The sequence below is a fragment of the Streptomyces sp. Tu 3180 genome (assembly GCF_009852415.1).
Classification (GTDB): domain Bacteria; phylum Actinomycetota; class Actinomycetes; order Streptomycetales; family Streptomycetaceae; genus Streptomyces.
This window is the reverse complement of sequence record NZ_WOXS01000002.1, coordinates 7,169,316-7,282,625: the sequence shown is the minus strand read 5'-3', so window position 1 is coordinate 7,282,625 and position 113,310 is coordinate 7,169,316. Positions and strand designations below refer to the sequence as shown.

Below are 113,310 nucleotides of genomic sequence, written 5' to 3'. Positions count from 1 at the left end.
CCCTCACCGTGGCAGGGCGTCCCGGGAGCCGCATCCCCAGCAGCTCGAGGAGCGTCGCTCAATGGCCGACTCACCACAGTATTTCGACCTGATCACCATGGGGCGCATCGGGGTCGATCTTTACCCGCTGCAGACCGGCGTACCGCTGGCGTGGGTGGAGACGTTCGGGAAGTTCCTGGGCGGTTCCGCCGCGAACGTCGCGGTCGCCGCCGCCCGCCTGGGCCGCTCCGCGGCGGTGATCACCCGCACCGGGGACGACCCCTTCGGCGCCTATCTGCACGAGGCGCTGGGGGACTTCGGCGTCGACGACCGCTGGGTCACGCCGGTCGCGGCGTACCCCACCCCGATCACGTTCTGCGAGATCTTCCCGCCGGACGACTTCCCGCTGTACTTCTACCGCCGGCCCAAGGCCCCCGACCTGGAGATCCACCCCGACGAGCTGGACCTGTCCGCCGTCCGCGCGGCCGGCGTCTTCTGGGTCACCGGCACCGGCCTGAGCGAGGAGCCGAGCCGCACCTCCACCCTCACCGCCCTCCGGGCCCGGGACAAGGCCGGCACCACCGTCTTCGACCTCGACTGGCGCCCGGTGTTCTGGCGGGACCCGGACCAGGCCCGCCCGTACTACCGCGAGGCCCTGCGGCACGCCACGGTCGCGGTCGGCAACCTCGACGAGTGCGAGGTCGCCACCGGGGTGCGCGAGCCCGAGGCGTGCGCCGAGGCACTGCTGGCGGCGGGCGTGGAGCTGGCCGTCGTCAAGCAGGGCCCGAAGGGCGTGCTCGCCGTGCACCGCGACGGCACCCGCGCCGAGGTGGAGCCGGTGCCGGTCGAGGTGGTCAACGGCCTCGGCGCGGGCGACGCCTTCGGCGGCTCGCTCTGCCACGGTCTGCTCTCCGGCTGGGACCTGGAGCGGACCATGCGCCACGCCAACGCGGCCGGCGCCCTGGTCGCCTCGCGCCTCGCCTGCTCGTCCGCCATGCCGACCGAGCCGGAGGTCGCGGACCTCCTCGCGCGGGCCGCGTCGCCGGGCGACGCGAGCCGGCCGAGCCAGTCCTGAACGGAGCCCTTCCTTGAACCTCAGCATCCCCGACCTCACCGCGGTCCGAGCCCGCCGTCCCGAGGCCGTCGCCGAGGCGGCCGCCCGCCGGGCGCGCCGCCCGCTGATCGGCGACAGCGGCCGGCTGATGATCGTGGCCGCCGACCACCCGGCCCGGGGTGCGCTCGGCATCGGCGACCGGCGGCTGGCCATGGCCAACCGCGCCGACCTGCTGGAACGTCTCTGCATCGCGCTGTCCCGGCCCGGCGTCGACGGAGTACTGGCCACCGCCGACGTCCTGGAGGACCTGCTGCTGCTCGGGGCGCTGGAGAACAAGGTCGTCATGGGCTCGATGAACCGCGGCGGCCTGGCCGGCGCGGCCTTCGAGATGGACGACCGCTTCACCGGCCACCGCCCCGAGGACATCGAACGCCTGGGCTTCGACGCCGGCAAGCTCCTCGTGCGCATCGACTACGACGACCCGGGCTCCCTGACCACCCTGGAGTCCACCGCCCGCGCCGTCGACGCCATGGCCGCGCGCCGGCTGCCGGTGTTCGTGGAGCCGTTCATCTCCCGCCGGATCGACGGCCGGGTCCGCAACGACCTGTCCGCCGAGGCCGTCACCCGCTCCATCGCCATCGCGTCCGGCCTGGGCGGCACCTCCGCCTACACCTGGCTGAAGCTCCCGGTCACCGACGACGCCGACGACATGGCGGAGGTGCTGCAGGCCTCCACGCTGCCCGTCGTGCTGCTCGGCGGCGAGGTCGGCGACCAGGAGGCGGCCTACGCGCGGTGGGGCAAGGCGCTGCGACTGCCCTCCGTGCAGGGCATGGTCGTCGGCCGGTCGCTGCTCTACCCGGCCGAGGGCACGGTGGAGACGGCGGTGGACACGGCCGTCGGCCTGCTGTGAGACACCGGTCCCGGGACGTCGTCCCGGGACGCCCGTTGCGACACGCTGTTCCGAGACGCCCGCTCCGAGACGGAGGCATGGCATGACGCACCACCTTCCCGCCGGCAAGGCCCTCGCCGGCCCCTACCTCGTCGACGTGACCCCGGAAACGGCCGGATGGGGGTACTCCGCCCTGCGCGTGCTGGAGCTGCCGCCGGGCGGCACGCACACCTTCGACACCGGTGACAGCGAGTGGATCGTGCTCCCGCTGAGCGGCGGCTGCACGGTCGCCGCCGTGGACGACTTCGGCCACGACACCTTCGAACTCACCGGCCGCACCGGGGTGTTCGACGGCGTCAGCGACTTCGCCTACGTCCCGCGCGACGCCCGTGCCACGGTGACCTCGGCCGGCGGCGGGCGGTTCGCGCTCACCGGGGCCCGCTGCACCCGCCGGCTGCCCGCCCGCTACGGACCGGCCGCCGACGTCCCGGTGGAGCTGCGCGGCACCGGCAGCTGCTCCCGCCAGGTCAACAACTTCGGTGCGGCGGGGGTCTTCGAGTGCGACAAGCTGATCGCGGTCGAGGTCGTCACCCCGGGCGGCAACTGGTCGTCCTTCCCGCCGCACAAGCACGACGAGCACCGGCCGGGCGAGGAGTCCGTGCTGGAGGAGATCTACTACTTCGAGTTCGCCGGCCACGACGGCACCCCCGGCCTCGGCTACCAACGGGTCTCCCCCTCCGGTCCGGGCCGCGACACGGACGTGCTGGCCGAGGTGCGCGACGGCGACGTCGTCCTCATCCCGGACGGCTGGCACGGGCCCTCCATGGCCGTGCCGGGCCACCACATGTACTACCTCAACGTCATGGCGGGCCCCGGGGCCGAGCGCGCCTGGCTGATCTGCGACCACCCCGACCACGCCTGGATCCGCGGCACCTGGCCGGACCAGCCGGTCGACCCCCGACTCCCCCTCTACACCGCCCCCGAGAGGTCCGCATGAGCGCCACCACCCGCCGACTGACGACCGCCCAGGCGCTGGTGCGGTTCCTGTCCGCCCAGTACACCGAACGCGACGGCGTACGGCGCCGGCTGATCGCGGGCACCTGGGGCATCTTCGGCCACGGCAACGTGGCGGGCGTCGGGCAGGCGCTCGTCGAGTACGCCGACGTCATGCCGTACCACCAGGGCCGCAACGAGCAGTCGATGGTGCACGCCGCCGTCGGCCACGCCCGCCAGCTCAACCGCCTCTCGGCGCAGGCGGTCACCACCTCCATCGGCCCCGGCGCGACCAACCTGGTCACCGGCGCCGCCCTCGCCACGATCAACCGGCTGCCGGTGCTGCTGCTGCCCGGCGACTACTTCGCCTCGCGCGCCGCCGACCCGCTGCTCCAGCAGCTGGAGCACCCGGTCGCGGCCGACGTGTCGGTCAACGACACGCTCCGCCCGGTGTCGCGGTACTTCGACCGCGTCACCCGCCCGGAGGCGCTGATCCCCTCCGCGCTGAACGCGATGCGGGTGCTCGCCGACCCGGCCGAGACCGGCGCCGTCACCCTCGCGCTGCCGCAGGACGTGCAGGCGGAGGCGTACGACTGGCCGGAGGAGTTCTTCGCCGAACGCGTCTGGTACGTGCGCCGCCCCGCCCCGGACCCGGTGGAGCTGGCGGCGGCCGCGCAGGCCGTGCGGGCCGCGCGGCGCCCGCTGATCGTCGCGGGCGGCGGCGTCCACCACGGCGAGGCCGAGGAGGCCCTGAGGGCGTTCGTGGACGCCACCGGCATCCCGGTCGCCTCCACCCAGGCCGGCAAGGGCTCCCTGCGCCACGACCACCCGGCCGACCTCGGCGGCATCGGCCACACCGGCACGGCGGTGAGCGACGCGCTCGCCCGCACCGCCGACCTGGTGATCGGCGTCGGCACCCGCTACACCGACTTCACCACCGCCTCCGGCACCCTCTTCCAGAACCCGGACGTCCGCTTCGTCAACCTCAACATCACCGGCTTCGACGCGCACAAGCTGGCGGCGCGCACCCTGGTGTGCGACGCGCGCACGGGGCTCGAGAAGCTGGCCGAGGCGCTGGCCGGCCACCGCGTGGAGCCGTCGTACGAGGCGGAGTACCGCGCCGGCAAGGAGCGCTGGGAGCAGGTCGTCGAGACCGCCTACCGGGCCGGGGACGACGCGGCCGTGCCGACCCAGACCCAGGTCCTCGGCGCGCTCGACGCGGTCGTGGGCGACGAGGACGTGGTGATCAACGCGGCCGGCTCGCTCCCCGGCGACCTGCACAAGCTGTGGCGCGCGCGCAGCCCGCGCCAGTACCACCTGGAGTACGGCTACTCCTGCATGGGGTACGAGATCCCGGCCGCCCTGGGGGTCCAGCAGGCGGCACCCGGCACTCCGGTGTGGGCCCTCGTCGGCGACGGCACCTACCTGATGATGCCGACGGAGCTCGTCACGGCGGTGCAGGAGCGCCTGCCCGTCAAGGTGGTGCTGATCCAGAACCACGGCTACGCCTCCATCGGCGGCCTCTCCGAGGAGACCGGCGGCGAACGCTTCGGCACCGCCTACCGCCACCGGGCCGACGACGGCACCTTCACCGGTGCCCCGCTGCCCGTCGACCTGGCCGCCAACGCGGCCAGCCTCGGCATGGACGTGCTGCGCGCCAAGACCGTGCGGGAACTGCGCGACGCGCTCGCGAAGGCCCGGGCCTCCGACCGTCCGACGTGCGTCCACGTCGAGACCGACCCGACCCCCACCGCTCCCCCGGCCGAGGCCTGGTGGGACGTGCCGGTGGCCGAGGTGGCGTCCCGCGAGGCCGCCGTGGCGGCCCGGGAACGGTACGAATCCCGGGTCGCCGGACGCCGTCGCCACCTGTAGGCACCTCCTCCCGCGGAAGGCCCCGCGCCCCCGCGGCTCCCGCCCCGCCCGCCCCCACGTCAGGGAGGTACGTCCATGGCGAAGACCGGTGGCCCCGCACGCGCCGTGACCGGACCCGCGCACCGTTCACTGGACCTCGCCCTGGACCGGGGCAGTCCGGTACCGCTGTACCACCAGCTCGCCCAGCAGCTGGAGGCGGCGATCGAGCAGGGCGTCCTCGCCCCGGGCGACCTCCTGGGCAACGAGGTCGACCTCTCCGTGCGCCTCGGTCTGTCCCGCCCCACGGTCCGCCAGGCCATCCGGTCCCTCGTCGACAAGGGGCTCCTGGTCCGGCGGCGCGGGGTGGGCACCCAGGTGGTGCACAGCCAGGTCAGGCGCCCCCTGGAACTGAGCAGCCTCTACGACGACCTGGAGGCGGCCGGCCAGGGACCGAGCACCCAGGTGATCCGCAACGAGACCGTCCCGGCCTCCGCCGACGTGGCGGCCGCCCTGGGCCTGGCCGAGGGCGGCGAGGTGATCGTCCTGGAACGCCTGCGCCGCACCCACGGCCAGCCGGTGGCCCTGCTGCGCAACCACCTCCCGCCGGGCCTGCTGGACCTGGACGGCGCCCGGCTGGAGTCGACCGGCCTGTACCGCATGCTGCGTTCGGCGGGCGTCACCCTGCACAGCGCGCGCCAGACGGTCGGCGCCCGCTCGGCCACCGCGCAGGAGGCCGCCCGCCTGGACGAGGAGGAGGGCGCGGCCCTCCTCACCATGCGGCGCACGGCCTACGACGACACGGGCCGCCCGGTGGAGTACGGCGCCCACCTCTACCGGGCCTCACGGTACGCGTTCGACTTCCGGTTGCTGGTCAGACCCTGAGGCCCGCGCTGAAGGGCGTGACCGGGCGCTGGAGCAGCTCACCGTCCACGGTGATGTCGACCACCTCGTTGAAGAAGGCCGGCCGCCCCTTGATCGCGGCCACGGCGGGCAGGGGGTCGGGATAGCTCCACACGAGGTTCGGCGGTACGGCGGCCCCGCCGCGCCAGGACCAGTACTGGCCGGCCGTGCCCTTGTACGGGCACCGGGTGCTGTGGTCCGTGGCCTCGAAGAGGTCCAGGCGGACGTCCCGGCGCGGAATGTAGTAGCGGGTCGGCAGGGAGGTCTCGAAGAGCAGGACCGGGTCCCGGGTCTCGGCGACGACCGTGCCGTCGATCTCGACCCGGACGTGGCGGCTGCTCGGCAGCGCGTCGACCCGTTTGTGCGGATCGCGGGGGTGGACGAAGATCTCCTCCTCTTCCTCGTACCAGTGGTCGAGTCCGGTGCCGGTGCGCGGGAACCACGCGAAGGCGACGTGGCCGGCCAGGTCGTCCGCGGGGAACGTCCAGGCCGCGTTCGGGCGCGTTTCGCCGTCGGCCTCCAGGTCGTAGAAGACCGTCGGCCCCGTGTGCCCGCCCCGGGGCGGGTTCTGTGCGGGGTGCAGGAGGTCCGTGCGCACGTCCGCGCGGGGGAAGGCGTACTGCGGGACGGGCAGGTGCGGCTCCCAGACGAGGACCGGGTGCCGGCTGTCGACGACGGTGACGTCGCCCCTGCGGCCGCGCACCCAGCGCTCGCTGGGCTCCCACAGGAGGCCTTCGGGGGTGGTCCGCATGAGGGGGACGGCGGGATGGCTGGTCATGGGAGGCGCTCCCTTCCGGATGTCCGGCTGCCCCTCCCACGGTCGCACCGGCGGACGCGGATGTCTCAGTGCGCCCCGTCCAGCCGGGCCCGCTGCTCCGCCGTCAGCTCCAGGTCCACCGCCGCCAGGTTCTCCTCCAGCTGGGCCACCGAGGACGCCCCGACCAGCGGGACGATCGGCAGCTCGTGGCCGAGCTGCCAGGCCAGCACCACCTGGCCGGCCGTCGCCCCGGTCTCCCGGGCGACCTCGTGCAGCACCGCGAGCCGGGCCGGGGTGCCCGGGTGGTCGTAGTCGTGGGGCAGCCGGTCGGGGCGGGCGTACGCGCCCTTGAGCAGCGGCGAGTAGGCGACCAGGGTCAGCCCGGGCTCGGCCCGCAGGTAGGAGGCCGTTTCCGCGCCGGCGTGACCGAGGCTGCCGTCGGGGAAGAGGCCCTCCGGCACGTCGGTGCGGGGACGCAGGTAGCTGTGCTGGTACTGGAGCACCTCGTAGCCGGGCAGCCCGGCCGCCGCCGCGAGGGCGCGGGCCCGCTCCACCCGCCACACGGCCTGGTTGCTCACGCCGAGCAGCCCCACGGTCCCCTCGGCGACCAGGGCCGCGAAGCCCTCGACCGTCTCGCGCTGGGGGACGGTGTGGTCGTCGATGTGCGCGTACAGCAGGTGCAGCCGTTCCATGCCGAGCAGTTCGCGGCTGCGGTCCGCCGCTTCCCGGATCACCTCGGCCGACAGGCCCTCCGGGTTGTCGACGTAGCTCGTGCCGGGCGCGAGGGGACGGGCGCCGAGCTTGGTGGCGACGGTGATCTCGTCGCCGACGCCGCGGCTGCGCCGCCAGCGGCCGAGCAGTTCCTCGCTCTGCCCGCCCTGGCCGCCGTCGATCCAGAAGGCGTAGTTGTCGGACGTGTCGACGAAGTTCCCGCCGGCCTCGACGTAGCGGTCGAGGATGGCGAAGGAGGTCTTCTCGTCGGTCACCGACCCGAAGAGCATCGCGCCGAGCGCGAGCACGCTCACCTCGCGGCGGGTCCGCGGATCGGTGCCGATGGTGCGGTACTTCATGACGGTTCCCTCCCGTTCGCACCCCGTTGTCGGGGATCGGAGCGAGAGTCTTCCTCTTGAAGTGCTCTTCAGGTCAAGCGCGCCGGAAGGGAATCGGGGATCGCCCGCCGGCGCGCGGACGGACCGGGCCCCCGGCTGACCGATCGCCCCCGAACCGACGCCCGGCGGCCCACGGGCTGGACGGGCGCGGCGCGCCGGCCCGCCGTGCGCCGGCGCGGCCGCCGGAGGATGATGGCCGGCATGCGGCCCCGCCCGACCGCGGTGCCGGAAGGAGGCGGCCATGCTCCGCACGCCGCTCTGCGACGTCCTCGGTATCGACGTGCCCGTCATCGGCGCGCCGTACGGACCGTACGAACAGGTCGCCCTCGCCGCGGCCGTGTGCGGAGCCGGAGCCCTCGGCAGCCTGGGGACGGCGGTGCGCCCGGTCGCCGACCTGCGGCGCCAGTGGGCCCGGATGCGGGAGCTGACCGACCGGCCCTTCGCCGTCAACCACACCCTCCGCCCCCTGGACGAGGAGGCGTTCCGGGCGACGCTGGACGAGCGTCCGGCCGCGATCTCCTTCCACCTCGGGGTGCCCGGCGACCTGATCGGACGCGCCCACGACGCGGGCATCCTGTGGATCCAGCAGGTCATGGACGTCCGGCAGGCCGAGCAGGCCGTGCGCGCGGGCGCGGACGTCGTCGTCGCCCAGGGCGGCGAGGCCGGGGGCCAGGGCGGCGAGGTGGCCACCATGGTGCTGGTTCCGCAGGTCGTGGACGTCGCGGGGACGATCCCCGTGGTCGCCGCGGGCGGCGTCGCGGACGGACGGGGGCTGGCGGCGGCGCTGGCCCTGGGCGCCCAGGGCGTGGTCCTCGGCACGCGCCTGCTCGCGTCGGTGGAGATGGACATCGCCGAGGAGTGGAAGGCCCGGATCGTCGCCGCCGAGGCACGCGACACGATCAAGTCGGCCCACAGCGACAGGTTCATGCCGCCGTTCTCCCGGCCCGGCGCCTACGGCTCCCCCAGGTCGCTGCGCACGCCCTTCCTCGAGGAGGTGGAGGCGCACCCCGAGCGGGTACGGCCGGCCGAGGCCGGCCCCCGCGTCGTGGAGGCCGTGCTCACCGGGCGCGGGCACGAGTTCCTGCCGCTCACCGGCCAGTCCGCGGCACTCGTCCACGACGTCCTCCCGGCGGCCGAGATCGTGCGCCGGATCACCGACGACGCGGAGACGATCCTGCGCCGGACCGCCGACGCGTGTCGCGCGGACGAAACCAGCGGACCCGCCGTTTCCGGCGGATCCGCTGGTGAGAACCGTCGGGACGACAGGATTTGAACCTGCGACCCCTTGACCCCCAGTCAAGTGCGCTACCAAGCTGCGCCACGTCCCGGTGCGCTCCCCCGCGGTGACCCGCGTGATCGCGCGAACAGCACTTTACCCCACACCGCGCCCACGCCGAAGCGGGGCCGGGCGCGGGACAATCGGCGTATGGACAGCACGGACAGGACATCCCCGGACCGGACGGCCGTCGCGCGGGACCGTGACGGCGAGGGGCGGGCGCGCAACGCCCGGCCGCGGGACGGGCTGGGGCGGCCCCTGCCGTACGGCGCGCAGGGGGTGCCCCGGCAGCCCGAGGGGGTCGTCCGGCGGCCGGAGGAGAGCGTCGCCGAGGCGCAGCGGCTGCTGGACGAGGGCAAGCCGTTCCACGCGCACGAGGTGTTCGAGGACGCCTGGAAGTCGGGGCCCCGGGAGGAGCGCGAGCTGTGGCGGGGCCTGGCCCAGCTCGCCGTGGGGCTCACCCACGCCGCGCGCGGGAACGTCACGGGCGGGGCGCGGCTGCTGCGGCGCGGGGCCGGCGCGGTCCAGGGATGGGCGGCGGGAGGCGGGGGCGAACGGCGTCCGCACGGGATCGATCTCGCCGGTGTCGTCGCCTGGGCCCGGGAGCTGGCCGCGGAGGTCGAGCGGGGCGGCGGCGCGCCCGTGGACCCGGCGGCGCGGGCGCCCCGGCTGCGGAAGCCGGCGTAGGGGACGGGCCCCCGGCCGGGGTGCGGTGAGAGGGGTGCCGGTGCCGTGCGGCAGACTCGGGGCGTGCGAAAGATTCATGTCATCGGTATCGGCGCGGGCGACCCCGACCAGCTGACCCTTCAGGCGGTCAAGGCGCTGCGGGACACGGACGTGTTCTTCCTCCTCGACAAGGGCGAGGTGAAGGCGGACCTCACCCGGCTGCGCCGGGACATGCTCGACGCGCACGTGCCGGAGGGGACGTACCGGGTCGTCGAGGCACGCGACCCGGAGCGGGACCGCTCGGCCGGCGGTGCGGCCTACTCCCCCGCCGTCGGGGACTGGCGCAGCGCCCGCGCGGACATCTACGAGCGGCTGATCGCCGGGGAGCTCGGCGAGGACGAGACCGGCGCGTTCCTGGTGTGGGGGGACCCGTCGCTGTACGACAGCACCCTCGCGATCCTCGAGGAGGTGCTGGAGCGGGGCGCCGTCGCCTTCGCGTACGACGTCGTGCCGGGGATCAGCAGCGTCTCGGCGCTGGTCGCACGGCACCGGACGGGACTCAACCGCGTCGCCCGCCCGGTCCAGATCACCACGGGCCGGCGGCTCGCCGAGGGCTTCCCCGAGGGCGTGGACGACGTGGTGGTGATGCTGGACGCCCACCAGACCTTCCGGCAGTACGCCGACGGGAACGGTGCGGACGGCGAGGACGGCGAGGACATCGACATCTACTGGGGTGCCTACATCGGCACCCCGGACGAGATCCTCGTCTCCGGCCCCCTCGCCGAGGCCGCGCCCCGAATCGAACGGCTCCGTGCGGAGGCCCGCGAGCGCAAGGGCTGGATCATGGACACGTATCTGCTGCGGCGCAGGGCGTCCGAGCGGTAGGCGGTGCGCGGGCCGGACGTGCGCGAGGCCGTCCCGCCCGTCGCCGCGGGTCCGCCGGTCACGGCCGGCCGAGGGCGTCCAGCCAGTGCAGGGCCTCCGGGACGCCGGGAACCGCGATCACCCCGTCCGGGAGGGGCGGGCGCCGCACGACCACGACCGGCAGCCCGAGGTCGCGGGCCGCGGTGAGTTTCGCGGACGTCGCCGTTCCGCCGCTGTCCTTCGTCACCAGCACGTCGATGCGGTGCTCGCGCAGGAGCGCCGTCTCGCCGGCCACGGTGAAGGGGCCCCGGGCCAGCAGGACGCGCGCGTGCGGCGGCACGGGCGGCTCGGGCGGCTCCACCGACCGGACGAGGAAGCGCAGGTGCGTCAGGTGGGCGAAGGCCGCGAGGCCCAGGCGGCCGGTGGTGAGGAAGACCCGGTGTCCGAGCCGGGGCAGCAGGTCGGCCGCCGCGGCCTGCGAGGGGACCGGATGCCAGTCGTCGCGCGGGCCCGGGCGCCAGCCCGGCCGGCGCAGGACCGCCAGGGGCAGCCCGGTCGCGGCCGCGGCCCGTGCCGCGTTCTCCGTGATGGTCCGCGCGAAGGGGTGCGTCGCGTCGACCACGGCGTCCACGCGCTGCTCGCGCAGCCAGCGGGCCAGCCCCTCCGCGCCGCCGAAACCGCCGACGCGCACCTCGCCCGCGACGGCTCCCGGCCGTGCCACGCGTCCGGCGAGCGAGGTGGTCACCCGGATGCCGGGACGGGCGGTCAGCCCGGTGGCCAGTGCGCGTGCCTCGGTGGTGCCGCCGAGGACCAGGATGTGCGGGGACATGGCGCCGAGGGTACGAGGCCCGGACGCCCTCCCCGGCACCGGCCCGTCCGCCTGTCCGTCCGCCGGTGACCGGCGCCCGGAATCCGGCCGCACACCCGTGCGCACACGTCCTACGATGACGCCGGCGACTGGAGGAATCATGGCCGTGGACTTGAGCAGGCGGGGCTACCGCGCCCAGCGGTGGGCGGCGCGGGGGGCGCTGGCCGCCGCCGCGCTCGCGGTGGTGGCTCCCCTCCTCTACGGCGGGCTGCGCGGTCTGCTGCTGCTGGTCTGCGGGATCGCCGGGCTGGGGCTCAGCGCGGCCGCCGTGTGGTGGACGCTGACCCTGCGGGGTCCGCTGCGGTGGGGCGCCGCGCTGGTCGCCGTGTGCGTGCCCGCCGCCGTGCTCGGCCTGTTCGCCGCGACCCTGTTCTGGGCGTTGCCGGTGTCGCTGGCCCTGTGGGTCCTGGCGGTGTGGTGCGGCCGGTTCGCGCTGCGGGGCACGGGCAGCGAGCGGGCCCGGGTGCGGGAGCGGCGGCTGCCGCCGCCCCGGCGGCCGGTGCTGATCATGAATCCCCGGTCGGGCGGCGGCAAGGTGGGCCGGTTCCGGCTGCGGGAGAAGGCGGAACGCCTGGGGGCACGGGTCGTGCTGCTCGACCCGGACGAGCGGCACGACGTCACCGAGCTGGCCCGGGCCGCCGTCGCGGACGGCGCGGACCTGCTGGGCGCCGCGGGCGGCGACGGCACACAGGCGCTGGTCGCGGCCGTGGCCGCCGAGCACGACATCCCGTTCCTGGTCATCAGTGCCGGGACGCGCAACCACTTCGCCCTGGACCTCGGCCTCGACCGCGGCGACCCGGCCGCCTGCCTCGACGCGCTGACGGACGGCGTCGAGCTCCGCGTCGACCTCGGGTTCGCGGGTGAGCAGCCGTTCGTGAACAACGCCTCCTTCGGCGCGTACGCGGCGATCGTGCAGAGCCCCGCCTACCGCGACGACAAGCTCGGCACCAGCCTGGAGATGCTGCCCGATCTGCTCACCGGTCAGCAGGGGCCCCGGCTGGTCGCCCGCGTGGGGGACACGACGCTCACCGCTCCGCAGGCCGTGCTGGTCAGCAACAACCCGTACCACACCGGTGATCCCTTCGGCCTGGGCCGGCGCGAACGGCTCGACTCCGCCGTGCTCGGTGTCCTCGGCGTCCGGCTGGAGGGCGCCGTCGACGCCGCCGCGCTGCTGCTGAACCCCGATCCGAGCGGACTCACCCTGCTGACCGCCCGCGAGGTCGTCATCGAGGCGGACCGCGCGCAGATCGAGGCCGGGGTCGACGGGGAGGCCATGGTGCTGCCGGCGCCCGTGCACTGCCGGATCGCACCGGGCGTGCTCCGCGTGCGCGTCCCGCGCAGGCGGCCCGGCGTCAGGAGGCCTCCGCAGCGACTGGACTGGCGGCGGCTGCGCAAGCTGGCGGCGACCGTCGGCCGCACGGCCGCGCCCGGCCGGCTGCGCCACCCGGACGGCTCACCGGCGAACCCGTACGGACCAGTCGCCCCTCACGGACCGGCCGGCCCTCACGGACCGCACCGGTCGGACGGACCGGACGGGGCCGACGGACCGGCCGGACCGTCGATCGCGCCGCCCGCGCCGGCTACCCCGGCCCCGCCCTCCTGACCGGCCTCCCGGCCACCTCCCCGCCCCCGCCGGCCGCGCGGCTCAGCGCACCAGCAGTTGCAGGCCGCCCACCACCGTCGCCGCGATGACCAGGTGCTCGAAGAGCCGCTGGTTGATCCGGTCCACGGCCCACTTGCCGAGGAGCGCCCCCGGCACCACGAACAGCACGAGGGCCGCGTCGAGCAGCAGCGACTCGGCGTCGATCAGGCCCAGGCCGACGCTGAACGGCAGCTTGGACGTGTTGACGATCAGGAAGAAGAAGGCCGAGGTCCCCAGGAAGCCCATCTTCCGGAAGCCCGCGGAGAGCAGGTACATCGACATCACCGGCCCGCCGGCGTTGGCGACCATGGTGGTGAAGCCGCCGAGGACGCCGTACGCGCGGGCCTTGGCGCGGCCCGCACGGGTGGCGACCGCGTCCGGTTCCTCCTCCGCCCCGGCCTTCCGCCGCCGCCACACCGTCACCGCGGCCATCAGCAGCAGGATCGCGCCGATCGACGTCCGCACGATCCCGTCGTCCGCCCACATCAGGAACACGGTGCCGACGACGACGCCCGCCGCGACCGCCGGGAACAGCCGCCACAGCGTCGGCCAGTGGGCGTGCCGGCGGTAGGTGAGGACGGCGAGGACGTCACCGGCGATCAGGATCGGCAGCAGGACGCCGGTGGAGGCGCGGGCGGGCAGCACCGCGGCGAAGACGGCGAGGCTGACCGTGTTGGCCCCGCTGACGGCGGTCTTGGAGAAGCCGACGAGCAGGGCCGCGAAGGCGAGCGCGGCGAATTGCCAGCCGTTGAGGTCCCAGAGGGTCATGGTGTTCATGCGGGGACCGATGCTATGCGCAGGCACCCGGGACCCGTGCGGCCCGTCCCGCCGGCGGCGCCCGTCGCCGGCGGGAGCCCGTGCGCCTAGTGCCTCTCGACCAGCACCGCGCTCCCCTGCCCCACACCCACGCACATCGTCGCCAGCCCGCGCTCCGCGCCGGTGCGCCGCATGCGGTGCAGCAGGGTGGTGAGGATGCGGGCGCCGGAGCAGCCCAGCGGGTGGCCCAGGGCGATCGCGCCGCCGCTCGGGTTGACCAGGTCGGGGTCGATGCCGAGCTGGTCCACGCAGGCCAGGGCCTGGGCCGCGAACGCCTCGTTGAACTCGGCCTCCCGGAGGTCGCCGATGCTCCAGCCGGCGCGCGCGAGGACCTTGCGCGTGGCGGGGACCGGGCCGATGCCCATGACGTCCGGGTGGACGCCCGCGGAGGCGCCGGCGACGTAGCGGCCGAGCGACTCCAGCCCCAGCTCGTTCAGGGCCTCCTCGCTGACCAGGATCAGTCCGGCCGCGCCGTCGTTCATCGGGGAGGCGTTGCCCGCCGTGACGGAACCGCCCTCACGGAAGACGGGCTTCAGCCGGGCCAGCTTCTCGAGCGAGGTGTCCTCGCGGACGCATTCGTCGGCGTCGACGACCACCCCGTCCGGGCGGCTCACCGGCAGGAGTTCGTCGTCGAAGTGGCCGTTCTTGCGGGCGTCGGCGGCCCGTCGGTGGCTGCGCAGGGCGAACTCGTCCTGGCGCTCGCGCGCGATGCCGTACCGGGCGGCGACCTCCTCCGCCGTCTCGCCCATGGACAGCAGGCCGTGGAGGTCCTTCATCGCGGGGTTGACCAGCCGCCAGCCCAGCCGGGTGTCGGCGGTCTCGACGCGGTGCGGGAGGGCCTCGTCGGGGCGGGGCAGGACGAAGGGGGCGCGGCTCATCGACTCGGAGCCGCCCGCGATCACGATGTCGGCCTCACCGGCCGCGATGGTGCGGGCGGCGGCGGTGACGGCCTCCAGTCCCGAGGCGCACAGCCGGTTGACCGTGGCGCCGGGGACGGACTCGGGGAGCCCGGCGAGCAGCGCGGCCATGCGGGCGACGTTGCGGTTGTCCTCGCCGGCCTGGTTGGCGGCACCCCAGTAGACGTCGTCCACGCGGGCCGGGTCCAGCGCGGGCACGTCGGCGACCAGGCCCCGGATCACGGCGGCGGCGAGGTCGTCGGGCCGTACCGGGGAGAGGGCGCCGCGCAGTTTGCCGATGGGGGTGCGGCGGGCGGCCGCGAAGTGGACGGGACGCACGAGGAGGACTCCTGACCGGATGCCGGGGACTGTGCCGTGACCGGCGGCTCACTTAATTAGCACCGCTAGTTTCCGACTATAGACCGCCGGCCGGTCCCCTGGGAAGATCCCGGGGACCGCGCCGATCCCGCCCGGAGGTTCCATGCCCGACGCCCGCGAGCACGTCCTCACCGGCACCCGGGGCGCGATCACGGTACGCGAGTGGTCCCGCGGCGATCCCCGCTACCTCGCCCTCGTGGTGCACGGTTACGGGGAGCACGTCGGCCGCCACGCCGAACTGGCCGGCGTGCTCGTCGCGCACGGGGCCGTGGTGGCCGGCCCCGATCACCTGGGGCACGGCAGGTCGGCGGGCGAACGGGTGCTGATCGAGGACTTCGAGGACGTGGTCACCGACCTCCACTCCGCCGCCGGACTCGTGCGGGGCGCCCACCCGGACCTGCCGGTCGTCATGATCGGCCACTCCATGGGCGGCCTGATCGCGGCCCGCTACGCCCAGCGGTACGGCGCGTCACTGGCCGCGCTGGTGCTGTCGGCGCCCGTGATCGGCACCTGGGAGCTGCCGGGGCGGCTGCTGGCCCTCGACACGATCCCGGACACCCCGATCAGCCCGGCGGCGCTCTCCCGCGATCCCGCGGTCGGCGCGGCGTACGCGGCGGATCCGCTGGTCTGGCACGGCCCGATGAAGCGGCCGACGGTGGAGGCGTTCGCGCGGACGCTGGACACCGTCGCGCGGGGCGGCGACGTCGGCCCGCTCCCGCTGCTGTGGCTGCACGGCGACGACGACCGCCTGGTGCCGCTGTCCGGCAGCCGCGTCGGAGTGGAGCGGCTGAGCGGCGGCCGGCTGACCGAGTGCATCCGTCCCGGCGCCCGGCACGAGGTGTTCCACGAGACGTGCAGGGCCGCGGCGTTCGACGGTCTGACGCGCTTCCTGGACGGCGTTCTCGCAGGCTGAGACGCCCCTGACCGCTGGTCGGGCCGGGTTTGTGCCCGGAGGGCCGGGGCACTCGCGCGTTCACGGAGTGGTTGCGGAGCACCGCCCGCGCGGGCGGGGACTCCGGCTCGTCCCTCCCCTTCGGCGAGGGCACCCCTCCGTACGACCACCGACGCACCGAGGAGGATCAGCACCCCATGACCGTTGTGAGGAGCACCCTGCCCGACGAGGCCCGCCGGGTCTCCTGCGAGGCCCTCCAGGACACCCTGGTGGACCTGCTCGGGCTGTCACTGATCGGGAAGCAGGCGCACTGGAACGTCGTGGGTCCGCGCTTCCGCTCGATCCACCTCCAGCTGGACGAGGTGGTCTCGGCCGCGCGCGCCCAGGCCGACACGGTGGCGGAGCGGGCCGCGGCGCTCGGCGTCCCGCCGGACGGCCGCCCGGAGACCGTCGCCAAGGCCTTCTCCCTGCCGTCCCCGAAGGAGGGCTGGCTGCGCGACGCGGAGGCCGTGCGGGTGCTGACCGAGGCGCTCGGGGCGGCGATCACACGCCTGCGCGAGCGCATCGACGCCACCGAGAAGGCCGACCTGGTCACCCAGGACCTGCTGATCTCGATCACCGCGGAGCTGGAGAAGCAGCGGTGGATGTTCGAGGCGGAGAACTTCCCCGGCGAGTCCTGACCGCCGCCGCAGCCGCACGGAACGGGCCGGCGCCCGGTGTCCGCGTCCCCGCGGGCCCGCGCCCGGCCGGAGCACGGACGCACGTAAGGGGCACATCATGAGCGACGCCCTCGACATCGAAGCGCTGTGGACGGACTTCCACCGCGTGGTGAACATGACCTCGGCGGAACTCGCGGCCTGGCTGCGGGTGCGCGACGCCGGCGAGGAGACGGAGCCGCTGCCGGACCGGACGGGCGACGACATGGGGCAGCACGTCCTCTCCATCCTGCAGAAGCGGCGCACCGACCTCACCGAGGACGATCTGCGGGTGATGGAGGAGGTCGTGGACACCGTCACCGCGCAGACGGACGTGGAGAACGAGCCCGTGGCCGAGGACACCCCCCGCAGGCACCGTCTGATGTCGCTCGGCCACGACCCGCTCAAGGCGTAGCCGTGGCCGGGCGCGACGAGCGGGTCGTCCGCGCGCTCGTCGACGCCCACGGCCGGACGTACGCGCAGGAGGCGGGCATCCGGCTGAAGGACACCCCGCGGCCGCTGTACCGGCTGCTGGTGCTGGCCCATCTGCTCAGTGCCCGGATCCGCGGGTCGATCGCCGTGGCCACCGCCCGTGCCCTGCACGAGGCGGGGCTGCGCGATCCCCGCCGGATGTCCGGCGCCGACCGGCAGGAGCGGGTGGACGCCCTCGGCCGGGGCGGCTACCGGCGCTACGACGAACGCACCGCGACCCAACTGGGCGACGGCGCCCGGCTGCTGATCGAACGCTGGGGCGGTGACCTGCGCAGGCTCCGCGAGGAGGCGGGCGGCGAGGTCCCCGAACTGCACCGCCTGCTCCAGGAGTTCCCCGGGGTGGGCCCGGCCGGCGCCGGCATCTTCCTGCGCGAGGTCCAGCGCGTGTGGCCCGGGACGGCCCCCTACCTGGACGCCAAGGCACTGCAGGGCGCGCGGCGGCTGGGCCTGCCGCAGGAACCGGACCGGCTCGTCGCCCTGGCGGGGCGGACCGAACCGGCCGTCCTCGCGGCCGCGTTGGTGCGCGCGGCGATCGACGCGGACGTGGCCGGGGACGCGCTGGGCCGGGCCGGTTCCCCACCGGCCCCCGGCTGAACCGCTCCCTTCCCCCCGGTCCCCTCCCGGTCCTCCCGTTCACCGGACAACGTGATCATCACGCGGCACAATGACCGCGACGGCCGGATGCGGCCGTACCGGCAAGGGAGAGGGAGAGACCGTGAGTGAGAGCCACACCCCGCCGAGCGGCTCGGCGAGGCTGAACACCGGTGTGGCGCACAACGCGCGCGTGTGGAACTACTGGATCGGCGGCAAGGACAACTACGAGGTCGACCGGCAGGTCGGCGACCACGTCGCCTCGATCAACCCGGTCATCCGGGACATCGCCCGGGCGGACCGGGAGTTCCTGGGCCGGGCGGTGACGTACCTGGCCGGCGAGCGCGGCGTGCGGCAGTTCCTCGACATCGGCACCGGGCTGCCGACCGCCGACAACACCCACGAGATCGCCCAGCGGATCGCTCCCGACGCGCGGATCGTGTACGTCGACAACGACCCGATCGTGCTGGCGCACGCCCGCACCCTGCTCACCGGCACCCGCGACGGCGCCACCGACTACATCGACGCCGACGTGCACGACCCGGACGCCATCCTCGAGCGGGCCGCCGAGACGCTGGACCTCACCCGGCCCGTGGCGGTGATGATGCTGGGCATCCTCAACTTCGTCCTCGACACCGACGAGGCCCGCGGCATCGTGCGCCGCGTCATGGGCGCGATGCCCTCCGGGAGCTTCCTGGTCCTCACGCACCCCACCTTCGACCCCGAGGTCGGCGGCGAGAACCAGGTTCCCGCCATGAAGTTCTGGAACGAGAACGCCACTCCCCCGATCACGGCCCGCGGCGCCGCGGACATCACCGCGTTCTTCGAGGGGCTGGAGACGGTCGAGCCCGGTCTGGTGTCGTGCTCGCGGTGGCGCGCCACGTCCGATTCCGCCGTCGCGGTGCCCCAGTACGGCGCGGTGGCCGTGAAGCCCTGACGGGAGCCGGCGATCCGGCCTCCCGTCGAGGAGGACGCACGACCACCCCGGCCGGCCCCGTGCCCGGTGGACGTCCCGGTGACGTCGGGGCGGTCACCGCGCGCCGGCGGCGAGCCGGCCGGGGTGCGCACGGCGTCGTGCTGTCCCGCGTCGGCCCGGCGGGCGCCGGCGGGCGGGGCGGGACGGCGCCCGCCGGGTCCCCCGGCCGCCCGGCGGCGCTCCGGGCGGCGGACGAACGGCACGGGGCCGGTCACGATGGTTCGGAGCGGTCACTCCCCATGTCCGAACGGCTGAAAGTATGATCAAGCAATGTCTGACATGACCGAGATCACGCCCGGTTGGCTGTCCTCCGACGATCTGGAGATGGCGCGCGCCCGCATGCCGATCCTGTACGTCGAGGCCGTCCCCGTGCGCGTGGACGACAGCGGCGAAGTCACCAGCGTCGGCCTCCTGCTGCGCATCGGGCCCGACGGGACGGTCAGCCGGACTCTGGTCTCCGGCCGGGTGCTGCACCACGAACGCGTCCGCGACGCCCTCCTGCGCCATCTGGAGAAGGACCTCGGGCCGGTGGCGCTGCCCCGCGTCCCGGCGTCGCTCCAGCCGTTCACGGTCGCGGAGTACTTCCCCACCCAGGGCATCACCCCCTTCCACGATCCCCGTCAGCACGCGGTGTCGCTGGCCTACATCGTGCCGGTGACGGGCGACTGCCGGCCCCGGCAGGACGCCCTCGACCTGGTGTGGTTCAGTCCGCAGGAGGCCGTGTCGCAGGCGGTGCAGAGCGAGATGCCCGGCGGGCACGGGGTGCTGCTGAAGCAGGCCCTGGCCCACGCGGGCTGCGCGGTCTGACGACGCGGGCCCTCGCGCGGGGGCCCGCGGCCGTGGTGTCAGGGAACGTCGGTGCCGTCCGGGTGCGTGAGGTTCGCGCCGGTCGACGGGTCGAAGACGTGGGCCTTGGCCATGTCGACCCGGAGGTCCACGGGTGCGCCCTCGCGGGCGCGGGTGGCGGCGTCCAGCCGGGCCACGATCTGCGGGGCGGCCCCGGCGCCGGTGTCGCGCACGCCGGAGTCCGTGGCGAGCTCCTCCAGTTCGGCGGTCGTCACCGGCCCGCCCTCCGCACTGAAGTAGACGTACGCGTCCGAGCCCAGCGACTCCAGCACGTCCACGGTGGCGGTGATCACGGGGCCGCCCGTCTCGCGCGCCAGGCTCGCGTCCTCGAAGGCCTCCGGGCGCAGTCCGACGATGACCTCGCGGGGCGCGTTCCTCCTCTCCAGCACCCTGCGCACGCGGTCGTCGAGCGGCAGTTCGCCCAGCGGGGTGCGCAGGGTGCCGCCGGACAGGGAGGCGTTGACGAAGTTCATCGCCGGGGAGCCGATGAAGCCGGCGACGAACAGGTTGCGCGGCACGTCGTAGAGCTGGGCGGGGGTGCCGATCTGCTGGACCAGGCCCTGCCGCATGACCACGACCCGGTCGCCGAGGGTCATCGCCTCGGTCTGGTCGTGGGTGACGTACACGGTGGTGGTGCCCAGGCGGCGTTGCAGCCGGGAGATCTGGGTGCGCATCTGCACCCGGAGCTTGGCGTCCAGGTTGGACAGCGGTTCGTCCATCAGGAACGCCTTGGGGTCGCGGACGATGGCCCGCCCCATGGCCACCCGCTGGCGCTGGCCGCCCGAGAGGTTGGCCGGCTTGCGGTCCAGGAACTCGGTCAGGTCGAGCACCCGGGCGGCCTCCTCGACCTTGCGGTCGATCGTGGTCCTGTCCACCTTCGCCAGCCGCAGCGGGAAGCCCATGTTCTCGCGCACGCTCATGTGCGGGTACAGGGCGTAGCTCTGGAACACCATGGCGACGTCGCGCTCCTTGGGAGCCAGGTCGTTGACGGCCCGGCCGCCGATGCGCAGGGTGCCCTCGGTGATGTCCTCGAGCCCGGCGATCATGTTCAGGGTGGTGGACTTGCCGCACCCGGACGGGCCGACCAGGATCACGAACTCGCCGTCGGCGATGTCGAGGTCCACGTCCCGCACGGCGAGGGACCCGTCGGGATAGCGCTTGGTGACTCCCTCGAGGACGATCTCGGCCATGGGTGGTGCCTCCTTGCCTTCGGGCTCATCCCTTGACCGCCCCGGAGGTGAGTCCGGCGACGATCCGCCGCTGGAAGAGCAGGACGAAAACGATGATCGGGATGGTGATCACCACGGCGGCGGCGGCGATCGACCCGGTGGGCTGCTGGAACTGCGAGCTGCCGGTGAAGAAGGCGATCGCGGCGGGCACCGTGCGCGCGGACTCGGTGGAGGTCAGCGAGATCGCGAACAGGAAGTCGTTCCAGCAGAAGATGAACACGAGGATGGCGGTGGTGAACACGCCGGGCGCGGCGAGCGGCACGATGACCAGCCGGAAGGCCTGCGCGGGCGTGGCCCCGTCCACCTTGGCGGCCTTCTCCAGGTCCCAGGGGATCTCCCGGAAGAACGCCGACAGGGTGTAGATCGCCAGCGGCAGCGAGAAGGTCATGTACGGGATGATCAGCCCGAGCCAGGTGTCGAAGACGCCGACGGCCCGCTCGATGGCGAACAGCGGGGACACCAGGGAGATCGGCGGGAACATCGCGATCAGCAGGGACATGCCGATGAGGACCTGCTTGCCGGGGAACCGCAGCCGGGCGACCGCGTAGGCCGCCATGGTGCCGAGGATCACCGCGATCACGGTGGCGATCAGGGCGATGCCGATCGAGTTGACGAGCGCCCGGGTGAACTCGGACGTCTCGAAGATGCCCCGGTAGTTCTCCCAGGTCCAGTCCCGGGGGACGTAGTCGCCGTCGGTGAGGGTGCCGGGGTCCTTGAACGACAGCGCGGCGATCCACCACACCGGGAACAGGGCGTACAGCACCACCACGACGTTGACGACCCCCCACCGGGTGGCGTGCGTCTTGCCCGCGGCGGCCATCAGCGCTTCACCTCCGCGCCCGGTGCGGCGGCGCCGAACAGCTTGACGAAGGTGAAGGCGATGATCCCGACGCAGAGGAAGATCAGGACCGAGATCGCCGACCCGATGCCCAGGTTCAGCGCGGTGAACAGGTTGTTGTAGCCGAGGATGGACAGGGAGCCGGTGCCGTGGGCGCCCGCGGTCAGGACGTAGATGTTGTCGAAGATGCGGAACGCGTCCAGGGTGCGGAAGAGCAGCGCCACCAGGATGGCCGGCTTCATCAGCGGCAGCACGACCTTGGTGAACCGCTGCCAGGGGGTGGCGCCGTCCACCATGGCCGCCTTCAGGGTCTCCTCGGGGACCAGGGCGAGGCCGGCGAGCAGCAGCAGCGCCATGAACGGGGTGGTCTTCCACACCTCGGCGAGGATGATCAGCCACAGCGCGGACCACTGCTCGGTGAGCGGGGCCTCACCGCTGGGCAGCAGTTCGGCGAGGTAGCCGAGTTCGGGGGTCCAGGCGTACTGCCAGGAGAAGGCGGCGACGACGGTGACGATGCCGTAGGGGACGAGGACCGCGGTGCGGACCGTGCCGCGCAGGAAGAGCGTGCGGTGCATCACCAGGGCGAGCGCCATGCCGAGGACCAGCTCGACGGCCACCGACACGACGGTGATGAAGAGCGTGACCCAGAAGGCGTCCCACCAGTACGGGGAGGACAGCACCGCCCCGTAGTTCCTCAGCCCCACGAACTCCGCCCGGGCCGGGAACCGCAGGTCGTAGCGCTGGAGGGAGAGGTAGACGGCGTAGCCGATGGGGTAGGCGGTCACGGCGAGCATGACCAGGACGGCCGGTGCGCACAGCAGCCAGCCCAGGCGCCGCTCCTGTCTGGCTCCGGCGGAGAGGGCCGCCCTGCCCCGCCCCGGGTCTGCCATCGTGCTCACGGGATCACACCTTCGGATCGCAGGGCCTCGTCGATCTGTTCCCCGATGGTGTCGACCGCCTTCTCCGGCTGGATCCCCGACGGCGGGGACAGCGTGTGGGAGATGACGATCGACACGTTCTGGTAGGCGGGGGTGAGCGGCCGCACGCTCGCCGACTCCAGGGCGGCCAGCACGTCCTTGGAGAAGGGGTACTCCTTCACGAACGCCGGGTCGTCGTACAGGGCGCGCAGGGTGGGCGGCAGTCCGCCCTCGAGCGCGGCGGTGAGCTGGTTCTCCCGGTTGCGCAGGCACAGGGCCGCCTCGAAGGCCAGGTCCGGGTGCCGGGAGTGGGCGCTGACGGCGAGGTCGATGCCGCCGATGGTGGGGCGGGCCGGGCGGTCGGCGTCGACACGGGGGTAGGGCGCCCAGCGGAAGTCCTCGAACAGCCGCGGGTTGTTCGCCTTCATCGACGGATAGACGAACGGGTAGTTGAGCTCGAAGGCCGCCGTCCCCGACTCCATGGCGAGGCGGTTCTGGTCCTCCATCTGGTTGGGCAGGGAGGGGTCCGCGGCCGGCGAGCCGGCGAGGTCCCGCATGATCGTGGCGGCCCGCACGGCCGGCGGGCCGAGGGAGGGCTCGGTGGCGCCCGGGTCGAGCACGGAGCCGCCCGCGCTGTTGACCAGCGTGTTGAACCAGACGGTCAGGCCCTCGTACTGGGCGCCCTGGATCTCCACGTAGTGCGGCTTGCCCTGCCGGGCGAGGTCGCGGGCCGTGTCCAGCATCTCGGACCAGGTCCTGGGCGGGGTGGGCACCAGGTCCTTCCGGTACCACAGGAGCTGGGTGTTGGTGTTGTACGGGACGGCGTAGAGCCTGCCCTTCCAGGTGGCGGTCTGCAGCGGGACGCGCAGGGTGCCCTCGGTGGCCCGCCGCTTCGCCTCGCCCGTCCACTCCCGGATCCAGCGGGCCTCGGCGAACTCGGCGCCCCAGGTGACGTCCAGGCCCAGGATGTCCATGGACTCGTCCTCGGCGGCGAGCCTGCGCACCAGCTGCTGGCGCTGGCCGTCGGCGCCCCGGGGCAGTTTCCGGTAGCTGATGCGGTAGCGGCCGCCGGACGCCTCGCTGCAGCGGTCGGCGGCCTTCTGCAGGGCGCCGGAGTCGTCGGGGAAGTTGTACCAGTCGAGGGTGGGACGGCCGCCGCCCTCGTCGCCGCCGCACGCGGCGAGCGCGGAGGCGAGCAGGGTCAGCGCGACCAGCGCCCGCGTCCGTCGCGCCCCTCGGGGGCATCCGCGATCCCCGGCGCTCCCCGCCGCCGGCCGGCACCGGCACCTCGCGTGCACGCGCTCCACACCTCGCTTCCGGGACGGTGCCGCGCGTGTCCCACCCGCGGCGGCACTTACCCGGCGAACGTTAAGCATTACATATCGCGACATCAAGGACATTCATGGACGGACATCCCAAAATGTGGGGCGCGCGGAGCGGTGCCGCCGTGAGCGCGCCGGCGGCCGCGACGGCGGGATCCGCGACCACGCGACCGACGCGGGCACCGGCCGCCGGGCCCGTCGCACCCGTAGCGCGCACGCTCCGCCGGCACCCTGTCCGCCGGTCCGCCGAACTTCAGCACCCTGTTCCGCGGGTTCAGCGATCACCGTGACCCCGGGAGTCCCGAGATCGAGCCCGTCCACGAGGACGGCCGGACCGTCCGGTTCACCGACGACCCGGCCGCCGGGGCGCCTCCGGCGGACCAGCCGTGGGACGGTACGAGGGTGCTCCACCTGACGCACCCCTCCGATCCGATCGTCCGCTGGAGCCCCCGGCCGGCCGGGTCCACCGCGCAGGACCTCGACCGGCTGAAGGACGTCATCCGGCCCGAGGGCTGAGAACCCGACCGCCGCGGGGCCTTCGCCGCCGTACGGTCAGCGCAGCAGGAACCCGGCGACGTAGCCGAACGCGTTGACCGCCCAGTGCAGGCCCATGGGCGCCAGCAGGCTGCCGCTGCGGCGACGCAGTTCGCAGAACAGGACGCCCGCGGCCGCCGTGAACAGCACGGTCGCCGCGACCACCGGGGCGGCGCCGAGCACGGCGTCGCCGGAGACCGCGGTCAGAGCGGGTTTCGCGGTCGCCAGGTGCAGCGACGGCAGCACGTGCCAGAGGCCGAACAGCAGGCTCGACACGGTGGTCGCCCGGACCGCTCCGCGGGCGCGGCGCACCAGACCGTAGAGCACGCCGCGGAAGGCGATCTCCTCCACCAGGACGGTACCGACGGGGACCAGCACGAGAACACGCACCGCCAGCTCGCTCGCGCTCATCCCGTCGTACCGCCGGTCCTCGAACAGCGTGCGGGTGGCCGGCAGCAGCGCCCCGGCCAGGTAGACGACGCCGACCAGGCCCATCATGGCCAGCGCCCAACGGGCACCGCGGGCCAGGGTGCCGGGCCCCAGACCCGCGTCCGCCCAGGTGCCTCCGGCCCGGCGGAGCACACCGAGCAGCAGCACGCTGGCCACGACCGCCGTCACCAGGCCGAACGGGCCGGACCAGCGGTGCAGGGCCGAGTTGGCGGCGACGAGGACGGCCACCGTGAGCCCCACGGCCGGCCAGGTGCCGATCGGCCCCCGGCAGCGGCCCCGCGGCGTGCCGCTCGCGGTGCGGCGCCCCCGCGCCACGCGCCGCTCGGCGTCATCGGGATGGGAGCAGGACACAGAAGTCCGTCCTTCGCTTCCGCCGACGGTTCGTCTCGTCTCCCCTCGGCCCCACGCTACCGGGCGCCTCCCCGGGGCGCCCGGTCACGAAAGCCCCCTGCCGGACGGGCACCGGGCCGCCCACCCGATCGGCGCGGCCTCGGCCTCCCCGGCCCCGGACGCGCTGAAGGCCGCCCTCCACGAGTGGGAGAACGGCCTCCGACATGCCAAAAGCACAGTCGGGACGACAGGATTTGAACCTGCGACCCCTTGACCCCCAGTCAAGTGCGCTACCAAGCTGCGCCACGTCCCGTTGCCCGCCTGACCTGGGGATTCCCCCGGCCGAACGTGCACGGAAACCATACCGCACTCGGAGTGGTGATCGCGCATCCGTTTACCGGGGCCGGTGCCGGGCGGGGCTTGACCTCAAGTTTGGTCGAGGTTGCACGATCGCCGTATGACGATCACCGGGGAACACACGCGTACGTACGGATACACGGACCTGCCGGCGCTGATGGGGCTGATGACCGGCGACGAGAAGCACGGCCCGGCCGCGACGTCCACGCTGGACGTGCTGTGGGTGCTCTACGACCGGGTGCTGCGGGTCGGGCCGGAGCGGATGGACGACCCCGGGCGGGACCGGTTCCTGCTGTCGAAGGGCCACGGGCCGATGGCGTACTACGCCGTGCTGGCCGCCAAGGGGTTCCTGCCCGTGGACTGGCTGCCCGGTTTCGGCTCGTACGACTCGCCGCTGGGCCACCACCCCGACCGCCTCCTGGTACCGGGCGCCGAGATCGGCAGCGGGTCACTGGGGCACGGGCTGCCGATCGCGGTCGGCACGGCGCTGGGGCTGCGCGCGCAGGGACTGGACGAGCCGCGGGTGTGGGTGCTGATCGGGGACGCCGAGCTGGACGAGGGGAGCAACCACGAGGCGATCGCCTTCGCCGGGCCCGCCGGTCTGGAACGGCTGCACACCGTGGTCGTCGACAACTCCTCCGCCAGCCACGCCCGGCCCGGCGGGATCGCCGCCCGCTTCGAGGCGGCGGGCTGGTCCGCGCTCACGGCCGACGGCCGGGACCACGAGGCGCTGCACACCGCGTTCACCGCACCGCATCCGGGCCGGCCGCACGTGGTCGTGGCCCGGGTCGAACCCAAGAACGCCTGAACACCCCCGCGTCTTCCTCCTGTTGGTCCGGATCGTGGAAAGGAACGATTCCGTGGACACCATGCGTGACCGTTTCGCCCCCGCCGTCACCCGGCTGCTCGACGAGGATCCGCGGGTCGCGGTCGTCCTCGCCGAGATCGGCAGGGACGGCTTCACCGAGGCCCTGCGCCGGCACCCGGACCGGGTGGTCAACGTCGGCATCCGGGAGCAGCTCCTGGTGGGGGCGGCCGCGGGGATGGCGCTGACCGGGCTGCGGCCCGTCGTGCACACCTTCGCGAGCTTCCTCGTCGAGCGGCCCTTCGAGCAGGTCAAACTGGACCTCGGGCACCAGGGCGCGGGCGCGGTGCTGGTGAGCGCCGCCGCCTCCTTCGACTGGCCGGCCGGCGGGTACACGCACATGGCCCCGGGTGACGTGGCGCTGCTGGACACCCTGGACGGCTGGACCGTGCACGTGCCGGGGCATCCGGACGAGGCCGAGGCGCTGCTGCGGCACGCGGTGGCCGCCGGCGACGACAAGGTGTACGTGCGGCTGTCCGTGCAGTCCAACGCGCGGGCGCTGCCCGTGGCCGGGGAAGGGTTCCGCACCGTCCGCGAGGGGCGCTCCGGTGTCGTGGTCGCCGTCGGTCCGGTGCTGGACGCGGTGCTCCACGCCACGGAGGGCCTCGACGTCACCGTCCTGTACGCCACCACCGTCCGCCCCTTCGACGCGGCCGGTCTGCGCCGCGCCACCGGGTCGGCCGGGACGGACGTCGTCCTCGTCGAACCGTACCTGGCGGGCACGTCGACGGCGGCGGCGAACGACGCGCTCGCCGACGTGCCGCACCGGGTGCTGGGGCTGGGCGTGGGCCGGGCCGAGCTGCGGCGGTACGGGCGGATCGAGGAGCACGTCGCCGCGCACGGCCTCGACGCGCGGTCGCTGCGGGGGCGCATCGGGGGGTTCCTGGGCGCGGGCGGGGCGGTGCCGGTGGGGGCGTGAGGCGGTCGCGCTCCCCGCGCCCGTCACGCCGTCACCGCCGGGTTCCACCGCGTCGTGCGCGGCGTCTCCCCCGCCACCGGGCGCCTTCCCGACGGCTGTGGTGCCGTCATCCCCGCGTACGCGCCTCACCGCCCACCCGTCCGCCACGACGGCCGGAGCCCCCCTCCTGCCCCGGCCGCCGCGCACGGTCCCGGATCATGCCACGGGGCACTGACAACGCCCCGGGACTCTCAGTCCGCGGGCGGGAGACCCAGCCGGGGGTGCGCCTCCAGCAGGCGCGGCGGGGCCGCCTGGCGCCAGGAGTCGGCGAGGATGTCGCGCAGTTCGGCCTCGTCCTCCAGGGCCGCGAGGCGGACCCTGACCCAGGCGAACTGCGCCTCGTGGCCGGCGATCCAGAACTTCTCCGGCTCGGCGAGGGCCAGTTCGTCGCGCTCCTCCTTCGGGCAGCGCACCGCGAGGGAGGTCTCGTCCTCGGGCAGGGTGGCGAACATCTTCCCCGCCACCCGGAACGTGGGCATGCTCCAGGCGACCTTCTCCGTCGTGTCCGGCAGGGACAGGGCGATCCGTCGTACGTCTTCGGCATCGGGCATGGCAGGGACCGTAGCGGCCGCCACTGACACCGGTGCCGGCGGGCGGGTCCCGGTGGCCGTGGCTCCGCCGCTGACCGACGATCACCTGGCGGGAGGGGGCACCGCGCCCGCCCCCAGGCGCTTGTAGTAGACCGTCGTCGGCCGCAGCGTCCCGCCCGGGTCCGCCGCGTAGTCGGGGATCGCGCCGACGGGGGTCCAGCCGGCCGAGCGGTAGAGGCGCTCGGCGGGGCTGCCGGTCTCGGTGTCCAGGTGCAGCAGGGTGAGGCCCCGCGCGGCGGCCTCCTCCTCCGCGACGGTCAGCAGCCTGCGGCCGAGCCCCCGGCCGCGGGCCGTGCGGTGCACCATCAGCTTCACCAGTTCGGCGCGGTGGCGGCTGTTGGGCCTGTCGGGCAGGGCGAGGCTCACCGTGCCCAGCACCCGGCCCGGCTCCTCGTGCGCCACCCACACCACGAGCCGGCCCTCGGCGACGGCGACGGACCGCTCCCGCCACCACGCGACGGCCTGCGCGCGGTCGAGCGGGGCGAGGAAGCCGACGGAGGCTCCGCCGTCCACGGCGTCGGCCAGCAGGTCGGCCAACTCGCCTGCCTGCGCGAGCAGTCGGGTCCCGTCCGGGCGAGTGATGTTCACGGCCGCACCACCGCCAGGACGTAGCGCACGTCTGCGGGCCCGGGGCAGCGGAACCGGGTGGGTCCCCAGACGCGCAGTCTGAGGCAGTCGCCGCCGGCGAGGTGGTGCTCGACGTCCTCGGCCGTCACGGCGAGGGCTCCGTCCAGGACCCAGATGTGCTGTTCCAGGCCGGGCACGGGCGGCCGGTCGTAGGCGAGGTCCGCGCCGGCGACGAGCCGCCCCTCGACGAGCTCGCCGCGCAGCCCGCCGTGCGGCGGGGAGACGGACCGGCGGACGAAGCCGGAGGCGCGGTCCTCCCACACCGGCTGATCGGCGGCCCGCACCACCGGCTGGGGCTCCGCCTCGACCTCGCTGAGCAGTTGGGACATGGTCCGTCCGTAGACGGCGCACAGGCGGTTCAGGAGGGAGGCGGTGGGGCTGGTCTCCGCCCGCTCGGCCCGGGACAGGGTGGACCGGCTGATCCCGCTGCGCTCCGCGAGCTCTCCGAGGGACCAGCCGTGTTCGCCCCTGAGTTCGGCCAGTCGCGCGCCGAGCCGGACGTCGACGGGGTCCGGAACCGTCCCGGCTTCGTCATGTTTCATATGTGGGATGCTATCCCGAATCAGAGACGAAGGGGCGTGGTCTCCGCCACCGGCGGCGGAGGCGGCGACGGCCGCTCCCCGTCCGACGCCCCGTCACTCCCCCGGGTCGGCGGACGACATGGCGGGTGACGTGCGGTCCGCCCACGGCGGTGCGGACGCCCCGGGCACGGAAGCGGCCGGCGAGCGTCGCCGGGCCCGGGGGCGGAAAAAGGGGAGGGCCCGACGGGCCGGAACGGCCGGGTCCGGAAGGACCGTCGTCACGCGCATGACGGCCCTGGCCGTCCGCGGACGGTGGCCGTTCCCTACGCCTCCGCCGCCGCGCGGAGCGCGTCCAGCACCGGCCGGATCAGCGGGTGCTCCTCGGCGCCCCGGCGCACGGCGGCGAAGACCCGGCGGGTCGGCGCCACACCGTCCACCGGGCGGACGACGACGCCCGCGAGATCCATGCCGCGCAGCGCGGAACGGGGCACCAGCGCGACGCCCACGCCCGCCGAAGCGAGGGCGACCACCGCGCGGAAGTCGTCCGAGGAGTGCTCCAGGAGGGGCTGGAAACCGGCGTTCTCGCAGGCCAGGACGACCACGTCATGGCAGGGATTGCCGGGGTAGGGGCCGATCCACGGGTCCTTGGCCAGCTCGGCGAGCGGCACCTCGGCACAGCCGGCCAGCCGGTGGGTGACGGGGACGACCGCGTCGAACGGCTCGGCGTACAGCGGTACGTGGGTGAGCCGGGGGTCGTCGGCGGGCGGTGCTCCGCGGTACTCGACCGCCACGGCGACGTCGACCTGCCGGTCCAGCACCATCGGCAGGCTGGCGTCGCCCTCGGCGTCCTGGACCCGGATGCGGATGCCGGGCGCGGACCCGGCGAGACGGGCCACCGCGGGCGCGACGACCTCGGCGATACCGGTCGCGAAGGCGGCGACCGTGACGGTGCCCGCCTCGCCCGAACCGTACGCCGCGAGTTCCGCCTCGGCCCGCTCCAGCTGGGCGAGGACCGCGTTGGTGTGGCTGAGCAGGATCTCGCCGGCCGGAGTGAGCCGTACCCCCTTGGCGCCGCGCTCCACGAGCCGGTGGCCCGTCTCCTGCTCCAGCGCGGTGAGCTGCTGGGAGACGGCCGAGGGGGTCAGGTACAGCGCGGCGGCAGCCGCCGTGACCGTGCGGTGGTCGGCCACCGCACGGAGGATGTGGAGCCGCCGCGCCTCGATCATGGGAGCGATTGTCTCAAATGCAGCGGTGCGCTCCGCTCAGGCGTCGAGCTCCGCCCGCGCCGCCACGAAGGCGTCCACCGCGCGGTTCACGTCCTCGGTGGAGTGCGCGGCGGACAGCTGGACGCGGATCCGGGCCTGGCCCTGCGGCACCACGGGGTAGGAGAAGCCGATCACGTACACGCCGCGCTCCAGCAGCAGCTCCGCCAGGCGTCCGGCGCGGGCCGCGTCACCGATCATCACCGGGGCGATGGCGTGGTCGCCGGGGAGGACGTCGAAGCCCTCCTCGGTCATCCGGCGGCGGAACAGCGCCGTGTTCTCGGCGAGCCGGACGCGCAGGTCGTCGGCCGACTCCAGCAGGTCGAGGACCTTCAGGGAGGCGGCGGCGATCACCGGGGCCAGGGTGTTCGAGAACAGGTACGGGCGGGAGCGCTGGCGCAGCAGGGCGACGATCTCCGCGCGGGCGGCGACGTAGCCGCCGGAGGCCCCGCCCAGCGCCTTGCCCAGGGTGCCGGTGATGATGTCGACGCGGTCCATGACGCCGTGCAGCTCGGGCGTGCCGCGTCCGCCGGGGCCGACGAAGCCGACGGCGTGCGAGTCGTCGACCATGACCATGGCGCCGTGGCGGTCGGCGAGGTCGCAGATCTCGCGCAGCGGGGCGACGTAGCCGTCCATGGAGAAGACGCCGTCGGTGACGACGAGGATGCGCCGCGCGCCGCCCCCGGCGGCCTCCTTCAGCTGCCGCTCCAGGTCCGCCAGGTCGCGGTTGGCGTAGCGGAAGCGGCGGGCCTTGGAGAGCCGGATGCCGTCGATGATCGACGCGTGGTTCAGGGCGTCGGAGATCACCGCGTCCTCGGGACCGAGCAGCGTCTCGAACACGCCGCCGTTGGCGTCGAAGCAGGAGGAGTACAGGATCGTGTCCTCCTGGCCGAGGAACGCCGACAGCCGCGCCTCCAGCTCCTTGTGCACCTCCTGCGTGCCGCAGATGAAGCGGACGGACGCCATGCCGTAGCCCCAGCGGTCCAGTGCCTCGTGGGCGGCGGCGACGACCTCGGGGTGGTCGGCGAGGCCGAGGTAGTTGTTGGCGCAGAAGTTGAGGACCTCGCCGGGACGGCCGCCGGCGGTGACGTTCACGGTGGCGGACTGCGGGGTGTCGATGACGCGCTCGGGCTTGTGCAGGCCGGCGGCGCGGATCTCGTCGAGGGTGGCGCGCAGGTCGTCGCGCACGGAGTCGAACATGGGAGGCTCCCTGAAGGTGCTCGCGGATGAGGTGGAGGGGTCAGACGGTCCAGTCGAGGATGACCTTGCCGCCCTTGCCGCTGGCCGCGTCCTCGAAGGCGGCCTCGAAGTCGCGGTACTCGTAGCGGCCGGTGATCACCGGGGCGAGGTCCAGGCCGCCCTCCAGCAGGACCGACATGGCGTACCAGGTCTCGAACATCTCACGGCCGTAGATGCCCTTGATCGTGATCATCGAGGTGACGATCCGGGCCCAGTCGACCGGGAACTCCTCGGCGGGCAGGCCGAGCATCGCGATGCGGCCGCCGTGCGTCATGTTGGCGATCATGTCCCGCATGGCCTCGGGGCGGCCGGACATCTCCAGGCCGATGTCGAAGCCCTCGCGCAGGCCGAGGGCGTGCTGGCCGTCGGCGATGGCCGACTCGGCGACGTTCAGCGCCAGGGTCGCGCCGATCTTGCGGGCGAGTTCCAGGCGCTCCTCGCTGACGTCGGTGATCATGACGTTGCGCGCGCCGGCGTGCCGGGCCACCGCGGCGGCCATCAGGCCGATCGGGCCGGCCCCCGTGATCAGGACGTCCTCGCCGACGAGCGGGAAGGACAGGGCGGTGTGCACGGCGTTGCCGAACGGGTCGAAGATGGCGGCGATGTCGAGGTCCACGGGGACGCGGTGCACCCAGACGTTGGTCGCGGGAAGCACGACGTACTCGGCGAAGGCGCCGTCGCGGCCGACCCCGAGCCCGACCGTGGCCCGGCACAGGTGCCGGCGGCCGGCCTGGCAGTTGCGGCACTTGCCGCACACCAGGTGCCCCTCGCCGCTGACCCGGTCACCGGCCTTGACGTCGGTGACGTCCCGGCCGGTCTCGACGACCTCGCCGACGAACTCGTGCCCGACGACCAGCGGGGTGGTGATCGCCTGCTGGGCCCAGCCGTCCCAGGCCCGGATGTGCAGGTCGGTGCCGCAGATACCGGTGCGCAGCACCTTGATCAGCACGTCGCCGGGCCCGACGGCGGGCTCCGGGACGTCCGCGAGCCACAGCCCGGGCTCCGCCTTCTCCTTGACCAGCGCCTTCAACGCTACGGCTCCTGAGGGTGAGTGCCGGAGCCGGGCATGCCGAAGGGGCCCCGGTCCGGGAAGGGAAGTGGAATCGCACTGCAATCTGCCGTACAACACCCTCACCGGTCCATCGAGGTTTTCTTAAGCGCGGCCACAGCTTTCCTTCACGCCGTCACCCGTCCGGCCGCACCGCCCGGCCTCACCGCGGCAGCCCGTCGTCCTCCCCTCGCTCCAGCCGTACGACGAGGTCCGCGGCCTGCTCCTTGATGGCCGCGAGCCCCGGCTGCCCCCAGGCCCTGGGCCGGACGTCGGTGACCGAGACGGTGCCGAGCACCGTGCCGGTGCCGTCGACGAGCGGTGCGCCCAGGTAGGAGCGGATGCCGAACTCGTCCACGACCGGATTGCCCGCGAACCGCGGGTAGTCGCTCACGTCCTCCAGGACCAGCGCCTTGCGCCGGGCCACCACGTGGGGGCAGAAGCCGTGGTCGCGGGGCAGCACCCGGCCCAGCAGGGCGCCGGCGCCGTCACCGCGTACGACCGGTGCGACGGCCGGGGTGTGCAGGCCCGCGAAGAACTGCGCGTCCTCGCCGAGGAAGTTGACCATGGCGTACGGCGCTCCCGTGAGCTCGGCGAGGCCGTGCGCGAAGGCGTCCAGCGCGGGATCGGGGCGGTCCCCCAGTCCCAGCCGGCGCAGCCTGCGGGTGCGTTCCGGGGCCTCCTTGTCCTCGGGGGTGAGCAGCAGACGACCGGCCGGGCGCGGCGGGTCGTAGCTCATGGGCGGGCTCCCGGGATACGGGTGGAGATCATGTACGGACTCCGTGAGGTGTGCGGGGATCACATGTGGGCGCCGTACCCCGTCGCGGGGGCGGGGGCATGGGCGATGAGGTGCCGGACGAGGGTCAGCAGGGTCTGGACGCCGGAGCTGGAGATCCGGGCGTCGCAGCACACCACGGGGACCTCCTCGGGGAGATCGAGGGCGGCGCGCACCTCCCCGGGGTCGTAGCGGAAGGCACCGTCGAACTCGTTGACGGCGATGACGAAGCCGAGGCCGCGCTGCTCGAAGAAGTCGACCGCGGCGAAGCACTCCTCCAGGCGCCGGGTGTCGGCGAGGATCACCGCGCCGAGCGCGCCCTCGCACAGCTCGTCCCACATGAACCAGAACCGCTCCTGGCCCGGGGTGCCGAACAGGTACAGCACGTGCTCCGCGTCGAGGGTGATGCGGCCGAAGTCCATGGCCACGGTCGTCTCGACCTTGTTCTCGATGCCGTCGAGGTTGTCGGTGCCGGCACTGACCGTGGTGAGGAGTTCCTCGGTGCTGAGCGGCGCGATCTCGCTGACCGCGCCGACGAAGGTCGTCTTGCCCACGCCGAACCCGCCCGCCACCAGGATCTTGAGTGCCGTGGGGAACGGTTCGGCACCGGGGCCGGCGCCGTCGACGCGGTCAGAGCTGTCGTCGTAGTCCATCGAGCACTGCCTCCAGAAGGGCCCGGTCCGTCGGGGTGTGGTGGAACGCGGGGGGCCGGTCGGTCAGCGCCCCGCAGTCGACGAGGTCCGCCAGCAGCACCTTGGTGACGGCCACCGGCAGCCTGAGATGGGCGGCGACCTCGGCGACCGGGACGGGCGCGCGGCACAGCTCGAGCGCCTGCGCGTGTTCGGGGCCGAGGTAGCCGAGAGGGGTGGAACCGGTGGCTCTCACCTGCGACATGAGGTCGAGCGCGACGGTGGGCCGGGTGCGGCCGTTGCTGACCGTGAAAGGGCGCACCAGCCGCCCGGCCGCGTCGTCGAGCCAGGGCCCGTCACCGGCCGCCGTCACGCTCGAGGCCTCATCACCGGGGGTTCGGCGGCCGGCTGCCGGGGGGCGGTCATCAGATACGGCCGGACGCTCTTGACCAGCATCGCCATCTCGTAGCCGAGCACCGCCGCGTCGGCCTCGCGGCCGGCCAGCACGGCGAGGCAGGTGCCGGAGCCGGCGGTGGTGACGAACAGCAGCATCGAGTCGAGCTCGACGACGACCTGGCGGACGTCGCCGCCGTCGCCGAAGCGGACGCCCGCGCTGCGGCCGAGGGAGTACAGGCCGGACGCCAGGGCGGCCATGTGGTCGGCGCTGTCCGCGTCGAGGCCGTGCACGGACTTCACCAGCCCGTCGCACGAGAGCAGTACGGCGCTGCTGGTGTGCGGCACCCGTTGCACGAGGCCGCTCATCAGCCAGTCGAGATCGGACACATGGGCGGTCGGCGCATCGCTCGCCATGGGGGATCGACTCCTTGGGGTACGAAGGTCTGCGGGAGCGCTGGGCAGAGGAGTGGGGGTGGGGGTGGACTCCGGGACGGAGAGGGACGTGGTCATCCGGCGGGCGCGCTCCCGTCGTGCCGGACGGTGTGGTCGGGGTGGTCGGTGCGGGGTCCGGGCACCACGGGCCCGGACCCGTCGGGTGCGGGGCGCTCGTCCGCGGGAGGGACGGGGTCCGCGTGGCCGCGCTCCATCTGCAGCCGGGATTCCGCGAGGCCGAAGCCCCGTTGGAAGGCCGCCATCAGGTCGGGGTCGTGGCCGGCGACGTGGTCGGTGTCCTGACGGGGTGCGGGGGCGTCGCGGAGCTGGGGTGCGATGTGCTCCTGGGCGCGGCGGCGGGGCAGCCGGGGTCTCTCCATCGTGCCGCGCACCGTGCCGGTGCGCGGGGTGAGGGGGGCGGTCCCGTTCTCCGCGAGGTCGTGCCGGTCGTCGTGGCGGACGCCTGGCACCGCCTCGGCGGAGCCGGGCCGCACCGTGCGGGCTCCCCGCACGGGCAACGGCGGGGCGCTCGTGCCGTGCCGCGGTGACGCGGCCGGGGCGGGGGCGTTCCCCCGGTGCTGCCGCTGCGGGGCGGCCGGGGGTGCCACGGGGGTGAGGGGCGCCCCGGGGCCCGGCACCGGTCCGCCGCCGTGCGCGGTCCCCGGCGCCGGCGCGTCCCCGGGTGAGGGGGCGGACGGTGTGTGACGGGGCGTCAGGACCGCGCCGGTGCCCCCGTCGTGCGGCTGCCGGCCCGCGCCCCGTCCGCCGCCGACGGCCCCCGGCTCCGTGCCGAGCAGTGCCTGCGGCACCACGAGCACGGCCTGGACCCCGCCGTAGATGTTGGTCTGGAGGCGGACGTGGATGCCGTGCCGCTTGGCGAGTTGCGAGACCACGAACAGACCGATGCGGCCGTCGGCCAGCAGGCTGGCGACATTGACCTGGTCGGGATCGGCGAGCAGGGCGTTCATCCGGTCCTGTTCACCGGCCGGCATGCCGAGTCCGCGGTCCTCGACCTCGACGGCGAGCCCGGCGGTGACGAGGTCGGCCCGCAGCAGCACCTGGGTGTGGGGGGCGGAGAACACCGTGGCGTTCTCGACGAGTTCGGCGAGCAGGTGGATGACGTCGGCGACGGCGTGCCCGCGCAGGGTGCCCTCGACCGGTGGCACGAGCTTGACCCGGGAGTACTGCTCGACCTCGGCGATGGCCGAGCGCAGCACCTCGGTCATGGGGACCGGGTTGCTCCACTGCCGCCGGGAGACGGCCCCGCCGAGCACGGCGAGGTTCTCGGCGTGGCGGCGGATGCGGGTGGCGAGGTGGTCGACGTGGAAGAGGCCCTTGAGCAGGTCGGGGTCCTCGATCTCGTTCTCCAGCTCGTCGAGGATCAGGATCTCCCGGTGCACCAGGGACTGCAGGCGCCGGGCGAGGTTGACGAACACCTCGAGCTTCTGTTCGCTGCCCGCCTGGCTGGAGAGCCGGGACGCCTGCACGACGGCGGTGACGGCACCGTCGTGCGCGCGGGCGAGGTCGGCGGCGAGCAGGTCGAAGTCGTCGGCGTCCCCGGCCGGTGCCCCTGGCCGCCGGTGCGGGGGCGGGCCGTCCCCGCGGCGCAGCGCCTCGACGAGGGCGCGCAGGTCGGCCTCGCGCCGGGCGGTGCTCCGGCGCAGCGTGCCGACGCGGTCGTGCACGGACCGGGCGGCGCGGTCGGCGGCCACGGCGGCGATGCCGATGGCGGCGAGCGTCACCGACGTCGCGCCGCCGAGCACGCCCCACAGGGTGAGGCCCGGCCGCACCCCGGACGAGCGCACGAGGAACAGCACGGCCGCGCAGGCGCTGAGGGCCACCGCGACGGGCGGCAGGACGGCCAGACGCAGCAGCTGGGGCCGTATGTGCGTCTCGGGCAGCGCGGGAGCGGTCCGCGAGGGCGGACGGCCGTGGCGGCCGCCCTCGCGCCGCTCCGGGCGGGCGGCCGGAGCACGCGGGTCGGGCACCGGCGCCCCCGGACCGGTCCGCCGGCCCTGGCCTCCGGGAGGGGGCGCGGCGGTACGGACGGGCTCGCGGGCCGCGGTGCCGGCGGGCACCGGCGTGCCGGTCGTGCCCGGGGCGTTCGCCGGGCCCTGGCGGCGGGGCCCGTCGCCCCGTCGGCTCCCTCGTCCGCCTTGTGCCTGCACGTGCCCGTCCCCGCTCCCTGATCCGACCTGCTCCGCACCGATCGACGCGGTCCGGCGGCGCGGTGCGCCCGTCGGCCCGAGTCGTCAGCGGTGTCGCCGTACCGGCCGGGAGAGCCCGGGCAGGCCGAAGGAGTCGGCCGTGCGCCGCCCGACCGACACTCACCGTAGTCACCACCGCATCATGTGCGGTGGGCAGTTGACAAACTCGTGCGGACAGCATCCCGCTCTGGTATGAGGTTTCGTACGACAGACCGATAACCCTTTTGAGCACGGAGCCCATGAACGGAAAGAGGGCGATCCTCGCTGGTCAAAAGCGGTCACAAAGAGACCGCGGCGACCGGGGGGCCCTGAGCCCTCGGTCGCCGTCACCCCTGCCCCGCCCCCTCACGGCCGACCCTCCGGGCCCTTTGGGGGAGCGCGGGACCGCCCCTCCCATCGGCCAGAGCATGACTCCGAGTAGTCGCCGACGCTCGGTGCGGGGCGCGTGGATCCACCGGTGCGGACGGCCGGCCCGGTCCGGCTTCGGGGTACGCGTGACCTCCGTGCCGGGGTCTCCGGAGTTGTGAGAAATCGGCGGCTCGGGCAGGCCCGGTCACCTCGGTGCCGCGCGAATCGTCGCCGACGGCCGAAGCCAATGACGCGACGAAGCCGTCCCGTACGGTCACCCCCCGCCCTCTGCCTCCTCCGCGGGCAGGCGGCGTTCCTCATCACGCCACGACTCGTACACCGGCGGGCCGGTGTCCGGCCGCGCGCCGAGCGGCACCCACCGCCCGGTGAGGCGCGGGTTCGGAGCAGCCGCTCGGGGGCCGCTCCGAACCCGCGGGCCGGTCAGTTGACGGTCAGGACCGCCGTGTTGTTCGTGGGATCCGGGTCGAAGCCGAAGGGGTGCTCGCCGTACGGAGGGTGGATGCTCACGGCACCGGTCGCACCGGGTACCACGGTGTCGACGCGCACGGAGAACGCGAACGTGCGCTGGGTGTCCTCCAGCACCCAGTACCGCAGGTTGCAGTCGTAGCGCGGGGCGCCCGTCTGTTTCGGGTAGGAGCCGCCGTCGAGGGTGCGCGGGTGGCAGCCGGACGGCACGCCGGTGACCTCGGTGCCCTCGGGCACGACCAGCCGGACCTCGGCGACAGGGTCTCCGGAGCCGAGGTTGCCGAGCCAGGCCGGTCCGTGGTTCTTGAACGTGAGCTCGGCCGTGGCCGTCTCGCCCGCCGCTGCGGAGACGGCGTCACCGGTCACGGAGAAGTCCGCGGTGTTTTCCGCGCCGATCTGGAGGACCGCGTAGTCGTTCCGGGAGTCGATGTCCTGGGCGCCGTCGCCCGGCTCCACGCCGATGTCGAGCCGCTCGTTCAGTGCGTGCGGGGCGAGTCGCACCGTCAGCGGCTCGGGCAGCTCGAAGGAGTCGCCCGGCGCCAGCACCTGGTCGAACGTGCAGAGCGCCTTGTTCGACGGTGCGTAGTCGTTGCCGTCCGTCGTGGTGTAGGTGCAGGCGTCGTAGCGGGTCAGATCCGTCAGGCCGTACGAGGCGTACAGCTTGACGGTGAATCCGTTCGCGCGCTCGTTGCCGTTGTTGGTGACCTTGAACGGGATCGTCCGCTCGTCGCCGGGCAGACCCTCCTCGACGCCGGCGACGGGGTCGACGGCCAGGTCGGGTCCGGAGCCGACGGTGAGCGTGGTGTCGAAGCTCTCGTGCGGCGCGGTGAGCGTCCCTTCGGGGCCGCCGGTGGCCGTCGCCTCGTAAGTGATCCTGCCCTGCGCGCCGACTTCGGCGCCGTCGGCCGCGCGCACCGTCAGGAACACCTGGTCCTCGTAGTCACCCCCGATCGCGGGCACCACGGGGATGTCGCACACCGCGCCGGCGCCGCTCGGCGTGCAGTTGTCGGACCAGGTCACCTCGGCGACCCCGGCGAGGCCGGAGACGTCGATGGTGAGCCTGCCGTCGGTCACCGTGAAGTTGTCGTTGTCGTGGTAGATGCCGACGCCGAGGGTGCGGGACTGCGGCTGACCGCCGTCGGTACCGATCGGCAGCGTCTGCTCGTACGGCGTGTTGATCCACAACTGGTCGGTCTGCGGCGGCTCGTCGGCGGCGGACGCGGGTGCGGCGAGGCCGACCGTCAGCAGACCGGCTGCCACCGCCACGGCGGCACCGGATCTGAGACGTACCGGGCGTCCAACGGATAACAGGCTCATTGCTGCCCCCAAGGGTGCGGTAAGGCGACCGGTGCGCCGGGAGATCCGGCACACCGGAAGGATCATCACATGACGGGGAAGCCCGCCGCGCGCGGGTTTCCGGCTCCGTTGGGGAACACTCGGAACCTTGCAGCCTGTCCCGTGATCAACGCCTGAGGGTGCTCCGGCTCGCTGGTACTCCGGCGGCACTTTGGCCGGCCTCCTGGTCGCACGGCGTTTCCGCCGCGCCCACCGGGCCCCTGCGGGTTCCACGCGACAGGTCCGACGTCTTCTGCAGCCCCTGTCCGGCGCCGACTTCCACGTCGTCGAGGTGGGGGTGCGGGGCCCGGAGCAGGAGTGGTGGGTGGTGCCCGGCTGTACCTGTCCGGGGCCGCAAGCAGGGTCGACGGCGCGTTCTGCACCGGGCGGACTCGCTGACCACTGCCCGGAGCCGGCCCGGGCGAGCCTCGGTCCTCGCCCGGGCGACCGGCAGGTCGACGCACCTCCAGCCGGTCGGCGCCGCGGCGCCTGGCCTCACATGGGGTAGCAGTTGCGCACCGGATTCGTCTCGCTGTAAATGGCGGTGTCCTTCATCCAGCCCAGCCGACCGTTGTCGGCGACGGTCATGAGCCAGCGCGTGGGGTGAGGCCCGCCCACGTAAGCTTGTCCGTCGACCTTGCAGTAGAACCAACTGGGATTGGAATACATGATTCCGACTGTCTCGTCGGGATTGGGATACAGGCGGCTGTTTCCTATCGACCCGTAGACCGGGGCACCGGAGACGTTCTCGCACCAGTGCCTGATGCCGTCGCCGTCCGGCCAGCAGTCGCCGGCGGCGGACGCGGCGGACGCGGCGGGTGCCGCAACCGTTGTGCCGAACACCGCTGCGAGGCCGGCGACGGTGACCGTCAACCGTCGAAATCTCATGTGAGCGTTCCTTTCCCTGTCAGGCGTGCGTGTGCGTCAAGTGCGGAGGGCCCCTGACGTTGTACGGACAGCGGCCGGTCCCGGCTCCTGGCCGTGGCCGGTCCCGGCGGCGGGCGAAGGGGTCGAGCAGCAGGTCAGCCGCAGATCTGGCGCCCGGTCTCGCCGTGGGGACGGGCATGGGTGGCGCCGGTGTCTGCGCTGCCGGTACCGCAGGAGCGGGTGTCGGGGGTGTGGACCGTCAAACTCCACTGGTGGGGCTCACCGGCGGCCACGTTGCCGCGTCCCACTGTCGGGGCCGGGCCGTCCACGCCGACGGGTCGGGCCGTCTCCGCGTCGTTGCGGCAGAGGTGAGGACTGCAACCGGTGTTGCTGAAGCAGACGCGGATCCACTGGGTACTTGCAGCCAGGAGCCCGGAGCGCTGCCGGTGACCGTGGTGCGGTTCATCCGGTCGCCGCCGGACGTCCGGCACCGGTGTACCGCGGCGTCCGCCGGTGCCGCGGTCCCCGGCGTCACCGCGGCGGCGGGTGTCTTTTCGGCAGCCCCTGTTCATGTCGGACACGTCCTTCGCTCCGGTTCGGCCCTGTACCGCAGCTTGCCGATCCGCGGGGAAAACCGCGCTGCCTTTCGGTCTGGGCCGAAACCCCCTGGTACAGGTCCCGACCGTGCGGCCGCGAGGGGCGGGCGGGCAGACGTCGCCGCGCAGGCGGCGTCTGCCGCCCCGGCGGCCGTCCTGGGCTCCGGCACGGTCATCCGGACGTGGGCGGCGGTACGGGTGCGGCGGTCCCTGAATCGCCGAGCAGCGGCGTCACGCTCCACCCGGGGCCCCCGTCCAAGGCCCGGACCACACCGCCGCTCCCCTCAGCCGGGAGACGCTCCCGCATCCGAAACCGCCCCGCGCCCGTCCCCGACCGACGTCACCGTTCACCGGCGAGGTCGAGATCACCGCTGCTCATCTCCGCCGCGGCCCCCGCACCCCGCGGACGCCGCCACGGCTGCGCGATCGGACCGGACACCGCCCGCCACCACGCCTCCACCGGCAGCTCGCCCGCCGGCTCGAACGGCTCACCCGGCCGCGGGAACACCGCCGCCTGACCGGCCTCCTCCGCGACGTCCTTCATCCACTCCCCCGGCTCCGCCCACGCGTGCGGTGCCAGGTTGAACGTCCCCCAGTGGATCGGCAGCAGCACGCCGGCCGGATCGCCGCCCTGCAGGTCGAGATGCGACCGGACGCCCTCCTCGGGCGTCATGTGGATGTCGGGCCAGAACTCCGAGTACGCGCCGACCTGGATCATCGTGGCGTCGAACGGGCCGTGCCCGGCGCCGATGTCCTTGAAGCCCTCGAAGTAGCCGGTGTCACCGCTGTGGTAGATCCGGTGCTCCTCGCCCGCGACCACCCAGGAGGCCCACAGGGTGTGCTGGGTGTTGCGCAGCCCCCGGCCGCAGAAGTGGCGGGCCGGGGTGGCGGTCAGGGTGAGTCCGCCGATCCTCGTCGCCTCGTGCCAGTCCAGCTCGCGCAGCCGGCCGGCGGACACGCCCCAGCGCTCCAGGTGCGCACCGACGCCCAGCGGCACGGCGAACAGGGTGTCCGTGCCGGCCAGCGCCTTGATGCTGGGCAGGTCCAGGTGGTCGTAGTGGTCGTGCGAGATGACGACGGCGTCGACCGGACCGAGCGCGGCCAGCGGCAGCGGCACGGGGTGCAGCCGCTTGGGCCCGGCGAAGGGGAACGGGGAGCAGCGCTCGCCCCACACCGGGTCGAACAGGACCCGGTGCCCGTCGATCTCCGCGAGCACGCTGGAGTGGCCCATCCAGGTCAGGCGCAGCCCGGTGGCGGGGGGCCGGGAGAGGTCGGCGAGGGTGGTGGCGTGCACCGGCACCGTGCCCTTGGGTGTGCGCCGCGAGCGGGAGTCCTTGTCGAGGAAGACCTTCGCCAGGTCCCGCGTCGAGCCCGACGGGCGGGTCCGGGCGGTGCCCCCGGGGTTCTGGAACACCCCGTCCTTGAAGTGCGGGGATCTGCGGATGCGCGCCATGCGCTCACCCCTGGGGTCCGCGCCGAAGGCCGCGGGCCGCAGCGCGCGGAGCCCGGGACTCTGAGAACGGAAACCGGCCACGGTGCCTCCAGGTGGAGTCGGTCAGACATTCCATTATGGGCGGACGGTTCGGCACCGGGATGCCGGACCGGGTGGTACGGGGTCCGCGGGACGACCCGTGATCACGGCCCGCGAGGACGGTCCCTCATGTGAACCCCCTCGAGGAGCGAGGGCGTTGGGCGGCGTACGGGGCCGCGGGCCGGGGTGAACGGCGTGACCGGGGGCGGGGCCGGTGCCCGGTGTCCCGCGCACGGCCGGCCGGCTTCCGCGGCACGCCGCGTTTCCGGCGGAGCCCCGGGGATGCGCCGGTGGGCCGCGTCCCGTCGTCGGGTGACGCGGCCCACCGCACCGTGTTCACCGCACCGCGGCTCACGCCACCGCCGCGATCCGCACCTTGATGTCGTCCGGCGACAGGGTCCCCTTGGCCGTCACGTGGTCGCCCGACGACTCCCCGCGCAGCCGGCGCCCGATCCACGGCACCAGGTACTCGCGGGCCCACTGGACGTCGTCCCGCCGGACCTCGAAGGTGCCGCGGGGCGGCAGGGGCGGCCAGGGCTGCTCCGGGTCGGCCGGGACCTCCAGGCCGAGGACCTGCCCGGCGCGGAGTGCCACACGGGTGTGCCCCTCGGGCGACAGGTGCAGCCGGTCGGCGTCCCAGGCCCTGCGGTCCTGCACGCTCCTGAGGGACCACAGGTCGAGCACGGGACAGCCGTACCGGTCGGCGATGGCCCGCACGTGCCCGTTGTACGTGGCGATCTTGCCGCGCAGGTGCTTGAGCACGGGCACGCCACGGGTGTCGAACCCGGTCGTCACCATGACCGTGCCGGACACGGCCGTGAGCGCGGCGATCGCCCGTTCGAAGCGCTCGGCCACCTCGTCCGGGTCGGTGCCCGGGCGGATGATGTCGTTGCCGCCCGCGCAGAAGGAGACGAGATCGGGGGCGAGTTCGACGGCCCTCGGGACCTGGTCCGCCATGATCTGGTCGAGCAGCTTTCCGCGCACCGCGAGATTCGTGTACCGGAAGTCGCCTTCGGGCCGGCGGTCGGCGAGCAGCACGGCGAACCGGTCGGCCCAGCCGACGAACGCCCCGTCGGGGCCGGGATCACCGACGCCCTCGGTGAAGCTGTCCCCCACCGCCACGTACGACCCGATCACTGTTCTGCTGTCACTCTTCGAATCGTCTGCCACAGCAGCACATGATTCACCCTCGAATGTGACCTACGCGACCGTAGGAAAGAGTTGACGTGCGGTGAGATAAGCCACTCTCAAAAAACCGCCCGTTCCGGAATACGCCGAAGGCCGGACCCGGGAATCGGGATCCGGCCTTCGGCGGCGTGTCAGGCAGGTCGTCTCGCGGGGGTCAGAGGGAGACGCCCTTCGAGCGGAGGTAGGAGACCGGGTCCACGTCCGAGCCGTAGTTCGGCGAGGTGCGGATCTCGAAGTGCAGGTGCGGACCGGTCGAGTTGCCGGTCGAGCCGGAGAGGCCGACCTGCTGACCGGCGCTCACGGTCTGGCCGGCCGAGACGGACAGCGAGGACAGGTGGGCGTACTGGGCGTAGTAGCCGTCGTCGAGCTTGATGACGACCTGGTTGCCGTACGCGCCGGCCCAGCCGGCGGAGACGACCGTGCCGGCGCCGACGGCCTTCAGGGAGGTGCCGGTCGGGACGCTGAAGTCGACACCGGTGTGGTAGCCGCTGGACCACATGCTGCCGGCCACCTTGTAGCCGGTGCCGACGCCGCCGCCGGGCACCGGGGAGCTGTAACCGGAGGCGTTCGCGGCCCGGTCGGCGGACCCGGCGTCCGAGGGGGCGGACTGCGCGGGCTGCTCCGCCTCGGCGGGCTGCGACGACGGGGCGGAGGGCTCCTCGGGCGACGAGGCCTTCGACGCGCCGGAGGGGGCGGACCCGGACGCCTTCGGCGCGGAGGACTCCTCCGTCGCGCCGGCGGCGGCCTTGCCGTCGACCGAGAGCTTCAGGCCGGGGTGGATGAGCGAGGGGTTCTCACCGATGGCCTCGCGGTTGTCCGTGTAGAGCTTCTTCCAGCCGCCGTCGACGTCCTCGTCCTCGGCGATCTTCGCGAGGTAGTCGCCGGCCTTCACGGTGTACGTGCGGGCGTCGCCGCCCTTGTCCGCGGCGGCCTTGTGGCCGGTGGCGGAAAGGGACTGGACGGCCTTCTCGGGAGTCGTCTCCGGCGTGGCGGCGTGCGCGCCGGTGGCACCGAGGAGCGGCAGGGCGAGCGCGGCGCCACCGGTTCCGGCGACGGCGATGGAGCGGGTGAAACGCTGGGTCTTGGGACGGCGGTGCTTACCCTTCGCGGGCATGGTGAATTCCTCTCCGGCGCCTGCGAGGTGAGCTGTCGGGTTCGGGCTGGAGGTGCCCGGCCGCGCTGCGACGCGACTTAACCCCAAGCCGTTCCGGAGACCGGAACAGGCAGTCGTACCTGTGGGTCCCCCGCTCCTGCCGTACACGGGTCAGTGTGTGTGTGCGGGCTCCGGGCGGCGGCAGGATTAGGCGTCCGTCCGGATCGGTGGTGAACGTAAGCGACCGCGACGCAAAGGGACAAGCGCGGGATTCTCCGCGAACCTCTTTTTCCGTGATCCACAGACACGAAAGACGTCACCGAGCGTCAACCGGGATTCCCGTTTCCCCCCGAATCCCCTTGCCGCACAACCGAATTACGTGGACATGGCGATAACGCCGCGTCACGGATATGACGATGCTCACGCACCCCGACCCCATCTCCCTTTCTATCGGGGCACGTTATGGCGAACCGCCTTAATCGGACAGAACGCCCCAATCGCCAGATCACAGGCGTCGCAACCGGAACACCGCGGCGTCCAGGTCGCCGCGCAGCCCCGTGCGCAGCCCGTGGTGCAGCAGCACGGCACCCCGGTGCACGCCGCCCTCCCCCGAGCTCTCGGCTCCGCTCGGGCAGGGGGGACCCCAGGCACGGCATTCGTACGCGGACGCCGCGTCGAGGCCCCGCAGCCGGAGTGCGGGGACGGGCTCCCCGTAGTGCTGCGCCTGGAGGCAGGCCAGGACGACGCTCTCGTCACCGAGGACGTACTGCACCGCGCTCAACCCGCCCTCCGGGGCGCGCAGGCGGTACAGATCACCGCGCTGGACGACGGGCCTGATCTCCTTGTAGAGCGCGACCCACTCGCGCGCCTCGGCCAGCTCCTCCTCGGTCCACCGCGTGAGGTCGCCGCCGACCCCGAGCACCCCGGCCATGGCGCTGACGAACCGGAAGCGCAGGGAGCTGACCCGTCCGTTCAGCATGGCGTTCGGGCTGTCGGTGACCCAGGCGGCCATGACCCGCGCCGGGTGGATCTGGCTGAAGCCGTGCTGGATGGCGAGCCGGTCGAGCGGGTCGGTGTTGTCCGAGGTCCACACCTGGTCGGTGCGGCCGAGGATGCCGAGGTCGATCCGCCCGCCGCCGCCCGAGCAGGACTCGAAGGCCACGCCCGGGTGGGCCGCGCGCAGCCGGTCCAGCAGGGCGTACAGGGCGTGCACGTGGTCGGTCCACAGCCGCTGCGGGTACGGGTCGCCGGGCCAGCCCGCGTCGGTGAAGCAGCGGTTGAAGTCCCACTTCACGTAGTCGATCGGGGCGTCGGTGAGCAGCGCGTCGAGCTGTTCCCAGAGGTGCTCCCGGACGTCGGTGCGGGCGAGGTTGAGGACGAGCTGGTTGCGGAACTCCGTACGTCTGCGCCCGGGCCGGAACTGCACCCAGTCCGGGTGGGCGCGGTACAGGTCGCTGTCCGGGTTGACCATCTCCGGCTCGACCCAGATGCCGAACCGCATGCCCAGCCCGTGCACGTGGTCGGCGAGCGGCCTCAGGCCGCCGGGGAAGCGGCCGGGGTCGGGCGTCCAGTCCCCGAGTCCGGCCCGGTCGCTCGTGCGGGCCCCGAACCAGCCGTCGTCGACCACGAACAGCTCCACGCCCATCGCGGCGGCCCTCTCCGCGAGCGCCCGCTGCTGCTCCTCGCGGATGTCGAACCCGGTGGCCTCCCAGGAGTTGAACAGCACGGGCCGGTCCCGGTCCGCGTCCGGGACGACGTGCCTGCGCTGGTAGGCGTGCCACGCGCGGCTGGCGCCGCCGAAGCCGCCGTCGCTCCACAGGCCGGCGAAGACCGGAGTGACGTGGGTCTCCCCCGTGCCCAGCATCAGCAGGCCCGAGTCGTCGTGCCCCGCGCCGCCGGTGATCTGCACGCGCGCGTCGGGAAGCCGGGCGACCGCGATCCGCCAGGAGCCCGACCAGCCGAGGGCGCAGCCGTAGACCTCGCCGCGCTCCTCGGTGGCGTCGGTGTCGAGCGCGACCCACGGCAGGTGCTGGTGTCCGGTGTGGCCGCGGCGGCTGCCGACGACCACCTCGCCGTGGTCGAGCGGGGAGCGGGCCAGCCGGGACTCCGCGGCCCAGCGGCCGTGCAGCCGGGACAGCCGCCAGGACTCGCGGTCGGGGAGGGTCCAGGTGGCGGAGTCGGCGCGCAGCACCTCGACGGCCGGTCCCCGGTTGTCGAGGGTCACCCAGCGCTCGACCACGTCGTCGCGCATCCGGTAGTGCAGGGTCACGGTCAGCCCGCCGTCGCGGAAGCGGAGCCGGAGCTCGCCGTCGTCGCTCTCGTCGCCCTCGAAGGCCCACTCGGTGCCGCGCCCCTCGCGCGTGCGCACGGACAGGGCGGGGCGGACGAAACGGGGGCCGCCCTCGACGGGGTACTCCTCGCGCCCGTCCAGCGGGGACTCGAAGGGCCAGTAGTCCGGCAGCGGACGCCGGGCGAGCGCCCGGGCGTCGGCGAGCCCGATCCTCGGGCCCCAGTGCAGGTGCACCAGCTCGTCGCGGTCCGTGAGGTGGACCGCGTAGCTGCTCGTCGGCCCCGACAGGAGCCACGTACGACCGTCCTGCGACACCTTCGGCATCGATCCCCCACAGAGGCGAACAGACACGACCAGACATCAACATCATCGAGGTCGCCGGGGGCACCGGCAATGCCTGTGGACAACTCATTGCCCCGGGCAGCCGTGTCGTATCGTCAGGTGATGCCCGTCGACGAGCCGCGCGGCGGCACCGAGTGGGAGGAGCCCTACGTGACGCAGCAGATCCCGTCGACCGAACCCGAGCTGGCCGGTGTGCGCAACTTCCGCGACGTCGGCGGACTGCCGACCACGGACGGTCGGCGGGTGCGGCACGGGGTCCTGTTCCGCAGCGGTCACCTCGCCCACGCGACCGCGGAGGACGCCGCCTTCCTGTCCTCCCTGGGGCTGCACACGATCTTCGACTTCCGCAACGCGGCCGACCAGAAGCTCGAGGGGCCGGACGTCGAGCTGCCGGGCGTGCGCAACGTGAACCTGCCGCTGAGCGACCCGGCCGACGGCGCGGAGTTCTGGAAGATGGTGCGCGACGGCGATCTGGACCAGCTGCGCTCGATCCTCGCGGACGGCAAGGGCGCGGACCGGATGATCGCCTCGTACCGCACGATCATCAGGCAGCGCACCGCCGAGCACTCCCGGGTGCTGCTCTCGCTCGCCGAGGACAGCGTCCCCGCCCTGATGCACTGCGCGGCGGGCAAGGACCGCGCGGGCCTGTCGGTGGCGGTGACGCTGCTCGCCCTGGGCGTCGAGCGGGACGCGATCTTCGACGACTACCTGAAGTCCAACGCCGGGCACCGCCGCTACAAGGTGCAGCGCAGCGGCAGCTCCGCCTCGGCCTACTCCCCCGAGGTCATGGAGCTGCTCAGCCCGCTGTTCGACGCGCGCGCGGAGTACCTGTCGGCGGCGCTGGAGACCGTCGAGGAGACCTGGGGCGGTGTGGACCCCTACCTGGAGAAGGCGCTCGGGCTCACCCCCGGGATCCGGGAGCGGCTGCGCGAGCGCCTCCTCGACTGAGGCCGGGGCCTACTTCTTCGGGGCCACCTCGAACAGGAAGTAGACGAAGGCCGCGAAGAGGTGCCCCACGACGACGTAGACGATCAGCCTCACCCACAGGGCGCGCGGGAACTTCTCCTCCATGTCCTTGCCGGTCATGGCGCCTCTCCGTGGGTCGGGCCCAGGCACAGCGCGGCCGTGGGACTCTGCAGCAGGGTGTGGACGAACAGCAGCTCGACCCCGTCGGGGCCGGCGGCGGCGATGCGGTGCGGGGTCAGCGAGTCGAAGTGCGCGCTGTCGCCCGGGCCGAGCCGGTGCAGGGTGTCGCCGAGGCGCAGCCGCAGCCGCCCCTTGAGGACGTACAGCCACTCCTCGCCGGGGTGGACGCGCACGATGTCGCCCTGGGAGCCGTGCGGCACGCGCACCCGCAGGGCCTGCATGCCGCGTCCCGGGGCGCCGGCCGGCCAGTACGTCCAGCCGCCCGCGGCCGTGGGCTCCATGTCGGCGGCGCGCACCACGGCGTCCCGGTCGGCGGCCGTCTCACCGAGCAGTTCGGAGACCGTCGTACCGTAGGTGCGGGCGAGGGAGAGCAGCATCGGGAGCGAGGGCTGGCGCTGCCCCGTCTCCAGTCGGGAGAGGTGGGCGGGCGACAGTCCCGCGTCGCGGGCGGCGGCCTCCAGCGTCAGGGAGGCCCGCCGCCGCAGGGCGCGCAGCTGTGGCGCGACCACGGGGAGCGCGCCGGCCGGCTCGGCCGGCGGCTCCGTCTCGGAGGAGCTCATGCCTCCATTCAGCCGGAGATTTACCTCAGGGGCAATTTTCTTGCCTCATAGGCAAAACCCGCCGGGCGGGATCAGCGGTGCGAGACCGCCTGCCTCACCAGCGTCCTGCCGAACTCCCACACCAGGCCGCCCTCGTGCGCGTCGTCCATCACCGCGGTGAAGGCGTCCACGAACCGGTCCACCTCCCGCTCGCCGATGATCAGCGGCGGGATCAGTTTGATCACCTCCATGTGGTCGCCGGAGACCTGGGTGAGGATCCGGTGCCGTTGCAGCAGCGGTACGACCACCATCTGCGCGAAGAGCCCCTTGCGGGCGGCCTGGAGCATGGCCCAGCGGCCGCGCAGCTTCAGCGACCGGGGCCGGCCGAACTCGATGCCGATCATCAGGCCCCGGCCCCGGACGTCGGCGAGCAGCTCGTACTTCCCGGTCAGCGCGGTCAGCCGGGTCCGCAGCAGCTCTCCGGTGGCCCGGACGTTCGCGACGATCTGCTCCTCCTCCATGACCGACAGCACCGCGAGGCCGGCCGCCATCGCCTGGGCGTTGGCCCCGAAGCTGGCCGAGTGGACCAGCACCCGGTCCATCGACGAGTAGACCTTCTTGAAGATCCAGTCCTTGCCGATCGTGGCGCCCACCGGCACGTATCCGCCGGAGAGCGCCTTGGCCACGCACACCAGGTCCGGTTCGACCCCCTCCTCGTGCTGGTAGGCGTAGAAGTCGCCGGTCCGCCCCAGCCCGGTCTGCACCTCGTCGGCGATCAGCAGCGCCTTGTGCCGGTGCAGCAGTTCCTGCGCCGCGCGCAGGTAGCCGGGCGGGGCCTCGTGCACGCCCTTGCCCTGGATCGGCTCGACGATCAGTGCGGCGACGTCTCCTTTGCGCAGCTCCCGTTCCAGCGCGTCGAGATCGCCGAGCGGTACGGCCGTGTCGGGCAGCAGCGGGGCGAACCCGTCCCGGAAGCCGGACTCGCCGTTGACGGACAGGGAACCGGTGGTCAGACCGTGGAAGGCGTGCGCGCAGTACAGGACGCGCGGCCTGCCGGTCGCGTACCGGGCGAACTTCAGCGCGCCCTCGACCGCCTCCGTACCGCTGTTGCCGAAGAAGACCCGGTCCAGGTGGGGGCTGTGCGCGAGCAGCCTCTCGGCCAGCAGCCCGGGCAGCGGCTGGCAGTCGAAGCGGGTGAGGTCGGCGAGGGAGGCGTCCAGGACGTCGTGCAGCGCCTTGCGGACCACGGGGTGGTGCCGGCCCAGGCCCATCACCCCGAACCCGGCGAGCATGTCCAGGTAGTCGTCGCCGTCCGCGTCCCAGAAGTAGGCGCCCTCGGCACGCTCGTAGACCTTGTCGAAGCCGATGGTGTGCAGCATGCGCGGGAGCTGGTGGTTGAGGTACCGGGTGTGCAGCTCGTAGCGCTCGGCCCCGCGCTCGGCCAGCAGCGCCCCGAGGTCGAAACCCCCCGTCCGTGACGACTCCGACGCGGACTCCGCAGTGGTCATGCCTGGTGCTCCTGTCGGTCAGGTGACTGTTTCGACGGCTCCGCCCCCACGGCGAGGCTCGCGCTGATCCGTCCGGCGACCTCGACGGGCGTCAGGCCGATGTCGGCGAGGACCTCACCGCGCTTGGCGTGCGCGAGGAACTGCTCCGGGATGCCGAACCGCCGCACGGGCACGTCGACCTCGGCGTCGCCCAGCGCCAGCGCCACCGCCGAACCGACCCCGGCCGCCCGGCTGTTGTCCTCGACGACGGCCACCAGGCGGTGCCGGGCGGCCAGTCCGGGCAGGGCCGGGTCGACGGGTTTGACCCAGCGGGGGTCGACCACGGTGCACCCGATGCCGCGTTCCCGGAGCAGTTCGGCGGCCTGGAGGCAGACGGGGGCCATGACTCCGACGGCGACCAGCAGCACCTGGGGATCGTCGGCGCGGTGCAGCACGTCCAGGCCGCCGACCCGGTCGAGCGCCGGGATCGCCGGGCCGACGGACTCCTTCGGGAACCGCAGCAGGGTCGGCGCGTCGTCGACGGCGACCGCCTCGCGCAGCTGGGCGCGCAGCTGGTCGGCGTCGCGGGGCGCGGCGATGCGCAGGCCGGGGACGACCTGGAGGACGGACAGGTCCCACATGCCGTTGTGCGAGGGCCCGTCGACGCCGGTGACACCGGCCCGGTCCAGCACGAAGGTCACCCCGCAGCGGTGCAGTGCCACGTCCATCAGCAGCTGGTCGAAGGCGCGGTTGAGGAAGGTGGCGTAGACGGCGACGACCGGGTGCAGGCCGCCGGTGGCCAGGCCCGCCGCGGACACCGCCGCGTGCTGCTCGGCGATGCCCACGTCCCACACCCGGTCGGGGAACCGCTCGGCGAAGGCACCGAGGCCCACCGGATGCAGCATGGCGGCGGTGATCGCCACCACGTCCTCGCGTTCCTCCCCGATCCGGACGATCTCCTCGCCGAACACCGAGGTCCAGGACGGTCCGCCGGACGGCGCGAGCGGCGCGCAGGTGAGCGGGTCCATCACGCCGACGGTGTGGAAGTGGTCCTCCTCGTGGGCGAGGGCGGGTTCGTAGCCCCGGCCCTTCTCGGTGAGGCAGTGGACCAGGACGGGACCGTGGAAGCGCTTGGCGCGGCGCAGCGCGGACTCCACGGCCTTGACGTCGTGCCCGTCGATCGGCCCCACGTACTTCAGGCCCAGGTCCTCGAAGAGGCCCTGGGGGGCGAACGCGTCCTTGAAGCCCTTCTTCGCGCCGTGCAGGGCCTCGTAGACGGTGGGGCCGACCACGGGTGTGCGCTGGAGCACGTCCTTGCCCCAGGCCAGCACGCGTTCGTAGCCGTCGGTGGTGCGCAGGGCCGCCAGGTGGTTGGCGAGGCCGCCGATGGTCGGGGCGTAGGAGCGCTCGTTGTCGTTGACGACGATGATCAGCGGGCGGTCCTTGGCGGCGGCGATGTTGTTCAGCGCCTCCCAGGCCATGCCGCCGGTCAGCGCGCCGTCGCCGATCACCGCGACGACGTGGCCCCCCTCCCCCCGCACCTGGCGGGCCTTGGCGAGCCCGTCGGCCCAGCCGAGCGCCGTGGAGGCGTGGCTGTTCTCGATGACGTCGTGCTCGGACTCCTCGCGCGAGGGGTAGCCGGACAGGCCGCCCTTGCCGCGCAGCTTGGAGAAGTCCTGACGGCCGGTCAGGAGCTTGTGGACGTAGCTCTGGTGCCCGGTGTCCCACAGGATCCGGTCGGCCGGGGACTCGAAGACCCGGTGCAGGGCGACGGTCAGCTCCACCACCCCCAGGTTGGGACCGAGGTGACCACCGGTCCTGGCCACCGCGTGCACCAGGAACTCTCTGATCTCTTGGGACAGTTCGCCGAGTTCCGCCTCGGACAGCGCCTTCAGGTCACGTGGTTGCCGGATGGTCTCCAGGATCGTCACGCTCGGGCCCCCTTCGGATTCCGTGCTGTTCAGGTCACGGTGACGGCCGGCTCCCCCGGCGCTGTGCCGTCCTTCTCCATCTGCTCGGCCAGCTTCATGGCCTCTTCGATCAGCGTCTCGACGATCTTCGACTCGGGCACGGTCTTGATCACCTCGCCCTTGACGAAGATCTGCCCCTTGCCGTTGCCGGAGGCCACGCCCAGGTCCGCCTCGCGGGCCTCGCCCGGGCCGTTGACCACGCAGCCCATGACCGCGACCCGCAGCGGCACCTCCATGCCGGTCAGGCCCGCGGTGACCTCCTCGGCCAGCTTGTACACGTCCACCTGGGCGCGCCCGCAGGAGGGGCAGGAGACGATCTCCAGCCCGCGCCGGCGCAGGTTGAGCGACTCCAGGATCTGGATGCCGACCTTGACCTCCTCGGCCGGCGGGGCGGACAGCGAGACGCGGATGGTGTCGCCGATGCCCCGGGAGAGCAGCGCGCCGAAGGCGACGGCCGACTTGATCGTGCCCTGGAAGGCGGGGCCGGCCTCGGTGACGCCGAGGTGCAGGGGGTAGTCGCACTGCTCGGCGAGCTGGCGGTAGGCCTCGATCATGACGACCGGGTCGTTGTGCTTGACGGAGATCTTGATGTCCCGGAAGTCGTGCTCCTCGAACAGGGAGGCCTCCCACAGCGCGGACTCCACCAGCGCCTCGGGGGTGGCCCTGCCGTACTTCTGCAGCAGGCGCCGGTCCAGGGAGCCGGCGTTCACCCCGATGCGGATGGGGGTGCCGTGGTCCCTGGCCGCCCTGGCGATCTCCTTGACCTGGTCGTCGAACTTCTTGATGTTGCCGGGGTTGACCCGGACCGCCGCGCAGCCCGCCTCGATCGCGGCGAAGACGTACTTGGGCTGGAAGTGGATGTCGGCGATCACCGGGATCTGCGACTTGCGGGCGATGGTCGCCAGCGCGTCGGCGTCGTCCTGGGTGGGGCAGGCCACCCGCACGATCTGGCAGCCGGACGCGGTCAGCTCGGCGATCTGCTGCAGCGTGGCGCCGATGTCGGACGTGCGCGTCGTCGTCATCGACTGCACCGACACCGGGGCGTCCCCGCCCACCGCCACCGACCCGACCTGGATCTGCCGGCTCCTCCGGCGCTCGGCGAGCGGCCGCGGGGGCACCCCGGGAACTCCGGGGGAGACGGCCGTCACGGCCTCACCCCCGGTTCCCGGAGACGGTCTCGCGCAGGGCGCGCAGCGACTCCTTCAGGGACCCCATGGTGGCGAGGACGGCGGTGGGCTCGTAGCCGCAGTGCGCCATGCAGTTGGCGCAGCGCGGGTCCTTGCCGCGCCCGTACCGGTCCCAGTCGGTCTCCTCGATCAGCTCCCGGTAGGTCGGCACGTACCCGTCGCTCATCAGGTAGCAGGGGCGCTGCCAGCCGAAGAGGGAGTAGTTCGGGATCGCCCACGCGGTGCACGGGAAGTCGACCCTGCCCTCGAGGAAGTCCAGGAACAGCGGGGAGTGGTTCAGCCGCCAGCGGCGCCGGTTGCCGCCCGCGAAGGCCTTCCTGAACAGCTCGCGGGTCTGCTCCACGCCCAGGAAGTGCTCCTGGTCGGGGGCCTTCTCGTAGGCGTAGGCGGGCGAGATCATCATCTCGTCGACCTCGAGGTCGTCGTTGAGGAAGTCGAGCACCTCGACGACGGTCTGCGGGGTGTCGGTGTTGAAGAAGGTCGAGTTGGTGGTGACCCGGAAGCCGCGCCGCTTGGCCTCCTTGATGGCCTCCACGGCCTCGTCGAACACCCCCTCCTTCGCGACGGACTCGTCGTGCCGTTCCCGCAGCCCGTCGATGTGCACGGCGAACGCGAAGTACCGGGAGGGGGTGAACCTGTCCATCTTCTTGCGCAGCAGCACGGCGTTGGTGCACAGGAAGACGTACTTCCTCCTGGCCACCAGCTGCCGCACGATCTCGTCGATCTGCGGGTGCATCAGCGGTTCGCCGCCGGCGATCGACACCATCGGGGCACCCGACTCCAGGACCGCGCCCACGGCCTGGGCCACCGGCATGCGCTGCTTGAGCACCCCGGCCGGGTGCTGGATCTTCCCGCAGCCCTCGCACTTGAGGTTGCAGGCGAAGAGCGGTTCCAGCTCGACGATGAGCGGAAACTTGTCCCGCCGGCGGAGCTTCTGTTCGGCCAAGTATGTAGCGACCTTGATGGACTGGCGCAGCGGCATGGCCATCTGGCTCACCTCCTGGGGAGCAGCGAGGAACGGTGCCATTCATAGAAAGCCGGAAGTACGGAACGAAGAACACGGAAAGCCGATATTCCACCGCGCACCGTGCCGATCCGGACCAGCTCGTGTTCCGGAGCGTCCACGACCACCCGGACGGCCGCAACCGGGCGCTCACCCACACGGACGGCACTCAGCAGCGTGGCCGCCGACTCCATGTCGACCGCGATCGCACCGGTCGCGAGCAGATCGGACCGTTCCTGACCGCGCACGACGTGGTCGGATCCGGTGAGCGGACCGGTGTGGACGGTGCGGCCGGGCACCGTCCGCACCAGCTCCTTCACCAGCAGGTCGGTCCCGGTGCACGGCACACCGCCGCGCGGGTCCCGGGTCTCCTCGGCGACGACCAGGTCGCCGGGGTGCATGCCGGGGGCGAGCCCCGCGCAGAAGCCCGTGGCCAGGACGGCCGCCCCGCGCAGGGCCGGGTCGGCGAGCACCCGGGTGACGGAGCGCTCGGCCGCCGCCGGCCCCATGCCCGTGCGCAGGACCGTGACGGGCCCGCCCGCGCCGCCGCGCTCGCCGGAGCGCAGGGCGAACTGCTCGATGCCGAGCGCACAGGCGATCAGCAGCGGAGCCGGAGCGGGCCGGGCGCCCATCAGCTGCCCTTCGCCTCGGCGAGGGACTGCTCCTGGCCGGCGTCCTCCCGCAGGATGCCGGTCTTCGCCGCCAGGGGCTTCTTGGCGAAGGGCTCCCCGTTCACGTACCGGCCGAGCGCGGTGAGCGGGAAGACCTGCCGGTAGAGGTGGTAGTTGATGGAGAAGTCCCAGGGGAAACCGGTGCCGGTGAAGTACGGCTCGTCCCAGGAGCCGTCCTCGCGCTGGGTGGCGGCCAGCCACTCGATGCCGCGTTCGACGGCCCGGGACTCCCTCTCCCCCGCCGCCAGCAGCGCCATCAGCGCCCATGCCGTCTGCGAGGCGGTCGAGGCGCCCCGGCCGCTCCACTGCCTGACGTCCCGGTAGGAGCGCAGGTCCTCGCCCCAGCCGCCGTCGTCGTTCTGGACCGACTCCAGCCAGGCCACGGCCCGCCGGATCGCCGGGTGCGAGCCGGGGATCCCGGCGGCGACCAGCGCGGGGACGACGGAGCCGGTGCCGTAGAGGTAGTTGACGCCCCAGCGTCCGAACCAGGAGCCGTCCGGCTCCTGCTCGGCGAGCAGCCACCGGATGCCGCGCCGGGTGCGCGGGTCGTGGGCGAGGCCCTCGACGGCGAGCATCTCCACGACGTGCGCGGTGACGTCGGCGGACGGCGGGTCGACGACCTCACCGAAGTCGCAGAACGGCAGCCGGTTGGGGAAGGGGCTGGTGTTGTCCACGTCGAAGGCGCCCCAGGCGCCGTTCCTCGACTGCATGCCGAGGTTCCAGCGCACCCCGCGACCGATGGCGTTGTCCACCCGCTCGGGATCGTGGTGCTTGACCCGGCGCAGCGCGAGGACCACCTCGGCGGTGTCGTCGATGTCGGGGTAGTTGTCGTTGTGGAACTCGAACGCCCAGCCCCCCGGCGGCAGGTGGGGTCTGCGCACGGACCAGTCACCGGGCCGCACGATCTGCTCGCCCAGCATCCAGTCGGCCGCCTTGACCAGTTGCGGGTGGTCGGCGGGCAGGCCCGCGTCGGCCAGCGCGATGGTGGCGAGGCAGGTGTCCCACACCGGGGACTGGCAGGCCTCGATCATCCGGGCCCCGTCCTCGCGCCACACGGCGAACCGGTCCAGCGACTCCAGCCCGGCGCGCATCACGGGGTGGTTCAGGTCGTAGCCGAGCAGGTGGAGCGCGATGATCGAGTACACGGCCGGGGGCTGGATGCCGCCCCAGCAGCCGTCGTTCTCCTGGCGCTCGACGATCCAGCGGGCGGCGGTGTTCATGGCCGCCTCGCGCAGCCGGCGCGGGACGGCCCTGCGCAGGACGTGCAGGGCCTTGTCCAGCCGCTGGAAGGCCCCGTCCCAGCTGGCCGCCGGGGCGAGGGGCCGGGGCGGGGCGGGGCGGGCGGGGTCGGTGTGCAGTTCGTCGAGCGGGAACGGGGCGGGGCGCACCGGGCGCTTGGCGGAGACGATCGTCAGCGGGACGATGGTCTGCCGGGCCCAGCAGCCGAAGTCGTAGATGTTGAGCGGCATCCAGGACGGGAACCAGATCAGCTCGGGCGGGAGCTCGGGCAGGTCCTCCCACTTCCACCAGCCGAACAGGGCCAGCCAGATCCGGGTGAAGACCCGGGAGGCGGCGACGCCGCCCCGCTCGCGGACCCAGGCGGAGGCCCTCGCCATGTGCGGGGCGTCGGGCGGGTCGCCCGCCAGACGCAGTGCGACGTACGCCTCGATGGTGGTGGAGAGTTCCCCGGGTCCGCCGTGGAAGGTGGCCCAGGTGCCGTCCGCGCGCTGCTCCCCGCGGATGAACAGGGCGGCGGCGCGGGTGGTCCCCTCGTCGAGGATGCCGAGGAACTGACGCAGCAGCAGGTCCTCGGCGTCCATCGTGACGTTGGTCTCGAGGTCGCCCTTCCACCAGCCCTCGTCGTCCTGCCGGGACAGCAGGAAGTCGGTGGCGCGCCGCATGGCGCGGGCGGCGATGTCGGGAACCCCGGCCGCCTCGGGGATGTCGGTGTCTTCTTCGCTGGCCGCGGTCACGCGGGGCGGCAGGGCCGCCCCGGTGCTTCCGTCGGTCGTCGCTGTCATGGCTTCCCCTTCGTGCAGTCCTGCAAGTCGTGCGTCTGCTGTGGGTCCGCCGTCGGCCGGTGCCGTTCTCCCCGCAACACCGGCCGGCGACTACGCGAGGGCTATTCGACCGATAGTGATCATCTCTTTCGTACGACGACGAAGTCCGCGAGCGCCGTGAACTGTTCCCGCACCCGGTCGGGCATGTCGACGGCGTCGAGGGCTTCGATGGCGATGGTGTGCTGACGGCGTGCCTCTTCGGCGGTCCACTCGCGGCCGCCCGCCTCCTCGATGAGGGCCGCGCGGGCCGCGAACTCCTCCTCGGAGAAGTTCGCGAAGTCGCTGCTCTTGGCGTCGGCGGCGAGGATCTCGCCGAGCCGCACGGAGGCGTCGCCGCCCGCCGCGAGCGCGGCCACGACCGGGAGGGACTTCTTGCGCTGGCGCAGGTCGCTCCAGGTCTGCTTGCCGGTGGCCTCCGGGTCGCCCCAGATGCCGAGGAGGTCGTCGACGGCCTGGAAGGCGAGGCCGAGGTGGTAGCCGTACCTCTCCAGGCTGTCGGCGGTGCGCTCGTCCGCACCGCCGAGCACCGCGCCGATGGAGCTGGCGCAGGCGAGCAGGGCGCCGGTCTTGTTGCCCTCCATCTCCAGGCACTCCTCGACGCTGACGCGGTCGCGGTGCTCGTAGGAGATGTCCTGCGCCTGGCCGTCGATGAGCGCGCGGCTCGCGGTGGTCAGCCGGCGGGTGGCGCGGCCCGCCTCGACGGTGCCGAGTTCCAGCAGCACCTCGTTGGCCAGCGCGAACAGGGCGTCGCCGACCAGGATGGCCTGGGCGGGACCGTGCACCTTCCAGACCGTGTCGCGGTGCCGGCGCTGTTCGTCGCCGTCCATCAGGTCGTCGTGCAGCAGCGAGAAGTTGTGGACCAGTTCGACGGCGACCGCGCCGGGGACACCGGTCTCCGGCGCGGCCCCGGTGACCTCGGCGGACAGCACCGCGAGCGCGGGACGCACGGCCTTGCCGCCGTCGCCGTCCGCGGGACGGCCCTCGGCGTCGATCCAGCCGAAGTGGTAGGCGGCGACCGTGTCCATGGGAGGCGCCAGACGGTCGACGGCCGCCCGCAGTACCGGCGTGGCCAGGGTCCGGCCGCGCTCCAGGAGCGCGGACACGTCCGCCGCGGTCCTTCGAGCGGCCTGCGAGGCCGGGGGCACAGTGGGCACAGTCTCTCCTCTTGTTGCTTTACCGGGGGTGCGGAGGTCTGCCGCGCCGTGCTGGTGGAGCGTCACGCCGCCTCCTCGATCGCGAAGAGGTGGCGGGGGCGGGGCCGGCCCAGGGCGCCCAGCGCGGCGTCCGCCGCGCCGACGCCGCTGCGGACCGCACTCTCCATGGTCGCGGGCCACCCCGTGGCGGTCCACGCGCCGGCCAGGTACAGGCCGGGTGCCTTGGTGCGGGCGCCGGGCCTGAGCCGTCCGACGCCGGGAGCGGGAACGAACGTGGCGGCGCGTTCCCGGGTGACGAAGAAGTCCTTCACGCGGGCGCCGCGGGTGCGCGGCAGCAGCCGGTGGAGTTCGGGCAGGTAGCACTCGCGCAGCGCGGCCACGGGCTCGTCGATCTCGTCCTGGGCGACCGACTGGGACAGCGCCAGGTACTGGCCCTCCTTCAGCCCGGACGCCTCGGTGCGGTCGAAGACCCACTGCACGGGGGTGCCGAGGGCCGCGAGGAAGGGCCGCGCGAGGACCTTGCGGTCGTAGACGACGTGGACGTTGAGGATCGGCGCGGTGCCGATGCCGAGCAGCCGCTCGGGGGCGTCCAGCGCGCCCGCGGGCAGCAGTCCGTACGCCTCGCCCTGCGGTACGGCGAGGACGACCGCGTCCGCGTCGAGGGTCTCGCCGGCGGCCCGGACGCTCCACCCTCCGTCGCCGTTCGCGAAGACGGAGGTGACCCGTGTGCGGACCTCGGTGCGCACGCCCGCGGAGTCGAGCGCCGCGCGGGCGAGCCGGTCGTGCAGTTCGCCCAGGGGCACGTGCGCCCAGCCGATGTCGGCCGCGCCCGGGTCGGACAGCAGACCGGTCTTGAACACCATGGCGGCGAGCGACAGGGAGGCGTCGCCCGCGACCGCGTTGAGGGTGGCGACCCCGACCAGGTCCCACAGGGCCTCGACGGCGCGCGCCGACTGGCCGTGCGCGGTCAGCCAGCTGCCGAAGTCCTGGGTGTCCAGGGCCGGATCGGCGAGGTCGAGCCCCTTCAGCGCGAGCGCGGCCCGGCCCACCCTGGCGCGGTCGGCGAGCGAGAGGTGCGGATACGCGGCGAGGCTGCGCCCGAGGTGCAGGGGCACGGGCAGCGCGTCGCGCCGCAGCCGGCCGAGCCGCCGTCCCTCGGGACGCGTGACGTCGACGACGGGCACGTCGAGACGGTCCTGCAGCGGTGCCAGCGCCGCCCCGCCGATCCGGTCGAGGAACCAGCGGTAGGCGGTGCAGCAGCGCAGGTAGACGTGCTGGCCGTTGTCGACGGTCAGGTCGCCGCGCCGGAAGGAGAAGGCGAGTCCGCCGAGGCGGGGCCGGCCCTCGAGCAGGGTGACGCGCACCCCGGCGTCGGCGAGCGCGAGCGCGGCGGTGACGCCGGCGAGCCCGCCGCCGACCACGACGGCGTGCCTCCCGGCATGTACCGGGCCGCCCGCGGGCGGCCCCTCGGATCGTGTGCCGTGGGTCATCGTGCGCCCTCCCCTGCCCGGCCGCCGTGCCGGAGCGGTGCACGGCCGGCCGTCTCCGTCTGGGACGCGGCGTCGTGGCGGAGGGTTGCCCGCCGCTTCTCGCCGGGGGCACCGCCTGGGAGTGGTGTGTCCATCAGGTGCGCCTCCTGACGGTCCGCCGGGTCACGTGCCGGGTGTCCAGTCCGGACAGGCCGCGCACCGCGACGTACGCCTTCTCGCGTCCGGGCAGGGAGACCCGGCCGCGCAGCACGGCCCCGGGGTCGCGCTCGATGCGGTCGAGCAGCCGGCGGTAGATGCCGGCCATGGCGGCGACGCAGGCGCCGCTGCGCCGGTCGAGCAGGGGGAGCAGCCGGTAGCCCTCGGCGAAGAGGGCGCGGGCCCGGCGCACTTCGAAGTGCACGAGGCCCGCGAAGTCGGAGCCCTCCGGTGGGGTCGGTCCGCCGAACCCGGCCGAGCAGCCGAACTTGGCGAGGTCGTCGGCGGGCAGGTAGGTGCGCCCGCCCTCGGCGTCCTCGCGGACGTCCCGGAGGATGTTGGTGAGCTGGAGCGCGAGGCCGAGGGTGTCGGCGTACTCGGGTGCGCGCTCGGCGCCGCGCGCGCCCCGCTCCGTGCCGAACACGCCGAGCGAGAGCCGTCCGATGGCGCCCGCGACACAGCGGCAGTAGACCTTCAGGTCGTCCCAGGTCTCGTAGGTCTCGCCGCGCAGGTCCATCTGGACGCCGTCGATGAGTTCGTCCAGGCCGCCGAGCGGGATCGGGAAGTGGTCGGCGGCGTGGGCCAGGGCGACCGCGACCGGGTCGGTGTCGTCCTCGTCGACCGCGCCGGCGCGGATCCGGGCGAGCAGCGCCCGGGTGTCCTCCAGCCGGGTGACCTTGACGTCGTCCGCCAGCGCGCCGTCGCCGATGTCGTCGACGCGCCGGGAGAAGGCGTACAGCGCCGACATCGCGCGCCGCTTGGGCGTCGGCAGCAGCCGGATGCCGTAGGCGAAGTTGCGGGCCTGGTGTCCGGTGACGGCCTCGCAGTAACGGTAGGCGGCGAGTACCGGTGCGGATGCGTGCGGTTCCGACTCCACGGCCCGGATCACCCCTCTCCTCGCAGAGTCGTGCCCGCCTCGCGCAGCAGCCGGAGCTTGCCGGGCTTGGGCGGGCCGGGAAGTACGTCGTATCCGGCGGCGGCGATCGCGTGGACGGCCGCTCTCCCCCCAGCCACGAACCCCGCGAGCAGCAGCCTCAGTCTGCCGTGGACGCTACCCACCAGGGGGGCGCCTTCATCCAGCAGCTCCCCGGCGCGTTGGGCCTGGTACGCGACCAGTGCGCGCACCGATGCGCCGGCGGTGTCCGCGGCGAGGTCCGCCTCCTGGACGTGAAAGCGCTTCATGTCCGCGGCGGGCAGGTAGATGCGGTCGCGGCCGAGGTCCTCGGCGACGTCCTGGAGGTGCTCGACGATCTGCAGGGCCGTGCAGATCGCGTCGGAGCGGCGGACGCGCTCGGGCGTCGAGGTGCCGGTGACGGCGAGGACGAGGCGGCCGACGGGGTTGGCCGACAGCTCGCAGTAGGCGAGCAGGTCGTCGTAGGTCTCGTACCGCTTGACCAGCTGGTCCTGGCGGTTGGCGGCGATCAGGGCGAGGAAGGGCTCGGGGGTCAGCGCGCGGCGGCGGACCGCCGGCCGGAGCCTACGCAGCAGCGGATGGCGCGGCCCGGGGGCGGACGCGTCGAACACGCGGCGCAGATCGGCCTCGAAGGCGTCCAGCAGCACCAGCCGGTCCTCGGCCTCCTCGGCGCGGACGCCGAGGAGGCGGGCGTCGCCGCCGCCGGGGGCCAGGTCGCCGTCGCCGATGTCATCGACCAGACGGGCGAAGCCGTACACGGCCATGAGGTCGTCGCGCCAGGGCCTGGGCAGGAAGAAGGGGGCCACGGGGAAGTTCTCGGTGGCGGCCTTGTCGAGCGTGGCGCGCTCGGGATCGACGGCGCGCGCCGTGCCGGTGGACGTCACCGCGGGCTGCCCTGGGCGGGGACGGCACATGCTGCGCTCAGCCGGGGAGTCTCCGTAGCCATTGCCGTCACATCTCCCGTTCTACACTGCCAACCCAATGCACACTATTTCGGACACGCCCGCCCGGGCTCCCGCCCGGCGGCCTCGCTGGATGGTGTCGGGCATTATGGCCCTGATTGCCGCCTTTCGGGACCGGTACAGCTTACGTTGTACAACGCGGCGTGTTCCGCCGGGGGTCCGGCACATCACAACAACACACCGATCGGCGTCAAGATTCCTCGCCCGCACGGGAGTTGGCCCCTCCTTCGCAGACGCCGGGCCCCACCGGAGCAGTTCCGGCGGGGCCCTGGCCGCATCGGGCTACTTCCCGGTGAACTTCTCGTACTCCTTGAGCACCTCGTCGGTCGGCCCGTCCATGCGCAGCTCACCGCGCTCCAGCCACAGGACGCGGTCGCAGGTGTCGCGGATCGACTTGTTGTTGTGGCTGACCAGGAACACCGTCCCGGCCTCCTTGCGCAGCTCGCGGATGCGCGCCTCGGAGCGCTTCTGGAACTTGCGGTCGCCGGTGGCCAGCGCCTCGTCGATCATCAGGACGTCGTGGTCCTTGGCGGCGGCGATGGAGAAGCGCAGCCGGGCCGCCATGCCGGAGGAGTAGGTGCGCATCGGCAGGGTGATGAAGTCGCCCTTCTCGTTGATCCCGGAGAAGTCGACGATCTCCTGGTAGCGGGCCTTGATCTCCTCGCGGGACATGCCCATCGCGAGCCCGCCCAGTATGACGTTCCGTTCACCCGTCAGGTCGTTCATCAGGGCGGCGTTGACGCCGAGCAGGGAGGGCTGGCCGTCGGTGTAGACCTTGCCCTTCTCCGCGGGCAGCAGGCCGGCGATGGCCCGCAGCAGGGTCGACTTGCCGGAGCCGTTGGAGCCGATCAGGCCGATGGCCTCGCCCCGGTAGGCGACGAAGGAGACCCCGCGCACGGCGTGCACCTTGCGCACGCCCCGCGCCTCGTCGTCCTTGCCCCGCCTCAGGATGCGGCTGAGCGCCGCCGTGGCGGATCCCTTGCCGGTCTTGGCACCGTTGACGCGGTAGACGATGTGCAGGTCGTCCGCGATGACGGTGGGGACGCGTGCGCCCGTCGTCTCGTCAGCCACGGCCGTACCTCTCCTCAGCCTTCCAGAAGTAGACGAAGCCGACCGTGCCGGCCAGTACCGCCCAGCCCGCCGCGAACGCCCACACGTGCGGGGGCAGGTACGAGGAGCCGTAGTCGTCGATCATCGCGAACCGGACCAGGTCCATGTAGACCGCGGCCGGGTTCCACTGCAGCACGTCCGCCAGCCAGCCGGGCACGTCCTTGTCCGCGAGCATCGCCGGGATGCTGAACATCACGCCCGAGGCGTACATCCAGGTGCGCAGCACGAACGGCATCAGCTGCGCCAGGTCCGGCGTCCGGCTGCCCATCCGCGCGAAGATCAGCGCCAGCCCGGTGTTGAACACGAACTGCAGCAGCAGCGCGGGCACCACCAGCAGCCACGACAGGGCCGGCGGACTGCCGAACGCCAGCACCACCACGACCAGCACCAGCATCGAGAACAGCAGCTGCTGCAGCTGCTGCAGCGCGAAGGAGACCGGCAGCGAGGCCCGCGGGAAGTGCAGCGCCCGCACCAGCCCCAGGTTCCCGGAGATCGCCCGCACCCCGGCCAGGACCGAGCTCTGCGTGAAGGTGAACACGAACACGCCCGTCACCAGGAACGGCACGTAGACGTCGCCCGGGATGCCCCGGTTGGCGCCCAGCAGCAGACCGAAGATGAAGAAGTACACGGCCGCGTTCAGCAGCGGCGTCGCCACCTGCCACAGCTGCCCGAGCTTGGCCTGGCTGTACTGGGCGGTCAGCTTCGCCTGCGAGAAGGCGACGATGAAGTGCCGCCGCCCCCACAGCTGACGGACGTACTCGGCCAGCGACGGCCGGGCACCGCTGACGGACAGCCCGTACTTGGCGGCGAGCCGTTCCGCCGTGAGGCCCTCGTCGGGCGGCACGGGCGCGCTCACCGCGACCGTGCCGTCGTGCGTTGTCTCACTCACTGGTGGAAAACTTTCGTCTTCGTGATGCGCGGCCTGTGCGGGCCTGGCATGAGCCGGGGAGCCTGGGTACGGCCCCGATGTTCCCGGATACGAGCTTGTCAGATGACGGGGGGCCGGCCCAGTCGGGTCAGCCGCCACACCGTACGCCACTTCATGGGCCGGCGGGATCCGCAGGAGGTGGCCCAGCCCTCCCGGAATCCGCCGAACCACGCCTTCAGGGCGGGACGCGAGGGGCGGCGCAGGAGAGTGAGGAGCATCCAGACGCCCAGGTAGACCGGGACCAGGAGCGCGGGGAGGTTGCGGCGGGCCAGCCAGACGCGGTTGCGGGCGACCATGCGGTGGTAGACCGCGTGCCGCGAGGGGGCGGTGGTCGGGTGGTACAGCACCATGTCGGACCGGTAGTCGATCATCCAGCCCGCGTCGAGCGCCCGCCAGGCCAGGTCGGTCTCCTCGTGGGCGTAGAAGAACTCGTCCGGCAGTCCGCCGACCTCGGCGAAGACCCGGGTGCGCACGGCGTTGGCGCCGCCGAGGAAGGTGGTCACGCGGGAGGAGCGCATCGGGTCGGAGGCGCGCAGCCGGGGTACGTGACGGCGCTGGGTGACGCCGGTCTCCGGGTCGGCTATGCGGAAGCTGATGATGCCGAGCCTCGGATCGGCCGCGAAGGCCTCGCGGCACAGCTCGGCGGTGTCGTGGTGCGCCAGCAGTCCGTCGTCGTCGAGGAACAGCAGGACGTCGACGTCCCGGCCGCCGGGGCCGAAGGCCTCGATGCCGACGTTGCGGCCGCCGGGGATGCCGAGGTTCTCCGGCAGCTCGATCGTCCGCACGCCTTCGGGGACGTCCGGGACGGGCGAGCCGTTGCCGACCACGACGACCTCGACCGGGTCGCCGTCCTGCTTGGCGACCGAGTCGAGCAGGGCGCGCAGCTCGTCGGGGCGGTTGCCCATGGTGATGATCACCGCACCGACCTTCATGCGGGCGCTCACTTCAGCCTGCTGGAGGCGAGGATGGACACCAGGTGCAGCAGGGTCTGCAGCAGGGCGATGCCGGCGAGGACGGCGGTGCCGAGCCGGGTGAAGAACAGGTCGTCGCGGACCGCGTCCGCGATCGCGAGGACCAGGATCAGCAGGGACGCCTCGATGCCGAGGATCAGCCGGTGGAACTTGAGCGCGGCGGCCGCCCGGCGGGCCAGCGCCATGCCGGAGGAGCGCGGCTCGGACGCGGCCTCCTTGACGGGCGGCAGGCCGCCCTGGTGGCGGGCGACGCCGACGAGGTCGGTCTCGGCCTTGACCAGGATCGCGCCGAGCGCGGCCAGGGTGCCGAGGAAGGCCCAGAGCCAGTCGACGCGCCCGGTGCCCCACAGGTCGGCGGCGCGCAGGCCCAGCCCGACCAGGACGGCGGCGTCGCACAGGTAGGCGCCGACCCGGTCGAGGTAGACGCCGCCGAGCGAGTACTGCTTCTTCCAGCGCGCGATCTCGCCGTCGACGCAGTCCAGCAGGAGGTACAGCTGGACCATGACCACGCCGAGGACGGCCCCCGTGATCCCCGGCACCAGCAGCGCCGGGGCCGCGAGGACGCCGAAGACGGTCATCAGGTACGTGAGCTGGTTGGGCGTGACCCTGGTGTTCACCAGGTAGCGGTCCACCCGCAGGGACACCTCTCGCATGTAGAGGCGGCCCATCCAGTGCTCACCGCTTCGCCGGTCCTTGACCCCCGGGGGGTGCACGACCGGACGGAGTTCAGCTACCGATGGCCTTGACATAGTCGGCGTAGACGTCCTTGATCTGTTCGGTCTTCAGGTCGAGATGCTCGAGGATCGTGTAGCGGCCGGGCCGGGTCTCCGGGGCGAACTCGACGGCCCGGACGAACTCGTCCGGCGTGAATCCGATCTCCTGAGGCAGCACCGGCAGCCCGTGCCGGCGCAGTACCTCGGCCATGTACGCGGACTCCTCGTGCGCCCCCCGCAGGTACATCGCGAAGGCCGCGCCCAGTCCGCACTGCTCGCCGTGGGCGGCGGCGCGTCTGGGGAAGAGCAGGTCGAAGGCGTGGTTGATCTCGTGGCAGGCCCCGGAGGACGGCCGCGAGTCGCCGGAGACCGACATGGCGATGCCGGTGAGGACCAGTGCCTCGGCCAGGACCTGCAGGAAGGCGTCGTCGCCGACACCGCCCGGGTGCCGCAGCACCGCCTCGCCCGCCTGCCGGGCCATGGCCGCGGCGAGGCCGTCGACCTTCTCGCCCTTGACCCGGTGGGCGAGCTCCCAGTCGGCGACCGCGGAGATGTTGGAGATGGCGTCGCCGATGCCGGAGCGCACGAAACGGATGGGTGCCTCACGGATCACGTTCAGGTCGATGACGACCGCGATCGGGTTCGGCACACCGTACGAGCCGCGGCCCGCGTCGTTGTCGAGCGTGGCGACCGGCGAGCACAGGCCGTCGTGCGCGAGGTTGGTGGCGACCGCGACCAGCGGGAGGCCGACGCGGGCCGCCGCGAACTTGGCGCAGTCGATGATCTTGCCGCCGCCGAGGCCGACGACCGCGTCGTAGTGGCCGGCCTTTATGGCGCCCGCCAGCCGGACCGCGTCGTCGATGGTGCCGCCGCCGACCTCGTACCAGGTGGCGCCGGGCAGACTCGGTGCGATGCGCTCGCGCAGGCGGGCGCCCGATCCGCCGCTGACCGCGATGGCCAGCCTGCCGGAGTGCGAGATGCGCTCGTCGGCGAGGACGCAGCCCAGGTCGTCGAGGGCGCCGGGGCGGATGTCGACGACGAGCGGGGAGGGGATGAGCCGGGTCAGTACTGGCACGCGATCTCCCGTCCGCGGGCGAGGTCGTCGTGGTTGTCGATCTCCACCCACTTGACGTCGCCGATCGGCGCCACGTCGATCCGGAAGCCTCGGTTCACGAGCTCCTGGTAGCCGTGCTCGTAGAACTGCTGCGGGTCGGTCTCCCAGACCGTCCTCAGCGCGTCGGCGAGCTCGGGGGCCGCGTCGCCCTCGATGAGGGTGACGCCGATGTACTCGCCGGTGGCCTCGGCGGGGTCCATCAGCTTGGTGATCTTCGTCATGCCCCTGTCGGGGTCGACGACGACCTTCATCTCCTCGTCCGCCAGCGGCTTCACGGTGTCGAGGGCGAGGATGATCCTCCTGCCGTCACCGCGGGCGGCGAGCAGCGTCTTCTCGACGGAGACCGGGTGGACGGTGTCGCCGTTGGCGAGGATCACGCCGTCCGCGAGGGCGCCACGGCCGCACCACAGGGAGTAGGCGTTGTTCCACTCCTCGGCCTTGTCGTTGTCGATGAGGGTGAGCCGGAGACCGTACTTCTTCTCCAGGGCCGCCTTGCGCTCGTACACGGCCTCCTTGCGGTAGCCGACGATGATCGCGGCCTCGGTCAGGCCGATCTCGGCGAAGTTGCCGAGGGTGAGGTCGAGAACCGTCGGTTCGCCGTCTATGCCCGCGGGCCCCACCGGCACCAGCGCCTTGGGAAGGCTGTCGGTGTAGGGGCGAAGACGCCGTCCGGCGCCGGCCGCCAGCACGAGGCCGATCATGCGGGTTCTCCTTCATCGTGTACGGCAGGTGCCCCGACCCGGTGGGCGGACACCCAGAAGCGGATGCTCTCGGCGAGCACCAGCAGGGCCACGGCCACGGCGAGCACCGTGAGCGCGACCGTGAACTGCGGGGCGGTGAGCAGGGCCGCCAGGACGGCGACCGCCAGGACGCGGCCCTCGTGCCCCCCGATCGCCCGCACCAGCCAGTGCGGGGGCGCGCCGGCGTTGCCGCGGATGCGGTAGACCGTGTCGTAGTGATGGTAGGCGACCGCGGACACCAGCCCGTAGGCCGCGGGAAGCGCTCCGTTCACGTCCGCGTCGGCCGCCAGTGCCAGGACGGTGCCGTACTCGGCGGCGCGCAGGAAGGGGGGGACGAGCCAGTCGAGGGCGCCCTTGAGGGGGCGGGCGACGGCCAGGGCTGAGGTCAGGACGTAGGCGCAGGCGGCGACGGCCGTCCACGGGCCGCCGAAGCCGGTGGACACGGCCGTGGCGACGACGGCCAGGCCGCCGAGCAGCGCGACGGCGGGGGCGGCGACGCCGGGCAGCCGGCGTGCGGGGGCCCCCAGCGGACCGGCGAGGGCCTCGGCGAGCGGGCCGGAGTCGGCGAGGTCGGCGAGCGCGCGGGCCGCCCGGTCGGTGCGGCGGGCCCTGCGGGTCAGCGAGCGCAGGACGCGGCCCGCCGTGGTGTACGTGGCCGCGAGGGCGCAGCCGGCCAGCAGGGCGTAGAAGGTGATCCGGGGGGTGGTGACGGCCGTGAGGACGGCGATCATGGCCCAGCGTTCGCCGATCGGCAGGACGATCATGCGGCGCACCCAGACCGTCCAGCCGACGCTGTCGAGCCGGTCGGAGAGGGCGGCGGTGGGGCTGGTGTTGGCGGTGGCGTCGTGGTTGGCCTCGTTGAACGAGAAGTCGACCACGTGCCGGCAGGTCTGCAGGACCATCGCGCCGAGGGCGAGGGCCCACACGTCGTCACCGCCGCGGGCCGCGCCGAGGGCGAGGCCCGCGTAGTAGGCGTACTCCTTGGCGCGGTCGAAGGTGGCGTCGAGCCAGGCGCCGAGGGTCGAGTACTGCAGGGAGTAGCGGGCGAGCTGGCCGTCGGTGCAGTCCAGCACGAAGGAGGCGATGAGCAGCACGCCGGCGGCCACGAAGCCGCCGCGGGTTCCGGTGGCGGCGCAGCCGGCCGCTATGAGCGCGGTGAGCAGCGAGGCGGTGGTGACCTGGTTGGGGGTGAGGCCCCGGCGGGCGCACCAGCGGGCGATGTAGCGGGAGTACGGGCTGATGAAGTAGGTGGTGAAGAAGCCGTCGCGGGCCTTGACCGCCGACTTCAGGCGGACGGCCTCGTCGTCGACGGCGGCGACGGCCCGGCGGGCCTCGTTGCGGGCCTGCGGGTCGCCGGGGACGGTGGCGACGAGGCGGCCGAGCTCGGGCCGGTGCACGTCGGCGCCGTCGGTGTCCAGGGCGCCGGCGATGCGGTCGGCGAGGCCGTCGACGAGGGTGGTGCCGCCGGCCGCCGGGCCGTCACCGGCGGTCTCGGCGGTCCGGCCGCCGGCCGCGGAGTCCTCGCGGGCCAGGGCGCGGGCCAGGGCCGCCCGGCCGGCCGGGCGGGCGGTGACGGCGCCCGGGATCGCGGCGAGCTCGAAGCGGGGGTCGGTGAGGCCGAGGCGCAGCGCGTGCAGATGGCCCACGAACCGGGCGTCGACCACCGCGACCCGTTCCCCCGCCGGCACCGCGGCGAGCAGGGCCTCGGCCTCGGCGGTGCCGGACGCGGTCCGCACGTCGAACCCGAGGGAGCGCAGATCGCCCTCGAGCGACGAACCGGGGACCGGCTGACCGGTGAGGATGGCGGTCGACAACCGAACTCACTCCCTGGGTGCCGACGCGTCCACGTCGGTCATGTACATGGTGGGGCGCCCGTGCGGTGACCTCCGGGCGGCATGTCGGCAGAGGCTATCGGATGCCCGGAAGCGCGTGTTCACCGCCCGTTCGACGGCTGGATCGACGCGGTTCGCCCACACCGCTGCCGCGATCATCATCGGGGATGCGGGGCCCGCCCCACAAACCGTGCCGCCAGAAGGGACACCGGGGCCCATGCGGGACATTGCGGGCCGCCCGGCCCGCTCGGCATAGGGTGGGCGACCATGACATGGCTGATCACCGGCGGAGCCGGTTACATCGGGGCACACGTGGCGCGGGCCATGGCCGATGCCGGGGAGCGCGTCGTCGCGCTGGACGACCTCTCGGCCGGGGTGCCCGCGCGGCTTCCCGCCGACGTCCCGCTGGTCAGGGGCTCGTCGCTGGACGGCGACCTGCTCAAGCGGGTCCTCGCGGAGCACGGGGTGACGGGGGTCGTGCACCTCGCCGCGCGCAAGCAGGTCGCCGAGTCCGTGGCGCAGCCGACCCGGTACTACCGGGAGAACGTCGGCGGTCTCGCGACGCTCCTGGACGCCGTCGCGGAGGCCGGGATCGAACGCTTCGTGTTCTCCTCCTCCGCGGCCGTGTACGGCGACCCCGGTGTGGACCTCATCACGGAGGACACGCCCTGCTCCCCGGTGAACCCGTACGGCGAGACCAAGCTGGCCGGCGAGTGGCTGGTGCGGGCGGCGGGCCGCGCGCACGGGATCGCCACGGTGTGCCTGCGCTACTTCAACGTGGCGGGGGCGGCGTCGCCGGAGCTGGCCGACACCGGGGTCTTCAACATCGTGCCGATGGTCTTCGACCGGCTCACCCGGGACGAGGCCCCGCGGATCTTCGGCGACGACTACCCGACCCCGGACGGCACCTGCATCCGTGACTACATCCACGTGGCCGATCTGGCGGACGCCCACCTGGCGGCGGCCCGCCGGCTGTCCGGCGGGGGCCCCGCCGGCGACCTGACGGTGAACATCGGCCGCGGCGAGGGCGTCTCGGTGCGCGAGCTGATCGCGGTCATCGGCGAGGTCACCGGTGACACCCGCGCCCCGCTGGTCGAGGGCCGCCGCCCCGGTGACGCGCCCCGCGCGGTGGCGTCGGCCACCCGGGCGGCCGAACTCCTCGGCTGGACCGCCCGGCGCTCGGTGCACGAGATGGTCGACTCGGCCTGGCGGGGCTGGCGGGCGCACCGCGGCAACTGACCCGCCCCCGGGTCCCCACGGCCCTGACCTGCGAGGCGTTTGCGCAGGTCAGGGCACATGACAACGGTGTTCAGTGCCGCGTTGCCGGATACCCCCGGCCCGTAGTTGACTGTGATCCGGACAGATCACGGAAGGGCGGCTTTCATGGGGGCTGGGCACGATCACGGGCACGCGCACGGCGCGTCCGCCGGCGGTACCGCGAGCGCGGCGTACCGCGGCCGGCTGCGGGTGGCGCTGGCGATCACGCTCGGCGTCATGGTGACCGAGCTCGTCGGCGGTGTGCTGGCCGACTCGCTCGCCCTGGTCGCGGACGCGGCCCACATGGCGACGGACGCCCTGGGCCTGGGTATGGCGCTGCTCGCGATCCACTTCGCGAGCCGCCCGCCGAGCGAGCGCCGCACCTTCGGCTACGCCCGCGCGGAGATACTGGCCGCGCTGGCCAACTGCCTGCTGCTGCTCGGCGTCGGCGGTTACGTGCTGTACGAGGCGGTCCAGCGGTTCATCACCCCGGCCGGCACCGAGGGCGGCCTGACGATGGTGTTCGGCGCGATCGGTCTGGTCGCCAACCTGGTGTCGCTGACGCTGCTGATGCGCGGGCAGAAGGAGAGCCTGAACGTGCGCGGCGCCTTCCTGGAGGTGGCGGCGGACGCGCTCGGCTCGGTGGCGGTGATCGTGGCCGCGCTGGTGATCCTGACCACCGGCTGGACGGCCGCCGACCCGGTCGCCTCCCTGGTGATCGCGCTGATGATCGTGCCCCGCACCTGGAAGCTGCTGCGCGAGACCCTGGACGTGCTGCTGGAGGCGGCGCCCGAGGGCGTCGACATGGCCAGGGTGCGGGCGCACATCCTGGCCACGGACGGCGTGGAGGACGTCCACGACCTGCACGCCTGGACGATCACCTCGGGGATGCCGGTGCTCTCCGCGCACGTGGTCGTCAGCTCCGAGGTCCTGAACGCCATCGGGCACGAGAAGATGCTGCACGAGCTGCAGGGCTGTCTGGGCGACCACTTCGACGTGGAGCACTGCACCTTCCAGCTGGAGCCCCACGGGCACGCGGAGCACGAGGCGCGGCTCTGCCACTGACGCGTCCCGGCCGGGCGCGCGGGCGCGCCCGGCGGGCGGGAAACGCCTCCTTCCGCCCCCCTCGGCGGCGTCCCTGCGCCCACGGCGCCCGGTGCGGACGGTTCCCCTCCGGCCGCTGCGGGCACGATCGCCTTCCGGGTCACGCTTCCGGGCCCCGCCTTCCGGTCTCCGGCCGGTGCCGTCCGCCTCCCGCGCCGTCCCCGGGACATGCGGGTGTGCGGCGGAGTGCCGGGAGTGCCGGATTCGTGCGGCAGACTTGGGGCGCGAGGACCGAGTGAAGGATGGGTATGCCGATCACACCTGCCACCGCGACGCACGGCGCGTCGGACGGCACCGCAGAGGCGATTTTGCTGGAACTGGTCGACGAGGACGGTGTGACGATCGGCACCGCGGAGAAGCTGGCCGCCCATCAGCCGCCGGGGCGGCTGCACCGGGCGTTCTCGGTCTTCCTGTTCGACGAGTTCGGGCGGCTGCTGCTCCAGCAGCGCGCGCTGGGCAAGTACCACTCCCCCGGTGTGTGGTCCAACACCTGCTGCGGTCACCCCTATCCCGGTGAGGCGCCGTTCGCGGCGGCGTCCCGGCGGACGTTCGAGGAGCTGGGGGTCTCGCCCTCCCTGCTCGCCGAGGCCGGCACGGTCCGCTACAACCACCCGGACCCGGCCTCGGGTCTGGTGGAGCAGGAGTACAACCACCTCTTCGTCGGCATGGTGCAGTCCTCGCTGCGGCCGGACCCGGCGGAGGTGGCGTCGACGGCGTTCGTGACCCCGGCCGAGCTGGCGCGGCGGCACGCGAAGGACACGTTCTCGTCCTGGTTCATGACCGTCCTGGACGCGGCCCGCCCGGCGGTCCGGGAGCTGACGGGGCCGTCGGCCGGCTGGTGACCGCAGGACCGGCCGCCGGCTAGAGCTGCGCGGGTTTGAGCGGCAGGGCGGCCCAGATCACCTTGCCGCCGCTCGCGGTGTGCTCGACGTCGCACACCCCGCCCGCCTCACGGGTGATCTCGTACACCAGGAGCAGCCCCCGGCCGCCGGTGCGGCCGTGGTCGGCCTCCAGGGCGGTCGGGCGGTAGGGGTGGTTGTCCTCCACGGACACCCGGATCCACTCGGCGCCGACGGCGACCTCGACGGCGAGCACCGGGGACAGCAGCGCCGCGTGCCGCACGGCGTTGGTGACCAGCTCCGAGACGATCAGCAGCAGCCCCTGCAGCACGTCGTCCGCGACCGGCACCCCCTGGCGCAGCAGCAGGTCCCGCACGGCGTGGCGGGCCTGCGGGACCGAGACGTCGACGGCCGGGGCGGTGAACCGCCAGACGCCTTCGTACGGCAGCGGACCCGCGCTCCCCGCCTCGACGGGGCCTTCCGCGCCCTGTGGGCGTGGGCCGGGCCCGCGCCCCTGGTCGTCCATCGTCCGGTCGCCACCCTCGCGCTCGATTGTCGCCACACGTCGAGTGTTGGTAAGGATCCGCTCCGCACCGAAGCGCTGAACACAAGTGGGCGCATATCGAGCGCTTCTGACCGTTGGCGTATGACACCGTCGATTGCGGGACTGTTCCGGTCCGCCGTGTGCCGTGTCGGCGAACTATTCGGGTTGTACGGGTTCGGCGGCCGACGGGTCCGTCCCGTGCGGCCGCTCCCTCCGCGTCCTGCGTGCGTCCTCCTCACCGGCCAGCCGGTCGGAGACCATGCCGACGATCCTGCGTCCGCCGTAGCCGGTGGCGATCAGGCCGAGCCCGTCGAAGAGCAGGGCGAGGGAGAAGAACGTACCGATGACGTACCGGCTGCTGCTCGGCCAGGAGGCCAGCACCAGGATGCCGAGGAGCAGTCCGAAGGCTCCCTGCACGAGCGTCCAGCCGAACTGCGGTCCGCGCACCACCAGGCTGCCCACGAGCCGGAACACCCCTCCGGTGAGGAACAGCAGCGCGGCGAACATGGTCAGCGCCTCGGCCGAGGCCTCCGGGGTCTTCAGGACCACCACGCCGGCCGCGATGTTCAGGGCCGCGACGACCACGCCGAGCCAGAAGAAATTGGTGTGCCGGGCCTGGACGGCGTGCAGCAGCCCGACCACGCCGCCGATCAGCAGCAGCCAGCCGAACAGCAGCATCGTGGTCAGGGTGGCGACGGCGGTGTGGACGAGGCCGGCCAGCCCCGCGAGGACCAGGATCACTCCGAGCACGGCGAGCCAGCCGAAGCCGCGGCTCAGTTTCGCCGCCTCGCCGTGGGGCTTGGTGGAACGGGTCATGAGCGCCTCCTCGCTCCCGTGCCCCCTCTCCCCAGTCTCCGCCGTCCGCCCGTGCGGCGCCGAGCCGACTCCCGCCGATCAGCGCTCCAACCGGGGCGGATAGCATCCGGCGCATGGAGGAGCCCCAGCTGCTGCACGGCGTCGCCGACTCGGTCGCCACGGTCGTCATCCGTCATCCGGCGAAGCGCAACGCCATGACGGCCGCGATGTGGGCCGCCCTGCCGCCGCTGCTCGACGCGCTGGCGGCCGACCCGGGGGTGCGGGCGCTGGTACTCACCGGCGAGGGCGGGACGTTCTGCGCGGGGGCCGACATCTCCACGCTCCAGGGGTCACCGCTCCGGGCCCAGCGGCTGGCCGTCGCGGCGGAGGAGGCGCTCGCCGCCTTCCCCAAGCCGACCGTGGCGGCGGTCCGGGGGCACTGCGTGGGCGGCGGTGCGCAGCTGGCGGCGGCCTGCGACCTGCGGTTCGCGGAGCGGGGGGCGCGGTTCGGCGTGACGCCGGCGAAGCTCGGGATCGTCTACCCGGCGTCCTCCACCCGGCGGCTGGTGTCGCTGGTGGGACCGGCGACCGCCAAGTACCTGCTGTTCTCGGGCGAGTTGATCGACGCCGAGCGGGCCCTGCGCGCCGGCCTGGTGGACGAGGTGCTGCCCGGGGGCGAACTGGACGGGCGGGTCGCGGAGTTCACCCGGATCCTGGCGTCCCGCTCGCAGCTGACGCAGGCCGCGGCGAAGGAGTTCGCGGACGGCCGCACCGACCGCGACGCCCACTGGGAGGAGCAGGCGCGCGGAAGCGGCGACGCCGCGGAGGGGGTCGCCGCCTTCCTGGAGCGCCGGCCGCCGCGCTTCACGTGGACCGCGGCTGCTCCAGGATGAAGCGGCTCCCCGACCGGAGCCTCTCCACGAGATGCGCGGGCGCCTTCCCCGGCGATCCCGCGTCGTAGGGCGGCTGGGGGTCGTACTCCGTGGCGAGCTGGACCGCCTGGGCGTGTTCGTCCCCGGCGATCCGGCCGAGCAGGGTGAGGCCCATGTCGATGCCGGACGAGACGCCGGCCGCCGTCATGTACTTGCCGTCGGTGACGACCCGCTCCCCCGTCGGTTCGGCGCCGAACCGCCTCAGCTGGTCCAGGGCCAGCCAGTGCGAGGTCGCACGGCGCCCTTCGAGGAGCCCGGCGGCGGCGAGCAGCAGGGAGCCGGTGCACACGGACGTCGTCCAGGTGCTGGTGGCGTCGGCGGTGCGCAGCCAGTCCAGCAGGGCCTCGTTCTCCATCTGGGGCGTCTGCCCGGGGCCGCCGGGGACGACGACGATGTCCGGGCTCTGCACCTCGGCCAGGGTCCGGTCCGCGGTGAGCGCGAGCGCACCGGTGTCGGCGCGCACGGGTCCGGTCCGCTCGGCGACGAAGACGGTCCGCGCGTCCGGGAGGCGGCCGAGGGTCTCGTACGGGCCCACGGCGTCGAGGGCGGTGAAGCGGTCGAAGAGGACGACGGCGATCTGCATCGGTGGCCTTTCAGGGGCGGGCGGGCGTGGGAGCGGGCCGGAAGCGGCGTCGGTACTCCGCCGGTGACGCGCCGAGGGCGCGGACGAAGGCGCGCCGCATCGCCTCGGGGGTGCCGTAGCCGCTGGCGCGGGAGATCTCTTCGACGCCGTCACCGGTGTCCTCCAGCAGGCGCCGGGCGTGCTCGAGGCGTACCCGGTCGACGTAGCGGCCCGGCGTCGTGCCGGTCTCGGCGCGGAAGGCGCGGGCGAAGTGGCGCGGGGAGAGGGCGGCGCGGGCCGCGAGCGCCTCGACGGTCAGCTCGGCGTCGGGGTGCTCGGTGATCCACTGCTGGACCTCGCGCAAGGGCTCGCGCCGCGCGGTCTGGGCGGCGAGCTGGGCGCTGAACTGCGCCTGGTTCCCGGGGCGGCGCAGGAACACCACCAGGTGCCGGGCGACGGTGAGGGCGGCCTCCCGGCCCAGGTCCTCCTCGACCAGGGCGAGCGCCAGGTCGATGCCCGAGGTGACGCCGGCGGACGTGGCGACGCGGCCGTCGCGGACGTAGATGGGATCGGGGTCGACGTCGACGGCCGGGTGGTTGCGGGCCAGCGTGTCGCAGTAGGCCCAGTGCGTGGTGGCGCGGCGGCCGTCCAGCAGCCCGGCCCCGGCGAGCAGGGCCGCTCCCGTGCAGACGGAGACCAGGCGCTCGGCGCGCGGGCCGTGCCGGCGCAGCCAGTCGGTCAGTCCCGGATCGGGCCGGCGGGTGCCCCGGCCCCCGGGGACCAGGAGCGTGTGCGGGTCGGGCGCGGCGTCCAGGGCCCCGTCCGGTACGACGGTCAGGCCGCTGCCGGTGCGCACGGGAGCGCCGTCCAGGGAGGCGGTGCACAGCCGGTACGTGCCCGGCGTGTGCGTCTCGGCGCCCGCGAAGACCTCCACGGGGCCGGTGACATCGAGGCTCTGCACGCCGTCGAAGAGGACGACGAGCACGGTTCGCTGCGCCATGCGGTCGATTCTCGGCGGGGCCGCGTCATGGCCGCAATGACGGGTTCCCCACCTTTCCTGCCATGCCCGGCAGGCAGGCAGGGGGCGGCATGCATGTTGAAGCGTTGACGAGGTACACGCTCCGTCACGAAGTCCGTCCCGGCCGCCGCGGCCGGGAGACGAAACGGAAGGGGAAACACGTGTTCCGTGCCATCGCAGACGTCCTGCGCCAGATCGGCGGCGCCGTCGCCACCGTCGTGACACTGCCGTTCCGGGCGCTGGCCCGGCTCTTCGGCGGGGCCTCGTCCACCGCCCGCGGCCACCGCGCCTGACACCGCCCCCGCGGGGCCCGGGCGGGTCGCCGCCCTGATCCCCGGTTGTCGGCTCCACCTGCCACAATTGCCGCGCAACCTCAGTGGAGAAGGCGGTACGGGAACGTGACGACACCCCTCGCAGGGTCCATCGAAGGCAGGATCGCCGAGGAGCTCGGCGTACGGGAGCGGCAGGTCAAGGCCGCCGTGGAACTGCTCGACGGCGGTTCGACGGTGCCCTTCATCGCCCGCTACCGCAAGGAAGCGACCGAGATGCTCGACGACGCGCAGCTGCGCACGATCGAGGAGCGGCTGCGCTATCTGCGGGAGCTGGAGGAGCGCCGGACGGCGGTCCTGGAGTCGGTGCGCGAGCAGGGCAAGCTCACCGCCGAGCTCGAGGCCCGGATCCGGGGCGCGGAGACCAAGGCGCGCCTGGAGGACGTCTACCTGCCGTACAAGCCCAAGCGGCGCACCAAGGCGCAGATCGCGCGCGAGGCGGGGCTGGAGCCGCTGGCGGAGGGGCTGCTCGCCGATCCGGGTGTCGAGCCCCTCGCCGCGGCCGCCGCGTTCGTGGACGCCGGCAAGGGCGTCGCCGATCCGCAGGCCGCCCTGGACGGCGCGCGGGCGATCCTCACCGAGCGGTTCTCGGAGGACGCCGACCTGATCGGCGAGCTGCGCGAGCGCATGTGGGTGCGCGGCCGGCTGGCCGCCAAGGTGCGCGAGGGCAAGGAGGAGGCGGGCGCGAAGTTCGCGGACTACTTCGACTTCGCCGAGCCCTTCACCGAGCTGCCCTCGCACCGGGTCCTGGCGATGCTGCGCGGCGAGAAGGAGGAGGTCCTCGACCTCGTCCTGGAGCCGGAGGAGCCGGTGGACGGTCCGTCGTCGTACGAGGGGATCGTCGCGAACCGGTTCGGGATCGCCGACCGGGGGCGTCCGGGCGACAAGTGGCTGCTGGACACGGTCCGCTGGGCCTGGCGCACCCGCATCCTGGTGCACCTCGGCATCGACCTGCGCCTGCGGCTGCGCACGGCCGCCGAGGACGAGGCGGTGCGGGTGTTCGCGGCCAACCTGCGCGACCTGCTGCTGGCCGCACCGGCCGGCACGCGCGCGACGCTCGGCCTCGACCCCGGCTTCCGCACGGGCGTGAAGGTCGCCGTGGTCGACGCGACCGGCAAGGTCGTGGCCACGGACGTGATCCACCCGCACGTCCCCGCCAACCGGTGGGACGAGGCGATCGCCAAGCTGGCCCGGCTGGCGAAGGAGCACGCGGTCGAGCTGATCGCCATCGGCAACGGCACCGCCTCGCGCGAGACCGACAAGCTCGCCGGCGAGCTCATCACCCGGCACCCCGAGCTGAACCTGACGAAGGTGATGGTGTCCGAGGCGGGCGCCTCCGTGTACTCGGCCTCCGCCTTCGCCTCCCAGGAGCTGCCGGACATGGACGTGTCGCTGCGCGGCGCGGTCTCGATCGCCCGCCGGCTCCAGGACCCGCTGGCCGAGCTGGTGAAGATCGACCCCAAGTCGATCGGCGTCGGCCAGTACCAGCACGACCTGTCCGAGGTGAAGCTGTCGCGTTCGCTGGACGCGGTGGTGGAGGACTGTGTGAACGGCGTGGGCGTGGACGTCAACACCGCGTCGGCCCCGCTGCTCGCCCGGGTCTCCGGCATCACCTCCGGGCTCGCCGAGAACATCGTGGCCCACCGGGACGGCAACGGGCCGTTCCGGTCGCGGGCCGAGCTGAAGAAGGTCCCGCGGCTCGGCCCCAAGGCGTACGAGCAGTGCGCGGGCTTCCTGCGGATCCGCGGCGGCGACGACCCGCTGGACGCCTCCAGCGTGCACCCGGAGGCCTACCCGGTCGTCCGGCGCATGGTGAAGAGCTCCGGCCAGGAGGTCGCCTCCCTGATCGGCAACACGGCGGTGCTGCGGTCGCTGAGGCCGCAGGACTTCGTGGACGAGAAGTTCGGCCTGCCGACGGTCGGCGACATCCTCAAGGAGCTGGAGAAGCCGGGCCGCGACCCCCGGCCGGCGTTCAGGACGGCCGCCTTCAAGGAGGGCGTGGAGAAGATCTCCGACCTGGCCCCCGGGATGGTCCTGGAGGGCGTGGTGACGAACGTGGCCGCCTTCGGGGCCTTCGTCGACGTCGGTGTCCACCAGGACGGCCTGGTGCACGTCTCCGCGATGTCGAAGACGTTCGTCAAGGACCCGCGGGACGTGGTGAAGCCGGGCGACATCGTCAAGGTGAAGGTCCTGGACGTGGACATCCCGCGCAAGCGGATCTCGCTGACGCTGCGGCTGGACGACGAGGCGTCCGGGCAGGACCGGGCGGGCCAGGCGGGCGGCGGTGAGCGCCGGCAGCGCGGCGGGCGTCCGCCGCAGCAGCGCCAGGGCCGCCGCGGCGGCGGTGGCGGCAACGGCGGCGGCTCGCGCCAGGCGCCCGCGCCCGTGAACGGCGCGATGGCCGACGCCCTGCGCCGGGCCGGCCTGGTCGACCCGAAGAACGGCGGGCGCTGAGCCGGCTCCCCCGCGCCCGGGTCCCGCGCCGCGGGGTCCGGGCCGCACCGGGCCCCGGGTGAGCGGGGGTTCCCGGTGCGCGGGTCTCCGTGCCGGCCCCGGCCGTACGGCCGTCGCGGCGGACGTGCACCCGCCGCGGCGCGGTGGGGACGGGCGTCCGGGTGCGGGCGCACGCCCGCGGTGGCTTCCGCGCGACGCGGGGTCCGGCGGTGACGGCCTGGTGGCCGGCCGGCCGCGCCCGGCCCGGCGGCTGACAGTCCGTCAGCTCTCGGTCACCTTGCCCCCGGCCACCTCCAGGCGGCGGGTCACGCGGACCGCGTCGAGCATGCGGCGGTCGTGGGTGACCAGCAGGAGGGTGCCCTCGTAGGCGTCGAGGGCCGACTCCAGTTGCTCGATGGCGGGCAGGTCGAGGTGGTTGGTCGGCTCGTCGAGGACCAGGAGGTTGACGCCCCGGCCCTGGAGGAGGGCGAGGGCGGCGCGGGTGCGTTCGCCCGGGGACAGGGTGGCCGCGGGGCGTGTGACGTGGTCCGCCTTGAGACCGAACTTGGCCAGCAGGGTGCGGATGTCGACCGGTTCCAGGTCGGGGACCGCCGGGCGGAACGCGTCGAGCAGTGCCTCCGGGCCGTGGAACAGCGCGCGGGCCTGGTCGACCTCGCCGAGCAGCACGCCCGAGCCGAGGGCGGCGTGCCCGGCGTCCAGCGGCACGCGGCCCAGCAGGGCGCCCAGCAGCGTGGACTTGCCGGCGCCGTTCGCGCCCGTGACGGCCACCCGGTCCGCCCAGTCGATCTGCAGGGACACCGGGCCCAGCGTGAAGTCGCCGCGCCGGACCTCGGCGTCCCGCAGGGTCGCCACCACCGCGCCGGAGCGCGGGGCCGCCGCGACCTCCATGCGCAGCTCCCACTCCTTGCGCGGCTCCTCGACGACGTCGAGGCGTTCGATCATGCGCTGCGTCTGGCGGGCCTTGGCGGCCTGCTTCTCGCTGGCCTCGCTGCGGAACTTGCGGCCGGCCTTGTCGTTGTCGTTGCCGGCCCTGCGGCGGGCGTTCTTCACGCCCTTGTCCATCCAGGCGCGCTGCATCTGGGCCCGCTCCTGGAGCGCGGCCTTCTTGTCGGCGTACTCCTCGTACTCGTCGCGGGCGTGCCGGCGGGCCACCTCCCGCTCCTCCAGGTAGGCCGCGTAGCCGCCGCCGTAGAGGTTGATCCGCCGCTGGGCGAGGTCGAGTTCGAGGACCTTGGTGACGGTGCGGGTGAGGAACTCCCGGTCGTGGCTGACGACGACGGTCCCGGCGCGCAGGCCGCTCACGAACCGTTCGAGGCGTTCCAGGCCGTCCAGGTCGAGGTCGTTGGTCGGCTCGTCGAGGAGGAAGACGTCGTAGCGGGAGAGGAGCAGGGAGGCCAGGCCCGCACGGGCCGCCTGGCCGCCGGAGAGCGCGGTCATCGGCTGGTCCAGGTCGACGGCCGGGCCGAGGGAGCCGGCCACCTCCTCGGCCCGCTCGTCGAGGTCGGCGCCGCCCAGGGACAGCCACCGCTCCAGGGCGGTGGCGTACGCGTCGTCCGCGCCCGGGGCCCCGTCGACCAGGGCCTGGGTCGCCTCGTCCATGGCCCGCTGGGCCTCGGTGACGCCGGTGCGGCGGGCCAGGAACGCCCGTACGGTCTCCCCGGGCCGGCGCTCCGGCTCCTGCGGGAGGTGCCCGACGGTCGCGGTGGGCGGGGAGAGGCGCAGCTCGCCCTGCTCGGGGGCGGTGAGCCCGGCGAGCAGGCGCAGCAGCGTGGACTTGCCCGCGCCGTTGGCGCCGACCAGGCCGATCACGTCGCCGGGGGCGACGACGAGGTCGAGGCCGGTGAACAGGGAGCGGTCGCCGTGACCGGCGGCGAGGTTCTTGGCGACGAGGGTGGCAGTCATCAGACCGCCGATCCTAACGGCCGCGCGCCTCCGGACGCGCCCCGGTTCTCACCGCCCCACGGCCGCCACCAGCACCGTCCCCCCGGTGCGCGCCACGACGAACGCCTCGCCCTTCACCGCCTTCGGGTCCAGCGGGACGCGGTGGCGGCCGGGTTCCAGGACTCCGTCGAAGAGGTCCTGGGTGCGGGCGCGGGAGAGGCGGTCGACGCGGTACGCGGTGAGCCGCACCCGGCAGGACGAGGTGACCTCCACCTCCGCCGCGTCGCCGGCGGCGGTGAGGTCCGTCAGGCGGCGCCGTTCCCGCGGGCTGCGGTCCAGCGCCTGTTCGGTCCGGGCGACGAGGAGCGGGACGACCGGGACGGAGCCGTCGACGCAGGGCACGTCGACACCGGCGGCGGCGAAGGCGCGGCGCACGGCGTCGCGTTCCCCGGCACCGGCCGACCGGCCGAAGACCACGGCGCCGTAGGCCCGCAGCTCGTCGGCCGGGACGCCCTCGGCGTCCTGGGCGATGTCGGCGCCGATGCCGATGGTGCGCAGTGCCGCGGCGAGCCTGGCGAGCAGGGCGACGCGGGATCCGATCAGCAGGACCCGGCGGCGGGTGCCCGGGGAGCCGCCGTCCAGCAGGGCGGCGAGGGCCGTGCGGTACTCGGCGCCGCGGAAGCGGAACGGGCCTATGCCGTGGTAGCCGTTGAGCTCCAGGTCGGCGTGGACGCCGGTCTGCCAGGCGAAGTCCCGCCAGACGAAGTCCTCGCCGTCGCGTTCGATGACCGCGGTCACCGCGCCGCAGGCGAGGTCCGCGCACTCGGGGCAGCCGTAGACGATGTACCGGCCGGCGGGCAGCGGCGCCTCGGCCTCCAGCAGCAGGCCGCGGACCTGGGCGGTGAAGATGGCGGGCGGGACGTCGGAGGCGAGCGGGGAGACGGCGTCCAGGTCGGAGAGGCGGAAGAGCAGCGGGCGTCCGTCGACGACGAAGTCGACGAAGTCCCGGTGGACCTGGTAGTCACCGCCTGCGAGGAGTCCACCGGCCCTTGTCGCCGGTGTCAGGCCGAAGGTCGCGTACTCGGCAGCCATGGCGTGAGTATTCCCACCGCGGCACGGACCTGAGCACGGCATGACATATTCCGCTAACGTCCCCCGGATGGAGAGCGAACCGGACTGCGACGTCCTCGTGATCGGCGGTGGGGTCGTCGGGCTGACGACGGCCGTGGTCCTCGCCGAACGCGGTGTGCGGGTACGGCTGTGGACGCGGGACCCGGTGGAGCGGACCACCTCGGCGGTCGCGGGCGCGCTGTGGTGGCCGTACCGGATCGAGCCGGTGGCGTCGGCGCGCGCGTGGGCGCTGCGGTCGCTGGAGGTGTACGAGGAGCTGGCGGAGCGCCCGGGGACCACCGGCGTGCGCCTGGTCGAGGGAGTGCTGGGCGAGACCTCGCCGGACGAGGTCGGCGCGTGGGCCGCCGCGCGCCTGCCGGGGCTGCGCCGGGCGACGGCCGAGGAGTATCCCGCCGGGCCGGGGGTGCGGGCCCGGCTGCCGCTCATCGACATGCCGGCCCACCTGCCGTGGCTGCGGGAGCGGCTGCTGGCGGCGGGCGGGACGGTCGAGACGCGTACGGTGACGGACCTCGCGCGGGCCGGCGCGCCGGTCGTGGTCAACTGCGCGGGGCTGGGGGCGCGGGAGCTGGTCCCGGACGCGTCGGTGCGGCCGGTGCGGGGGCAGCTGGTGGTCGTGGAGAACCCGGGGATCGACACCTGGACGGTCTCCACGGGTCCCGACGGCGAGATGGCGTACTTCTTCCCGCAGCCCGGGCGGCTGGTGCTGGGCGGCACGGCGGAGGAGGACGCCTGGTCCCTGGAGCCGGACCCGGCGGTGGCCGAGGCGATCGTGCGGCGGTGCGCGGCCCTGCGGCCGGAGATCGCCGGCGCGCGGGTCCTGGAGCACCGGGTGGGGCTGCGCCCCGCCCGGGACACGGTGCGCCTGGAGCGCGAACCGCTCGCGGACGGACGGCTGCTGGTGCACAACTACGGCCACGGCGGCGCGGGCGTCACGGTGGCCTGGGGCTGCGCGGACCGTGCGGCGGCGCTGGCCGCCCCCTGAACCGGGGAGGCGGCGGGCGGGTGCCGGCGCGCCGGCCACCGGTGGCGGCCGTCGGCCGGGAGCGGCCCCGCCCCGGCCCGGGCGGCCCGGGCCGGGGCGGGGCCGCGGGGGTCAGTGCTTGCCGATGGGATCCCCCTCCACGTCCGGGCCCCGGCCGGGGCCGATGCGGAGTTCGAACTCGCCGTCGTACTTCTCGTGCCCCTGGATGACGGCGAGTTCCACCGCCTCGGAGCCCATCTCGCCGCGCACGATGACCGGGTCCCGGCGCAGGTCGCGCATGAGTGCCACGCACATGAGGATCATCACGACGACGAACGGGGCCGCCGCGAGGATCGTGAGGTTCTGCAGGCCGGTCAGCGCGTCGCCCTGACCGCTGCCGACGAGCAGCATGATCGCGGCCACCGCGCCGGTGACGACGCCCCAGAACACCACCACCAGGCGGCCCGGCTCCAGGGCGCCCTTCTGCGAGAGGGTGCCCATGACGACCGAGGCCGCGTCCGCGCCCGAGACGAAGAAGATGCCGACGAGGACCATCACCAGCAGGCTCGTGGCCGTGGCGGCGGGGAACTCCTGGAGCACGGCGAAGAGACGGCCCTCCGGCGTGGCCTCCTTCCCCAGGTCGCCCTGCTCCTGGAGCCTCATCGCGGAACCGCCGAAGACCGCGAACCAGACGAGGCTGACCGTGCTGGGCACGAGGATCACCCCGCCGATGAACTGGCGGATCGTACGGCCCCGGCTGATGCGGGCGATGAACATGCCGACGAAGGGCGTCCAGGAGATCCACCACGCCCAGTAGAAGACGGTCCAGCTGCCCAGCCAGTCGGCGACCCCCTCGCCGCCGCTGGCCTCGGTGCGGGCGGCCAGCTCGGGCAGCTCGCCCAGGTAGGAGAAGACGGAGGTGGGCAGCAGGTCGAGGACGATGATCGTCGGGCCGGCCACGAACACGAACAGGGCGAGGACCAGCGCCAGCACCATGTTGGTGTTGGAGAGCCACTGGATGCCCTTCTCCACGCCCGAGACCGCGGAGGCGACGAACGCCACCGTCAGCACCGCGATGATGCCGACGAGCAGCCCGGTGCTCACCTCGTCCATCCAGCCGAGCTCCCGCACGCCGGAGCCGATCTGCAGCGCGCCGAGGCCCAGCGAGGCCGCGGAGCCGAAGACGGTGGCGACGATCGCGAGGATGTCGATGACGCGTCCGCCGGCCCCGCCCGCGTGCTTCTCGCCGATGAGCGGGGTGAAGACGGCGCTGATGGTCTGCCGGCGGCGCCTGCGGAAGGTGCTGTAGGCGATGGCGAGACCGACCACGGCGTAGATCGCCCAGGGGTGGAGCGTCCAGTGGAACAGCGTGGTCGCCATGGCCGTCTCCATGCGGTCGCCGGAGTCGGCCGGGGCGGTGCCGGGCGGCGGCGTGACGTAGTGCGCCAGCGGCTCGCTGACGCCGTAGAACATCAGGCCGATGCCCATGCCCGCGCTGAACATCATCGCGACCCACGAGACGGTGCGGAACTCCGGTTCCTCGCCCTCGGCACCGAGGTGGATCCGGCCGTAGCGGCTGGCCGCGAGCCAGAGGGCGAAGACGACGAAGCCGGAGGCGGCCAGCACGAACGCCCAGCCGCCGTTGTGCATCAGTCCGCTCAGCATGCTGCTGGAGACGTTCTCGAGCGAGTCCGTCGCGGTGGCGCCCCAGATCACGAACGCGAGGGTGAGCACGGCCGTGACGCCGAACACCATCCGGTCGGTCCGGGGGCGCTCCCGGCCGGGCAGGCCCGCTTCCGAGCCCGGGAGCGGGCCTGCCGTGTGGTCCTTGTCGCTGTGGTGGTCCTGCGCCACGGGCGGCACCTTTCTTCAGAGCCGTTGGGCGGAGAGCACTCCTCCCGTTACGCCCCTACCACCTTTGGCGCAAAACTCACCTGTTCAGCACGACGCGTCGGGCTCCCCCTCCACCAGGTGGTACGCGGCCCGCTCGTCCAGGAGCAGCGGAACGAGCGCGCGCAGCGGCTGCCGCAGGGGGACGAGAACGCCGTCGCCGTCCGGCCGGACGCGTACGCCGTGCAGGGCCAGCTCGTCCCCGGCGTCCGCGTACTGACCGGCCGTGAGGCGGTAGCCGCACGGCGGGTCGGCGATCACCTCGGACGGTTCCGGCGGGTCGTTGTCGGCGCCGCCCAGATGGACGGGGCCGGTGTCGGAGTACCCGGCGGCGCGGGCCCCGGCGGTGGCCGCCTCGACCTCCTTGCGACGTTCCCCGGCGAATCGGATCAGGCCGTCGAGCGCGGCGAGCTGGGATCTCACCCTGCGCCGGTTGTTGAGCGCCTCGTCGGACCGCTCCGCCTCGGTGAGCGGGTCGACACGGCTCTCGATGAGCAGGCCGACGCCGTGCTTGATCCCGGACATGTTGCGCAGGATGCGTTCCTGTCCGTCGCCGGCGGTCTGGCGGACCGGTTCACCGGTGACGGGGTCGGTCCAGATGCCGTACGTGCCGGTCGAGTACCCGGCGGCGCCGGCGGCCGGGCGGACGTAGTCGCCGGACAGGGTCCGTGCGGCGTGGTGGACGGCCGGGTGGGTGTTGAGGTTGCGCGGCCACAGGTCGAACAGGTCCTTGTCGTAGAACCGGGGTGTGGCGCCGTACTCGTGCAGGTCGTAGACGACATCCGGCCACCGGTCGCGGACGACGGCGGCCAGGGCGCGGCCCTCGGCGGTCCGCAGGGCGAGGTGGTCGCGGTTGACGTCGACGCCGTCGCCGTTGCCGCGGGTGCCGGCGGCCCGGCCGTCGGGGTTGGCGGTCGGGACGACGAGCACCGTGGTGCGCTCCAGGAAGCGGCGGGTCCGCCGGTCCCCGGCGAACGCCAGGTCGCGGATCGTGGTCAGGCAGGCCTCGCGGCCGGCGGGCTCGTCGCCGTGCTGGCTGCACACCAGCAGGATCGTGTGGGGGGCGGCTCCGGTGCCGACGCGGACCAGCCGGAGCGGCCGGTCCTGTTTCGTGGTGCCGATCCGGCTGACGGAGACCCGGCTGCTCGCCCGGTCGACGGCGGCGAGGAAGCGCCGCTCCTCGTCCAGGGTGGTCCAGCGGGCGCCGTCGCTCGCCTCGAACCCGGTCCGGGGCGGGGAGTCCTCCCCGGCCTGTGCCGGTGCGGTGACGAGGGAGGCGGCGAGGACGGTGGCGGCGAGGGCGAGGGCGCGCTTCACCGGGTCGGCCCGGGGACGCGGTGGGTGGTGGTGTCCGGCCGGTCCACGCCGTCCAGGACCGTGTCCCGGGCCTCGGCGTGCGAGCCCGCGGTGGCGCGGGCGAACGCGGCCGTTCCGCCGACGAACGGGACGCGCGCGACGGTGCGGGCCAGGTCGAGGGTGAGGGTCGGGGTGTCGGCCGGGGGGTCGATCAGGCCCCGGTCGGTGCCCGCGACGATCAGCGCCAGGCGGTGTCCCTCGGGCACGACGTGGTCGGTGGCCGCCAGGTCGAGCGTGATCGTGTACCGCTTGCCGGGGGTGAGGGGCTCGCCCTCGGCGCTGTTCGCGTGGGTGCCGAGATCGGCCCAGCCCCGGCTGACGACGGTGAAGCCGACGTCGGTGGTCTTGGCGCGGGTCTCCTTGAAGCAGGAGCTGTCGCCCTCGGTGCTCGCGCCCCAGCAGGTGCGCTCGGTGAGGGTGGTGATGCCCTCGCCCTCGTCGGCGTAGTCACGGACGGTGTCGGGGCCGAGGTCCACGAGGACGGCGGACAGGTGGGCCGTCGGGGTGCTGGGGGCGGCGGTGACGGTGACCCGGGAGGAGCCGGACAGCCGCAGGTCCCGGGTGAGCGGCCCGGTGACGAACCCGGCCTTGTCCGGGGTCGGGGTGTCGACCCGCGCGGCCCAGTCGGTCTCGCTCAGCCGCGGGTCGTCGGTGAAGGTCTCGGTGCCCCCTCCCCCGCGCAGGCCCAGGGTGCCGACACCTGCCTCGGTGCCCTGCGCGGGGCGCAGGGCCGCGGTGCGCGTGCCGCGCGGCGGCCAGGTCGCGGAGGTGGCCCACTGGTCGGGCCGGCGCTCGATGTCGGCCATGGGCTCGCGGTCGACGCCGTTGTCGTAGCCGAGCAGTTCGTGGTCGAACCAGCGGTGCAGGGTGTCGACCCACTCGGCGCGGCGGAAGTCGAAGGGGTCGACGTGGCCGGTCTGGGAGAGCCAGATCTTGCGCTCGACCCCGTTCTTCGCGAGGGCGTCCCACCAGGGGCCGACGTGCTGCATCCGCACGTTGAGGTCCTGCATGCCGTGCACGAGGAAGACGCTGGCCCTCACCTTCTTCGCGGCGCGCACGTAGTCGCGTTCGGTCCACAGCGGCGTCCGGTCGCCGGTGCGCGGGGCGCCGTCGACGAGTTCGCGCTGGACTTCGGCGCACCCGGTGCGGGCCTCGGGGCTCTCGACGTAGTGCGACAGCCAGTCGGGGCCGGAGTCGTAGAGCGGGGCGCCCCGGGTGAAGTAGTAGTCGTACCAGGAGGAGATGGCGGCGATCGGGACGATGGTCTCCAGGCCCTCGACGCCGGTCGCGGCGACTCCGTTGGCGATGGTGCCGTCCCAGCTCTTGCCGATCATGCCGGTGCGGCCGTTGGTCCAGTCCGCTTCGGCCCGTTCGGTGCCGGTGCGGGTGGTGTAGGCCCTGCCGCGGCCGTTGAGCCAGTCGACGACGGCCTTCGCGGACCGGATGTCGGAGCGCCCGCCGACGTCCACGCAGCCGTCGGACCGGTTGGTCCCGGCCAGGTCGACGCCGACGACGGCGTAGCCGCGCGGCACGAAGTAGTTGTCGTAGAACAGCGGCATCCGCACGACGTCGCCGTTCGCGTCGTACGTCTTCCTCTGGCTCTCGTTGCCGCGTCCGCAGCAGGAGTAGTACGGGCTGGCGTCCATGATGACGGGGACCTTCCGGCCCCGCTGTGCGGGTTCGCGGGGGCGGACGATGTCGACGGCGACCCGGTCGGTCCTCCCGTCGCGGTCCTCGTCGAGTCCGGTGTCCACCCAGACGGCCTCGCGGACGGCGTCGGCGTAGGAGTGGACGGGCAGGCTCTCGCGCGGTGCGGCCTCTGCCGCGGCCGGGGTGAGCAGCGTGGCCGTCAGGGCGGCGGTGGCCGCCGTCGCGAGCGGTCTCCAGGTCGTGAAGCGCGTGCGTTTCGGCATGCGCGGACGGTACATCGGTCAACTCGGGTGCAGAAGAGGGCAGCTGACGTGTCGTCGGAAAAGGGTGACCGAAAGCGCGTCCGTGTCCGGTGGTTCACGGCGGCCGGACGGCGCTCGGGTGACGGCGGGGGCGCAAAAGCCCCGGGCCTCCTCGGCGGCCCGGGTGCCGCCGAGGCCGCGGCAGGAGACCGCCGCGGCGCACGGGGGCACGGCGACGGGCACCGGCGCCGGCGCTCCCGCGCCTCGCGCTCCGGCCGAGGACGCGCCGCGGCCCGCCCGGCGGTCTACGGTGGGCTCATGCGCCGGCTGCGCGTGCGGGCCGGCCGGCGCCGCCGGGCGGACGAAGGAGCCGGACGTGCGGGACGTGGCGATCATCGAGGCACCGTCCGTGCTGGGGCTGCGGCCGACCGGGGTCGAGGACCTCCCCGGTGCCCTGCTGGACGCCGGGCTGGCCGAGGGGCTCGGGGCGGTGCGGGCGGGCCGGGTCGAGCCACCCGGCTACGACCCCGTGCGCGACCCGGTCACCGGGGTGCTGAACGCGCCGGGTATCGCCGCGTACTCGGTCGCACTGGCCGACGCGGTGGGTGACGTGCTCCGGGCCGGTCGCTTCCCGGTCGTCCTGGGCGGTGACTGCAGCGTGCTGCTCGGCAATCTGCTCGCCCTGCGCCGCGGGGGGCGGTACGGGCTGCTCTTCCTCGACGGCCACACGGACTTCTACCAGCCGGCGGCGGAACCGGCCGGCGAGGTGGCGTCCATGGAACTGGCGCTGGTCACGGGCCGGGGACCGGAGGTGCTGACCGACCTGGAGGGGCGCCGCCCCCTGGTGCGGGACGAGGACGTGGTCGCCCTCGGTTTCCGGGACACGCAGGAGTCGACGGCGGCCGGGATGCAGCCGCTGCCGCCCGCGCTGCACGCCATGGACCTCGACGCGGTACGCGCGTCGGGAGCGGCGGAGGCGGCGCGCCGTGCGGTCGGCCTGCTGGGCCGCGCGGGCGCCGGGTACTGGGTCCACCTCGACGCCGACGTCCTGGACGACGCCGTCGTGCCCGCGGTGGACTACCGCCTCCCGGGCGGGCTGACCCGGGAGGAGCTGGAGACGGTGCTGCGCACGGCGCTGACCGGCCGCGGTGCGGTCGGGTTCGACGTGACCATCCTCAATCCCCGCCTCGACGAGGGCGGGGTCGTCACGGCCGGCCTCACGCGGTGCCTGCTGCGGGCGTTCACGCCGGAGGGCTGACGCACCGCGGCCCGCTCGGTCCCCGTGGTCGTGCGCGGTCACGGGCGTCCCGCGCCGCACCGGGCCCTCGGTGACCGGGGGCTCGGTCCGGGACCGCTTCCCGCCGGCCGGCCCGCGGCCGGTGCGGGGCCCGTGGACCGGGGCGCCGAGGCCGGCCGCGTGGCCGGCGAGGGCGGTGCCGATCCGCCTCGTGGCGGACGGGGACGCCCCTGCTGACGCCCTTCACCGACGGGGCGGTGGCGTCACCCCGGACCCGGGTGATCCCCGGCGTGACGCCACCGTGGGCGCCGCCTCCGACGGCGCCCTGCGACCCGTTACTTCGCGGTGCCGGTGAGGCCGCCCGGCTCGCGCTCGGCGATCCGTCCGACCCGGCGGCGGACGCCGTACCAGCCCGCGACCAGCATCGCGGCGATCACGGGGACGAGCAGCAGTGTCTTCCGGCCGATCTCGGGGTCGTTCCACATCAGGCCGAGCACGGCCACCAGGAAGGCGATGGTGACGATCTCGGTGACCGGGCTGCCGGGGAGGCGGAAGGACGGGCGGGTGACCAGGCCCGCGCGGGCACGGCGGACGAAGACCAGGTGACAGATCATGATGATCACCCACGTGCTGATGATGCCGAGCGAGGCGACGTTCAGCACGATCTCGAAGGCCTGGCTCGGCACCAGGAAGTTCAGGCCCACGCCGAGGACGCACACGCCGCAGGTCAGCAGGATGCCGCCGTAGGGCACCTGGCTGCGGTTCATGCGGGCGGTGAACCTCGGGGCGGAGCCCGCCATGGCCATGGAGCGCAGGATGCGGCCGGTGGAGTACAGGCCGGAGTTCAGGGAGGACATCGCGGCCGTGAGGACGACCAGGTTCATCACGTCGCCGGCCGCCGGGACGCCGATCTTCGACAGGACGGTGACGAAGGGGCTCTCGTCGGCCGAGTACATCGAGCCGGGCAGGAGGAGGGCGAGCAGGACGACGGAGCCGACGTAGAAGAGGCCGACGCGCCACATGATGGAGTTCACCGCGCGGGGGACGACCTTCTGCGGCTCGGCGGTCTCGCCCGCGGCGACACCGACCAGCTCGAGGGCCGCGTACGCGAAGATCACGCCCTGCATGACGAGGACGACGGGCAGCACGCCGTGCGGGAGGACGCCGCCGTTGTCGGTGATCATGTTCGGGCCGGGGGTGCCGCCGCCCACCTCGTGCTGGGTGGCGAGCAGGAAGACGCCGACGAACATGAAGGCGACGAGGGTGGCCACCTTGATGATCGCGAACCAGAACTCCATCTCGCCGAAGATCTTCACCGAGATCAGGTTCACGGCCAGCACCACCGCCAGCGCGATCAGCGCGAGCGCCCACTGCGGGATGTCGGTGAACAGGCTCCAGTAGTGCGTGTAGAGCGCGATCGCGGTGATGTCGGCGATGCCGGTCGTCGACCAGTTCAGGAAGTACATCCAGCCGGCGACGTACGCGCCCTTCTCCCCGAGGAACTCGCGCGCGTACGACACGAAGGAACCCGACGACGGGCGGTACAGGACCAGCTCGCCCAGGGCCCGCACGACGAAGAAGGCGAAGACGCCGCAGACCAGGTAGGCCAGGGCGAGCGCCGGGCCCGCGTCGCGCAGACGGCCGCCGGCCCCCAGGAAGAGCCCGGTGCCGATCGCGCCGCCGATGGCGATCATGTTGACGTGGCGGGCCTTGAGGTCCTTGCTGTAACCGGCGTCGCCCGCGTCCGCGGGCGTCGTGGCCGTCGCGGTGGGGGGTGCGGCCGTTGCCGTCGTCACGGCGTCCTTGCTCACGGTGCTCCACTCTCTGGTGCGCACGGGCGGGTGGCGCCCGGCTGTCCTGATTGCTCGGCCGGCGCTCTCGGATCAAGGCACAGACCAAGGGGGCAGCTTCCCGCACGCGCGGCCGCGTATGCGATGGCAAACGTCACATCGCGGAACATCTCACAGGCCGTTCGGGGGTCGGCCCCGTGTCACGGGGCCGGTGGTACAGCACCGGTGGTACAGCGATACTGCTGCGCATGACGACCGAGACCGAGGAGCCCACCCTCACGATCGACGAACTGGCGGCCCGGGCCGGCGTCACGGTGCGCACGATCCGCTTCTACGGCACCAAGGGCCTGCTGCCGCCCCCGGTGATCGGCCCGCGACGGGTCGGCCACTACGGGCGGGAGCACCTGGCGCGGCTGGCGCTCATCGAGGAGCTGCAGCACCAGGGCATGACGCTGTCGGCCATCGAGCGGTACCTGGGGCAGCTGCCGCCGGACCTGACCGCGCGGGAGCTGGCGATCCAGCGGGCGGTGGTGGCCTCCTGGACGCCGAAGACGGCGGAGACGGTGTCCCGCGCGGAGCTGGAGCGGCTGGCGGGGCGGGCGCTGACCGAGGAGGAGGTGGGACGGCTGGCGGCGATGGACGTCGTCGAGCGGGACGGCGAGGCCTTCCGGGTCGACGCCGGTCTGCTGCGGCTCGGCGTCGAACTGCTGGACGTGCCGCTGTCGCAGGAGACCCTCCTCGCCGCCCGGGCCACGCTCACCGAGCACTCCCGCGCGGCGGCCCACGAGCTGTCGCGGCTGCTGCGCGACGCGGTCGCGGAGCGCGACGCGCGGGACGTGAGGTCGCTGTCCGCCCACATGCAGCCGCTCGTGGTGCAGGCGCTGCTCACGACCTTCCAGCGGTCACTGAAGGAGGAGCTGCGGGAGTGGATGAGCGGCGACACCCAGGGGCGAGGGGACGGCGGCCAGGGGTGAGGGGGCGACTGCCAGGGGTGAGGGGGCGGCGCCCGCCCCGCCGGGGGTGACGCGGCGCGTCGTTCCCGGCGGGGCGGGCGCGCGCCGTCAGCGCGCGTCCGTGAAGGTCTCCCCCTTCTCCGCCTTCTCCACCAGCAGCGCCGGCGGGGCGAAGCGCTCGCCGTAGCGCTCGGCGAGTTCCCGCGCGCGTGCCACGAAGGCCGGCAGCCCGGCGCCGCCGTCGTAGCCGTTGATGTACTGCAGGACGCCGCCGGTCCACCCGGGGAAGCCGATGCCGAGGATGGAGCCGATGTTCGCGTCGGCGACGGAGGTCAGCACGCCCTCCTCCAGCAGCCGCACCGTGTCCAGCGCCTCGGAGAAGAGCATGCGCTCCTGCATGTCCCGGAACGGGATCTCGTACCCGGGCTTGGTGAAGTGCTCGCGCAGTCCCGGCCACAGGGCGCCGCGCCGGCCGTCCTCGCCGTACTCGTAGAAGCCGGCGCCGCCGCTGCGGCCGGGGCGGCCGAACTCGTCGACCATGCGGTCGATGACGGCCTCGGCCGGGTGCGCGGTCCAGGTGCCGCCCGCCTCCTCGACCGCCCGCTTCGACTCGTTCCTGATCTTGCGCGGCAGGGTGAGCGTCAGCTCGTCCATCAGGGAGAGCACCTTGGCCGGGTAGCCCGCCTGGGCGGCGGCCTGTTCCACCGACGCGGGCTCGACGCCCTCGCCGACCATCGCCACGCCCTCGTTGATGAAGTGGCCGATGACGCGGGAGGTGAAGAAGCCGCGGGAGTCGTTGACGACGATCGGCGTCTTGTTGATCTGCCGGACCAGGTCGAAGGCGCGGGCCAGCGCCTCGTCGCCGGTGCGCTCGCCCTTGATGATCTCCACCAGCGGCATCTTGTCGACGGGCGAGAAGAAGTGCAGGCCGATGAAGTCGCCCTGCCGCTCGACGCCCTCGGCGAGGGCCGTGATGGGCAGGGTGGAGGTGTTGGAGCACAGCAGCGCGTCGGGGGCGACGACGTCCTGGACCTCCTGGAACACCTTGTGCTTGAGGGAGGTGTCCTCGAACACGGCCTCGATGACGGCGTCGCAGCCGGCGAGGTCGGCGACCTCGGCGGTGGGCGTGATACGGGCGAGCAGCGCGTCGGCCTTCTCCTGGGTGGTGCGGCCCTTGGCGACGGCCTTGGCGCACAGCTTCTCGGAGTAGCCCTTGCCCTTGACGGCCGCCTCCGGGGAGACGTCCTTGAGGACGACGTCGATGCCCGCGCGGGCGCAGGAGTAGGCGATGCCGGCGCCCATCATCCCGGCGCCGAGGACGGCGACCCTGCGGACCCGGCGCGGCTCGATGCCCCGGGGGCGGTTGGCGCCGGAGTTGACGGCCTGGAGGTCGAAGAAGAACGCCTGGATCATGTTCTTCGACGTCTGTCCCGCGGCCAGCTCGACGAAGTAGCGGGCCTCGACGACCTGGGCGGTCTCGAAGTCGACCTGGGCGCCCTCGACGGCGGCGGCGAGGATGCTGCGCGGGGCCGGGTAGGGGGCGCCGCCCGTCTGCTTGCGCAGGGTGGCCGGGAAGGCGGGCAGGTTGGCCGCGAACTTGGGGTTGGCCGGGGTGCCGCCCGGGATGCGGTAGCCGGGCCGGTCCCAGGGCTGGGCGGACTCGGGGTGGGCGTCGATGAAGGCGCGGGCCTTGGCCAGCATTTCCTCCGGGGTGTCGGCCACCTCGTCGACGAGGCCGTTCTCCAGGGCGCGCCGGGGGCTGTACTGGGTGCCCTGGAGGAGCACCTTGAGCAGGGCGTCGGCGATGCCGAGCAGGCGGACGGTGCGGACGACGCCGCCGCCTCCGGGGAGCAGGCCGAGGGTGACCTCGGGGCAGCCGATCCTGGAGCCGGGGGCGTCGAGGGCGACGCGGTGGTGGCAGGCCAGGGCGAGCTCGTAACCGCCGCCGAGGGCCGCGCCGTTGATCGCGGCGACGACGGGCTTGCCGAGGGTCTCGATGCGGCGCAGCTGGCGCTTGATCGCCATGCCGCCGTCGAACAGGTCCTGCGCCGTCTCGGGGGTGACCCGGATCAGGTCGCGCAGGTCGCCGCCGGCGAAGAAGGTCTTCTTGGCGGAGGTGAGGATGATGCCGCGGACGGAGTCGGGATCCGCCTGGAGCTCCGCCTCCAGACGGTCGGTGACCGCGGCGAGGGAGTCGCGGAACGCCTGGTTCATGGTGTTCGCGGACTGGGCGGGGTCGTCGAGGACGAGGGTGACGACGCCGGTGTCGTCCCGTTCCCAGCGGATGGTGGTGCTCTCGGTCATGAGGTCTCCGGGTCTTCGTGGAAGTCGCGTGCGGTCGCTGGGATTCAGAGGCGTTCGACGACGGTGGCGATGCCCATGCCGCCGCCCACGCACAGCGTGGCGAGGCCGTAGCGCTTGTCCTGGCGCTCCAGCTCGTCGACGAGGGTGCCGAGGATCATCGCGCCGGTGGCGCCGAGCGGGTGGCCCATCGCGATGGCGCCGCCGTTGACGTTGACCTTGTCCAGCGACAGGCCCATGTCCTTCACGAAGCGCAGCACGACCGCCGCGAACGCCTCGTTGATCTCGACGAGGTCGATGTCGTCGATGGTCAGGCCGGCCCTGGCGAGCGCCTTGCGGGTGGCCGGGGCGGGGCCGGTGAGCATGATGGTGGGCTCGGAGCCGGACACGGCGGCGGAGACGATCCGCGCGCGCGGGGTGAGCCCGTAGCGCTCGCCGACCTCCTTGGAGCCGATGGCGACGAGCGCGGCGCCGTCGACGATGCCGGAGGAGTTGCCCGCGTGGTGCACGTGGTCGATCCTCTCGACCCAGTGGTACTTCTGGAGCGCCACCGCGTCGAAGCCGCCCAGTTCGCCGATGTCCGCGAAGGACGGCTTGAGACCCGCGAGGGAGTCGGCGGTGGTGCCGGGGCGCATGTGCTCGTCGTGGTCGAGGACGACGAGGCCGCTGCGGTCCTTCACCGGGACGACGGACCGCTCGAAGCGGTTCTCCTTCCAGGCGGTGGCCGCGCGCTCCTGGGACAGGGCGGCGTACTCGTCGACGTCGCGCCGGGAGAAGCCCTCGATGGTGGCGATCAGGTCGGCGCCGATGCCCTGCGGCACGAAGTTGACCTGGAGGTTGGTCATCGGGTCGTTGAACCAGGCGCCGCCGTCGGAGGCCATCGGCACCCGGGACATCGACTCGACGCCGCCGGCGAGGACCAGGTCCTCCCAGCCGGAACGCACCTTGGCGGCGGCCAGGTTGACGGCCTCCAGGCCGGAGGCACAGAAGCGGTTCTCCTGCACGCCGGCCACCGTGTCGGGCAGCCCGGCGGCGATGGCGGCGATGCGCGCGATGTCGGAGCCCTGGTCGCCCACGGGTCCGACGACGCCGAGGACGATGTCGTCGACGGCGGCCGGGTCGAGGTCCGGGAAGCGCGCGCGGATCTCGTGGATGAGGCCGACGACCAGGTCGATGGGCTTGGTGCCGTGCAGGGCGCCGGTCGCCTTGCCGCGCCCGCGCGGGGTGCGGATCGCGTCGTACACGTACGCTTCGGTGCTCACGGGGAGGCCTTTCACTGGGGGTTCGGGGGCGAGGACAGCAGTCGGGGCACGTCCCAGTCGCGGGCCACGCCGGCGGTGTCGGCGCCCGGCCGGGCGGGCCCGGTGCGGACGGTGGCGGGGGTCGCGGAGAACCGCGGGGCCGGTGCGGGCTGGGTGATGCCGCCGTGGTCGGTGAAGGTGGAGCGGGCGGCCAGGTGCGGGTGGTGCGGGGCCTCGCGCAGGGACAGCACGGGCGCCACGCACGCGTCGGAGCCCTCGAACACGGCCGTCCACTCGTCGCGGGTGCGGGACTTGAAGCGGGCGGCGACCTGTTCGCGCAGTTCCGCCCACCGGGTGACGTCGGTGTGGGCGCCGGCCTGGTCCTCGACGCCGAGCAGGCGCAGGAACTCGGCGTAGAACCGCGGTTCCAGCGCGCCCACCGCCATGTGCCGGCCGTCGGCCGTCTCGTACGTCCCGTAGTACGGGCAGCCGCCGTCGAGGAGGTTGGCGCCGCGCCGGTCCTGCCAGCCGCCGGCGGCGAGCATGCCGTGGATCATCGCGGAGAGGTGGGCGGCGCCGTCCACGATGGCGGCGTCGACGACCTGACCGGTGCCGGTGGCGCGCGCGTGGTGCAGGGCGGCGAGGACGCCGACGACGAGGTAGAGGGAGCCGCCCGCGTAGTCGCCGAGGAGGTTGGCCGGGACGGCCGGGGGCCGGTCCGGGTCGCCGATCATGCCGAGGGTGCCGGTGAGGGCGAGGTAGGCGATGTCGTGCCCCGCGCGGTCGGCGAGGGGGCCCTGCTGGCCCCAGCCGGTCATCCGGCCGTAGACCAGGCGCGGGTTGCGGGCGTGGCAGTCCTCGGGGCCGACGCCGAGGCGCTCGGCGACGCCGGGGCGGTAGCCCTCGACGAGGACGTCGGCGCGTTCGGCCAGGTCGAGGACGCGGGCGGCGCCGTCGGGCGCCTTCAGGTCGACGATCACGGAGCGCTTGTTGCGGTTGGTGACGTCGTACGCCGCCTCGATGCCGAGTCCCGGGCCCCCGGGGCGGTCCACGCGGACGACGTCGGCGCCCAGGTCCGCGAGGAGCATGGCGGCGAACGGGCCGGGCCCGATGCCGGCCAGCTCGACCACGCGCACGCCGGTGAGCGGGCCGTGTCCCGGTGCCTTCGCCTCCGCCATCCGCAGCTCCTCGCCCCGACCGTGACACAAACGATGTAACACCAGTGATGCTAAGAACGCGTTCCACCCGGCACAAGACCGGGCAAGCAAGCGCTTGGAAACTTTACGCGCGGACGGCTGCGGACCTCCGCCCGCCGCGGCGCGCGGACGGCTCCGGTCCCTCGGTGCCGGGGCCGGGCGAGGCCGTGTCCGGGTGCTTTTTCCCACTTCTTCAGGGCGTTCCTGGGCACGGCCATCGGCTTCCTCCGGGCTCGTCGTCGCGCTCCGCACCCCTCACGCTAGCCTCGGCGACCGACAGCGGCGCGGCTGCACGACCAAGGGGTGTCTCATGAGCAGGCTGAACGGGACGGACCGTCCGTACGACATCGTGCTCTTCGGAGCCACCGGCTTCGTCGGGGCGCTCACCGCGGAGTACCTCGCCGCCCACGCGCCCGCCGGGCTGCGCTGGGCGGTCGCGGGCCGCAGCGCGGGGAAGCTGGAGCGGCTGCGCGAGCGGCTGCCCGGGGGCGAGCAGGTCGGTCAGCTGCGGGCGGACGCGTCCGACCCGGCCTCGCTGCGCGAGCTCGCCGAGCACGCGCGCGTGGTGGCCACGACGGTGGGCCCCTACGTGGAGTACGGCGAGGAACTCGTCGCCGCCTGCGCGGACACCGGCACGGACTACGTCGACCTCACGGGTGAGCCCGAGTTCGTGGACCTGGTGTACGTCCGCCACGACGCACGCGCGCGGGAGACCGGCGCGCGGCTGGTGCACGCCTGCGGCTTCGACTCGGTGCCGCACGACCTGGGCGCCTACTTCACCGTGCGGCAGCTGCCCGAGGGGGTGCCGCTGACCGTGGACGGCTTCGTGACCGCCGACGCGGCCTTCTCCGGCGGGACGTTCGCCTCGGCGCTGGGCCAGTTCGCCCGGCCCCGCCGGCTGCGTGCGGCGGCCCGGGACCGCCGGCGCCACGAGCCGCGGCTGGTGGGCCGCCGGGTCTCGACACCGTCGGGCGCGCCGCGCTACGCCCCGGAGGTGGGCGCCTGGGCCCTGCCGCTGCCGACCGTCGACGCGCAGATCGTGCGCCGCTCGGCGAGGGTGCTCGACCGGTACGGCCCCGACTTCCGCTACCGGCACTACGCGGCCGTCCGCCGCCTTCCCGTGGCGATCGGCGGGGTCGCGGCCGTGGGCGCGCTGGTGGCGGCGGCCCAACTGCCTCCCGTGCGGCGCGGGCTCTCCGGCCGGCTCAGGCCCGGTGACGGGCCGAGCCCCGAGAAGCGCGCCCGGAGCTGGTTCACCGTCCGCTTCGTGGGCGAGGGCGGCGGACGGCGGGTGTACACGGAGGTCTCGGGCGGTGACCCCGGCTACGACGAGACGGCGAAGATGCTCGCCGAGGGGGCGCTCTGCCTGGCCCTCGACGACCTCCCGCGGACGTCCGGACAGGTCACCACGGCGGTGGCGATGGGCGACGCGCTGGTCGAGCGGCTGCAGACCGCGGGGATCCGCTTCCGCGTCGCCGCGACCCGCTGAGGGGGCGCGCTACAGCGGCCACCCGAGCACGGTGCAGACCATCCCGGCGATCCAGCCGAGCCCGGCCGGTACGGCGAGGATCAGCCCGATCGTCACGGCCCGCCCGACGGGCTGGGCGGGGGGTGCGACAGGCTCGGGCGTGCGGTGCGTCGTCATGCGCCCCAGCCTGCCGCCGGGGGCGTCGGCCGGGCATCCGTACACCTACTCAGTCCGTACATGAGTGCCATGAACAGGTACGCGAGGGGGGCCGCCGCGCGACCCCTCCCCACGATCGGCGCCCCCGGAAGCGGCGATCCGGGCCCCGCCGCCCGTTCGGCGTCCCCCCGGCTTGGGACTTTCGGGCCGATCCGGCCGGACACCTCCACGTCAGCCGGCGGGAGCGCGCTCCCAAGTGCCAACAAGGAGTTCAATGAAATCCTTGAAGGCATGCGATTCCTTCTCGAAGTCACCATGGACGGCGAAGCGTTGGCGAAGGACCCGGCCGGGGAGCTGGGGCGGATCCTGCGGTACTGGGCGGGGAACCTGCGCCACTACCCGCTGGAGCCCGGCGACGGGTCGGTGGTCTACGACTCGGAGTACCGCGAGGTGGGGCGGTGGGGGATCGAGGCGGCGGAGGCGTCCTAGGTCCCGCGGCGCACGGCACCGGCCCGGACCGGGCCGGTGCCGTGCGCCGAGCCGCCCGGTGGAACCGCCCGTGCGGCGGTCGAGGACGGCGGCCCCCGCCGTGACGCCGCCGGGCACCCGGACGCTCGCTCCCCGCGGACGAGATGCCTCCGGGTCCTGCCGGGCGTCAGGAGCGGCACTCGCGGATCTGCTGCTTCCAGACGTCGGGGTGCCCCGTGTTCAGGTACCAGTCGTTGACCCAACCCGAACGACTGTTCGTGAGCTCCACGGACATCCAGTAGCGGTAGCCGGGGTTGTCGTAGGCCCCGTCGCCCAGCTTCCAGCACGACAGGCCGACCTCGTTGCCGTTGTACAACCTGCTGTAGGCGGCGTCGATGGGGCCGTACGCGTAGCCGGGGCCGGTGCGCACCATCAGGTACGAGCCCGGATCGATGCCGGTGACCGTGGTGCAGTTGATCCAGCTGCCGGACCTCATGCACTGGTGTATCGCGGCGTTCGCCGGTGCCGCCGTTCCCAGCAGCGTGGTCACCGCGGCGGCCGCCGTGACCACCGCGGCCGTCACCTTTCGACGTCCCATGCCCATGTCGGACACTTCCCTTCCTCCCGGTCCGGTCCTGCACCGCAGCCTGCCGCCCCGCGGGGAGATCCGCGCTCCCTTTCGGTCTGGGCCGAAACCACGTGGTGCGGGCCCCGCCGACGCGGCCGCACGGGTGACGGCCGTGGCCCGCCGGCCTGCCGTGCCCCGCGGACACGCGTCCCGCGCGATCACGGCGGCCACGGACTGCCGGACTCCTTCCGCCCCCTGACGGACCGGCGGCCGCCCGTGCTGCACGCGCGCCACCCGGAGGACCGGGACCCGCGCCCGGGCGGACGCGCCGTGCGGCTGGTCCCCTCCCACCGGGAAGACGTCCACCACCAGGCGGGATCATCCGACGTGACCCGCCCCTGCCAGGCCCCGGGCCTAGGCCGGGGCCGTCCCGCGCAGCGCCCTGCGGCACAGGGCGTCCGCCCTGCGGGTGGTCTCCGGGAGACGGTAGGCGGGGGTCAGCGCGAGCGTGTGGGCGCAGGCGTTGTCCAGGCTCACGCGGTGGCCGACCGAGACGAAGACCGGCTTGACGGCCTCCCTGGTGCGCAGGGCGCGGCCGACCTCCTCGCGGCCGTCGAGCAGCGGCGCCGTGCTGCCGCGCGGGGTGTCCGGGTCGTCGTGGGTGAAGGTGAAGGGGTTCTTGGCGACGCCGATCGTCGGCAGGCCGGTGAGGACGCCGAGGTGACTGGCGAGGCCGAAGCGGCGGGGGTGCGCGAGACCGTAGCCGTCGCAGACGACCAGGCCGGGCGGGCGGGGCAGGGCGTCGAGGACGGCGAGGACGGTGGGGAGCTCGCGGAAGGCGAGCAGCCCGGGCACGTACGGGAAGGAGATCCGTCCGACGGCCGTGGCCTCGGCGACGACGTCCAGGCTCTCCGCGTCCAGGACGACGGCCGCCGCGGCGACGACGTCCCGCTCGTCGTCGTACGCCACGTCGACCCCGGTGACGTGGCCCGTCCCGGGCGGCGGGCCCGGCTCGTCGAGCACCACCCGCGCGCGGAGCGCGTCCTGGACGGCGCGGGCCTGTTCCTCGGTTACGGGCCAGTCGGCCGGTATGCGTACGGTCGTCATCGTGCCCCGAGCCTACGGGGCGTGCGCGTTCCGCGGGGAGGGCGTCCCCGGTCCCCCCGCGCGGCGGGCCCCCGCCCACGGGAAGGGACGGGGGCCCGCCGCGCGGACGGCTCACTTGCCGAGCGCCCGCTGGAGCTGGCTCTTGTTCATGCTCGAACGGCCTTCGACGCCACGGCGCTTGGCCTCCTCGTACAGCTGGTCGTAGGTGGGCCCCTGGGAGCCCTTGCCGGACCGCTGCCCGCCCCGCCGGCCGGACGACATGTCCTGGGTCGAGGTGCGGCTCGCGCTCTTGGACTCGCCGGACCGGGCACGCTCCTTGTTCACCGTCCGCGCGGCGATCTCCTTGGCGCGTCCCGCGCTCTCGCCCCGGTCCTGCGCGCTCTCCTTGATGTGCTCGTACTGACGCTCCCGTTTGGGACTGGAACCGCGTGGCATGTCCGCTCCCTTCCTCTCGCTTTCGGCGGACGGGTACCCGCGTCGGCGGCAGACAGGACCCCCGCATGCGTCAGTACTCCAGACGGGCGACCCTCCCCTTCTCCCCCGCGGCCCAGCAGCCGCGGTCGGGTGCGCAGTCCACGGTGTCGTACGAGCCGGTGTCGACCGTCCGCCAGGTGCGGCCGGCGTCGGTCGTCAGGTCGGTGCCGGTGGGGCCGACCGCGAGGGCGGCGGTGCGGCTGTGCGGGAGCCAGGCGACGCCGGAGCGGTAGGCGGGCGGGGAGGTGGTGGCCGGGCGCCAGCCGCGGCCGCCGTCAAAGGTGCGGGCGGCGGCGTGCGGCGAGGCCCGGTCGGGGCGGAAGTCGCCGCCGACGGCGAGGCCGTGGGCGCGGTCGCGGAAGGCGAGGGCGAAGACCCCGCGCGCCGGATCGCCCCCGGGGACCGGGGTGCCGGTGACCGTCCAGGTGTGCCCCCGGTCGGTGGAGTGCAGCACGCGCGCGCGTGCCGCTCCGCCGGTGGCCAGCCAGACGTCCTTCGGTCCCGAGGAGACCAGGCACTGGCCGCTCGCCGCGAAGCCGGCCTCGCCCTCCAGCGCGGGCGGCATCCCGGTGTCGGGCAGCACCGTCCAGGAGCGGCCGCCGTCGCGGGTCGACAGGATGCGGAACCTCCCGTCCACCGGGTCGCTCATCGCGAGGCCGTGGCGGCGGTCGAAGAAGGTGAGGCAGTCGTAGAAGGCGCGGGGATCGGCGTTGCGGAAGGACTCCGTCCAGGTCGCCCCGCCGTCGTCGGTGCGGTAGACCCGCGACGCCTCGCCCTCGCCGATGGCCAGCACCACGGCCCGCCGCGCGTCGAACGCCTCGACGTCGCGGAACTGCAACTCCCCGGCGCCCGGCGGCGAGACGTTCCGCCAGCTCTCCCCGCCGTCGGTGGTGCGCAGGACGGTGCCCCGCGTCCCCGCGAGCCAGGCCGTGTCGCGGCCGACCGCGGCCAGACCGCGGAACCGCACGTCCGGGGTGCCGCTGTCCTTCGGCGCCCAGTGCGGTGCCCGGTGCCCCGGCGCGGGCCCCCCGGCGTCCGCCTGCGCCGGTACGGTCGTCAGGGCGGCCAGTGCCGCCGCGCACACGGCCGCGGCGGTCGCCCGGCGGTGCGTCGGTCTCGTCCGTCTCGTCGGTCGCGTGCTCCTCCAGCGCCTCATGGCGGGCGAAGCTAGTCCACCTTCCGGGGGCCGTCCAGACGGCCGCGCGGACGGACCGGTGTGCGACCGGTGTGCGCGAGAACGACACAAGTGCCTCACGAAACGCGCGCGGAGGGCCGCGTCACTCGGGTGCATGAAGGCGGTGACAGAGGTCACTCGCTCTCCATGTGCACGGATTGACTCGTTCCGTCGTCTCTTCCAGTAGGGCCCGTCTCGGGTTGTGCGCGGCACCGCGGTGCCGCGCACAACCCGAGACGGGTCTGAGGCCCGATCCGCCCGGAAGCCCGTCCAGCCGTCACGAGGGAGCAAGGCGTTGTCCACCGTCATCGAGCAGCCCGTCGAGGCCCGTCTCGTCGCCGCCGCGCCGCGGATGCCGAGCATTCCCGCCACCCTGCACTACGACCGCGACGATCCGTTCGCCGTCCGCATGACCTTCCCCGCACCCGCCACCCTGGAGGGCGTGGAGGTCTGCTGGACGTTCTCCCGCGAGCTGCTCACCGCGGGGCTGCGGGGTCCCGAGGGCCACGGCGACGTACGGGTGCGGCCGTACGGCTACGACCGGACCGTGCTCGAGTTCCACGCCCCCGAGGGCACCGCCGTGGTGCACGTCCGCTCGGGTGAGGTGCGCCGGTTCCTCCAGGCCACGAGCGAGCTGGTGCCGGCCGGTCTGGAACACCTCCAGCTCGACCTGGACCGCGACCTGGCGGAGCTGATGCGCGACGCCTGACCGGACCGGGACGGAGGTGCCGGCGGGCTAACTCCCGTCGCCCATGAGCGCGTTGAGCGTGCCGTAGTCCAGTCCCCCGGCCATCGCGCCGTACGTCCCCGCGCCGAGCAGCTCCCGTGCGGCGCGGCGGACCAGGGCGTGCGCGGCCTGGGCGATGCCGGAGCCGACGCTGACCCGCGCGACGCCCAGGGCGGCGAGGTCGGCGACCGGCGGTGCGCCGGGACCGGCCATCACGTTCAGCGGCCCGTCGATGCCGGCGGCGAGTTCCTCGACGGTCTCCGGGTCGACGGCTCCGGGGACGAAGATCCCGTCGGCGCCCGCGGCGCGGTAGGCGGCGGCGCGCTCCAGGGTCTGCTCCACTCCCCCGGCACCGCGCAGGAAGGTGTCGACACGGGCGTTGACGAACAGGGGCACGCCCGCCGCGTCGGCGGCCCGGCGGGCGGCGGCGACGCGCTCGGCCTGCTCGGCGACGGGGCGCAGCGGTCCGCGCCCCGCGCCGTGCAGGGCGTCCTCGATGTTCACCCCGACCGCGCCCGCCGCGAGCACCGCGCGCACGGTGCCGGCGACACCCTCGGGGTCCTCGGCGTAACCGCTCTCGATGTCCGCGGTGACGGGCACGCCGACGGCGCCGGCGATCCCCGCGACGGCCGCCAGGGCCCGCTCGCGGTCCATCCGCTCCCCGTCCGCCGCTCCGAGGGCCCAGGCGAGGCCGGCGCTGGTGGTCGCCACGGCTGCGGCGCCCGCGTCCTCGACCAGCCGGGCGCTCGCGGGGTCCCAGGCGTTGGGCAGGACCAGCGGACGGCCGGGGAGGTGCAGCGAACGGAAGGCGAGGGCACGGTCACGAAGGACGGTGGTGGGGTGCGTCATGCGGGCCACTCAACCAGCCGGGCCGGGCGATGACCGGCAGGAATCCGACAGGGACGCACGGCTGCCGCCGGCCGGGCGGGGTTTCCACCGGGGCCCCGCCCGGCGCCGTCGGACGCGAGCGGGCGGGGCCGCGCGCCGGCGACCGGTTCGCCGCGCCCGCGGGCAGGCCGCGGGCCGTGGGCTTCATCCGCCGGCGGTGAGCGACGGCACCGGCCCGGCGGCGGTCAGCGCGGTGCGCAGTTCGCGGACGATCCGGCCCAGTGCGGGCGTCGCGGCCCCGCCGCGCTCGGCCAGGTCCTCGACACGCCGTCGCCGGCCGGCCCGGTCCCTGCCCGGCGGCAGGGTGCTCAGTCCCGCCGAGGCCCCCAGGGCGACGACCGCCGCGTCCGTCTCGGGGACGTCCTCGGCCGGCCCGGGGCCGTCGAGGATCCGCCGCGCCTCCTGCTGCAGGTGCCGCACCCGGGCCACGTCGTCCAGGACGTGTTCCACGGTGGGGAACACGCCGAGGACCCGCCGCCGCTCGGCCCGCAGCACCCCCTCGGCCACCAGTTGCTCGCGGACCGCGTCGAGGGTGTGGCGGGCCCGCAGCGTCACCCAGGTGCGCCAGGAGTGCGGGCAGGACTCGCTGACGAGTTCCAGGAGCCCGTCGAGGACCGCGTCCCCGGTGCGGGAGTCCAGGTCGCGCGGCGTGGTGACGCCGTCGTCGTCGATCAGCAGACCGCGCCGGGCCAGGTCGGCGAGGGCACCGGCCCGCACCAGAGGGGACAGGCGGGCCGGGTCGGCGACCTCCCGTCGTGCGGTGTCCCAGGCCAGCAGGTAGAGCCGGGCCGGCGGCGAGAGCGAGCAGTCGGGCTCGGGGCGCGCGGGACGCACGGGGCCTCCTCGGGGTTCGGGTCGGGTACCGGAAAACGGCGTTGACAGCCCATCCGGCCGGCCGTACGGTGTACAGCGCTTCTGTTGCCGTCGAATGGAGAAGGACGTTGCTCGTCTGAGGTTCTGAGACACCGCGTCACACCGGTGAGGTGTGTGCGTCGCGTGCGACCTCGGCGTTCGAGCCGTCCTTGCGATCCCTGCGGAACAGGGCTCTCCTCATGCCCAGGGCATGTCCAGGACCTCCCTCCGGCTGCCGGTCGTCGTCGCGCGGTGTCTCCATACGCGTTTGCCCCTGACCGCCCCGAGCAACCGCGGAGGCCCGCATGTCAACATCCATCACCTGTACCTCCCTCGCCTTCACCTGGCCCGACGGCACCCCCGTCTTCGAGGGCCTCGACGTCTCCTTCGGACCCGGCCGGACCGGACTGGTCGGCGTCAACGGCTCCGGGAAGTCGACCCTGCTGAAGCTGATCGCCGGTGAGCTCGCACCGGCCGACGGCGCCGTCCGGGTGGCCGGCGAGGTGGGGTACCTGCCGCAGAACGTGACGCTGGACACCGCCCTGCGGGTCGACGAGGCGCTCGGCATCGCCGCACGGCGGGCCGCGCTGCACGCCATCGAGGCGGGCGACGCGTCCGAGCAGCACTTCGAGACCGTCGGCGACGACTGGGACGTCGAGGAGCGCGCCCTGGCCACGCTCGGCGAACTCGGCCTCGGGCACATCGGGCTGGACCGCACGGTCGGCGAGGTGTCGGGCGGCGAGTCGGTGCTGCTGCGGCTGGCCGCGCTGCTGCTGCGCCGTCCGGACGTGCTGCTGCTCGACGAGCCCACCAACAACCTCGACCTGTACGCCCGCAAGCGGCTGTACGCGGCCGTCGAGAGCCGGCCGGGGGTCATGGTCGTGGTGAGCCACGACCGCGAACTGCTGGAGCTGGTCGACCAGATCGCGGATCTGCGCTCGGGAGAGGTCACCTGGTACGGCGGCAACTTCTCGGCCTACGAGGAGGCCCTGGCCGTCGAGCAGGAGGCGGCCGAGCGCACGGTGCGGGCCGCCGAGGCGGACTTCCGCAAGCAGAAGCGCGAACTGGCCGACGCCCAGGTCAAGCTGGCCCGCCGCAAGCGGTACGGGCAGAAGATGTGGGACAGCAAGCGCGAGCCGAAGATCGTCATGGGGGCGCGCAAGCGCGCGGCGCAGGAGTCCGCGGGCAAGCACCGCATCATGCACGAGGAGAAGCTCGCCGAGGCCAGGGAGCGGCTCGACGAGGCGGTGGAGGCCGTACGGGACGACGACGAGATCCGCGTCGACCTGCCGTACACGGCCGTGCCGCCCGGGCGCACCGTGCTCACCCTCCAGGACCTGGAACTCGCGTACGGCGCCCGGGTGAACGGCGGCTTCGACCTGCGGGGACCGGAGCGGGTCGCGCTGATCGGGCGCAACGGCGCCGGCAAGACGACGCTGCTGCGCACGATCGCCGGGGAGCTGGAGCCGGTGTCGGGCGGGACGACGGCGCACGTCCCGCTGCGGTTCCTGCCGCAGCGGCTCGACGTCCTCGACGGCGAGCTGACGGTCGCGCAGAACGTGGCCCGGTTCGCCCCGGACGCCACCAACAACCGGGTCCGGGCACGGCTCGCCCGCTTCCTGTTCCGGGGCGCCCGGGCCGACCAGAAGGCGGGGACCCTGTCCGGCGGCGAGCGCTTCCGGGCCGCACTGGCCGCGCTGATGCTGGCGGAGCCGGCGCCGCAGCTGCTGATGCTGGACGAGCCGACCAACAACCTCGACATGGCGAGCGTCCGGCAGCTCACCACGGCGCTGGAGTCGTACGAGGGGGCGCTGATCGTGGCCAGCCACGACCTGCCGTTCCTGGAGTCGATCGGGATCACGCGGTGGCTGCTGATGGAGGAGGGAGAGCTGAAGGAAATCACGACAGAAGCTGTCGGGTATCCCGCCTAGCGTCGGCGGCATGAACCAGTCGAACGAGTCCAGCGCGTTCATCACCCTCACCGGGGCCAGGGAGAACAACCTCAAGGACGTCACGCTCCGCATCCCGAAGGGCCGGCTGACCGTGTTCACCGGCGTCTCGGGATCGGGGAAGTCGTCGGTCGTCCTCGACACGATCGCGGTCGAGTCGCAGCGGCAGCTGAACGAGACGTACACCTGGTTCGTCCGCAACCGGCTGCCCAAGTACGAACGGCCGCACGTGGACGCCCTGGAGGACCTCACCCCCGCGATCGTCGTCGACCAGCGGCCCGTCGGCGGTCACTCCCGCTCGACGGTCGGCACGATGACGGACGTGTACGCGGTGATCCGGGTGCTGTTCTCCCGCCACGGCACGCCGAGCGCCGGGCCGGCGACGGCGTACTCGTTCAACGACCCGTCGGGCATGTGCCCCGAGTGCGACGGCCTGGGCCGGACCGTGCGGCCGGACTGGGACCGCATCCTCGACGCGGACCGCTCCCTCGCCGAGGGGGCGGTCCGCTTCCCGCCGTTCGCCGCGGGGACGTGGCAGGGGCAGGCGTACACGAACAGCGACGAGCTCGATCCGCACAAGCGGGTGCGCGAGTTCACCGCGGCCGAGCGGGACTTCCTGATGCGCGGGCGCCCCGGCAGCAAGGTCACCGTGAACGGCACGGGCGGCACCTGGACCACCGAGTACGAGGGGCTCGCCGACCGGTTCGAACGGCTGTACCTGAAGCGGGACCTGGCGGCGATGAGCCAGAAGACCCGCGACATGGTGCGGGAGTTCCTGGCCGAGGGCGTCTGCCCTGCCTGCCGGGGCGCCCGGCTGAACGAGGCGGCGCTGGCGACGCGCGTGAGCGGGCTGTCCATCGCCGACTGCACCCGGATGCAGGTCACCGACCTCGTCACCGTGCTGCGGGGGATCGACGACCCCCTCGCCCGGCCGATCGCCGGGGCCGCCGTGGCCGCGCTGGAGCGGATCGAGGCGATCGGCCTCGGCTACCTCAGCCTCGACCGGGAGACGTCCACCCTCTCCGGCGGCGAGGGCCAGCGGCTGAAGACGGTGCGGCACCTGGGATCCAGCCTGACCGGGATGACGTACGTCTTCGACGAGCCCAGCGTCGGACTGCACCCGCGCGACGTGCACCGCCTCGGCGAACTGCTGCTGCGGCTGCGGGACAAGGGGAACACCGTGCTGGTCGTCGAGCACGATCCCGACGTCATCGCGCTGGCCGACCACGTCGTCGACATGGGCCCCGGTGCGGGCGCCGGCGGCGGCCGCGTGGTGTTCGAGGGGACGCCGGGCGAACTGGCCGCCTCGGGCACCCTGACCGGGCGGTGCCTGGGCCGCCGCACGGCGGTCAAGGACGTCGTGCGGGAGGCGACCGGCGAGCTGTGGGTGAAGGGCGCCGACCGGCACAACCTGCGCGACGTCACCGTGCGGTTCCCGGCCGGGGTGCTGACCGCGGTGACCGGGGTCGCCGGGTCCGGCAAGAGCACGCTGGTCGCCGAGTTCACCGCCGCCCACCCCGACGCGGTGGTCGTCGACCAGTCGTCCGTCGGGATCTCCGCGCGGTCCACCCCGGCGACGTACCTCGGGATCATGGACACGGTACGGAGGATCTTCGCCCGGGAGACGGGGCGGGACCCGGGGCTGTTCAGCTTCAACTCCGCCGGCGCCTGCGCGACCTGCGGGGGCCGGGGGATCATCCACACGGACCTCGCCTTCATGGACCCGGTGACCACGACCTGTCACGACTGCGAGGGCCGGCGCTTCAAGGAGGAGGTGCTGCGGCTGACGGCCGGCGGCCGCTCGATCGCCGACGTGCTGGGCATGACGGCCGGCGAGGCGCTGGACTTCTTCGACGACCCGGGCGTACGCCGCCGGCTGCGCGCCCTGCGGGACGTCGGCCTGACGTACCTCACCCTCGGACAGCCGCTGTCCACGCTGTCCGGCGGAGAGCGGCAGCGCATCAAGCTGGCCACCCGGCTGCACCGCACGGGCGTGGTGTACGTCCTGGACGAGCCGACCACCGGGCTGCACATGGCGGACGTGGACGGCCTGGTCGCCCTCCTGGACCGGCTCGTGGACGCGGGCAACACCGTCGTCGTGGTCGAGCACGCCCTGGACGTGATCGCCCGCGCCGACTGGGTGATCGACCTCGGCCCGGACGGCGGACGGGACGGCGGTCGGGTGATCTTCGAGGGGACGCCGGAGCAACTGCTGGCGGCCCGGGAGTCGTTCACCGGCGAGCACCTGCGGCGGGCGGTGCGGGGACGCTGACCGGGGGCCCGCCGCGGGCGCGGGCCGGCGGGCGAGGACCGCCGAAATCCGTTACCCGCGGGTACACCCCATCGTCGCCAGGGGTGGCCCTGTCCCGATTCGCCCTGCATGATGGTCCGCCGACGACCGAGGGCGTCCCGGCCGCCCGCGGAGGCCCTCGGCGTGGTCCGACACGCCCCGTCCCACACGGAGTCACGCTCGTGCCCAGCAAGAAGGCCCTGGTCCGCCGCCCCGGCCCCCGCCTGGCCGAGGGGCTGGTGACACACGCCGAACGGGAGGCGGTGGACGTCGGCCGGGCGACGGAGCAGTGGGAGGCGTACGTGGGGGCGCTGCGCGCCCACGGCTGGGAGACGGTCGAGGTGGCCCCGGCCGACGACTGCCCGGACTCCGTGTTCGTCGAGGACACGGTGGTGATGTACCGGAACGTGGCGCTGATCGCCCGGCCCGGCGCCGAGTCGCGGCGCGAGGAGACCGCCGGCGTCGAGGAGACCGTGGCGTCCCTGGGCTGCTCGGTGAACTGGGTCTGGGAGCCGGGCACGCTGGACGGCGGCGACGTGCTCAAGATCGGCGACACCGTGTACGTGGGCCGCGGCGGGCGCACCAACGCGGCCGGGGTCCAGCAGGTGCGGGCCGCGTTCGAGCCGCTGGGCGCGCGGGTGGTCGCCGTGCCGGTCACCAGGGTGCTGCACCTGAAGTCGGCGGTCACGGCGCTGCCGGACGGGACGGTCGTCGGGTACGTCCCGAACATGGACGCGCCCTCGCTGTTCCCCGGCTTCCTGCCGGTGCCGGAGGAGTCCGGGTCGCACGTGGTGCTGCTCGGCGGGGACAAGCTGCTGATGGCGGCGAGCGCGCCGAAGACCGCGGAGCTGTTCGCGGACCTCGGCTACGAGCCCGTCGTGGTGGACATCGGCGAGTTCGAGAAGCTCGAGGGCTGTGTGACCTGCCTCTCGGTGCGCCTGCGGGAGCTGTACGCCTGACCGCAACTCCCTTCCCCGATACGGCTCGTGGACCTGCGGCGTCCGGCCCGTCCGCACCGGGGAGGCCCGCGCGGCCGTACGGCCTGATCAGCGATCTTTACGGTGTCCTTAATCTACGACTACGTAACCTACGGTTTCGTAGCCTACGATTCCGTAGGTTCCGGCGCCGCTCGCCGGTCCCGTCGTACCCGCACCGTCCCCTGGAGTTCCTGTGACGCTCACTTCCCCTCACCTCGGCAGCCCCTCCGTCTGGACCGACGCGAGGCTGTTGTACGCACTGGAGGAAGTGGTCGAGAAGGAGCTCGACCGGCACCTGAAGGTCGCCAAGGACTGGATGCCGCACGAGTACGTGCCGTGGAGCGACGGCCGCAACTTCCCCGGTCTCTTCGAGGACGGCGAGGCCTGGGACAAGGAGCAGTCCAAGGTCACCGAGGTCGGCCGGATCGCGCTCGTGGTGAACCTGCTGACCGAGGACAACCTCCCGAGCTACCACCACGAGATCGCCACCCTGTTCGGCCGGGACGGCGCCTGGGGCACCTGGGTGCACCGCTGGACGGCCGAGGAGGGCCGGCACGGCATCGTGATGCGGGACTACCTGCTCGCCTCGCGGGCGGTGGACCCGGACAAGCTGGAGGAGTTCCGCATGGCGCACATGAGCGAGGGCTTCGAGTCGGACAACCGGCACTCGATGCTGCACTCGGTCGCCTACGTCGCCTTCCAGGAGCTGGCCACCCGCATCTCGCACCGCAACACCGGCCACCAGTCCGGCGACCCGGTCTGCGACCGCATGCTGGCCCGCATCGCGACCGACGAGAACCTGCACATGGTCTTCTACCGCAACCTGCTGAAGTCGGCGTTCGAGCTGGCCCCCGACCTGACGATGCAGGCGGTGCGGGACGTGGTCGTGAACTTCCGGATGCCCGGACACGGCATCCCCGGCTTCGAGCGGGCCGCCGCGCAGATGGCCATCGGCGAGGTCTACAACCTGCGCATCCACCACGACGACGTGCTCCAGCCGGTGCTGCGCTTCCTGAAGGTCCTGGAGATCGACGGCCTCGGCCCCGAGGGCCTCAAGGCCCAGGAGGAGCTCGGCCTGTTCATGGGCGGCCTGGACGCGGAGGCGCGGAAGTTCGACGAGAAGCTGGCGGCCCGCAAGGCCCGGATGGCGGCGCGCGCGCCGCGCTGAGACCGGGCCGGGACCGGCCCGAAGCCGCCCGGACGGGCGGGCCGCCGACGCCGCCGGGCCCCGGTCTCCCGGGCCCGGCCGCTCAGCGGCCCGCCCGCCGCAGTTCCAGCCGCTCCCTCTCCGACAGGCCGCCCCAGACGCCGAAGCGCATGTCGTGGGCCATGGCGTAGTCGAGGCAGGCGGCGCGGATGGGGCAGAGACCGCAGATCCGCTTGGCCTCACGGACCGAGCTGCCCGGCTCGGGGAAGAAGAAGTCTCCCCCGGTCTGCGCGCACAGCGCCTGCTCCTGCCAGGTGAGGTCGGGCGACGGCAACGTTTCGGTGTACATGGCCAAAAGCGTGGCGGGCGGCGAAAAACGTTCGATCAACGCCGCATCAACGCGGCCCGGCACCGCTCGTCCGTCCGTGTGCGTGTCCGCGCCGGCGTCCGTGTCCGTGTGTGTGCCCGTCTCGGCGTCGGCGTCGGCGTCGGCGTCGGCGTCGGCACGATGATGGCGTCACCCCGGCGGGGAACACACGGCGGCGCGCGGGGGAACCGCCGGTTCCCCCCGCCGGACCCGGCTCGGCGTCAGGTCTGCCGCGGATCGCCCCTGAGGACGGCGAAGCGCGCGCCGTACGGGTCCTCGAGGCGGGCCAGGCGGCCGACCCCGGCCAGGGAGGTGGCGGGCATCCGGACCCGGCCGCCCAGTTCGACGGCCTTGGCGACGGCGGCGTCCGGGTCGTCCACCCCGATGTAGGGCAGCCAGTACGGCTGTCCGGACTCCGCCTCCGTGGGATCGTCGGCCAGGGGGACCAGGCCGCCGAAGAAGCCCTCCTCCCCGGTCCCGGCGGGGTTGACGGAGGTGTAGACGCCGCCGGGGAAGGTCACCGCCGAGGTCTCCCAGCCGAGGACCGCGTGGTAGAAGGCGGCGGCCCGGGCGATGTCCGGCGTGTACAGCTCGACCCAGCACAGCGAGCCGACCTCGCCGGCGGCCTCGATGCCCTTGCGGAGGCCGGGCTCCCAGACACCGAAGGAGACGCCCGCCTGGTCGGCGAGGATCGCCGACCTGCCCTGGTCCGCCACGTCCACCGGCGGCACGGGCACGCCGCCCCGGGCCTGCCGGGCGGTCCGCGCCGTGGCCTGCGCGTCGGGGCTCCGGAAGTAAACGGTCCACGCGGGCGGCCCCTGCTCCGGCGTGGTCCGCATCGCGCCCGCGACGATCCTGCCGGCCATCTCGAAGAAGCCGTAGCCGCCGGCGTCGGGTCCCGCCGACCGGAACTCCCAGCCGAAGAGGCCGCCGTAGAAGGACGTGGCGCCCTCGACGTCGGGCGTGCCGACGTCGATCCAGTTCGGGGCGCCGTCGACGAAGCGGGTGGTGAGCATGATGCCTCCTGCGAGGGGTCCCGTCGCCTGCTCCGCCGAGTCTTCCACCGTCCGCCGGCGATCCGCCGCCGGAACACGTGGACGGGCGTGTCCGAACCTCACGCGGAGGCGCGCCGCACCAGGGTCGTCGGCAGGATCACGCTGGAGGGGGCGCCGCCCACGTCCTCCGGTGCGGCCGCGGTGCGGTCGAGGTCGCGCAGGAGCAGACGGGCCATCAGGCGGCCCATCTCCTCGATGTCCTGGCGGACCGTGGTGAGCGGCGGGTCGGTCTGCTCGGCGATCGGCAGCATGTCGTCGAAGCCGACGACCGCCACGTCGTCCGGCACCCGCCGTCCGTGCTCGCGCAGCACGCGCAGGGCACCCGCCGCCGTGAGGTCGTTGGCGGCGAACACCGCGTCCAGGTCGGGACAGCGGCCGAGGAGTTCCCGCATCGCCCGCTCGCCCGCGGCCGGGGTGAAGTCGCCCTCCACGACCAGTCGCGGATCGGCGTCGACCATGACGTCCCGGAAGCCGTCGAGCCGGTCCACCGCGGAGGTCTGGTCGAGGGCGCCGGTGATGTGCGCGACGCGGCTGCGGCCGAGGCCGAGCAGGTGCCGTACGGCGTCCCGGGCGCCGCCCCGGTTGTCGCTGTCGACGTAGACGACGCCGTCCCTGCCACCGCCCCAGTCAGGGCGGCCGCCGAACACCGTCGGCAGCCCGGCACGCTGGATCAGTTCCGGCAGCGGGTCGTCGATGTGCAGCGAGAACACCAGCGCGCCGTCGACATGGCCGCCGGCCAGGTAGCGCCCCACGCGCGCGTGGT

General features: G+C 73.6%; 103 protein-coding genes, 2 tRNA genes, 2 pseudogenes and 1 riboswitch (1 of these 108 cut by a window edge). Of the genes and pseudogenes, 35 read left to right on the top strand and 72 right to left on the bottom strand.

All coding sequences use genetic code 11. From position 1 onward, the window contains the following. Positions 1-61: 61 nt before the first annotated feature. The 5 genes from iolC (at position 62) to GL259_RS33175 (ending at position 5,648) form a co-directional block, all read left to right on the top strand. Complete coding sequence (gene iolC / locus GL259_RS33195) at positions 62-1,054, top strand: 5-dehydro-2-deoxygluconokinase (RefSeq protein ID WP_159536959.1); 993 nt, start codon at positions 62-64, stop codon at positions 1,052-1,054. A 13-nt stretch (positions 1,055-1,067) separates the two neighbouring features. Beyond that, positions 1,068-1,943 (top strand): deoxyribose-phosphate aldolase, encoded by an 876-nt coding sequence (locus GL259_RS33190; protein ID WP_159536958.1) that lies wholly within the window; start codon positions 1,068-1,070, stop codon positions 1,941-1,943. An 82-nt stretch (positions 1,944-2,025) separates the two neighbouring features. Continuing rightward, positions 2,026-2,919 (top strand): 5-deoxy-glucuronate isomerase, encoded by an 894-nt coding sequence (iolB, locus tag GL259_RS33185; protein WP_159536957.1) that lies wholly within the window; start codon positions 2,026-2,028, stop codon positions 2,917-2,919. Next, positions 2,916-4,787 (top strand): 3D-(3,5/4)-trihydroxycyclohexane-1,2-dione acylhydrolase (decyclizing), encoded by a 1,872-nt coding sequence (gene iolD, locus GL259_RS33180; RefSeq protein WP_159536956.1) that lies wholly within the window; start codon positions 2,916-2,918, stop codon positions 4,785-4,787. Before iolB ends, iolD begins: the two co-directional genes overlap by 4 nt. Positions 4,788-4,862: 75 nt before the next feature. Beyond that, the gene (locus tag GL259_RS33175) at positions 4,863-5,648 is read left to right on the top strand and encodes a GntR family transcriptional regulator (protein WP_159536955.1); all 786 of its coding nucleotides are present in this window, start codon (positions 4,863-4,865) and stop codon (positions 5,646-5,648) included. On the opposite strand, the gene GL259_RS33170 is transcribed toward GL259_RS33175, so the two are convergent. Together GL259_RS33170 and GL259_RS33165 are read right to left on the bottom strand one after the other, a co-directional pair. Beyond that, the gene (locus GL259_RS33170) at positions 5,638-6,444 is read right to left on the bottom strand and encodes a DUF427 domain-containing protein (RefSeq protein ID WP_159536954.1); all 807 of its coding nucleotides are present in this window, start codon (positions 6,442-6,444) and stop codon (positions 5,638-5,640) included. The two genes, GL259_RS33175 and GL259_RS33170, sit on opposite strands and share 11 nt — an antisense overlap. 65 nt (positions 6,445-6,509) lie before the next feature. Next, positions 6,510-7,493: an aldo/keto reductase gene (locus GL259_RS33165; RefSeq protein ID WP_159536953.1), complete on the bottom strand. Its 984-nt coding sequence runs from the start codon at positions 7,491-7,493 to the stop codon at positions 6,510-6,512. 280 nt (positions 7,494-7,773) lie between these two features. Here GL259_RS33165 and GL259_RS33160 point away from each other — a divergent pair, with 280 nt between their 5' ends. Beyond that, positions 7,774-8,805, top strand: a complete 1,032-nt coding sequence (locus GL259_RS33160) for a nitronate monooxygenase (RefSeq protein WP_159536952.1) — start codon at positions 7,774-7,776, stop codon at positions 8,803-8,805. Here the strand turns inward: GL259_RS33160 and GL259_RS33155 are convergent. Further along, positions 8,787-8,860: transfer RNA gene (locus tag GL259_RS33155), tRNA-Pro, on the bottom strand. The two genes, GL259_RS33160 and GL259_RS33155, sit on opposite strands and share 19 nt — an antisense overlap. A gap of 98 nt (positions 8,861-8,958) precedes the next feature. Here GL259_RS33155 and GL259_RS33150 point away from each other — a divergent pair. Together GL259_RS33150 and cobF are read left to right on the top strand one after the other, a co-directional pair. Then, positions 8,959-9,495 carry a DUF309 domain-containing protein gene (locus GL259_RS33150; protein WP_159536951.1) on the top strand — a complete coding sequence of 179 codons (537 nt, stop codon included), beginning with the start codon at positions 8,959-8,961 and terminating at the stop codon, positions 9,493-9,495. Between the two features lie 63 nt (positions 9,496-9,558). Then, positions 9,559-10,359, top strand: coding sequence for a precorrin-6A synthase (deacetylating) (cobF, locus tag GL259_RS33145; protein ID WP_159536950.1), 801 nt, complete (start codon positions 9,559-9,561; stop codon positions 10,357-10,359). A 58-nt stretch (positions 10,360-10,417) separates the two neighbouring features. On the opposite strand, the gene GL259_RS33140 is transcribed toward cobF, so the two are convergent. Further along, entirely contained in the window at positions 10,418-11,167 is a 750-nt protein-coding gene (locus tag GL259_RS33140) for a cobalt-precorrin-6A reductase (RefSeq protein WP_159536949.1), read from the bottom strand. A 139-nt stretch (positions 11,168-11,306) separates the two neighbouring features. Here GL259_RS33140 and GL259_RS33135 point away from each other — a divergent pair, with 139 nt between their 5' ends. Then, positions 11,307-12,809 (top strand): diacylglycerol kinase family protein, encoded by a 1,503-nt coding sequence (locus tag GL259_RS33135; protein ID WP_243762458.1) that lies wholly within the window; start codon positions 11,307-11,309, stop codon positions 12,807-12,809. A gap of 42 nt (positions 12,810-12,851) precedes the next feature. Here GL259_RS33135 and GL259_RS33130 read toward each other — a convergent pair whose 3' ends face one another. Next, positions 12,852-13,625, bottom strand: coding sequence for a sulfite exporter TauE/SafE family protein (locus GL259_RS33130; RefSeq protein WP_159536948.1), 774 nt, complete (start codon positions 13,623-13,625; stop codon positions 12,852-12,854). A gap of 86 nt (positions 13,626-13,711) precedes the next feature. Continuing rightward, positions 13,712-14,899: a thiolase family protein gene (locus tag GL259_RS33125; RefSeq protein WP_159536947.1), complete on the bottom strand. Its 1,188-nt coding sequence runs from the start codon at positions 14,897-14,899 to the stop codon at positions 13,712-13,714. Positions 14,900-15,041: 142 nt separating this feature from the next. On the opposite strand from GL259_RS33125, the gene GL259_RS33120 reads away from it, so the two are divergent. The 6 genes from GL259_RS33120 (at position 15,042) to GL259_RS33095 (ending at position 19,391) form a co-directional block, all read left to right on the top strand. Further along, positions 15,042-15,851, top strand: a complete 810-nt coding sequence (locus GL259_RS33120; RefSeq protein WP_159536946.1) for an alpha/beta hydrolase — start codon at positions 15,042-15,044, stop codon at positions 15,849-15,851. 176 nt (positions 15,852-16,027) lie between these two features. Further along, a complete protein-coding gene (locus GL259_RS33115; RefSeq protein WP_159536945.1) occupies positions 16,028-16,510 on the top strand; it encodes a DNA starvation/stationary phase protection protein in 483 nt (160 codons plus the stop codon). A gap of 97 nt (positions 16,511-16,607) precedes the next feature. Continuing rightward, positions 16,608-16,940 carry a DUF3140 domain-containing protein gene (locus tag GL259_RS33110; RefSeq protein ID WP_159536944.1) on the top strand — a complete coding sequence of 111 codons (333 nt, stop codon included), beginning with the start codon at positions 16,608-16,610 and terminating at the stop codon, positions 16,938-16,940. A gap of 2 nt (positions 16,941-16,942) precedes the next feature. Next, on the top strand, positions 16,943-17,611 hold the full coding sequence (locus GL259_RS33105; RefSeq protein WP_159536943.1) for an endonuclease: 669 nt from the start codon (positions 16,943-16,945) through the stop codon (positions 17,609-17,611). 121 nt (positions 17,612-17,732) lie between these two features. Then, the gene (locus GL259_RS33100; RefSeq protein ID WP_159536942.1) at positions 17,733-18,545 is read left to right on the top strand and encodes an SAM-dependent methyltransferase; all 813 of its coding nucleotides are present in this window, start codon (positions 17,733-17,735) and stop codon (positions 18,543-18,545) included. A 309-nt stretch (positions 18,546-18,854) separates the two neighbouring features. Beyond that, entirely contained in the window at positions 18,855-19,391 is a 537-nt protein-coding gene (locus GL259_RS33095; protein ID WP_159536941.1) for an NUDIX hydrolase family protein, read from the top strand. 38 nt (positions 19,392-19,429) lie between these two features. Here the strand turns inward: GL259_RS33095 and ugpC are convergent, their stop codons facing one another. From ugpC to GL259_RS33075, 4 genes are read right to left on the bottom strand one after another with little or no spacing between them, the layout of a single operon-like run. Further along, positions 19,430-20,620 (bottom strand): sn-glycerol-3-phosphate ABC transporter ATP-binding protein UgpC, encoded by a 1,191-nt coding sequence (gene ugpC / locus GL259_RS33090; protein WP_159536940.1) that lies wholly within the window; start codon positions 20,618-20,620, stop codon positions 19,430-19,432. A gap of 25 nt (positions 20,621-20,645) precedes the next feature. Continuing rightward, positions 20,646-21,479 (bottom strand): carbohydrate ABC transporter permease, encoded by an 834-nt coding sequence (locus tag GL259_RS33085; RefSeq protein ID WP_159536939.1) that lies wholly within the window; start codon positions 21,477-21,479, stop codon positions 20,646-20,648. Continuing rightward, positions 21,479-22,387 (bottom strand): sugar ABC transporter permease, encoded by a 909-nt coding sequence (locus GL259_RS33080; RefSeq protein ID WP_208026646.1) that lies wholly within the window; start codon positions 22,385-22,387, stop codon positions 21,479-21,481. Before GL259_RS33080 ends, GL259_RS33085 begins: the two co-directional genes overlap by 1 nt. Before the next feature lie 5 nt (positions 22,388-22,392). After that, the gene (locus tag GL259_RS33075; protein WP_243762457.1) at positions 22,393-23,712 is read right to left on the bottom strand and encodes an ABC transporter substrate-binding protein; all 1,320 of its coding nucleotides are present in this window, start codon (positions 23,710-23,712) and stop codon (positions 22,393-22,395) included. Between the two features lie 252 nt (positions 23,713-23,964). Between GL259_RS33075 and GL259_RS39405 the strand changes: the two are divergent. After that, positions 23,965-24,252: pseudogene (locus tag GL259_RS39405) on the top strand (alpha/beta-hydrolase family protein); the annotation flags it as partial. 36 nt (positions 24,253-24,288) lie between these two features. Here the strand turns inward: GL259_RS39405 and GL259_RS33065 are convergent. Continuing rightward, a complete protein-coding gene (locus GL259_RS33065; protein ID WP_243762456.1) occupies positions 24,289-25,071 on the bottom strand; it encodes a type II CAAX endopeptidase family protein in 783 nt (260 codons plus the stop codon). Between the two features lie 218 nt (positions 25,072-25,289). Then, positions 25,290-25,363, bottom strand: a tRNA-Pro gene (locus GL259_RS33060). 144 nt (positions 25,364-25,507) lie between these two features. On the opposite strand from GL259_RS33060, the gene GL259_RS33055 reads away from it, so the two are divergent. Together GL259_RS33055 and GL259_RS33050 are read left to right on the top strand one after the other, a co-directional pair. Continuing rightward, on the top strand, positions 25,508-26,215 hold the full coding sequence (locus tag GL259_RS33055) for a transketolase (RefSeq protein WP_159536937.1): 708 nt from the start codon (positions 25,508-25,510) through the stop codon (positions 26,213-26,215). A 52-nt stretch (positions 26,216-26,267) separates the two neighbouring features. Further along, complete coding sequence (locus tag GL259_RS33050; protein ID WP_159536936.1) at positions 26,268-27,191, top strand: transketolase; 924 nt, start codon at positions 26,268-26,270, stop codon at positions 27,189-27,191. A gap of 230 nt (positions 27,192-27,421) precedes the next feature. Here the strand turns inward: GL259_RS33050 and GL259_RS33045 are convergent, their stop codons facing one another. The 17 genes from GL259_RS33045 to GL259_RS32965 all read right to left on the bottom strand — a co-directional run bounded on the left by GL259_RS33045 (position 27,422) and on the right by GL259_RS32965 (position 47,014). Next, positions 27,422-27,781 (bottom strand): MmcQ/YjbR family DNA-binding protein, encoded by a 360-nt coding sequence (locus GL259_RS33045; protein WP_166461589.1) that lies wholly within the window; start codon positions 27,779-27,781, stop codon positions 27,422-27,424. 81 nt (positions 27,782-27,862) lie between these two features. Beyond that, positions 27,863-28,408, bottom strand: coding sequence for a GNAT family N-acetyltransferase (locus tag GL259_RS33040; RefSeq protein ID WP_208026549.1), 546 nt, complete (start codon positions 28,406-28,408; stop codon positions 27,863-27,865). Then, a complete protein-coding gene (locus tag GL259_RS33035; RefSeq protein WP_159536934.1) occupies positions 28,405-28,989 on the bottom strand; it encodes an XRE family transcriptional regulator in 585 nt (194 codons plus the stop codon). The genes GL259_RS33040 and GL259_RS33035 overlap by 4 nt, the downstream gene beginning before the upstream one ends. A 302-nt stretch (positions 28,990-29,291) precedes the next feature. Next, positions 29,292-30,194, bottom strand: a complete 903-nt coding sequence (locus GL259_RS33030) for a LysR family transcriptional regulator (RefSeq protein WP_159536933.1) — start codon at positions 30,192-30,194, stop codon at positions 29,292-29,294. A gap of 36 nt (positions 30,195-30,230) precedes the next feature. Then, positions 30,231-31,430 carry a glycine C-acetyltransferase gene (locus tag GL259_RS33025; RefSeq protein ID WP_159536932.1) on the bottom strand — a complete coding sequence of 400 codons (1,200 nt, stop codon included), beginning with the start codon at positions 31,428-31,430 and terminating at the stop codon, positions 30,231-30,233. 40 nt (positions 31,431-31,470) lie between these two features. Continuing rightward, positions 31,471-32,499: an L-threonine 3-dehydrogenase gene (tdh, locus tag GL259_RS33020; protein ID WP_159536931.1), complete on the bottom strand. Its 1,029-nt coding sequence runs from the start codon at positions 32,497-32,499 to the stop codon at positions 31,471-31,473. Between the two features lie 181 nt (positions 32,500-32,680). Continuing rightward, positions 32,681-33,256, bottom strand: a complete 576-nt coding sequence (locus GL259_RS33015) for a GAF domain-containing protein (RefSeq protein ID WP_159536930.1) — start codon at positions 33,254-33,256, stop codon at positions 32,681-32,683. A gap of 59 nt (positions 33,257-33,315) precedes the next feature. After that, positions 33,316-33,945 (bottom strand): ATP/GTP-binding protein, encoded by a 630-nt coding sequence (locus GL259_RS33010; RefSeq protein ID WP_159536929.1) that lies wholly within the window; start codon positions 33,943-33,945, stop codon positions 33,316-33,318. After that, complete coding sequence (locus GL259_RS33005) at positions 33,923-34,294, bottom strand: DUF742 domain-containing protein (protein WP_159536928.1); 372 nt, start codon at positions 34,292-34,294, stop codon at positions 33,923-33,925. The genes GL259_RS33010 and GL259_RS33005 overlap by 23 nt, the downstream gene beginning before the upstream one ends. Further along, positions 34,291-34,731: a roadblock/LC7 domain-containing protein gene (locus GL259_RS33000; RefSeq protein ID WP_159536927.1), complete on the bottom strand. Its 441-nt coding sequence runs from the start codon at positions 34,729-34,731 to the stop codon at positions 34,291-34,293. Before GL259_RS33000 ends, GL259_RS33005 begins: the two co-directional genes overlap by 4 nt. 92 nt (positions 34,732-34,823) lie before the next feature. Next, positions 34,824-36,737 (bottom strand): ATP-binding protein, encoded by a 1,914-nt coding sequence (locus tag GL259_RS32995; protein WP_159536926.1) that lies wholly within the window; start codon positions 36,735-36,737, stop codon positions 34,824-34,826. A gap of 1,008 nt (positions 36,738-37,745) precedes the next feature. Then, on the bottom strand, positions 37,746-39,056 hold the full coding sequence (locus GL259_RS32990; protein ID WP_347814634.1) for a CARDB domain-containing protein: 1,311 nt from the start codon (positions 39,054-39,056) through the stop codon (positions 37,746-37,748). A 564-nt stretch (positions 39,057-39,620) separates the two neighbouring features. Then, positions 39,621-39,998 (bottom strand): hypothetical protein, encoded by a 378-nt coding sequence (locus GL259_RS32985; RefSeq protein WP_243762455.1) that lies wholly within the window; start codon positions 39,996-39,998, stop codon positions 39,621-39,623. Between the two features lie 930 nt (positions 39,999-40,928). Next, entirely contained in the window at positions 40,929-42,122 is a 1,194-nt protein-coding gene (locus GL259_RS32980) for an MBL fold metallo-hydrolase (protein ID WP_159536923.1), read from the bottom strand. A gap of 348 nt (positions 42,123-42,470) precedes the next feature. Then, positions 42,471-43,256 carry an SGNH/GDSL hydrolase family protein gene (locus GL259_RS32975; RefSeq protein WP_159539176.1) on the bottom strand — a complete coding sequence of 262 codons (786 nt, stop codon included), beginning with the start codon at positions 43,254-43,256 and terminating at the stop codon, positions 42,471-42,473. Between the two features lie 205 nt (positions 43,257-43,461). Next, positions 43,462-44,421, bottom strand: a complete 960-nt coding sequence (locus GL259_RS32970; RefSeq protein WP_159536922.1) for a M23 family metallopeptidase — start codon at positions 44,419-44,421, stop codon at positions 43,462-43,464. Between the two features lie 4 nt (positions 44,422-44,425). Then, a riboswitch (cyclic di-AMP (ydaO/yuaA leader) is annotated at positions 44,426-44,587 on the bottom strand. 318 nt (positions 44,588-44,905) lie between these two features. Next, positions 44,906-47,014, bottom strand: coding sequence for an alpha-galactosidase (locus tag GL259_RS32965; RefSeq protein WP_159536921.1), 2,109 nt, complete (start codon positions 47,012-47,014; stop codon positions 44,906-44,908). Positions 47,015-47,182: 168 nt separating this feature from the next. Between GL259_RS32965 and GL259_RS32960 the strand changes: the two genes are divergently transcribed. After that, positions 47,183-47,980 carry a tyrosine-protein phosphatase gene (locus GL259_RS32960; protein ID WP_159539175.1) on the top strand — a complete coding sequence of 266 codons (798 nt, stop codon included), beginning with the start codon at positions 47,183-47,185 and terminating at the stop codon, positions 47,978-47,980. Positions 47,981-47,989: 9 nt separating this feature from the next. Here the strand turns inward: GL259_RS32960 and GL259_RS32955 are convergent, their stop codons facing one another. From GL259_RS32955 to GL259_RS32865, 19 genes are all read right to left on the bottom strand, one after another. Then, complete coding sequence (locus tag GL259_RS32955) at positions 47,990-48,118, bottom strand: DUF6126 family protein (protein ID WP_159536920.1); 129 nt, start codon at positions 48,116-48,118, stop codon at positions 47,990-47,992. Continuing rightward, positions 48,115-48,738, bottom strand: coding sequence for an XRE family transcriptional regulator (locus GL259_RS32950; RefSeq protein WP_159536919.1), 624 nt, complete (start codon positions 48,736-48,738; stop codon positions 48,115-48,117). The genes GL259_RS32955 and GL259_RS32950 overlap by 4 nt, the downstream gene beginning before the upstream one ends. 71 nt (positions 48,739-48,809) lie before the next feature. Then, on the bottom strand, positions 48,810-50,225 hold the full coding sequence (locus GL259_RS32945) for an aspartate aminotransferase family protein (protein WP_159536918.1): 1,416 nt from the start codon (positions 50,223-50,225) through the stop codon (positions 48,810-48,812). Then, positions 50,222-52,135 carry a 1-deoxy-D-xylulose-5-phosphate synthase gene (gene dxs, locus GL259_RS32940; protein WP_159536917.1) on the bottom strand — a complete coding sequence of 638 codons (1,914 nt, stop codon included), beginning with the start codon at positions 52,133-52,135 and terminating at the stop codon, positions 50,222-50,224. Before dxs ends, GL259_RS32945 begins: the two co-directional genes overlap by 4 nt. 29 nt (positions 52,136-52,164) lie before the next feature. Beyond that, entirely contained in the window at positions 52,165-53,322 is a 1,158-nt protein-coding gene (gene ispG / locus GL259_RS32935) for a flavodoxin-dependent (E)-4-hydroxy-3-methylbut-2-enyl-diphosphate synthase (RefSeq protein WP_159536916.1), read from the bottom strand. 4 nt (positions 53,323-53,326) lie between these two features. After that, positions 53,327-54,349 (bottom strand): adenosyl-hopene transferase HpnH, encoded by a 1,023-nt coding sequence (hpnH, locus tag GL259_RS32930; protein WP_159536915.1) that lies wholly within the window; start codon positions 54,347-54,349, stop codon positions 53,327-53,329. A gap of 5 nt (positions 54,350-54,354) precedes the next feature. Next, a complete protein-coding gene (locus GL259_RS32925; RefSeq protein ID WP_159536914.1) occupies positions 54,355-54,996 on the bottom strand; it encodes a 1-hydroxy-2-methyl-2-butenyl 4-diphosphate reductase in 642 nt (213 codons plus the stop codon). Beyond that, the gene (gene shc / locus GL259_RS32920) at positions 54,996-57,056 is read right to left on the bottom strand and encodes a squalene--hopene cyclase (RefSeq protein WP_159536913.1); all 2,061 of its coding nucleotides are present in this window, start codon (positions 57,054-57,056) and stop codon (positions 54,996-54,998) included. Before shc ends, GL259_RS32925 begins: the two co-directional genes overlap by 1 nt. 119 nt (positions 57,057-57,175) lie before the next feature. Beyond that, positions 57,176-58,240 (bottom strand): polyprenyl synthetase family protein, encoded by a 1,065-nt coding sequence (locus tag GL259_RS32915; RefSeq protein ID WP_159539174.1) that lies wholly within the window; start codon positions 58,238-58,240, stop codon positions 57,176-57,178. A 71-nt stretch (positions 58,241-58,311) separates the two neighbouring features. Then, complete coding sequence (hpnE, locus tag GL259_RS32910; protein ID WP_159536912.1) at positions 58,312-59,739, bottom strand: hydroxysqualene dehydroxylase HpnE; 1,428 nt, start codon at positions 59,737-59,739, stop codon at positions 58,312-58,314. Between the two features lie 133 nt (positions 59,740-59,872). Then, positions 59,873-60,823: a presqualene diphosphate synthase HpnD gene (hpnD, locus tag GL259_RS32905; RefSeq protein ID WP_166461588.1), complete on the bottom strand. Its 951-nt coding sequence runs from the start codon at positions 60,821-60,823 to the stop codon at positions 59,873-59,875. Further along, a complete protein-coding gene (gene hpnC, locus GL259_RS32900) occupies positions 60,820-61,731 on the bottom strand; it encodes a squalene synthase HpnC (protein ID WP_159536910.1) in 912 nt (303 codons plus the stop codon). Before hpnC ends, hpnD begins: the two co-directional genes overlap by 4 nt. 360 nt (positions 61,732-62,091) lie before the next feature. Then, the gene (locus tag GL259_RS32895) at positions 62,092-62,880 is read right to left on the bottom strand and encodes an ABC transporter ATP-binding protein (RefSeq protein WP_159536909.1); all 789 of its coding nucleotides are present in this window, start codon (positions 62,878-62,880) and stop codon (positions 62,092-62,094) included. Continuing rightward, positions 62,873-63,808, bottom strand: a complete 936-nt coding sequence (locus GL259_RS32890) for an ABC transporter permease (protein WP_159536908.1) — start codon at positions 63,806-63,808, stop codon at positions 62,873-62,875. The genes GL259_RS32895 and GL259_RS32890 overlap by 8 nt, the downstream gene beginning before the upstream one ends. Before the next feature lie 98 nt (positions 63,809-63,906). After that, complete coding sequence (locus tag GL259_RS32885; RefSeq protein WP_208026548.1) at positions 63,907-64,779, bottom strand: glycosyltransferase; 873 nt, start codon at positions 64,777-64,779, stop codon at positions 63,907-63,909. Between the two features lie 8 nt (positions 64,780-64,787). Beyond that, positions 64,788-65,567 (bottom strand): CDP-alcohol phosphatidyltransferase family protein, encoded by a 780-nt coding sequence (locus GL259_RS32880; RefSeq protein ID WP_166461587.1) that lies wholly within the window; start codon positions 65,565-65,567, stop codon positions 64,788-64,790. Further along, positions 65,545-66,606: an iron-containing alcohol dehydrogenase family protein gene (locus tag GL259_RS32875; RefSeq protein WP_159536905.1), complete on the bottom strand. Its 1,062-nt coding sequence runs from the start codon at positions 66,604-66,606 to the stop codon at positions 65,545-65,547. The genes GL259_RS32880 and GL259_RS32875 overlap by 23 nt, the downstream gene beginning before the upstream one ends. Beyond that, on the bottom strand, positions 66,594-67,346 hold the full coding sequence (locus tag GL259_RS32870) for a phosphocholine cytidylyltransferase family protein (protein WP_159536904.1): 753 nt from the start codon (positions 67,344-67,346) through the stop codon (positions 66,594-66,596). The genes GL259_RS32875 and GL259_RS32870 overlap by 13 nt, the downstream gene beginning before the upstream one ends. Next, positions 67,343-69,199, bottom strand: a complete 1,857-nt coding sequence (locus GL259_RS32865; protein ID WP_159536903.1) for a DUF5941 domain-containing protein — start codon at positions 69,197-69,199, stop codon at positions 67,343-67,345. The genes GL259_RS32870 and GL259_RS32865 overlap by 4 nt, the downstream gene beginning before the upstream one ends. A gap of 285 nt (positions 69,200-69,484) precedes the next feature. Here GL259_RS32865 and galE point away from each other — a divergent pair, with 285 nt between their 5' ends. The 3 genes from galE to idi all read left to right on the top strand — a co-directional run bounded on the left by galE (position 69,485) and on the right by idi (position 72,420). Continuing rightward, positions 69,485-70,456, top strand: a complete 972-nt coding sequence (gene galE, locus GL259_RS32860) for a UDP-glucose 4-epimerase GalE (RefSeq protein WP_159536902.1) — start codon at positions 69,485-69,487, stop codon at positions 70,454-70,456. Between the two features lie 144 nt (positions 70,457-70,600). Beyond that, complete coding sequence (locus tag GL259_RS32855; protein WP_159536901.1) at positions 70,601-71,539, top strand: cation diffusion facilitator family transporter; 939 nt, start codon at positions 70,601-70,603, stop codon at positions 71,537-71,539. 287 nt (positions 71,540-71,826) lie between these two features. Then, complete coding sequence (gene idi, locus GL259_RS32850) at positions 71,827-72,420, top strand: isopentenyl-diphosphate Delta-isomerase (RefSeq protein ID WP_159536900.1); 594 nt, start codon at positions 71,827-71,829, stop codon at positions 72,418-72,420. 19 nt (positions 72,421-72,439) lie between these two features. On the opposite strand, the gene GL259_RS32845 is transcribed toward idi, so the two are convergent. Both GL259_RS32845 and GL259_RS32840 read right to left on the bottom strand, forming a co-directional pair. Beyond that, on the bottom strand, positions 72,440-72,943 hold the full coding sequence (locus GL259_RS32845) for an ATP-binding protein (RefSeq protein WP_159539173.1): 504 nt from the start codon (positions 72,941-72,943) through the stop codon (positions 72,440-72,442). A gap of 174 nt (positions 72,944-73,117) precedes the next feature. Next, on the bottom strand, positions 73,118-73,777 hold the full coding sequence (locus tag GL259_RS32840; RefSeq protein ID WP_159536899.1) for an HdeD family acid-resistance protein: 660 nt from the start codon (positions 73,775-73,777) through the stop codon (positions 73,118-73,120). Between the two features lie 113 nt (positions 73,778-73,890). Between GL259_RS32840 and GL259_RS32835 the strand changes: the two genes are divergently transcribed. Beyond that, entirely contained in the window at positions 73,891-74,649 is a 759-nt protein-coding gene (locus GL259_RS32835) for an enoyl-CoA hydratase/isomerase family protein (RefSeq protein ID WP_159536898.1), read from the top strand. Here the strand turns inward: GL259_RS32835 and GL259_RS32830 are convergent. Beyond that, complete coding sequence (locus GL259_RS32830; RefSeq protein WP_159536897.1) at positions 74,621-75,271, bottom strand: DJ-1/PfpI family protein; 651 nt, start codon at positions 75,269-75,271, stop codon at positions 74,621-74,623. The genes GL259_RS32835 and GL259_RS32830 overlap by 29 nt on opposite strands. A gap of 10 nt (positions 75,272-75,281) precedes the next feature. After that, entirely contained in the window at positions 75,282-76,250 is a 969-nt protein-coding gene (locus GL259_RS32825; RefSeq protein WP_159536896.1) for a GlxA family transcriptional regulator, read from the bottom strand. Between the two features lie 179 nt (positions 76,251-76,429). Between GL259_RS32825 and GL259_RS39400 the strand changes: the two genes are divergently transcribed. Then, positions 76,430-76,561: an LPFR motif small protein gene (locus GL259_RS39400; protein ID WP_004980301.1), complete on the top strand. Its 132-nt coding sequence runs from the start codon at positions 76,430-76,432 to the stop codon at positions 76,559-76,561. A gap of 105 nt (positions 76,562-76,666) precedes the next feature. Further along, entirely contained in the window at positions 76,667-79,051 is a 2,385-nt protein-coding gene (locus tag GL259_RS32815) for a Tex family protein (RefSeq protein WP_159536894.1), read from the top strand. Positions 79,052-79,312: 261 nt separating this feature from the next. Here the strand turns inward: GL259_RS32815 and GL259_RS32810 are convergent, their stop codons facing one another. Both GL259_RS32810 and GL259_RS32805 read right to left on the bottom strand, forming a co-directional pair. Next, a complete protein-coding gene (locus GL259_RS32810) occupies positions 79,313-80,953 on the bottom strand; it encodes an ABC-F family ATP-binding cassette domain-containing protein (RefSeq protein ID WP_159536893.1) in 1,641 nt (546 codons plus the stop codon). Positions 80,954-81,001: 48 nt separating this feature from the next. Beyond that, positions 81,002-82,024: an oxidoreductase gene (locus GL259_RS32805; protein ID WP_159536892.1), complete on the bottom strand. Its 1,023-nt coding sequence runs from the start codon at positions 82,022-82,024 to the stop codon at positions 81,002-81,004. Between the two features lie 67 nt (positions 82,025-82,091). Between GL259_RS32805 and GL259_RS32800 the strand changes: the two genes are divergently transcribed. Continuing rightward, positions 82,092-83,045: an FAD-dependent oxidoreductase gene (locus tag GL259_RS32800; RefSeq protein ID WP_159536891.1), complete on the top strand. Its 954-nt coding sequence runs from the start codon at positions 82,092-82,094 to the stop codon at positions 83,043-83,045. A gap of 111 nt (positions 83,046-83,156) precedes the next feature. On the opposite strand, the gene GL259_RS32795 is transcribed toward GL259_RS32800, so the two are convergent. From GL259_RS32795 to GL259_RS32785, 3 genes are all read right to left on the bottom strand, one after another. Continuing rightward, positions 83,157-84,878: a BCCT family transporter gene (locus GL259_RS32795; protein WP_159536890.1), complete on the bottom strand. Its 1,722-nt coding sequence runs from the start codon at positions 84,876-84,878 to the stop codon at positions 83,157-83,159. A gap of 84 nt (positions 84,879-84,962) precedes the next feature. Continuing rightward, positions 84,963-86,231 carry a M14 family metallocarboxypeptidase gene (locus GL259_RS32790; protein ID WP_159536889.1) on the bottom strand — a complete coding sequence of 423 codons (1,269 nt, stop codon included), beginning with the start codon at positions 86,229-86,231 and terminating at the stop codon, positions 84,963-84,965. Beyond that, positions 86,228-88,183, bottom strand: coding sequence for a Xaa-Pro dipeptidyl-peptidase (locus tag GL259_RS32785; protein ID WP_159536888.1), 1,956 nt, complete (start codon positions 88,181-88,183; stop codon positions 86,228-86,230). The genes GL259_RS32790 and GL259_RS32785 overlap by 4 nt, the downstream gene beginning before the upstream one ends. 355 nt (positions 88,184-88,538) lie before the next feature. On the opposite strand from GL259_RS32785, the gene GL259_RS32780 reads away from it, so the two are divergent. Then, positions 88,539-89,420, top strand: a complete 882-nt coding sequence (locus GL259_RS32780; protein ID WP_208026547.1) for an arginase family protein — start codon at positions 88,539-88,541, stop codon at positions 89,418-89,420. Positions 89,421-89,438: 18 nt separating this feature from the next. On the opposite strand, the pseudogene GL259_RS39090 reads toward GL259_RS32780, so the two are convergent. Together GL259_RS39090 and GL259_RS32775 are read right to left on the bottom strand one after the other, a co-directional pair. Continuing rightward, positions 89,439-89,634: pseudogene (locus GL259_RS39090) on the bottom strand (Appr-1-p processing protein); the annotation flags it as partial. A 100-nt stretch (positions 89,635-89,734) separates the two neighbouring features. Beyond that, on the bottom strand, positions 89,735-91,210 hold the full coding sequence (locus GL259_RS32775; RefSeq protein ID WP_159536887.1) for an amino acid permease: 1,476 nt from the start codon (positions 91,208-91,210) through the stop codon (positions 89,735-89,737). A 227-nt stretch (positions 91,211-91,437) separates the two neighbouring features. Between GL259_RS32775 and GL259_RS32770 the strand changes: the two genes are divergently transcribed. Continuing rightward, complete coding sequence (locus GL259_RS32770; protein ID WP_159536886.1) at positions 91,438-92,163, top strand: MerR family transcriptional regulator; 726 nt, start codon at positions 91,438-91,440, stop codon at positions 92,161-92,163. Between the two features lie 87 nt (positions 92,164-92,250). On the opposite strand, the gene GL259_RS32765 is transcribed toward GL259_RS32770, so the two are convergent. The 3 genes from GL259_RS32765 to GL259_RS32755 are packed head-to-tail and all read right to left on the bottom strand — an operon-like array spanning position 92,251 to position 96,862. After that, a complete protein-coding gene (locus GL259_RS32765) occupies positions 92,251-94,446 on the bottom strand; it encodes a 3-hydroxyacyl-CoA dehydrogenase NAD-binding domain-containing protein (protein WP_159536885.1) in 2,196 nt (731 codons plus the stop codon). Positions 94,447-94,490: 44 nt separating this feature from the next. Then, the gene (locus GL259_RS32760; RefSeq protein ID WP_159536884.1) at positions 94,491-95,705 is read right to left on the bottom strand and encodes an acetyl-CoA C-acetyltransferase; all 1,215 of its coding nucleotides are present in this window, start codon (positions 95,703-95,705) and stop codon (positions 94,491-94,493) included. 11 nt (positions 95,706-95,716) lie between these two features. Then, complete coding sequence (locus GL259_RS32755) at positions 95,717-96,862, bottom strand: CaiB/BaiF CoA-transferase family protein (protein ID WP_159536883.1); 1,146 nt, start codon at positions 96,860-96,862, stop codon at positions 95,717-95,719. 328 nt (positions 96,863-97,190) lie between these two features. Here GL259_RS32755 and GL259_RS32750 point away from each other — a divergent pair, with 328 nt between their 5' ends. Then, positions 97,191-98,369, top strand: coding sequence for a saccharopine dehydrogenase NADP-binding domain-containing protein (locus GL259_RS32750; RefSeq protein ID WP_159536882.1), 1,179 nt, complete (start codon positions 97,191-97,193; stop codon positions 98,367-98,369). A 9-nt stretch (positions 98,370-98,378) separates the two neighbouring features. Here the strand turns inward: GL259_RS32750 and GL259_RS37815 are convergent, their stop codons facing one another. Next, the gene (locus GL259_RS37815; RefSeq protein WP_166461586.1) at positions 98,379-98,525 is read right to left on the bottom strand and encodes a hypothetical protein; all 147 of its coding nucleotides are present in this window, start codon (positions 98,523-98,525) and stop codon (positions 98,379-98,381) included. Between the two features lie 270 nt (positions 98,526-98,795). On the opposite strand from GL259_RS37815, the gene GL259_RS32745 reads away from it, so the two are divergent. Beyond that, a complete protein-coding gene (locus GL259_RS32745) occupies positions 98,796-98,993 on the top strand; it encodes a hypothetical protein (protein WP_159536881.1) in 198 nt (65 codons plus the stop codon). Positions 98,994-99,159: 166 nt separating this feature from the next. Here GL259_RS32745 and GL259_RS32740 read toward each other — a convergent pair whose 3' ends face one another. From GL259_RS32740 to GL259_RS32725, 4 genes are all read right to left on the bottom strand, one after another. Beyond that, entirely contained in the window at positions 99,160-99,570 is a 411-nt protein-coding gene (locus GL259_RS32740; RefSeq protein WP_159536880.1) for a hypothetical protein, read from the bottom strand. A gap of 384 nt (positions 99,571-99,954) precedes the next feature. Then, positions 99,955-100,647 carry an endonuclease V gene (locus tag GL259_RS32735; RefSeq protein ID WP_159536879.1) on the bottom strand — a complete coding sequence of 231 codons (693 nt, stop codon included), beginning with the start codon at positions 100,645-100,647 and terminating at the stop codon, positions 99,955-99,957. A 111-nt stretch (positions 100,648-100,758) separates the two neighbouring features. Continuing rightward, positions 100,759-101,082: a plasmid stabilization protein gene (locus GL259_RS32730; RefSeq protein ID WP_159536878.1), complete on the bottom strand. Its 324-nt coding sequence runs from the start codon at positions 101,080-101,082 to the stop codon at positions 100,759-100,761. Positions 101,083-101,152: 70 nt separating this feature from the next. After that, positions 101,153-102,277 (bottom strand): oxidoreductase, encoded by a 1,125-nt coding sequence (locus GL259_RS32725; protein WP_159536877.1) that lies wholly within the window; start codon positions 102,275-102,277, stop codon positions 101,153-101,155. A 313-nt stretch (positions 102,278-102,590) separates the two neighbouring features. On the opposite strand from GL259_RS32725, the gene GL259_RS32720 reads away from it, so the two are divergent. Next, positions 102,591-103,004, top strand: a complete 414-nt coding sequence (locus GL259_RS32720; RefSeq protein WP_159536876.1) for an SsgA family sporulation/cell division regulator — start codon at positions 102,591-102,593, stop codon at positions 103,002-103,004. Positions 103,005-103,031: 27 nt separating this feature from the next. On the opposite strand, the gene GL259_RS32715 is transcribed toward GL259_RS32720, so the two are convergent. Then, entirely contained in the window at positions 103,032-103,871 is an 840-nt protein-coding gene (locus GL259_RS32715) for an isocitrate lyase/phosphoenolpyruvate mutase family protein (RefSeq protein ID WP_159536875.1), read from the bottom strand. Between the two features lie 183 nt (positions 103,872-104,054). After that, positions 104,055-104,744 (bottom strand): GPP34 family phosphoprotein, encoded by a 690-nt coding sequence (locus GL259_RS32710; protein WP_159536874.1) that lies wholly within the window; start codon positions 104,742-104,744, stop codon positions 104,055-104,057. A gap of 323 nt (positions 104,745-105,067) precedes the next feature. On the opposite strand from GL259_RS32710, the gene GL259_RS32705 reads away from it, so the two are divergent. The 4 genes from GL259_RS32705 to GL259_RS32690 all read left to right on the top strand — a co-directional run bounded on the left by GL259_RS32705 (position 105,068) and on the right by GL259_RS32690 (position 111,146). Further along, positions 105,068-106,693: an ABC-F family ATP-binding cassette domain-containing protein gene (locus GL259_RS32705; RefSeq protein WP_159536873.1), complete on the top strand. Its 1,626-nt coding sequence runs from the start codon at positions 105,068-105,070 to the stop codon at positions 106,691-106,693. 10 nt (positions 106,694-106,703) lie between these two features. Next, positions 106,704-108,983 carry an excinuclease ABC subunit UvrA gene (locus GL259_RS32700; RefSeq protein ID WP_159536872.1) on the top strand — a complete coding sequence of 760 codons (2,280 nt, stop codon included), beginning with the start codon at positions 106,704-106,706 and terminating at the stop codon, positions 108,981-108,983. A 200-nt stretch (positions 108,984-109,183) separates the two neighbouring features. Further along, entirely contained in the window at positions 109,184-109,960 is a 777-nt protein-coding gene (ddaH, locus tag GL259_RS32695) for a dimethylargininase (RefSeq protein WP_159536871.1), read from the top strand. Positions 109,961-110,171: 211 nt separating this feature from the next. Then, entirely contained in the window at positions 110,172-111,146 is a 975-nt protein-coding gene (locus tag GL259_RS32690; RefSeq protein WP_159536870.1) for an acyl-ACP desaturase, read from the top strand. 82 nt (positions 111,147-111,228) lie between these two features. On the opposite strand, the gene GL259_RS32685 is transcribed toward GL259_RS32690, so the two are convergent. The 3 genes from GL259_RS32685 to GL259_RS32675 all read right to left on the bottom strand — a co-directional run. Beyond that, positions 111,229-111,474, bottom strand: a complete 246-nt coding sequence (locus GL259_RS32685; protein ID WP_159536869.1) for a WhiB family transcriptional regulator — start codon at positions 111,472-111,474, stop codon at positions 111,229-111,231. 239 nt (positions 111,475-111,713) lie between these two features. Continuing rightward, positions 111,714-112,508 carry a VOC family protein gene (locus tag GL259_RS32680; protein ID WP_159536868.1) on the bottom strand — a complete coding sequence of 265 codons (795 nt, stop codon included), beginning with the start codon at positions 112,506-112,508 and terminating at the stop codon, positions 111,714-111,716. A 98-nt stretch (positions 112,509-112,606) separates the two neighbouring features. Continuing rightward, positions 112,607-113,310 carry the 3' portion of a LacI family DNA-binding transcriptional regulator gene (locus tag GL259_RS32675; RefSeq protein ID WP_159536867.1) on the bottom strand. Its footprint extends 337 nt past the window's final position, so the window shows 704 of its 1,041 coding nt (coding positions 338-1,041); its start codon lies beyond the right edge, outside the window; its stop codon occupies positions 112,607-112,609.

What these genes read in the sequence shown, in the direction of transcription:
- iolC (WP_159536959.1), top strand. Translation starts at nt 62, where the DNA reads ATGGCCGACTCACCACAGTATTTCGACCTGATCACCATGGGGCGCATC.
- iolB (WP_159536957.1), top strand. Translation starts at nt 2,026, where the DNA reads ATGACGCACCACCTTCCCGCCGGCAAGGCCCTCGCCGGCCCCTACCTC.
- iolD (WP_159536956.1), top strand. Translation starts at nt 2,916, where the DNA reads ATGAGCGCCACCACCCGCCGACTGACGACCGCCCAGGCGCTGGTGCGG.
- GL259_RS33175 (WP_159536955.1), top strand. Translation starts at nt 4,863, where the DNA reads ATGGCGAAGACCGGTGGCCCCGCACGCGCCGTGACCGGACCCGCGCAC.
- GL259_RS33170 (WP_159536954.1), bottom strand. Translation starts at nt 6,444, where the DNA reads ATGACCAGCCATCCCGCCGTCCCCCTCATGCGGACCACCCCCGAAGGC.
- GL259_RS33165 (WP_159536953.1), bottom strand. Translation starts at nt 7,493, where the DNA reads ATGAAGTACCGCACCATCGGCACCGATCCGCGGACCCGCCGCGAGGTG.
- GL259_RS33160 (WP_159536952.1), top strand. Translation starts at nt 7,774, where the DNA reads ATGCTCCGCACGCCGCTCTGCGACGTCCTCGGTATCGACGTGCCCGTC.
- GL259_RS33150 (WP_159536951.1), top strand. Translation starts at nt 8,959, where the DNA reads ATGGACAGCACGGACAGGACATCCCCGGACCGGACGGCCGTCGCGCGG.
- GL259_RS33140 (WP_159536949.1), bottom strand. Translation starts at nt 11,167, where the DNA reads ATGTCCCCGCACATCCTGGTCCTCGGCGGCACCACCGAGGCACGCGCA.
- GL259_RS33135 (WP_243762458.1), top strand. Translation starts at nt 11,307, where the DNA reads ATGGCCGTGGACTTGAGCAGGCGGGGCTACCGCGCCCAGCGGTGGGCG.
- GL259_RS33130 (WP_159536948.1), bottom strand. Translation starts at nt 13,625, where the DNA reads ATGAACACCATGACCCTCTGGGACCTCAACGGCTGGCAATTCGCCGCG.
- GL259_RS33120 (WP_159536946.1), top strand. Translation starts at nt 15,042, where the DNA reads ATGCCCGACGCCCGCGAGCACGTCCTCACCGGCACCCGGGGCGCGATC.
- GL259_RS33115 (WP_159536945.1), top strand. Translation starts at nt 16,028, where the DNA reads ATGACCGTTGTGAGGAGCACCCTGCCCGACGAGGCCCGCCGGGTCTCC.
- GL259_RS33110 (WP_159536944.1), top strand. Translation starts at nt 16,608, where the DNA reads ATGAGCGACGCCCTCGACATCGAAGCGCTGTGGACGGACTTCCACCGC.
- GL259_RS33095 (WP_159536941.1), top strand. Translation starts at nt 18,855, where the DNA reads ATGTCTGACATGACCGAGATCACGCCCGGTTGGCTGTCCTCCGACGAT.
- ugpC (WP_159536940.1), bottom strand. Translation starts at nt 20,620, where the DNA reads ATGGCCGAGATCGTCCTCGAGGGAGTCACCAAGCGCTATCCCGACGGG.
- GL259_RS33085 (WP_159536939.1), bottom strand. Translation starts at nt 21,479, where the DNA reads ATGGCCGCCGCGGGCAAGACGCACGCCACCCGGTGGGGGGTCGTCAAC.
- GL259_RS33080 (WP_208026646.1), bottom strand. Translation starts at nt 22,387, where the DNA reads ATGGCAGACCCGGGGCGGGGCAGGGCGGCCCTCTCCGCCGGAGCCAGA.
- GL259_RS33055 (WP_159536937.1), top strand. Translation starts at nt 25,508, where the DNA reads ATGACGATCACCGGGGAACACACGCGTACGTACGGATACACGGACCTG.
- GL259_RS33045 (WP_166461589.1), bottom strand. Translation starts at nt 27,781, where the DNA reads ATGCCCGATGCCGAAGACGTACGACGGATCGCCCTGTCCCTGCCGGAC.
- GL259_RS33035 (WP_159536934.1), bottom strand. Translation starts at nt 28,989, where the DNA reads ATGAAACATGACGAAGCCGGGACGGTTCCGGACCCCGTCGACGTCCGG.
- GL259_RS33030 (WP_159536933.1), bottom strand. Translation starts at nt 30,194, where the DNA reads ATGATCGAGGCGCGGCGGCTCCACATCCTCCGTGCGGTGGCCGACCAC.
- GL259_RS33025 (WP_159536932.1), bottom strand. Translation starts at nt 31,430, where the DNA reads ATGTTCGACTCCGTGCGCGACGACCTGCGCGCCACCCTCGACGAGATC.
- GL259_RS33015 (WP_159536930.1), bottom strand. Translation starts at nt 33,256, where the DNA reads ATGAGCTACGACCCGCCGCGCCCGGCCGGTCGTCTGCTGCTCACCCCC.
- GL259_RS33010 (WP_159536929.1), bottom strand. Translation starts at nt 33,945, where the DNA reads ATGGACTACGACGACAGCTCTGACCGCGTCGACGGCGCCGGCCCCGGT.
- GL259_RS33000 (WP_159536927.1), bottom strand. Translation starts at nt 34,731, where the DNA reads ATGGCGAGCGATGCGCCGACCGCCCATGTGTCCGATCTCGACTGGCTG.
- GL259_RS32970 (WP_159536922.1), bottom strand. Translation starts at nt 44,421, where the DNA reads ATGCCCGCGAAGGGTAAGCACCGCCGTCCCAAGACCCAGCGTTTCACC.
- GL259_RS32965 (WP_159536921.1), bottom strand. Translation starts at nt 47,014, where the DNA reads ATGCCGAAGGTGTCGCAGGACGGTCGTACGTGGCTCCTGTCGGGGCCG.
- GL259_RS32955 (WP_159536920.1), bottom strand. Translation starts at nt 48,118, where the DNA reads ATGACCGGCAAGGACATGGAGGAGAAGTTCCCGCGCGCCCTGTGGGTG.
- GL259_RS32950 (WP_159536919.1), bottom strand. Translation starts at nt 48,738, where the DNA reads ATGAGCTCCTCCGAGACGGAGCCGCCGGCCGAGCCGGCCGGCGCGCTC.
- GL259_RS32945 (WP_159536918.1), bottom strand. Translation starts at nt 50,225, where the DNA reads ATGACCACTGCGGAGTCCGCGTCGGAGTCGTCACGGACGGGGGGTTTC.
- hpnH (WP_159536915.1), bottom strand. Translation starts at nt 54,349, where the DNA reads ATGGCCATGCCGCTGCGCCAGTCCATCAAGGTCGCTACATACTTGGCC.
- GL259_RS32925 (WP_159536914.1), bottom strand. Translation starts at nt 54,996, where the DNA reads ATGGGCGCCCGGCCCGCTCCGGCTCCGCTGCTGATCGCCTGTGCGCTC.
- shc (WP_159536913.1), bottom strand. Translation starts at nt 57,056, where the DNA reads ATGACAGCGACGACCGACGGAAGCACCGGGGCGGCCCTGCCGCCCCGC.
- hpnE (WP_159536912.1), bottom strand. Translation starts at nt 59,739, where the DNA reads ATGACCCACGGCACACGATCCGAGGGGCCGCCCGCGGGCGGCCCGGTA.
- GL259_RS32885 (WP_208026548.1), bottom strand. Translation starts at nt 64,779, where the DNA reads ATGAAGGTCGGTGCGGTGATCATCACCATGGGCAACCGCCCCGACGAG.
- GL259_RS32880 (WP_166461587.1), bottom strand. Translation starts at nt 65,567, where the DNA reads ATGTCAAGGCCATCGGTAGCTGAACTCCGTCCGGTCGTGCACCCCCCG.
- GL259_RS32870 (WP_159536904.1), bottom strand. Translation starts at nt 67,346, where the DNA reads ATGATCGGCCTCGTGCTGGCGGCCGGCGCCGGACGGCGTCTTCGCCCC.
- galE (WP_159536902.1), top strand. Translation starts at nt 69,485, where the DNA reads ATGACATGGCTGATCACCGGCGGAGCCGGTTACATCGGGGCACACGTG.
- GL259_RS32855 (WP_159536901.1), top strand. Translation starts at nt 70,601, where the DNA reads ATGGGGGCTGGGCACGATCACGGGCACGCGCACGGCGCGTCCGCCGGC.
- idi (WP_159536900.1), top strand. Translation starts at nt 71,827, where the DNA reads ATGCCGATCACACCTGCCACCGCGACGCACGGCGCGTCGGACGGCACC.
- GL259_RS32845 (WP_159539173.1), bottom strand. Translation starts at nt 72,943, where the DNA reads ATGGACGACCAGGGGCGCGGGCCCGGCCCACGCCCACAGGGCGCGGAA.
- GL259_RS32840 (WP_159536899.1), bottom strand. Translation starts at nt 73,777, where the DNA reads ATGACCCGTTCCACCAAGCCCCACGGCGAGGCGGCGAAACTGAGCCGC.
- GL259_RS32835 (WP_159536898.1), top strand. Translation starts at nt 73,891, where the DNA reads ATGGAGGAGCCCCAGCTGCTGCACGGCGTCGCCGACTCGGTCGCCACG.
- GL259_RS32830 (WP_159536897.1), bottom strand. Translation starts at nt 75,271, where the DNA reads ATGCAGATCGCCGTCGTCCTCTTCGACCGCTTCACCGCCCTCGACGCC.
- GL259_RS32825 (WP_159536896.1), bottom strand. Translation starts at nt 76,250, where the DNA reads ATGGCGCAGCGAACCGTGCTCGTCGTCCTCTTCGACGGCGTGCAGAGC.
- GL259_RS32810 (WP_159536893.1), bottom strand. Translation starts at nt 80,953, where the DNA reads ATGACTGCCACCCTCGTCGCCAAGAACCTCGCCGCCGGTCACGGCGAC.
- GL259_RS32805 (WP_159536892.1), bottom strand. Translation starts at nt 82,024, where the DNA reads ATGGCTGCCGAGTACGCGACCTTCGGCCTGACACCGGCGACAAGGGCC.
- GL259_RS32800 (WP_159536891.1), top strand. Translation starts at nt 82,092, where the DNA reads ATGGAGAGCGAACCGGACTGCGACGTCCTCGTGATCGGCGGTGGGGTC.
- GL259_RS32785 (WP_159536888.1), bottom strand. Translation starts at nt 88,183, where the DNA reads ATGCCGAAACGCACGCGCTTCACGACCTGGAGACCGCTCGCGACGGCG.
- GL259_RS32770 (WP_159536886.1), top strand. Translation starts at nt 91,438, where the DNA reads ATGACGACCGAGACCGAGGAGCCCACCCTCACGATCGACGAACTGGCG.
- GL259_RS32765 (WP_159536885.1), bottom strand. Translation starts at nt 94,446, where the DNA reads ATGACCGAGAGCACCACCATCCGCTGGGAACGGGACGACACCGGCGTC.
- GL259_RS32755 (WP_159536883.1), bottom strand. Translation starts at nt 96,862, where the DNA reads ATGGCGGAGGCGAAGGCACCGGGACACGGCCCGCTCACCGGCGTGCGC.
- GL259_RS32750 (WP_159536882.1), top strand. Translation starts at nt 97,191, where the DNA reads ATGAGCAGGCTGAACGGGACGGACCGTCCGTACGACATCGTGCTCTTC.
- GL259_RS37815 (WP_166461586.1), bottom strand. Translation starts at nt 98,525, where the DNA reads ATGACGACGCACCGCACGCCCGAGCCTGTCGCACCCCCCGCCCAGCCC.
- GL259_RS32745 (WP_159536881.1), top strand. Translation starts at nt 98,796, where the DNA reads ATGCGATTCCTTCTCGAAGTCACCATGGACGGCGAAGCGTTGGCGAAG.
- GL259_RS32740 (WP_159536880.1), bottom strand. Translation starts at nt 99,570, where the DNA reads ATGGGACGTCGAAAGGTGACGGCCGCGGTGGTCACGGCGGCCGCCGCG.
- GL259_RS32735 (WP_159536879.1), bottom strand. Translation starts at nt 100,647, where the DNA reads ATGACGACCGTACGCATACCGGCCGACTGGCCCGTAACCGAGGAACAG.
- GL259_RS32730 (WP_159536878.1), bottom strand. Translation starts at nt 101,082, where the DNA reads ATGCCACGCGGTTCCAGTCCCAAACGGGAGCGTCAGTACGAGCACATC.
- GL259_RS32725 (WP_159536877.1), bottom strand. Translation starts at nt 102,277, where the DNA reads ATGAGGCGCTGGAGGAGCACGCGACCGACGAGACGGACGAGACCGACG.
- GL259_RS32715 (WP_159536875.1), bottom strand. Translation starts at nt 103,871, where the DNA reads ATGACGCACCCCACCACCGTCCTTCGTGACCGTGCCCTCGCCTTCCGT.
- GL259_RS32705 (WP_159536873.1), top strand. Translation starts at nt 105,068, where the DNA reads ATGTCAACATCCATCACCTGTACCTCCCTCGCCTTCACCTGGCCCGAC.
- GL259_RS32700 (WP_159536872.1), top strand. Translation starts at nt 106,704, where the DNA reads ATGAACCAGTCGAACGAGTCCAGCGCGTTCATCACCCTCACCGGGGCC.
- GL259_RS32685 (WP_159536869.1), bottom strand. Translation starts at nt 111,474, where the DNA reads ATGTACACCGAAACGTTGCCGTCGCCCGACCTCACCTGGCAGGAGCAG.
- GL259_RS32680 (WP_159536868.1), bottom strand. Translation starts at nt 112,508, where the DNA reads ATGCTCACCACCCGCTTCGTCGACGGCGCCCCGAACTGGATCGACGTC.